A 115,343-nucleotide genomic window follows, 5' to 3' on the forward strand; every position below is an offset into this window, starting at 1 on the left:
ACACCCGTTCCCATACCGAACACGGAAGTTAAGCTTCTCAGCGCCGATGGTAGTTGGGGCACGCGCCCCTGTGAGAGTAGGACGTTGCCAGGCTGTTATTTGGAGGATTAGCTCAGCTGGGAGAGCATCTGCCTTACAAGCAGAGGGTCGGCGGTTCGATCCCGTCATCCTCCACCATAATTTGCCGGTTTAGCTCAATTGGTAGAGCAACTGACTTGTAATCAGTAGGTTGGGGGTTCAAGTCCTCTAGCCGGCACCACTTTTTTAGGATGAGCCATTAGCTCAGTTGGTAGAGCATCTGACTTTTAATCAGAGGGTCGAAGGTTCGAGTCCTTCATGGCTCACCATTTAAATGAATATGCGGGTGTGGCGGAATTGGCAGACGCACCAGACTTAGGATCTGGCGCCGCAAGGCGTGGGGGTTCGACTCCCTTCACCCGCACCATTTAGATTAATAATGCGGAAGTAGTTCAGTGGTAGAACACCACCTTGCCAAGGTGGGGGTCGCGGGTTCGAATCCCGTCTTCCGCTCCATGATTGCCGGGGTGGCGGAACTGGCAGACGCACAGGACTTAAAATCCTGCGGTAGGTGACTACCGTACCGGTTCGATTCCGGTCCTCGGCACCATTGCTTTTTATAATAACAAATTTAGTTTCAACATAATGCGCCCGTAGCTCAATTGGATAGAGCGTCTGACTACGGATCAGAAGGTTATGGGTTCGACTCCTTTCGGGCGCGCCATTTAAAATACGGGAAGTAGCTCAGCTTGGTAGAGCACTTGGTTTGGGACCAAGGGGTCGCAGGTTCGAATCCTGTCTTCCCGACCATTTACTTCTAACTTAATTTTTGGGGCCTTAGCTCAGCTGGGAGAGCGCCTGCTTTGCACGCAGGAGGTCAGCGGTTCGATCCCGCTAGGCTCCACCATAATTCAATAATATATTTGGCGGTGTAGCTCAGCTGGCTAGAGCGTACGGTTCATACCCGTAAGGTCGGGGGTTCGATCCCCTCCGCCGCTACCAAATAATATATTTTAGAACTTCAACTTGGACCTTTAGCTCAGCTGGTTAGAGCAGACGGCTCATAACCGTCCGGTCGTAGGTTCGAGTCCTACAAGGTCCACCAGTAATTTTGTATAATATGGAGGAATACCCAAGTCCGGCTGAAGGGATCGGTCTTGAAAACCGACAGGCGGGTTAAACCGCGCGGGGGTTCGAATCCCTCTTCCTCCGCCATATTATTCTTGAATTAAATATTTTTACCGTCGCGGGGTGGAGCAGTCTGGTAGCTCGTCGGGCTCATAACCCGAAGGTCGCAGGTTCAAATCCTGCCTCCGCAATTCGGTCTGGTAGTTCAGTTGGTTAGAATGCCTGCCTGTCACGCAGGAGGTCGCGGGTTCGAGTCCCGTCCAGACCGCCATTTAAATGGAAATGGCTCAGTAGCTCAGTCGGTAGAGCAAAGGACTGAAAATCCTTGTGTCGGCGGTTCGATTCCGTCCTGAGCCACCATTTATTTAAAATTAAATAACTTTTATTATGGCGATTGTGGCGAAGTGGTTAACGCACCTGATTGTGGTTCAGGCATTCGTGGGTTCGATTCCCATCAGTCGCCCCATGTTATATGCGGGTGTAGTTTAGTGGTAAAACCTCAGCCTTCCAAGCTGATGTTGTGAGTTCGATTCTCATCACCCGCTCCAAAATGGGCCTATAGCTCAGCTGGTTAGAGCGCACGCCTGATAAGCGTGAGGTCGATGGTTCGAGTCCATTTAGGCCCACCAGATTTTTATGTGATAGCAAAGTAACTTAACATTATTCCGCAGTAGCTCAGTGGTAGAGCTATCGGCTGTTAACCGATCGGTCGTAGGTTCGAGTCCTACCTGCGGAGCCATATAGAGAAGTACCCAAGTGGCTCAAGGGGCTCCCCTGCTAAGGGAGTAGGTCGGGTAACCGGCGCGAGGGTTCGAATCCCTTCTTCTCTGCCATATAAATTAAATAATTGGCCCCTTGGTCAAGCGGTTAAGACACCGCCCTTTCACGGCGGTAACACGGGTTCGAATCCCGTAGGGGTCATACAAAAAAACTGATGATATATTGTCATCAGTTTTTTTGTATTTAACATTAGAAATAGCCTGAAAAAATGTTGACAAATGCTGCCCGCATTCCTAGTTCTTCTAAGTTGAATAGTGATTGACTACCATGATGTTCTTGAAGGAAAAACCACACTAAATAACAAGAAGTTGGGCTCAAAGACAGAATGTTAGTGACCAAGCTGCTCAAGAAAAGAAGGAAACTGTCTTTCATAATGAACCTGAAGGATCATTATGCCAGTTCCATAGTGACCGTGCAACTCAAGAAATGAAGGAAACTGTCTTTCATAAAGAGCCTGAAGGACAAAACCACTTAAAAGAGCAGCAACCAGGTCATTATGCCAGTTCCATGGTAACCACTCAGCTCAAGAAAAGAAGGAAACTGTCTTTCATAAAGAGCCTGAAGGACAAAATCACTCAAAAGAGCAGCAACCAGGTCATTATGCCAGTTCCATAGTGACCACTCAGCTCAAGAAAAGAAGGAAACTGTCTTTCATAATGGACCTGAAGGACAAAACCACTTAAAAGAGCAGCAACCAGGTCATTATGCCAGTTCCATAGTGATGACTCAGCTCAAGAAAAGTAGGAAACAGTCTTTCATTAAGGTCTTAAAAGACAAGTCCATCTAATAAATAATAAAAATGTCCTACATAAGTTTTTATGGAGGCATCATCCATTGGAAGAGAAAAAGACATATATTAAGTCATTCGTAAAAGGCCCATTGATGAACCCCGACTATATTAAAGTTTTTACTAAGAATCCTACTTATTCTCTTTTTTGAGGCTATTTTTCCACACCAGTCATGGACAATATTTGTTGTTAATTTCACATTTGGAAAAAGGAGTTTAATTTCATCTACACATTGCAAAACTGCACTTTCTACATTCTCTTCACATCCACATCCATTACAAACTACACTTTTACCTTTGATTGAGTGCGAAAATGAATTGCACCGTCTGCAAGTTTTTCCCTTTTTTAGCCGGTTGTACTCATAATGTGGAATATTCGGAGTTTCAGTTTGATGGAGTGATAGAATTTTGACTGCGAGCTCCTGATGATTATTATTTAACCAGGAAGGCTGTTTATTTAATTTTTTCATGAACCTGTTTAACTGTGCCGGAAAAATAAATGGCGTGTTTGGGGGAACCTGATATAAGGTAAAATGCGAGTTAATAAACACAACATATGCTTCAATAGATAAGTTGCATCCAAGATTTTGAAGTAGTTTTTGTAGCAAGGATTTACTATGTTGCAACTCATCCAAAGGATACCTTATCTCCTTTCCGGAAAATGCCTCTATTCTGTCTGGGTAAAAACAGTAGTTACCTTCATAATTTCTTACTAAGAAAAGATAAATCTTTTGTTGATAAATGATAACAGTGTCAATTTTGAAATGTATACTATTAACCTTAAGCCTCAAATCATTTAAAATGTAGCATTCACTTTGAATCTTCTCTGTCAACAAATCAAACCTTACATGACCTTCATACCCCCTCTCTAGATTTAAATAGCGTGTGTATTCATCCTCTGATAATTCCATTCGTACGTTTAATATTCTAAGCATCTTTAATTCATCTGACTCCCCATGGCCTTTAAATGGCATATCATACGTCCACTCTTTGATAAGAACTCTAACTAAATCATAATAAAAAATCCGTTGCAGTAAAAAGAAAAGTATGAATTTTTTGTTAATATTTGAAATTTTATTTTAGGATAATTTCATGCTAACTAAAACAGTATTGTTATTTTAGAATAATAATAAACACCCCTTATATATAACAGAAAACATTGACAACGCTTACAAATTCAAGATTGTACTAGCACAAGGGATTATCCAATTTTTGAAAAATAAATAATAATTAATGCTTCTTTTCACAAAAAAACTTTATATTTTTTTGTCGAATATCGAAAGATAATTCGTTGTTTCCTGTCGAGTACTGTCGAAAAAAGAAGTATAATGACCGTAATTAGGGGTTATTGTCAGAAAAGATAAAAAAGTTTTACGAGGAATATTATTCATTTGCACTTATAATTGGTTTTTGAAATACATATTTTCAATGGGGATGAGGAGAGCCATGACAGTGAATACATTGTTTCCGACTGATTATCAGCTGCACTTATTTCACGAGGGAAATTTTTTTCAAAGTCATCAGCTTTTTGGCGCTCATATCTTGAAGAATTCCGATAAAGTTTATACACGATTTTGCGTATGGGCCCCGAACGCCGTTCAGGTAAGGCTCACGGGGGATTTTAATAACTGGAATGGTGAAGGGTATGATCTGCAAAAGGTAAATGACGAAGGGGTTTGGATTATCATCATTGATCAAGACCTCGAAGGAAGTGTTTATAAGTATGAAATCTTAACACAAAATGGTGAAACACTGCTTAAAGCTGATCCATTTGCCTTTTATTCTGAATTGCGACCGAACACTGCTTCCATCGTTTATTCCTTAAACAATTATCAATGGCAGGATAACCAATGGATGAATCGGAGAGCAACCCGAAAGCTTTTATCCGAGCCTGCCGTCATCTATGAAGTTCACTTAGGTTCTTGGAGGAAAAAACTCAATGGTGATTTCCTTACCTATAAGGAACTTGCTTCAGAGCTTATACCTTATGTAATCGAACATGGCTTTACACATATAGAAATTCTACCCCTCGTTGAACACCCTCTCGATGCCTCGTGGGGCTACCAAGGAACAGGGTACTTTTCGGTTACCTCCAGATATGGAACACCCGATGAATTCCGCTATTTTGTAGACCAGTGCCATCAGAATGGTATTGGTGTCATCCTGGATTGGGTTCCAGGTCATTATTGCAAGGATGCCCACGGGTTATACCGTTTTGACGGAGCACATATTTATTCCTACCATAATGATGGTGATAGGGAAAATCCGGTATGGGGAACAGCCAACTTTGACCTCGGAAAAGGTGAGGTGCAAAGCTTCCTCATTTCAAACGCCATGTTTTGGATGGATTATTTCCATATTGATGGCTTTCGTATGGATGCAGTAGCCAATATCATTTATTGGCCGAATGGTACGAGTGAAAATCCCTTTGGAATTAACTTTTTAAAAAAATTAAATCAAGAAGTTCACGAATATGATCCGCATTTTTTAATGATCGGTGAGGACTCTACAGATTTCCCTGATGTTACTGCCCCAGTCAGCCACGGCGGCTTGGGATTTGATTATAAATGGAATATGGGCTGGATGAATGACATGCTTGAATATATGGAAACTCCGCCCTATTCACGGTCAAAGGTGCATTCTAAAGTGACTTTTTCACTTTTATATGCTTTCCGAGAAAACTTTATGCTCCCGTTTTCACATGATGAAGTAGTTCATGGCAAAAAGTCGCTCTTGGATAAGATGCCGGGAGAATACTGGGAAAAATTTGCCCAGCTGAGGCTTTTACTAGGCTTTATGTTTGCCCACCCAGGAAAGAAATTATTATTTATGGGATTTGAACTAGGACAGTTTGCTGAGTGGAAGGATAAAGAACAACAAGACTGGAACTTATTGGAATATGATATGCACCGCAATTTAAACTCATATGTAAAAGTATTGACGAAGGTTTATAAGCGTTCGAAACCGCTATATGAGCTGGATCATTCGCATGATGGTTTTGAATGGATTGATGTAAATAACAGTGATCAATCGATTTTTTCCTTCATTCGAAAAGGAGAAAAAGAAGAAGATCATTTAGTCATTATTTGTAACTTTACTGGTGTCAGCTACCCGGTTTATAAGATTGGTGTAAATCATCTAGGAGAGTACCGGGAAATTTTAAATAGTGATCAACAAGAATATGGCGGAGCAGGATTGATTAATAAAAAGACAATCATGTCGTTAGAGGAACCGTTTCATGGTAAACCATATTCCATCAACTTAACAATTGCACCATTTGGTTTTCATATCATCAGACCGGTTAAAAAACGAAAGGAGAGAAAAGGAAATGGCAAAGAAAAAGTGCGTAGCCATGCTATTGGCAGGGGGAAAAGGAAGCAGACTTAATTCGCTGACAAAGGATTTAGCGAAACCTGCTGTACCATTTGGAGGGAAATACCGAATCATTGATTTTACTTTAAGTAATTGTGCAAATTCTGGCATTGATACAGTTGGCGTTTTAACTCAATATCAGCCGCTTTTGTTAAATTCATATATTGGGATTGGCAGTGCCTGGGACCTTGACCGAAAGGATGGAGGGGTAACTGTTTTACCACCTTACGCTGAGTCTTCCGAAGTCAAGTGGTATACAGGAACAGCAAGTGCAATTTATCAAAATCTGAATTACCTGAAGCAATACCAGCCGGATTATGTATTAATTCTCTCAGGCGATCATATTTACAAAATGAATTATGAAAACATGCTCGAATACCATATTGAAAAAAGGGCAGATGTCTCGATTTCCTTGATTGAGGTTCCATGGGCAGAAGCCAGCCGGTTCGGAATTATGAATACGAACGAGGATATGAGAATCGTAGAATTTGAGGAAAAACCAAGTGAGCCAAAAAATAATTTAGCATCGATGGGCATTTATATTTTTAGCTGGAATATACTGAAAGAATATTTAGAAATGGATGCTCGGAATCCAGAATCCAGCCATGATTTTGGTAAGGATGTCATTCCGCTTCTTTTAGAAGAAAACAAGAAGCTTTATGCTTATCCGTTTAAAGGCTATTGGAAGGACGTTGGAACAGTTCAAAGCCTTTGGGAAGCGAATATGGATCTATTAAACGAAGAATGCGATTTAGATCTATTTGATCATGATTGGAGAATCTATTCTGTTAATCCAAATCAACCGCCTCAATATATTTCACAGGATGCGATTGTAAAAGAGTCGCTCATAAACGAAGGATGTACGATTGAAGGGGAAATAGATAAATCGGTTCTTTTCCAAGGGGTAACAGTTGGAAAAGGCTCTTCCATTAAAGAATCAGTTATTATGCCAGATGCTGTCATTGGAAATAACTGCTTGATTGAAAAGGCGATTGTTCCTTGTGATGTGCAAGTGCCGGACGGGACTGTCATTCGTTCCTTCGATGATGAAATTATACTAGTGACCCAAGAAATGCTTAGCGGGTTATATCCTGCATATTAATTGTCTAGAACAATCACAGTGGTGCCAGGAGAGAAACAGTAATTCTTATTAGAAATCAGGAGGGACTATAGCCGTGAAAAGAAAGCTATTAGGCGTCATTGATGCCACCACATACCATGAGGATTTGGAAGATTTATTAACGCACCGTTCACTGGCAGCACTGCCGTTTGCAGGCCGGTATCGCATCATTGATTTTGTACTTTCGAATATGGTCAATTCTGGTATTCGAAGTGTGGCAATTTTTCCAAAAATGCAATATCGCTCCTTAATGGATCACTTGGGGTCCGGAAAAAATTGGGATTTAAACCGAAAACGTGATGGACTATTCTTCTTCCCATCACCGATTGTTGATAATGACGGAAATAAAATAGGGTCGTTTGAACATTTTGCGGCCAATATGGACTTTTTTAAGCGAAGCACGCAAGAATATGCCATCATCTCCAATTGCTATACGGTTTTTAATATGGACTTTAGACCAATTCTTGACTGGCATCGCCATTCTTCCTGTGATATTACCGAAATCCATCATGAAAATGGCAGTTCAATGGAAATGTATTTAATTAAAACCTCACTTTTAATAGAATTGCTTGAAACGAGAAACGAGACAGGTTACACCTGTATGAGAGACGTTGTTCAAGATTTCGATCATCAGTACACAGTATGCCACTATGATTACAACGGATATGCCGTCATGATAGATTCAATTGAAAACTATTTTTCAACGAGCATGAATTTACTTAAGACAGATGTCTGGAAGCAATTATTTTTGAAAGACAGCCCGATTTTTACGAAGGTTAAGGATGAGCCGCCAACGAAATACGTTAAAGGATCCTTGGTAAAAAATGCAATGATTGCAAACGGGTGTGTAATCAGTGGAACAGTGGAAAACAGTATTATCTCCCGTGGTGTTAAAATTGGGAAGGGTGCAGTCATTAAAAACTGCATTATCATGCAGAAATGCCAAATAGAAGATAACTGCTATTTAGATTCCGTTATTTTAGATAAAGATGTAAAAATAGAAGCCGGTACACATTTAACTGGAAGTGCCCGTTCCCCTTTTGTAGTACGTAAAGGGATGAAGCAAGGAGCGTTGATGAACTCGTGAAAGTATTATTTGCCGTGTCAGAATGCGGACCATTTGCTAAATCGGGAGGTCTTGCAGATGTTGCAGGATCCCTTCCAAAGGAATTAAAAAGTCTGGGAACCGATGTTAGGGTTATTCTCCCTAAATACGGAACCATTTCTGATGATTATAAGAATGAAATGAAAAAAGTAAAGGAATTCACTGTTCAGGTAGGCTGGAGAAATCAATATTGCGGTATAGAGGAGCTCACCCATCAAGGAGTAACCTTCTATTTTGTCGATAATGAATACTATTTTAAAAGAGAAGGTTTGTATGGGTATTATGACGATGGTGAACGATTTGCTTATTTCAATCGCGCTGTCCTGGAAGCAATTGAAGAGCTTAATTTTTTCCCTGATGTCCTTCACTGCCATGATTGGCATACAGGAATGATTCCTTATCTTTTGAGATCGGAATATTACAAAAGAAAAGGTTATGGTCTAATCCGAACTGTGTTTACAATTCATAACCTGCAGTTCCAAGGAATCTTTCCAAAAGAAGTTTTGGGAGATTTACTTGGAATGGATTATCAATCCTTCCATCCAGATCACTTAGAGTTTTTTGGGAATGTCAACTTTATGAAGGGGGCACTCGTTGCAGCCGATACCATTACAACAGTTAGCCCAACCTATAAAAGTGAAATCCAAACGCCAACCTATGGTGAAAAGCTGGAAGGCCTTTTAAAAGCGCGAAATGAAGACCTCTTGGGGATCTTAAATGGAATTGATGATGAATTCTATAATCCAGCAAATGACCCTTTGATTTTTCAAACCTATTCAGTTAATAATCCTGAAAAAAAAGTGATTAATAAAAGAGAGATTCAAAAGCTATTCGGCTTATCACAATCCGCCAATACGCCTTTAATGGTAATGATTTCACGGCTGACTAAACAAAAAGGGCTGGATCTTATCAAATGTGTCCTTAGAGAAATTCTGCAAGAGGATATTCAAGTTATAATTCTTGGCACAGGTGACTATGATAATGAGGAACATTTAAGGCAGGCTGCCCGTATCTACCCAGAGAAATTAAAGGTGCATACAGGCTTTGATGAAGGGCTTGCACATAAGATTTATGCTGCGGCAGACTTATTCCTAATGCCTTCTCTGTTTGAACCATGTGGACTAGGACAGTTGATTGCAATGAAATACGGTGCGATTCCGATTGTTCGTGAGACGGGCGGCTTAAACGATACCGTAAAATCCTGGAATGAAGTCACAGGGGAAGGAAATGGCTTTTCCTTCCGTAATTTCAATGCCCATGATATGCTTTACACGATTAGAAGAGCTTTAAGCTTTTACCATGATCGTGAAGCTTGGGAATCCCTTGTTAAACAGGCGATGGAAATGGATTTTAGCTGGGCCCAATCAGCATTTAGTTATAACCAGCTGTATGCAGAGCTTATCACTAGGAGTGAAACCCATGTTTTCTAATAAGTCCGAGTTTAAAGAATCCTTTTTAAATAGACTTGAAATGGTATGCGGAAAAAGCTTCTCGGAAAGTACAGCGAGAGATCACTACCAAACACTCGGAAATATGATCCGCGAATTTGTCAGCAATGATTGGATTGCCACCAATGAACGTTATCATGCGGCAAAGGGCAAGCAAGTTTATTACCTTTCGATTGAGTATTTATTAGGAAAATTGCTAAGGCAGAATTTAATTAACCTTGGGATTGAGGAAATCGTTCAGGATGGCCTTCAGCAATTGGGGATTGATTTGAGCGGGCTTGAAGATTTAGAAGCAGATGCAGGCTTAGGGAATGGCGGTTTAGGAAGATTAGCCGCCTGTTTTTTAGATTCACTTGCGTCGCTAAATTTGCCTGGACACGGCCACGGTATACGGTACAAACATGGCCTTTTTGAACAGAAAATTGTAGATGGCTATCAAGTCGAATTGCCTGAGCAATGGCTGCGGAGCGGAAATGTATGGGAAATCCGCAAGGCTGATTTGGCCGTTAAGATTCCTTTTTGGGGCAAGGTCGAAGTGAGGATGGAAAATGGGCGTCACGTGTTTCAACATTTGAATGCCGAGACGGTAACCGCTGTTCCTCATGATATGCCTGTAATCGGGTATAAATCAAATACCGTTAACACATTAAGGCTATGGAATGCTGAGCCGGCACAATTTCCGTTTCACGATGATATTTTAAAATACAAACGGGAAACAGAAATGATTTCAGAGTTTTTATATCCAGATGATACCCATGATGATGGGAAAATTTTAAGGCTCAAGCAGCAATATTTTTTAGTTTCGGCAAGTCTCCAGTCCATCCTGAAAGCGTATCGAAAACAACATGGTAGTTTACATAGGCTTCATGAAGATGTTTGTATCCATATTAATGATACACACCCAGTACTAGCAATTCCTGAGCTAATGAGGATTTTAATTGATGAAGAGGGCTTGGACTGGGATCAGGCATGGCATATTACGAAAAATACCATCTCTTACACAAATCATACAACCCTGTCAGAAGCATTAGAGAAGTGGCCTATTCATATTTTCCGCCCCTTGCTGCCAAGGATATATATGATTGTGGAGGAAATTAATGAACGCTTTTGCCAGGAGCTTTGGGAGCAGACTCCAGGTAATTGGGAACGGATCAGAAATCTTGCTATATTAGCTGATGATTACGTGAAAATGGCTCATTTAGCAATTGTAGGAAGCTTTAGTGTAAATGGTGTGGCAAAGCTGCATACAGAAATTTTAAAGAAGCGGGAAATGAATCAATTTTATCAACTGTTTCCTGAGAAGTTTAACAATAAAACGAATGGGATTGCCTACCGGCGATGGCTGTTAAAAGCAAATCCAAAATTATCGGCTTTGATTACAGAATCAATAGGTTCCTCTTGGACTTATACGGCAGAAGACCTTGATAAATTACTTAAATATCAAAATGACCAACCATTTTTAGACCAGCTGCAAAAAATTAAAAATGAAAATAAACAAAAGCTGGCGGATGTCATTTTTGATAAAAATGGGGTTACTGTTGATTCAACAGCAATTTTTGATGTTCAGGTAAAACGCCTGCACGCCTATAAGCGTCAGCTTCTGAATGTATTGCACATCATGCATCTTTACAACCGAATTAAAGAGGATTCAAGTTTTACGCTTACCCCAAGAGTGTTTATTTTTGGTGCAAAAGCTTCACCGGGTTATTACTATGCAAAAAAGATTATTAAATTAATTAATGCTGTCGCGGATAAGGTTAATCATGATCCAAAGATTGGAGATAAACTCAAAGTCATTTTCCTTGAGAATTATCGAGTTTCCCTTGCCGAAAAAATCTTTCCTGCAGCGGATGTAAGTGAACAGATTTCGACTGCAAGTAAAGAGGCATCAGGAACAGGAAATATGAAATTTATGATCAATGGAGCACTGACAGTAGGAACCTTAGATGGAGCAAATATTGAAATTCAAGAGCTGGTGGGCGGGGATAATATCTTTACTTTTGGTCTTACAGCAGACGAGGTTCTCCATTACTATCAACATGGCGGGTATCAATCCCTTGAATATTATCATCACGATTATCGTATTCGCCAGGCGGTCGATCAACTCGTGAATGGATTCTTCCCAGATGATCATAATGAATTCGAGCCCATTTTTGATTCTCTTCTTGAAGAAAATGACCAATATTTCGTCTTAAAGGATTTTGCCTCCTATGCAGACATTCAGCGAAAAATAGGGGAAGCCTATCAAGATCAGCTGCATTGGCAAAAAATGAGTTTAACCAATATTGCTCGTGCAGGTTATTTTTCCAGTGACCGGACCATCAAAGAATATGCAAAGGAAATTTGGAAAATTAAATCGTTATAAGAAAAGGCTTCTGCTCGTGAGCAGAAGCCTTTTTATTATGCGAAAAAATGTCCAACGAAAATGCCGATGGCAAGTAAAAATCCAAAAATCGTATTGGTTTGAGCGGTCGCTTTCATTGCGGGCGCCATTTGAATAGGCAGACTATTTTCAATAAAACCTTTTGTAGCTTTAATTGCCTTTGGTGCGCTTAAAATGACAATCGCCACCCATGCAGGAACTACGCCGCCGATAATAAGTCCTAAAACCCATAAATAAGAGAAAATAAACATACCGGCAAGTAAATTAATAGCCTTCTTTTTCCCTAATAGGATGGCTAATGTCTTCCGCCCGTTTTCCTTGTCGTTATCAAGGTCCCGAATGTTATTAGCTAATAAAATTTCACCTACCAGTACCATGCTTGGGATCGATACTAAAATACTGGTACTGTCGACTGTCCCTGTTTGGATAAAGAATGAGATGAGAATAATCAACATTCCCATAAAGAAGCCGGCAAATAATTCTCCAAAAGGTGTATAAGCAATTGGCACAGGGCCTCCGGTATAAAAAAAACCGACAGCCATACAAATAAGTCCAATTAATGCTAACCACCAGCTGCTATTAGCGCATATATAAATTCCTAACAATAGCGCGATTCCATAAAAACTGAATGCAAGAGTCATGACGGTCTTTGGTTTGATTCCATCACGGACAATGGTTCCGCCAATCCCTACAGAATTTTCGTTATCAAGTCCGCGTTTATAATCGAAGTATTCGTTAAACATATTGGTTGCGGCTTGAATGAGTAAACTCGCAATCAACATAGCGATAAATAACCCGTAATGGATTTTGCCAGACTTAAGTGCAAGCGCTGTCCCAAGTAAAACCGGGACGAACGCAGCTGTTAACGTATGAGGACGGGTCATTTGCCACCAAACTTGAAACCCGCGGTTAGATTCGACGACTGGTTTCGAATTTTGCTGTAAATTTGGCTGCATATTGGTCTCTCCCTTATATATTAATTTTATATATCGACAATTTTTTAGGTCTAAAGTTTCTTTCCCACACATAAGTGTATGGAATCAGAGTGGTAGTGTCAATGAATTTTTCCTTTCAAATCTAGAAGATAATACCTTTTGGTTATAATTGAATACTTAGTGGAAAAATAACGAAAAAGTCGTTTACAACCTAATATTGAAATTTTGATATATAATTAGGAATGAATCAGGATGGTAGTGACAAGTATTATTGACTTATTTACAATGAGAGTAGTATCTTTAATAAGGCTTAAAGATGAATGGATAACAGCAATTTTGGCTGTTTTGGAGGGATTTGTTTGGTAACCATTCAAGAAACGGAAATTAAGGAAAGGGGTCTCATCGCGGTTGAGCGGGCGAAAAAACTTAACCGGCCCATTTTAATGAGTGAAGTTTATAAAATGGACACGATTAACCCTTTATCATTTTTTAATTTAGGGAACGAGCGCTATCTGGGTGAACGGTTTTTCTGGAAGGATCCCAAAGACGAATTAGTGCTTGTTGGACTTGGGATAACAAAACAAATTCAGTCGGATCAGGCTACTGACCGCTTTTTTCATGTTGAAAATGAGTGGGAAACCTTTTTAAGGGATAGTATCATTTTTAACCCTTATAAAGAAATTGGTACTGGTCCATTGATGTTCGGTGGGTTTTCTTTTGATCCATACAAAGAAAAAACAGAACTCTGGTCGAAGTACTCTGATTCCTTGTTCCATTTACCCAAATATTTATTAAGTATTATTCAGGGTCAGGCCTATTTAACAACAAATATTGTTTGTACACCAAATGATGATGTTTCATTATTTAATAAAGTGGTTGAGGAAAGGAATCATCTTTTAAATTCTCTGGGGCAGCGCCATCGGACGAAAACAACAATCTTGCTAGAGACAGAAGAGATTTCGCCAGACCAGTGGAAAAAGACAGTTGACACAATCGTACAGGAAGTATCGTCGGGTCCGTTAAAAAAAGTGGTACTAGCTCGGGAGCTTCGACTAACTTTCAATCACGAAATCGAGGCTGAAAAGGTTCTTTATAACTTAAACGATCAGCAGCATGAAAGCTTTATCTTTGCTTTCGAATCAAATGGCGATTGTTTCATCGGCGCTTCACCAGAAAGACTTGTAAAGAAGCAGGGAAATGAAATTTTTTCCACTTGTCTTGCTGGCTCAATTTCACGAGGAGAAACAAATGAAGAGGATAGGCTATTGGGTGAAGAGCTTTTAAAGGATCAAAAGAACCTTATTGAACACCGCTATGTTGTTGAAATGATCAAGGAAGCATTAGAAGAATCATGTGAAAAAGTGATCTTGCCTGAAAAACCTCAACTAATGAAGATTCGAGATATCCAACATTTATACACTCCTGTGATTGGAAAATGTCATCAAGATACTTCTTTATTGCTTTTAGTTGAAAGACTGCACCCAACACCCGCTTTGGGCGGCCTTCCTAAAAGTGAAGCGGTTGAAAAAATAAGACAGGTTGAAGAACTTGATCGAGGTTTTTATGCTGCTCCATTAGGCTGGGTCGATTACCGCAAGAATGGAGAATTCGCCGTTTCCATTCGTTCAGGATTAATTCAAGGAAATGAAGCTTCTTTATTTGCTGGTTGCGGTGTCGTGGCAGATTCGGATTCTGAAAGTGAATATATGGAGACGAGCTTGAAGTTTAGGCCAATGCTTAGGGCCTTTGGAGGACAAATAATATGAGTCATCAAGAATCATTAACTGCATATATTGCGGCCTTTGTAGCAGAGTTAGTCTTCTCTGGTGTCACCGATGTCGTCGTAAGCCCAGGTTCTAGATCGACACCAATGGCGATGGTGATGGCTGAACACCCTGATTTAAAGGTACATATCCATGTGGATGAACGATCTGCTGCTTTTTTTGCGTTAGGAATTGCCAAGATAACAAACAGACCTGTTGCCCTCCTTTGCACGTCAGGCACGGCTGCTGCAAATTATTTTCCGGCTATCGTTGAAGCTCGTTACTCACGAGTCCCGTTGATTGTGCTAACTGCAGACCGGCCCCATGAACTAAGGGAAGTAGGGGCCCCTCAGGCAATTAATCAAATTCATTTGTATGGGCATCATGTCAAATGGTTTGCGGAAATGGCGCTGCCTGAAAAAAGCGATGAGATGATTCGCTACGCTCGGACTTTTTGTGCAAGGGCGGCAGCAGCTGCTACTGCAGCCCCTGCTGGTCCGGTTCATTTGAATTTCCCGTTTCGTGAGCCGCTGATTCCTAAATTGGATGAGGAGATTTTTCATACGAAAGAACGTTCAAATGGATATGTGAAGGTGCTTAACGGTGATTTAACTATTAATGAAGAGTATATTAAAGAAATCGCTGAAAAACTAATGGGAAGAGAAAAAGGAATCATTGTTTGCGGAAACATCGCTGAAGAAGCGTTTGCTAATGCTGTTACCCAACTGGCCGAGGTATTAAAATTTCCGATTTTGGCTGACCCTTTGTCACAACTGCGAAGTGGAAAACACAGCCTTGAACAAATAATTGATGCCTATGATACATTCTTAAGAAACGATGAGGCAAAGTCATTCTTAAAACCGGATGTTGTCATACGGTTTGGATCTATGCCGGTTTCAAAAGCTTTAACGGTTTTCTTAAAAGAAAACCATAGTGCTGATCAATTTGTCATTGATGGAGGCGGTGGCTGGCGCGACCCATCTTCGTTATCGACGGATATGATCTTCTGTAATGAAACCAGTTTTTGCGAAAAGCTTGTTACCTATTTAAAAAGACAGTCACCATCTATGTTCTTAGAAGATTGGAAGAAAGTTAATAAACTTACTAATGAAAATATGGCGCTGGTTCGTGATACTGCTGAATTAAGCGAAGGCAAATTATTTTATCAATTAGCCGAGCTGCTCCCAGATGAAGCTACTATCTTTGTTGGTAATAGTATGCCAATCCGCGATCTAGACAGTTTTTTCTTAAACAATGATAAATCGATTAGGGTTGTTGCGAACAGAGGGGCAAATGGCATTGATGGCACTGTTTCTACTGCTTTAGGTGCAGCTCTATACTCACAGCCATTATATTTAGTTTTAGGGGATTTAACATTTTTCCATGATTTAAATGGCCTGATTGCCGCGAAGCTTTACAATATTGATATTAATATTATTCTGGTAAACAATAATGGCGGCGGAATTTTTTCCTTCCTTCCACAAGCTGAACATCCGAAACATTTTGAACTCCTATTTGGCACAGCCTTAAATATTGAATTTGAACATGCGGTCAAAATGTTTCATGGTGATTATACGAAAATCAAAGATTGGGATCACTTTGAATCGGAAATGAAGATGGCAATGAATTCAAAAGGAATAAAAGTTTTTGAGGTAGCTACAAATAGGGACAGAAATCGAGATGAGCACCGCGAATTTTGGCGTGTGGTTTCCCGGGAAATATCAAATTTTGTCACAGGTGAACATGAATGAAGGTAATTGTCGACAATGTTAAGTATCATGTCGAGAAATCCGGTAGCGGATTTCCGCTGGTAGTGTTACATGGATTTACTGGAGATTCGACGACATGGACTCCTTTTTGTGATCTCTGGGGGACGCATTCCAATTTAATTATTCCCGATATTATCGGCCATGGGAAAACCGATTCGCCAGAAAATAGTAACCGCTACCAAATTGGAAAAGCCGCGAATGATCTGAAAAGCATCCTAGATCATCTGGGCGCCATGCAAGTGGATTTACTTGGCTACTCAATGGGGGGAAGACTTGCCTTAACCTTTGCAGTTCTTTTTCCAGAGAGAGTACGAAATTTAATCCTGGAAAGTGCCTCACCTGGCCTGCAAACGGAAGCAGAACGTGAAACGCGCCGCATGAAAGATGCTGAACTTGCAAATTTTATTAAAGATAAGGGCTTAACGGAATTCGTTGATTATTGGGAAGAGATTCCATTGTTTTCAACGATGAAACGTCTTCCATTAATAATCAAGAAGTCCATTCGGCTTCAACGGTTAAATAACTCACCTCTTGGACTAGCAAATAGTTTAATCGGAATGGGGACAGGCGCTCAGCCTTCTTGGTGGCAAAACCTTAGTCAGCTTTCTTGTGAAGTTCTGCTGGTAACGGGCAGTGAAGATAAAAAGTTTTGTACAATTGCGGAAAAGATGGTGAAGGAGCTTGAAAATGGGTCATGGGTGGTTGTGGAAAACAGCGGCCATGCAATTCATGTGGAGGAACCAGAAAAGTTTGGTACAATAGTAAGTGACTTTTTGTCTCTAAATAAAGAAGGAGGTTTTCATTTTGACAGTAGAATGGGTTCCAGGACGTAAATATGAAGAAATTTTATATGAAACTTATAATGGAATTGCAAAAATCACCATTAACCGTCCACATGTACATAATGCTTTTACACCCAAAACGGTTATGGAGTTGATTGACGCTTTTGCCTACGCACGTGATGATGCAAGTGTTGGAGTGATTGTTTTAACAGGTGCCGGAGAAAAAGCATTCTGTTCAGGTGGGGACCAGAGTGTCCGTGGACACGGTGGATATGTAGGGGAGGACCAGATCCCTCGATTAAACGTTCTAGATCTGCAGCGCTTAATCCGCGTTATTCCTAAACCTGTTGTAGCAATGGTAAAAGGGTATGCAATTGGCGGAGGCCATGTACTACATGTAGTCTGTGATTTAACAATAGCTGCCGATAACGCTGTTTTTGGACAAACAGGTCCGAAGGTTGGAAGCTTTGATGCCGGTTATGGCTCTGGATATTTAGCAAGAATTATTGGACATAAGAAAGCGCGTGAAATTTGGTATTTATGCCGTCAGTACAATGCACAAGAAGCGCTTGACATGGGCTTGGTAAACACTGTTGTTCCTTTAGAACAGGTTGAAGAGGAAACCATTAAATGGTGTGAAGAGATGCTTGAAAAGAGCCCAACTGCACTCCGTTTCATTAAAGCTGCTATGAATGCTGATACGGATGGCTTAGCAGGATTACAACAATTTGCCGGCGATGCGACATTACTTTACTATACAACAGATGAAGCGAAGGAAGGCCGTGACGCCTTTAAAGAAAAGCGTAAGCCTGATTTCGGTCAATTCCCGCGGTTTCCTTGATTTAATGTTTTTAGCTGCAGCTTGATGGATTTCCATCAGGCTGTTTTTTAATAGAAGGCTTTGTTAAAGAACATTGTTGATTTTTAACACTGTTGATTGGAGCGGAAGGCGCGAAGACTCCTGCGGGAGTACGGGACAGGGGAGACCCCGCAGGCGCTGAAAGCGCCGAGGAGGCTCTCCGGCACGCCCGCGGAAAGCGAAGCGCCTGGAGCGCAAATCAACAAACTAGTTTAACAAAGCCTAATAGAAAAGCTTCAGCGCCTAGGCGCTGAAGCTAGACAGTATATAAGGTGGTAAGAGAAATAATGAATGAGAGAATGCCTAATTTTTTAAAAAAGCGCATGTTTTTAACTCCAGATAGAACTGCTGTTTATTTTAAAGATCAGACGGTATCGTTCAAAGAACTTTATGACCGTTCACTTAAGGCTGCAGGACAACTCCAAGGACTTGGTGTACAACAAGATCAATTTATTGGTGTATTGTTAAAGAATCATCTTGATACAGTGGTTATATTATTTGCTCTGCAGCTATTAGGCGTGAAATCGGTCATATTGAATAATCGTTTGACTTCATCTGAACTAGTTTGGCAGTTAAAGGATTCGAAATCCTCTTTTCTTATCCTTGAAGAAGCCTTATCTGACAAAATGAATGAACAAAATCTTCTGATAGGAGCGATAACGAAAGAATCCTTATTTAACCGAAAACCAGAGGTGCCTGTCATCAGGGATGACATCAATCTTGGCGATATTTGTACGATCATGTATACATCAGGAACGACCGGACATCCAAAAGGGGTGATGCAGTCCTATGGAAACCACTGGTGGAGTGCTGTTGGATCTGCTTTAAATTTAGGGGTTAATGATAACGATTGTTGGCTTTGCAGCGTACCTCTTTTTCACATAAGCGGTTTTTCGATCCTGATGCGCAGTGTCATTTATGGAATGCCGATTGTCCTGCATGAAACCTTTGATGCGGAAAAAACGATCAAAGATATAAATGAGAAAAATGTTTCCGTTATGTCGATTGTTGGGACTATGCTGAAAAGAGTAATGGAGACGCTTGGAGCAGAAAGGCTTCCTGGCCATTTTCGCTGTATGCTGCTAGGTGGCGGCCCTGCACCGCTGCCATTGCTAGTAGCATGTACTGAAAAAGAGATTCCGGTTTTTCAAACCTACGGAATGACAGAATCCTCCTCCCAAATCGTCACGCTTGCACCAGAATATAGCTTAACTAAGCTTGGTTCGGCAGGAAAACCTTTATTCCCTTCGGAAATCCGAATCGAAGGTGAAGAGGGGGGAGCAGCTCAAGCTGGTGTGGCCGGTGAAATCATCATTAAGGGGCCAAATGTGACTGCAGGTTATCTAAATCGCCCGGATGCCACGGCAGAAAAAATACGGGACGGCTGGCTATATACAGGTGATATTGGCTACTTAGATGAAGACGGCTTTTTATATGTCTTAGATCGGCGCTCCGATTTAATTATTTCAGGCGGCGAGAATATTTATCCCGCAGAAATTGAAGCCGTTTTATTGTCTCATCCTAGCGTTCAAGATGCCGGTGTCATCGGTATTGACAATGAGCAATGGGGACAAGTGCCAGTTGCCTTTTTAGTAACCAAAGAGGGGGATTATCCTTCTGAAGAAGCACTAAGGCAATTTTGTGGAGAACGGCTGGCAAAGTATAAAGTTCCTAAGGCTTTTTATTTTATAGAGAAGATGCCAAGAAATGCGGCAAAAAAATTACTTAGAAGAAATCTTAAGGAATGGCTGATTGAGGGCAGGGCTGATAGATGAAAATTTCGACTGTAGAGCTATTTATTATTCAAATGCCTTTAAAATCTCCTTTTCAAACTCATTTAGGGTCTGTACATGAACGTGAAGGCATCATCGTAAAAGTTACGAATAAAGAAGGCATATCTGGTTTTGGCGAGGGAGTAGCCTTTTCATCGCCATGGTACACAGAGGAAACAGTGGCAACGTGTATGCATATGTTACAGGACTTTTTGATTCCATTGCTGCAAAAACACCCGATTCAGCATCCGGATGAGGCATCTGTTCTTTTCAACAAATCGCTGAGAAGAAATAATATGGCGAAGGCTGCCTTAGAGATGTCACTATGGGATTTATATGCCAAGACTGGGTCACAGCCTTTATCAAAAATGTTAGGCGGTACACTGACACGGATCCCATCAGGTGTAGTAGTTGCTACAGATTCGACTGCTAAAGCGCTAAGGCAAATTGAGCAATACCTTCAAGAGGGTTACCAAAGGATTAAAGTAAAAATTAATCCAAATCAGGATTATTCCTTTTTAGCAGACATCAGACGGCATTATCCGGATTTGCCGATTATGGCTGATGCTAATTCCGCTTATTCATTAAAGGATATGGACCGACTAAAAGCCTTAGATGAATGGAATTTATTGATGATTGAGCAGCCGCTTGCTCATGATGATCTAATCGAACACGCAATACTGCAAAAAGAAATCAAAACACCTATTTGTTTGGACGAAAGTATTGTGTCCTTCGAGGATGCCAGAAAGGCGATTGAGTTTGGCAGCTGCAAGGTTATTAATATTAAAGCGGGGCGTATTGGAGGTCTCTCGGAAGCAAAACGAATCCATGATTATTGCTTTGATCGAGGTATTCCCGTATGGTGTGGGGGAATGATTGAATTTGGCATTTCCCGCGCCCATAATATTGCGCTTGCGTCGCTGCCTGGCTTCACAATTCCAGGGGACATTTCTGCTTCAAGCAGGTTTTGGGATGAAGACATTATCAGCCCAGAAGTGATCGTACAAAATGGAGAAATAGCTGTACCCGAGGTTCCGGGAATCGGATATCAAATAAATGAAAAACGCCTTCAGGAGACGTCACTTTCGCAAAGAATATTTAGATTTTAATATAAAAAATAAACCAGGCATGATTGCCTGGTTCATTTTTTATATTAGAGATCGCCCGGTTCAAAGGTTTTACAATCAGTTTCTTGACTATTATCAGCCGTTTTCCCTTTGTGGCTGACAACATAGATACTCTCTGCGCTGCATTTATTTCCCTTTGCCCAAAACGTACAGTTATTAACTTCACATAAAACATCTTGTGCCATTCGTATCACTCCTTATTATTTCGGTAATACAGATATAGCATTTGATGATCTTAAGCAGTACATGCCTGTAAGTGTCAGGGAATATAGGTAATTAATTATGGCTATTTTCGCAAAGATTGTTGTTTTCTTATAAGTTCATCTACCCGTAAAACTATATTCTTCGTGGCATCTTTTCGTAAGAGCATTTGCGAAAATTGCCTAGGAACTTTGTAAATGACTCTTAATAAGTTTCAAAAGCAATAAAGCTTACGAAAAGAGCCTTAATTATTTAATGCAGTTTTTAATGTATCAAGGTTCTTTTTCATTAAGGAAAAATAAGTTTCTTTGTTCTTGATGTTTTCTTTGGTTAAGATGGCTAGGTTATGAATCGGTAAAGCTCTGGCCCCAATTTCCTCTTGGACAATTTTACCTAGCTTCGATTGAACGTTTTGTTCAAAAAGAATGTAATGTAATCCTTCATGGTCTGCTACGGAAATTATTTTTTCTAATTCTTTTTGGGTTGGTTCATTGGTAGTGGAAAGTCCGGAAATGCTAATTTGTTCGATTCCATAGCGTTGCTCCCAATAGCCAAATGCAGCATGAGTCACAATGATTTTTTTATGCTTGGCGGTTGAAATGGTTTTCTCATATTGGCCATTTAGTTCGTCTAACTGAGCTGCAAGTGTCTGATAATTTTTATCAAAAAGCTCTTTTTGCTTGGGCATTTTTTTCACCAGGTTATCACGAATAACGGCAGCCATTTTCTTTGAATAAATCGGATCTAGCCACACATGGGGATTAACATCGCCATGTTGGTGTCCGTCTTCATCTCCGTCTTCATGAGCTCCATTATCTTTTGGCAGCTGAAGTTTGTCTGCTGTTGCTACTAAAGATACATTTTCGTTTTTCAAGGTGCCTTTTGCTTTTTCTACAAAGCCCTCCAGCCCTAAACCAATGTAGAAAAATAAGTCTGAATCAGCGAGATTCATCATATCCTTTTGCGATGGTTCAAAGGTATGTTCATCTGCCCCAGGAGGATAGATGGTTTTTACGTCAACATATTTGCCGCCAATTTGTTCAGTAAAATATTGAAGTGGGAATACTGTTGTATAGATGGTTAACTGGTCCTTATTTTTTTGGACCGGTTTTTCATTAGAACAGGCAGATAAGAACAGGCTTAATGGAATTAGAAAAGAAAGGAAAAGAATAAATTTTTTCATAAAAGCTCCTTTGAAAATATGTTATAAATCGGATTAATTACGATTTGTTGTCGAAAAATTTTTAGCATTCAGAATAAAAATAAGTGCATAATACGGAACGATTACGATTTCCATATGTATCTTACAAAAAAATTAGCCTATTTGCAAGTAAAAAATTTGTTTCAAACACAATAGATAGGTATGCTTATAAGTAGAAAAAGAAAGGTGGGAATTATATGAATAACACATCATTATTAAATGACATTCTAGTCCATAATCAGAAATTCGTAGAAGACCACGAATATGAAAAGTATGAAACCACGAAATTTCCGAATAAAAAAATGGTCATTTTAACTTGTATGGATACAAGGCTGCTTGAATTATTACCGAAGGCTTTAAATCTTGGAAATGGCGATGCGAAAATCATCAAGAATGCTGGTGCCCTTGTGTCACATCCATTTGGCAGTATCATGCGCAGTATTCTTATTGCGGTTTATCAGCTGCAGGCTAAAGAAGTTATGGTTATAGCTCATCACGATTGCGGAATGAGCGGTTTAAAAGCGGATCCGGTTATAAACAGTATGATCGAACGAGGAATTCCTGAAAAAACACTTGATACTCTAACCTACTCAGGTATCGACATTAAACAGTGGCTTCATGGTTTTGATAATGTAACAGAAAGTGTCAGCCATAGTGTTGATATCATCAAAAACCATCCGCTTATGCCGGAAGGAGTTCCTGTTCATGGCCTTGTCATAGATCCGAAGACCGGAAAATTAGATCTAATTGTCAATGGGTATGAGAATTAATGTTTGTGCTTTTCAGGCACCGGGTCAATACCGCCAGGATGAAAAGGATGGCATTTCAATATCCTTTTTATGGTGAGATATCCGCCTTTTAAAGCCCCAAAGCGCTGTACAGCTTCAAGTCCATAATGCGAGCAGGTAGGATAAAAGCGGCAAGTCGGGGGCTTTAAAGGTGAGATTACGTTTTGATAAAAGCGAATCAGTGCAATAAATGCTTTTTTTAACATTTTGGTCGCTCCTCATTAATGGTTACTTACAAAATACCATATATTAAAACGAACGTCTAAATTTGTTAAATATAACTAAGTAGATGAAAAAACTCGGGATTTAGTGTATGATAGTTTGTAGATAATAAAAGGAGTGATACTGATGCCTTCAGTTGAAAGCTTTGATTTAGACCATAATGCCGTTAAAGCACCTTTTGTGAGACACTGTGGTGTTCATAAAGTAGGAAGTGACGGAGTTGTTAATAAATATGATATTCGTTTTTGCCAGCCAAATAAACAGGCGATGAAGCCTGATGCTATTCATACACTTGAACATTTGCTTGCCTTTAATATCCGTAAGCATTCCGAGAAGTACGATCATTTTGATATTATTGATATTTCTCCAATGGGGTGCCAAACAGGATACTATCTTGTCGTAAGCGGTGAACCGACAGTAGAGGAAATCATTGATCTTCTTGAGGATACAATGAAAGATGCCGTTACTATCACTGACATTCCTGCAGCAAATGAAAGACAATGTGGTCAGGCAAAGCTTCATGATTTAGAAGGAGCTAAGAGTTTAATGAATTTCTGGCTTGAGCAAAGTAAAGAAGACTTAAAGAAAGTATTTGGTTGAATGTAAAAAATTCCTATTCATTTTGAATAGGAATTTTTTTATGCTTTCTTATTGTCATTTGAATTTAAAATTTCTTTTTGCTCTTGATCCACATTAGGATTATTTTCTAGTGGATCAACTGTATGCTTATATGTATAGGCTTTCGAAGTTGTAATTACAGCTAATAATAGCACAACAATAACAATGATGATGCATACGACAAACACTGTATACAAGAGTATTCCCCCTTTTCCTTATTGTAACATGAAACAAAAAAGGAAGCCTTAAACTAGCGCTCCCTTTTCTCGCGGCGTATGTAATATATTAGTGTATATTTCGTGGATAATAAGTATTGGTGCGATGTTGTCCATACTCTTCCTGCGCAAATTTACCCTTCAGGCTTTCAATTAAATAAAGACCCATTAAATCGTATAATTCCTGTTTACTCATATCCTGAATTAAAGCAAGAAGGTCCTCATGTGACATTTCCTCCAAAAAAGCAAATGCGAGCATATCGATATCCTCTTCATCACCCGTAAGCTTGTTCCGGTACATTTCATATAGTTCATCGACTAATTTCATACTTGAACACCTCCTGCCTTAATTATTATTTTTTCTTTAACAAACGTAAACCATTCCATAAACAGCGAAAAATTACTTTTTCCAATTGACTGAAAAATCTGTTTTCTCTGATTGTATGATTATTATATCGTATTCATTTCTAAAAAATGAATCGAAATTTGTAAAAGAATAAATTTTATCTTTTTGTGGATTAATAAATAGTAAAAGGGGATGACAAAAATGGGTGAACAAAAGAAAACCTATTATATAGACGTTGGGACAGGCGAAATTTCTCAGAGTGCCACCAGTTCAACATGGAACTATAAAATCCAGGCGACAGATGAAGAAATTATTCAATTACGCGAGTTGTTTGATCAAAATTATTCGACAGAGTGGAAAAACTTTATCAGAGCGCATATTCCATTTGTTGAATATCATAACGACAGTGACAATCATGCCTATGATAGTACAATCCAACAAGTATATGGGATGATCCATAAGCTAGGGGATGAAGAGGCACGAAATCATATTGAAAGTATGAATATTTTACAAAAAAATGAATAAGAAGAAGCAGGAAAATCCTAGTCTCTAGGGTTTTCTTTTTTTGTTATAATAAAATATAAAAACAATTTGAGGCGGGTTGGGCATGATTGATTTTTTAGATAGTAATGGAAATAAGGTGACATTGTCTTTTTCTCATGATGCGTTTTTAGAAGATGCAAAGCATGTTCTCGTCATTTGTCAATTTGGTGAGGACTGGCTCCTAACCAAGCATAAAAAACGAGGGCTTGAGTTTCCTGGAGGGAAAAGAGAGTTCGGCGAAACACTCGAGGAAGCGGCTAGGAGAGAAACCTATGAGGAAACTGGAGCTATTTTAAGTGAATTGAAATATATTGCTGAGTACAAAGTGTCAGACAAGGAAGGTTCATTTGTAAAAGCTGTTTTTTGGGGAAAGGTAAAAAGGTTAGAGAAAACAATTACATACCACGAAACAAATGGTCCCATTTTGGTCAGAGGCAACCTGCTGCAGCTTCGTTTTGAAGAAAATTATAGCTTCATCATGAAAGATCAGGTCGTGGAGGAATGCATGAAATGGCTGCAAAATGAAAAAGAATAGCGGCAAGCTTAAAGCAACCCACTATTCCTTGATAAGTTTTTTTTCTAATAGATCGACAAGCTGATACATAATCGTGGCAAATAAAGCGATGACTAATAATGATAAGAAGACAAGTGTAAAATTAAATACCTGAAATCCATAAATAATCATATATCCGAGTCCTTTTGTGGATACAAGAAATTCTCCCACGATGACCCCAACCCATGAAAGCCCGACATTAACCTTTAATGTAGAGATAATGGTTGGAAAACTGGCAGGCATAATGGCTTCTTTAAAACATTCAAAGCGTGTGGCCCCGAAGGTTTGAAGTACCTTTAAATAATTGGGGTCTACTTCTTTGAAGGAGGTATACACAACAAGAGCTGTGATGATTACTGAAATAATAACGCCATTGGCGATTATAGAAGTGTATCCCGGACTTAAGGCGACAATAATTACAGGGCCTAAGGCTACTTTTGGCATCGCATTAAATATAACAAGATAAGGATCAAGTATTTTGGACACCAAGGGGGACCACCAGAGAAGCGCGGCAATCAGGACACCCAATATCGTGCTTATAATAAATCCTACGATGGTTTCCATTAATGTGGCCCCTAAATTGGTAAGTAAAGAGCCGTCTTGAATTTTATCCAAGCATAGGGACCAGATTTTTGATGGAGAACTGAAAATGAGCGGGTCAATCCATTGCATACGGCTTAAAAATTCCCAGCTGGAGAAGATGAGCAGGAAAATAATTATTTGATAAAATCGAACCCAGCGTTTTTCATTTTTTAAGGAATGAATATAGTTTTTATGGAGGAGTTCCACCTTATATTTTTCCTGTTTCAAGTGACTCCAACTCCTTCCATATTGTTTGAAAGATGTTTTGAAAGGCTTCGTGATTTCTTGATTCAAAAGGAGAAAGTTTCCGAAGCTCTTCGGGCATTTCAAACGTTTTATAAATTCTTCCTGGTTTTGCTGAAAATAAAAAGATACGATCGCTCATAGCGATGGCTTCACCAATATCGTGGGTTACGAGTATGGCCGTTTTGCCGAATTCACTTAACGTTTTGGAAACTAAATCCTCTAGCTTTAGCTTTGTTTGATAATCAAGTGCCGAAAATGGTTCATCCAGCATCAGCAATTTTGGTTCTGTTGCCAGTGTTCGGACAAGGGCGACACGCTGCCTCATCCCACCGGATAACTGCTTAGGCAGCTGTTTTTCCACTCCAACTAACCCAATTTGATTTAATAAGCTATATGCCGCAGTCTTTGTTTTCTCATTGAGCTGTTTTGATAATTTAAGGCCTAATAAGATATTTTCTTCAATCGTTTTCCAAGGAAACAAGTAATCCTGCTGCAGCATATAGCCGATTTCATTTTTAGAAGTAGATATAGGTTTATTTTCTAAAAGGACTGTTCCTAGTGTTGGTTTTAAGAGACTGGAGATAATCGAAAGCAAGGTTGTCTTTCCACAGCCACTAGGGCCGAGGAAGGAAACTAATTCTCCCTCCTCAACCGTAAGTGAAATTTCGGAGAGGGCCGTGGTGGCAGAGGCTTTGGTGAAATAGGTGTGATGAATATCCTGAACCTTTAAGAAGCTCATGTTGACGGCCTCCCTTTCCTATTTATTTATTCATTACTTTTTTCGCAACATCGGTATTGACAAGTGTTTTATGGTCTACTTCTTTAGGAAGTGAACCAGCTTCCTTCATGATATTTTGCAGGTTGTTCCACTCTTCCTCGTCTAAAATAGGATCCGTGGCATAAGAGCCTTGGCTCTTATAGCGATCAATAACGGTTTTCATAATCTCAAAATCGGTATCTGGAAAATAAGGCTCTACAGCTTTAGCAATTTCCTCAGCACTATGTGCTTGCACCCATTGCTGTGCTTTGTAGATGGCCTTTGTAAATTTTTCGATTGTAGCTTTATTTTCTTTCATATAGCTTTCTTTCGCCATAAAGGTTGTGTAAGGAACATGGCCAGATTCTTTACCAAAAGAAGCAACAATGTACCCTTTTCCTTCTTTTTCAAAGATGCTGGCGGTTGGTTCAAATAATTGAACATAGTCATAATTATCAGAAGAGACAAAGGCATTAGCAATGTTGGCAAAATCAATGTTTTGGGTTAAGTTTAGGTCTTTATGAGGATCGATGCCATGTTTCTTTAATACGAATTCACCGACCATCTGTGGCATTCCTCCAACACGCTGGCCAAGGAAGTTGGATCCTTTTAATTGCTCCCAAGAAAAATTATCGTTTTTCTTTTTTGCTACCAGGAAGGTTCCGTCAGTTTGTGTTAATTGCGCAAAATTGATGACCGGATCGTTAGAGCCTTGAGCGTATACATAAATGGATGTTTCTGAGCCGACAAGGGCAACATCTGCGGCCCCAGAGATAAGGGTTGTCATCGTTTTGTCGCCGCCGGGGGTTGTGGTGATGGTGACGTCAAGACCTTCATCCTTAAAGAAGCCTTTCGAAGCAGCAACATATTCTGGGGCATAGAAAATCGAGCGGGTAACCTCAGCAACTCGTACTTTTTCAAGTTTCTTTGGCTTAGCTGTGTCATTGTTATTGCAAGCTGCGAGTGAAAACATCAGTATAGCAATGAGGAGAAAGGAAAAACTGAATTTTAACCATTTTCTCATGAATGAACCTCCTTATTTACCATTCAATCTGGGCGTTTTGCCTATGATAATGTATGAAAAGGAAAAAAATGTGTGAATGCCCAGTGATAATTAATTTGGAAGGAAAGATGACAGAGTTGAACCTTGATGATGGAAAAATCTTAGACATACAGCGGTTTCCTTCACCTAATCCTAAGGTGGAATTAAAAGTAATTACGTATCTATCTGGTGGGTTACGGGTAAAGGGGATGCTGGCGGAACCAAAATGTAAAGGCCGGATGGATGGGTTTCTTTATTTACGCGGGGGGATTAAAAATGTTGGGAAGGTAAGGCCTTCCAGGATTGCCCAGTTTGCCTCTGAGGGCTTTATCGTGTTTGCCCCTTATTATCGTGGAAATCAAGGCGGGGAGGGCAATGAAGATTTTGCCGGTGATGACAGGCTGGATGCTTTCTCAGCTTATGTGCTGTTAAAATCTTTCCCTAGGGTTCAGGCTGTCCATATTTTTGGTTTCTCTCGCGGCGGTGTAATGGCGCTGCTTACGGGTATTCAGTTTCCTGAAGCAGCTTCTGTTGTCACTTGGGGCGGTGTCAGTGACATGAGCCTTACCTACTATGAACGGAATGATTTACGACGAATGATGAAAAGGGTAATTGGAGGGACACCTGAAAAATATCCTGAACGGTATCATGACAGAACTCCCCTTTATGGGCTTGAAAACCTTGAATCTCCAGTCCTGATTATACATGGTGTTAAGGATCACAATGTGTCTGTTGACCATGCTTACCGTCTGGAAAAAAGGCTCAGAGAATTGGACAAGCCCTTGGAGTGCTGGTACTTTGAGAACTTTACACATTATTTTCCTCCTGAAATCAATCGAAAAGTCGTAGAGGATTTAACGAAGTGGATGAAAACAAATGGTAAAAGATGATAAAATAGGAATATCAAGAGCAGAGGAGCGGATTTTTAATGGGTATGCCCCTTGAATTAAATACGATGATTGTGACAAAGGGTAGAGAGAAGCGAGTGGAAGAAAACCTATTTACTTTGGAAAAGGAAGGCTTCCGACTTTATCCAATTGAAATTCCAGTGGATGTTAGAAAAACAATCGAAAGCGAATCAAACGGAACTGCTATGATTAAAAAAGTAGAATGGCAAAAAAACAGCACAACTATCACGTATCAACTAATTTCATTGAATTCCACGAACTAAGCAGGCGGATTGATGCCTGCTTTTTTTCTTTTTGCCTGTGTTAAAGGCCATTGTTGATTTTTTCACACTGTTGATTGGAGCGCAAATCAACAACCAAGTTTAAAAGAGCCTTCTTTTTAATAAAAGTGTAAGAAAAAATTGCCAAACACGTCTAATAAATAGAAAAACAATTAGTTTATGTTTATTGAGTAAGGGGGAGTTAGGTTGGAGCGAGCCCATCCAATTGAAAAATGGTTCATTCAATATGAAAAAGATGTCACAAATTTTTTAGTTTATTATTCGGGATCGAGGGATGTAGAGGATTTGGTCCAAGAGACCTTTTTGCGGGCATTTCAAGCATATAGCCGATATAAAAATGAAGCGAGCCCGAAAACCTGGCTGATTTCAATCGCGAGAAATACTGCCATAGATTTTTACCGAAAAAGATCCGTTTGGCAGAAGCTTAAAAAACTTTTAGATACTGAATCACCTAAACCCCTTGAGCCTGCAGAGGATTTGCTGGTCAGGAAAATCGAGTATGCTTATTTATACGAAGCGATTAACCAATTAAAAGATAATTATCGCGATGTCATCATACTTAGGGGGATTGCCGAACTTTCTTCACAGGAAGCCGGCCATGTTCTCGGTTGGTCAGAAAATAAAGTAAATGTAACATTTCATCGGGCAGTGAAAAAATTAAATGAGTGTCTTAAGGAGGGGGAGTACTTTGAGAAATTTATCTGATAAAGATGTATTAGAGATGCTCTCAAATTTTCCAAAGCATGAATTAACAACAGAACAGAGAACGGATTTGTTAATGGTAATAGGTGAGGCAACTACTAGGAAACATAGAAAACCTTTTAACTTTCAAAGAATAGCAGCGCTGGCCTCCGTATTTGTCCTAGTATTATTAGCTCCACTCCTTTATTTCACTGACAAAAAAGACTCTTCTTCACAAATTACCGGCTCTGGAAGAACTAAAACAGTACAACAAGGTGAGTACTTTGCACTTAAAGATACGGACGGCTCTCCTCTTTATGCAGATAGTAATTTTGGTGTTCCAAACAAAGTGAGCCTGCTGGCACCACAGGAATGGTTAGCGAAGGACCGAAGGGGGTTATCGAAGATAGCCATCTATTTATGGGGCGACTACGAAAAAGATTTTGCAAATAAACCTCTTAAAATTGATGCCATACATGTAAAAACAGGGGTAAAAGAACATCTAGCAACAACCGTCATTTCAGGAGGAATGTATGGGGCAGACGGTCATGCAATGACGGGCTTTAAATCGCTTGATTTACCCGGCAAATGGAATCTTGAATTCACGGCAGGCAATAAAAAAATCGGCGAATTTTCCATCTATGTAAAAGAGCCCTACGTTATAGTTGGTAATTCTACTCTGATGATTTCGCAAGAAGATTTGTTCGCTGGTTTCTACGAAGATGTTTTCATTGAAGTAGAGGGAGATGACCTTCCTCCTGAAATAACATTAGAGGTATTTTCTTTAGAAAATGGGGAGGCATCCGAATTTACCTTTAAAGATAAAAAAGATTACACGACAACGGATGGTAAAAAGATGTCGATGTATCAAGGAGATTTCCACCTTAAAAAAAGCGGTAAGTACCGTTTTACCATTTTACAAAAATCAGAAGCAGTAGAAGTAAGAAAGCCCTTATCAAATTGATAAGGGCTTTTCGTATTTAAGCGACCGGTCCGCCTTTTTCTTCGATTTCAGCAGCGACACTCGTAAACTTTTTAAAGTTTTCACGGAATTTAGCGGCAAGTTCTTTTGCTTTCACTTCATAGGCTTGTGGGTCTGCCCATGTTTTAATTGGCTGAAGAACATCATCAGGAACACCGGCAATATGAAGCGGAATGTTCAGGCCGAAGATTTTATCCTTGACTGTTTCTACATGGTTCAATTCTCCCTCAAGGGCCGCTTGAACCATAGCGCGTGTATATGAAAGCTTCATGCGGTTTCCGACACCATATTCGCCGCCAGTCCAGCCTGTATTGACTAAAAAGACATTGGCATTATGCTCAAGAATTTTTTCACCAAGCATTTCAGCATAACGAGTTGCAGGAAGCGGCAAGAAAGGCGCTCCAAAGCATGTAGAGAAGGTTGCTTGTGGAGACGTGATTCCACGCTCGGTTCCGGCAAGCTTTGAGGTATAACCACTTAAGAAATGGTACATTGCTTGCTCTTTCGTTAATTTTGCAATTGGAGGCAATACCCCAAAGGCATCTGCTGTTAAAAATACAATTGTATTTGGATGTCCTGCAACGCTTGGCAGAACAATATTATCTATTGCTTGAATTGGATAGGCCGCTCTAGTATTTTCAGTTAATGTTCCATCATCATAATCCGGAATTCTGGATTCTTGGTTAACCGTAACATTCTCAAGCACAGTACCGAAACGAATGGCATCAAAAATTTGCGGTTCTTTTTCACGAGTTAGGTTAATACATTTCGCATAGCAGCCGCCTTCGATATTAAAGACGCCATTGGAAGACCAGCCATGCTCATCATCGCCGATAAGCTTGCGATTTGGATCTGCTGAAAGGGTAGTTTTTCCCGTACCGGATAAACCAAAGAATAACGCCACATCCCCTTCAAGACCAACATTCGCAGAACAGTGCATTGAAAAAATATTGTTTTCAGGAAGAAGGTAATTCATTACAGAGAAAATTGATTTTTTCATCTCACCGGCATATTCCGTTCCACCGATTAACACAATGCGTTGTTCAAATGAAATAATAATAAAGGTTTCTGAGTTTGTACCATCTACGGCTGGGTCTGCCTTGAAATTTGGAGCAGAGATAACTGTAAAGCCTGCTTCATGTTCAAGCAATTCGTCTTCTGTTGGACGAATGAACAACTGGTGGGCGAATAAATTATGCCATGCATATTCATTTACGACTTGAATTGGCAATTGCGATTTTTTATCGGCTCCGGCAAAACCTTTAAATACAAAGATCTCATTTTGTTCTTTTAAGTACTCTAATACCTTATGATAGAGGTTAGTAAACACTTCTTCGGAAATAGGCTGATTAGAGCCCCATGCGATCTTATCTTTTGTGGAATTTTCAACGACAATAAATTTATCTTGCGGTGAACGTCCTGTATACTTGCCTGTGGAAACACGAACTGCACCAGTTGCAGTTAATGATCCTTCATTACGGCTTAGAATTTTTTCAACTAGCTGAGGAACTGATAATTGAACTTGGATATTGTTTTCTTTAAGTAATTGTTTTAATTCATTAGGAATATGAACAGAATTCATTTATAAACCATCCTTTTTATTTAATTTAAATGGCGATTTTTATATTAATTAGTATAACACATTTGTAAGATTAGTCTATACTATTTAGTTAGTTCAAGTTGTATTTTATACATTATTCATTGATTAAGCAAAAAGAAAATATTTATATCATGAAATTAAAATTTTTTTTATAATTAATGCCATATACATGGTAAAAGTTTCATAAATATCAATTGACACTATTCGATATTGTAGGGTATGATTTTAATTTGAACGGATACTCTCTTATCCCGAGCTGGTGGAGGGACAGGCCCTATGAAACCCAGCAACCTGCAAACGAAAAATTTGTATTAATTTATTTTTCGGGCAAAGGTGCTAAACCTGAAGCAAGGCTTGACCTTGAACGATAAGAGTGAAAGGCACGCAAACATTTTGCACTCAACCTTTCCTCATACGATGGAAAGGTTTTTTTGTTTTTTCGTGCTGCATAATCGCTTTTTCTTTATTCCATTGTGAGTTCTTCAGCCGGGTTTTTTAATAATACTGTGGTTATTAATAAAATACCCGTGTTTATTTCATACTACTAAGGGAATGAGTTCCGTATCAACCCGAGGTTAAACTAACAAGGTAGCAATAACCCCACACATAACCTCACTTTATTTCAATAATATAGGAGGAATTCAGATGTCAACAAAACGTCGTTTGTTCACTTCTGAATCAGTAACTGAAGGTCATCCTGACAAGATCTGTGACCAAATTTCTGATTCCATTTTAGATGCTATTTTAGCAAAGGATGCTAATGCCCGTGTTGCGGCTGAAACTTCCGTAACAACCGGATTAGTCCTTGTAGCTGGGGAAATCACCACTTCTACATATGTGGATATTCCAAAAATTGTCCGCGAAACAGTTAGGGAAATTGGTTATACTCGTGCAAAGTACGGCTTTGATGCGGAAACTTGCGCCGTTTTAACTTCGATTGATGAACAGTCTCCAGACATTGCAATGGGGGTTGACCAAGCGCTTGAAGCTCGTGAAGGATTAATGTCGGATGAGCAAATTGAAGCAATTGGTGCAGGGGACCAAGGTTTGATGTTTGGCTTTGCCTGTAATGAAACAAAAGAGTTAATGCCTCTTCCAATATCACTTGCTCATAAGCTAGCACGTCGTTTAACAGAAGTTCGCAAAGAGGAGCTTCTTCCTTATCTGCGTCCTGACGGTAAAACACAAGTAACCGTTGAATATGATGAGAACGACAAACCAGTACGTATTGATACAATTGTTATTTCAACACAGCACCACCCAGAAGTTTCGCTTGAGCAAATCCAGCGGAACCTTAAAGAATATGTGATAAATCCAGTTGTTCCAAAGGAACTAATTGATGAAAATACAAAATACTTCATTAACCCAACTGGCCGTTTTGTTATCGGCGGACCACAAGGGGATGCTGGCTTAACAGGCCGCAAAATAATTGTTGATACTTACGGCGGTTATGCTCGTCATGGCGGCGGTGCCTTCTCTGGTAAAGATCCAACAAAAGTTGACCGTTCTGCCGCTTATGCAGCACGTTATGTAGCAAAAAATATCGTTGCAGCAGGTCTTGCTGATAAGGTAGAAGTACAGCTCGCTTATGCAATCGGTGTAGCAAGACCAGTTTCCATTTCAGTGGACACTTTTGGCACTGGTAAAGTAAGCGAAGATGTTTTAGTTGATCTTGTAGGGGCAAACTTTGACCTTCGCCCAGCTGGAATTATCAATATGCTTGGCCTTCGCCGTCCAATCTATAAGCAAACAGCCGCTTATGGACACTTTGGCCGTACAGATGTTGATCTTCCTTGGGAGCGTACCGATAAAGCTGAAACGTTACGTGAGCAAGCAAATTTATAATTAGCCTTATAAGGAGTTGCATATAAATATGTAACTCCTTTTATTTATTAGAGTCCATTATAATATATCGGGTTTAAGTAGGTCGAAAGAAGTGAAAAATGATTGTACTTGATTTTCGTCAAGTTCACAGTTCCATTTTAAAAAAAAAGTGGTAGTATAAGAGAGTATGTTTTTTAGCAAGGATATTTTGAACTGGAGTAGGTGAGGTACATAATGTGTGGTTTTATCGGTTGTGTACACGACAAAACACAAAACTATAGTGATGAACAAAAACAACAATTTAAAAATATGAACAATATTATAACCCATCGCGGTCCTGATGATGATGGTTTTTATTATGATGACCATATTCAATTTGGCTTCCGCCGCTTAAGCATCATTGACATAGAGTCCGGACACCAGCCGCTGACCTATGAAAATGAGCGCTATTGGATCATTTTCAATGGCGAAATTTATAACTATGTAGAGCTTCGTGAAGAGCTTCTCAAAGAGGGCTTGAAGTTTGCCACTAGTTCAGATACAGAAGTTATTATCGCTCTTTACAGCCATTTGAAGGAAAAAGCAGTTGAAAAGCTGCGCGGGATGTTTGCCTTTGTCATCTGGGATAAACAAGAACAGACACTTTACGGGGCACGCGATCCGTTTGGAATCAAACCGTTCTTCTATTTTGAAGATGGTGAAAGAACTTTTTTTGCTTCAGAGAAAAAGAGTATTCTTCTTGCCCTTGAGAACGATGTCCTTAATTATGATTCCTTGCAGCATTATTTAACCTATCAATTTGTCCCTGAGCCGAATACACTGTCTGAAGGTATTAATAAGCTTGAGCCTGGACATTATTTTACAAAGAAAATCGGCGCTAAAATGGAAATGAAGCGTTATTGGAAAGCCCATTTTAAGCCAGTTCAGAAATCTGAAAATGATTTCGTCAAAGAAATTCGTGACATCCTATTTGATTCAGTTGAGAAGCATATGCGAAGCGATGTTCCAGTCGGCTCCTTCCTTTCTGGCGGAATCGATTCTTCTATCATTGCGTCTATTGCTAAACAGTTTCATCCTGCAATCAAAACCTTCTCAGTAGGCTTTGAGCACAATGGGTTTAGTGAAATTGATGTAGCCAAAGAGACTGCCGAGAAGCTGGGTGTTGAAAATATCAGTTATGTGATTACTCCAGAGGAATATATGAATGAAGTTCCAAAAATCATGTGGCATATGGATGATCCGCTTGCAGATCCTGCCTGCGTACCGTTATACTTTGTCGCTCGCGAAGCGCGGAAGCATGTTACGGTTGTGCTTTCAGGTGAAGGTGCCGATGAGTTGTTCGGCGGATACAATATATACCGCGAACCTCAATCGTTGGAGGTATTTAATAAAATTCCGAGAGTAGGTAAGGTACTATTAAAAGGAATCGCTAATATGATGCCTGAAGGCACGAAAGGCAAAAGTTTTATCGAACGCGGCGTGACACCAATGGAAGAGCGCTATATTGGCAATGCTAAAATGTTCATGGAAGAGGAAAAACGAGAGCTTCTAAATGTGTACCGTCCAGGATTAAACTATACTGACATTACAAAGCCTCTTTACGAAGAATCCAGAGGCTATGATCCTGTTGACCGAATGCAATACATCGATATTCATACATGGATGCGCGGAGATATTTTACTGAAAGCAGATAAAATGACAATGGCACATTCTTTGGAGCTGCGTGTTCCTTTCCTTGATAAAGCTGTTTTTGAAGTGGCTTCAAAAATCCCTACAAGCTTAAAAACAGCTAATGGTACAACAAAATATATTTTACGCAAAGCAGCCGAGGGCGTTGTTCCGGAACATGTATTGAATCGTAAAAAGCTAGGTTTCCCAGTGCCAATCCGTCACTGGTTAAAGAACGAAATGAATGATTGGGCAAAGAACATCATTCGCGAAAGCAATACAGACCACTTAATCAATAAACAATTTGTGTTAAGACTGCTTGAAGACCATTGCCAAGGAAAAGCTGATAACAGCCGGAAAATTTGGACGGTGCTTATGTTTATGGTATGGCATCAAGTATATGTCGAAGACGTTTATTCCTTTCAGCGAGAATATACAGCAGCAAAATCATTAGAGACAATGAAAAATTAAGTTAAAAAAAGCACCCGGCGGGTGCTTTTTTTAACTTATGATTGTAAGGACTTATAATATTGGGCTTTCTCAGCATATTCCCTCGTGATTCTCTCCATATCCTTTATATCCTCTGGGGTTAATTCTCTAATAACTTTAGCGGGCCTGCCGAATGCTAATGTATTAGGGGGGATTTTTTTTCCTTGCGGGACAAGGCTTCCGGCTCCAATAAAGGCCCCTTCACCAATTTCAGCTTGGTCCAAAACAATGGATCCCATTCCGATTAAGGCTCGTTTCCTGATGATACAGCTGTGAAGAATCACCTGATGCCCAATCGTTACTTCATCTTCTAAAATTAGCGGGTTATTGGGACTTTGGTGTAAGATAGAATTATCTTGGATATTTACTTTATTGCCAATCTTTGTCGGGGCAACATCGCCTCTAATGACAGAATTAAACCAAACGCTGGATTCTTCGCCAATTTCAACATCGCCTGTAATCGTGACATAATCAGCAATAAAGGCTGTTTCTGCAATTAACGGATACTTATCTTTAAAGGGATAAATCATACTAGTAGCTCCTTTTTTAATAATGGCTCTTTTCGTAAACTTTGTTGCTTGTAGAACTTATTAAGGGTCATTTACAAAGTTTCTAGGCAATTTTCGCAAATATCTTTACGAAAAGATGCCATGGAGAATCATGTTAAACGGGTTGATGAACCTATACGAAAAACAACAATCTTTGCGAAAATAGCCTTAATGATGGTTCTATTGTAGCGAAAATTGGGAGCCTTTTTCAAAGCTTAAGTTTTTATTATTTTCAACTATTTTAGGGGGACATAAAAGTATGTGGAAGTGGGAAGCAGAAGGGGATGCAAAAGCGGTCATTGTGATGGTACACGGGGCAATGGAGCACCATCGCAGGTACGGATGGCTGATTGAGATGTGGCGTTCTTCAGGCTTTCATGTCATTATGGCTGACCTTCCTGGTCAAGGTATGACAACACGAGCCAACCGCGGTCATATTGATTCCTTTGATGATTACATAATTGAAGTGAAGGATTGGGTTCAGGCAGCCTACCGCTATAATTTACCAGTTTTTATATTAGGTCATAGTATGGGGGGACTGATTTCTATCCGCCTTCTGCAAGAAGAAAGATTAAATATTGCGGGGGTTATTCTTTCATCACCATGCTTAGGACTTGTAAATAAACCTTCAAAATTTTTAGAGTTTGTTTCACACGGGTTAAATGTCGTGTTTCCTTCCTTCAGGGTCAATTCAGGTTTAACCGTTCAGATGGCAACAAGAAATGAAGACGTAAGGGAAGCCGATTCAAATGATACTCTTTACGTGACAAAGGTTTCAGTTAGATGGTACCGTGAACTTGCTGCGGCCATGAAGGAGGCATTCCTTAAGCTTGAACTAACTCAAGATATTCCGATGCTTCTTATGCAGGGCGGGGATGATAAAATCGTCAAGAAAGGAACCGTTAAGGAATGGTTCAATCATGTCCCATTATCAGAAAAAAGGTTTAAAGAATGGCCAAAATACTACCATGAAATTTTTAATGAACCAGAGCGTGAAGAGGTATTTGAATACGCGAAGGATTTTGTTATTAGTCAATTAAAAGCAATAGGCTATATTGTATAGAAAGGGTTGTCGTATTCCATGAAGCCAATTACCCTAATGTCCAGGGTTTACCGAAAAATACTTCCAGCCGTACACAAAGAATTGGCTTATTGGAAAAGCCGTGCTGAAAAAATACCGAACCCTGAATTAAAAACCCAGGCTCTTGCTAGTATTGAGCACAAAACCTTCCATTGTGAGGGAGGAAGTATTCTCGCAATCACTTCAGGTGAACATTATAAAAAAGCAATCAAGTTTATTGTTGCCTATCAAACGATTAGTGACTATCTTGATAATCTCTGTGACCGCAGCACCTCTCTTGATCCTGATGATTTTGCGGCCCTTCACGAGTCAATGCGCGATGCACTTATAATAGATGCGGAAGAGAAAAATTATTACCGGCTTCGCGAGGATCAGGATGATAATAACTATTTGAATGATTTATCAGCAGCGTGCCGAGAGGTTTTAAAGGATGTCCCTCATTATGAGCTAATAAAGGATTATCTGCTTGAATTGTGCCAATATTATTGTGATTTGCAAATCCATAAACATGTTATAAAAGATGAACGAGTGCCGCGGCTGGAGAAGTGGTTCCATCACCATCAAAATCAATTGCCGCCAATGGAATGGTATGAATTTTCTGCCTGCTCCGGTTCAACTTTAGGGATATTTTGTCTGATTTCATATGCAATGAGGGAAGATTTTAAGGCAAGTGACGCCGAAAACATTCGAAAAGGTTATTTTCCTTATATTCAAGGCTTGCACATCCTCTTGGATTATTTTATCGATCAAGAGGAGGACGTTGCCGGAGGCGATTTGAACTTTTGTTCTTATTATGAAAGCGAAGAAACGCTTTTTAAGCGGTTAAAGCATTTCGTTACAGAGGCTGACCGGCATACGGAATTCCTCCCCCATAAAAAATTTCATCAGCTAATTAATCGCGGGTTATTGGGGATATATTTATCTGATTCAAAGGTTCGCAAACAGAAAAATGTGCGAAAGCTGGCAAAAGGAATTATCAAATCTGGAGGATGGATTAGTTATTTCTTTTATTTCAATGGACTTGCCTACCGCTCGCTGCAAAAATCGGTGCCATCCTTTGTAACTAGACTTATGATTAAATAAAAAAACCAGGCGCGGCCTGGTTTTTACCTCTTTTCAATTGCAACAATAAACGGCGGGTTATTTTGTTGATTGATGAATTGATACTGGAGGACGTGTGCTTTTTTTTGGTCTGTTTTTTGGCAATATTGAAGTAAATAATCCCGTTCTACAGCCCCTTCCTCGTGACCGTGATAGATGACAAGAACTATGATGCCCTCAGGTGCCATCAACTCCATTAATTGCTCAATGGCAGCAACAGTCGTCTCTGGTTGGGTCACAATTGTTTTATCACTGCCTGGAAGGTACCCAAGGTTAAAAATAGCCCCGGTAATTTTTCCATGGTAATCCGGTGGTATTTTTTCTGATAAATGCTCGTGCCCTTCATGAAAAAGGGTTACACGCTCTAACATTCCGTGTGCGCTAAGGCGTTCTTGACTTGTATGGATCGCTTCCTCTTGTATATCAAATCCAAACACCTTACCAGTTTCACCAACCAAATTGGCTAAAAATAACGTATCATGTCCATTTCCTAAAGTGGCATCCACGACAGCATCGCCGGTTTGAACAGCTTTTTTAAGTAAGCTTTTTGCAAACGGAAGAATTCGTTCCATTTTCATTGGTTTAAACCCCTTGATAAAATTTGCCTTGCCAGCTGTCCCGTCGTTTTAGTTCCGCATCTATCGAGTTTAGCACTTCCCATTTGTTGACGCTCCACATCGGTCCAACCATTAAGTCAATTGGTCCATCTCCTGTAATTCGATGGACAATCATTTCCGGCGGTAAAATTTCTAATTGGTCACATACTAAATTTACATAATCCTCTTTCGAAAGAAACGCAAGCATGCCCTTTTCATATTGTTTCACCATTGGAGTGCCTTTTAAAAGATGAAGCAGGTGAATTTTAATTCCCTGTACATCTAATTCGGCAACCGCTCGTGCCGTTTCCATCATCATGTCATACGTTTCGAGCGGAAGACCATTGATTAGATGTGAGCAGATGCGGATTCCATGCTTCCTCAGCTTATTGACTCCATCAACATAACATTGAAAGTCATGAGCACGATTGATTAATAATGCCGTCCGTTCATGAACTGTCTGCAGGCCTAACTCTACCCATAAATAAGTTCGTTTGTTTAATTCCGCTAAATATTCGACTACATCATCTGGGAGACAATCGGGTCGGGTAGCAATCGAGAGACCAATTACGTTTTCCTGCATTAGCACTGTCTCAAACTTTTCTCTCAGGACCTCAACTGGAGCATGGGTATTAGTATAGGCCTGGAAGTAGGCCATATATTTGCCGTCCTTCCATTTTGTATGCATTTTTTCTTTAATTTTGTTGAATTGTATTTCAAGAGGCTCGGCACGGTTCCCGGCAAAATCTCCGGAACCAGCAGCACTACAAAAGGTACAGCCTCCATGGGCGACCGTACCATCACGATTAGGACAATCAAATCCACCATCTAGCGCAACTTTAAATACCTTATGACCAAATTGATTTCGCAGGTGATAATTCCAAGTATGATACCGTTTATTATCAGATGCATAGGGAAAAGGTTTAGTCTGAAGCATCAGAAAAACCTCCTTTATTTTGTAATAATGTTGATTGGAGCAGAAGGCGCGAGACTCCTGTGGGACGGGGCAGGGGAGACCCCGCAGGCACCAAAGCGCCGAGGGAGCTCCCCCGGCACGCCCGCGAACCGCTCGCGCCTGGAGCGTAAATCAACATGTCGATTTAAAAAAGTTTGCATAACTTTGATTTTAACATGAAGCGAAAAGCATATCCATTGCGTTTATCACAGTTGAATTCCCAACATTTATCAAATCGTTCATTGTCATAGGAAAGCAAATGGAGAACAGAATAAGAAATGAAGCAGTGTGCTTCTAAAGAGAAGAAGGGGGTTCTAAAGATGGCAACTCGTGAATCCATGGAGACATTAATGCAGCAATGTGAGGATGCTATTCGATATGCCCAAGATCAATACAAGGATAGCAGCCTACAAGAGCATTATAATAACGACGATTACACTAAAGCCTTACAAACGCTTGAAGAAACCTACCAAGATATTGCAAAAATGGCCCACAGTGCAAATTCACAGCAGCGGGAGCAGCTTCACAGAATGAGGCTGCAAATTCAACAGCTGCAAAACAATATGATCCTGCAAGGGCATTAAGGGAGGGAACATTTTGAAAAAACGTTCAAAACAACAAAACCCCGAACAAACAACACGAAATGGCATCAATAATCAAGACCTTGAATTCGGACAAGATGTTGATGTCGTGAAGCAGGCTAAAAAACAATATGAAAAGTCAGGCGGTCAGCCCGTAAAATCGAAAATGCATCAAGAAAAAGACCAATCGTCATAATAATAATAAAAAAGATCCCTCCAAGCTTTTCTTTGAGGGATCTTTTTTTGTAAAAATTATCGTGGACTGTAATGAAGAAAAAGATTGCACATAAATATAAAAAGGTCTAAAATTACCAAGGATATCGAAATAATTTTATAATAAAGGAGCGTATTTTCATGCCACGTGCCTTATGGCTTTTAATTATCGGGATGGCAGTGAATGTAATCGGCTCTTCTTTTTTATGGCCTTTAAATACCATCTATATTCACGATCATTTAGGAAAATCATTATCGGTTGCTGGAATTGTTCTGATGTTGAATGCAGGGGCAAATGTCATCGGAAATTTATACGGCGGCCATTTATTTGATAAAATAGGCGGCTATAAATCTATTCTTTTAGGAATCTTTATTTCACTTGCAGCCCTTATCGGATTAACCTTTTGGCATGGATGGCCGGAATATGTTGTTTTTCTAACGATTGTAGGCTTTGGAACAGGAATTATTTTTCCCTCCATGTATGCGATGGCAGGCTCCGTTTGGAAAGAAGGCGGAAGAAAGTCGTTTAATGCCCTTTATGTCGCGCAAAATCTTGGGGTAGCTGTAGGTGCTGCACTAGGGGGACTAGTGGCAGATTACTCATTTCAGCTCATTTTTCTTGCCAATATGGTTATGTATGTGATCTTCCTGCTTATTGCCGTTTTCGGGTATAAAAACATTTTAGTAGATTCGGAGAAACCAGAAAACAATGCAAAAGCAGAAAAAGGAATAAAATCCAAGGCAAATCTTCAGGCATTAATGATTCTCTGCTTAGGCTATTTACTATGCTGGGTAGCATATGTTCAGTGGACTACCACGATCGCTTCCTATACGCAGGAAATCAATATCACCTTAACGCAATACAGTTTTTTATGGACAATTAATGGAGCGATTATTGTTCTAGGTCAACCCCTTTTAAATGGGGTGCTGAAATTTCTTTCTTCATCATTAAAGCTTCAAATACTGATTGGAATTGGCATTTTTATTATTTCATTTATTGTTGCAGGGAATGCCAGCGCCTTTTCAGGATTTCTAGTCGCCATGATAATCCTAACAATTGGGGAAATGTTCATCTGGCCCGCAGTCCCGACAGTTGCCTTCAGTTTGGCACCAAAGGGCAGAGAAGGCTTTTACCAGGGTATCGTCAATAGCACCGCAACCGGAGGCAGAATGATTGGCCCGCTGTTAGGAGGCATGCTTGTAGATTTATATAGCATGTCAGCCTTATTTACCGTTTTAATTGGACTATTCCTCATTGCAATCGTCACGACCCTTTTATACGATCGAAATTTAAGGGTGTCAGGCACCGTCCGTGGACAAATCCAATGATTTGTCCACGTGAGGTGGACAAAAGGTTTTGAGGTTTAAAAGGGAAATTTGTTGTCCATTATGAAATTAGGCAGCGGGGTTACTTGCAAATTGTTAGGAAATTTAATACAATAACCGTAATACTTTTATATTGAAAAAACAGTGATTAGGAGTAGTAATGGTCCCTATCCGCATTTAGAGAGTTGACGGCTGGTGAAAGTCAACCGGGTACATCATGAACTCGCCTATGAGTCGCAAGCATGAATCTAAAGTAATGTTTGCCGTATTCCGCGTTAAGGATAATGAAGCGAGTGTTTTAAACACTAATGTGGGTGGTACCGCGGGAAGATACATATACAATCCTCTCGTCCCTTTTTGGGATGAGGGGTTTTTTATTTTTTTTATCCAGCTACAGCGCCTAGCCCCTCTTTGGTCTAAGCCAATCCGTCGAGAAGGTTAAAAAGCAACCTTCCCGCCGGCTCGTCTTATGCTTGTCGGGGCTGACCAAGACGCTTCCGCTTTTACTTTAAGGAGGAACAGACAATGAGTTTCGATCATCAGCAAATCGAAAAGAAGTGGCAGAAGAAATGGGAAGAAGAAAAGACTTTTAAAACAAGTGAAGAATATGATAAGCGGAAATTTTACGCATTAGATATGTTTCCATATCCATCAGGAGCTGGCCTTCATGTGGGGCATCCAGAAGGCTATACAGCAACCGACATTCTGTCACGAATGAAACGGATGCAAGGTTACAACGTTCTACACCCAATGGGCTGGGATGCATTCGGACTTCCGGCAGAGCAATATGCCCTTGATACTGGAAACGACCCGGCGGAATTTACCGAGCAAAATATCAATACTTTCCGCAGACAAATTAAAGCATTAGGTTTCTCATACGATTGGGATCGTGAAGTAAATACAACTGATCCTGAATATTATAAGTGGACTCAATGGATTTTCTTAAAGCTTTGGGAAAAGGGACTTGCTTACATCGATGAAGTGGCGGTGAACTGGTGCCCGGCATTAGGTACCGTACTTGCCAATGAAGAAGTCATCGATGGTAAAAGTGAACGCGGCGGACACCCTGTTGAACGTCGTCCGATGAAGCAGTGGATGCTTAAAATTACAGCATACGGCGACCGCTTACTTGAGGACCTTGAAGAGCTTGATTGGCCTGAAAGCTTAAAAGAAATGCAACGGAACTGGATCGGTCGCTCTGAAGGTGCGGAAGTAACCTTTGCCATCGATGGCCATGAGGAAACCTTCACTGTGTTTACAACTCGTCCGGATACGCTTTTTGGCGCTACCTATGCGGTGCTTGCTCCTGAGCATACTTTTGTAGATAAAATTACAACCTCTGAGCAGCGCTCAGCAGTTGACGCCTACTTAGATAAGGTAAAGTTAAAAAGCGACCTTGAGCGTACAGACCTTGCGAAAGAGAAAACAGGTGTATTTACGGGTGCTTACGCTATTAATCCAGCAAATGGCGAAAAAATGCCAATCTGGATTGCTGATTATGTATTAGTCAGCTACGGAACAGGTGCCATTATGGCGGTACCAGCACACGATGAGCGCGACTATGAATTTGCTAAAGAATTTGGGCTGCCAATTAAAGCGGTTGTAGCAGGCGGAGATATTGAAAAAGAAGCCTATACCGGCGATGGTGAACACATCAACTCTGACTTCTTAAATGGTTTAAATAAAGAAGAAGCGATTTCTAAAATGATTGCCTGGTTAGAAGAAAAAGGTATCGGTACGAAAAAGGTAACGTACCGCCTGCGCGATTGGTTATTTAGCCGTCAGCGCTACTGGGGCGAGCCGATTCCAATTATTCATTGGGAAGATGGCACAATGACAGCCGTACCAGAAGACCAGCTTCCATTGATGTTACCAAAAACGAAGGATATCAAACCATCAGGAACAGGTGAATCACCACTTGCCAATATTGCTGAATGGGTAAATGTCGTCGATCCAGAAACTGGCAAAAAAGGCCGCCGCGAAACCAATACAATGCCACAATGGGCTGGCAGCTGCTGGTACTATTTACGTTATATTGATCCAAAAAATAGTGAGGCTCTAGCTTCACCAGAAAAACTAAATCATTGGCTGCCGGTTGATATTTACATTGGCGGAGCTGAACATGCCGTTCTTCACTTGTTATATGCCCGCTTCTGGCATAAATTCTTGTATGATATCGGTGTAGTTCCTACAAAAGAGCCATTCCAAAAGTTATTCAACCAAGGAATGATCTTAGGCGAAGGCAATGAAAAAATGAGTAAATCAAAAGGAAATGTTGTTAATCCGGATGATATCATCGATAGTCATGGTGCAGATACACTTCGCTTATATGAAATGTTTATGGGACCGCTTGATGCATCGATTGCTTGGTCGACAAACGGCTTGGACGGTTCCCGACGCTTCCTAGATCGAATCTGGCGATTATTCGTAGAGGAAAATGGGGAGTTAAGTCCAAAAATCCAGCAGGATATAGAAGCATCGAATTTAGAAAAGGTCTACCATCAAACAGTGAAAAAGGTTACCGAAGATTATGAAGGATTAAGATTTAATACCGCCATTTCACAAATGATGGTATTCATCAATGAAGCCTATAAATCAACAGTTCTACCTAAAAATTACGTTGAAGGATTCGTCAAAATGCTTGCACCGGTTAGTCCGCATATTGCTGAAGAGCTATGGGAAAAACTAGGCCGCAGCGACTCGATTTCCTACGAAGCTTGGCCAGCATATGATGAAGCTAAGCTAGTGGATGAGGAAGTTGAAATTGTCATCCAAGTCAACGGTAAGGTGAAAACAAAGCTTATGGTTCCAACTGATGCAAGTAAAGAGGCATTAGAAGGGATTGCCATGGATGATGACCGAGTTAAGGAACAAATCGAAGGAAAAACAGTTCGTAAAGTTATTACGGTTCCGGGCAAACTAGTTAATATCGTAGCAAACTAATACTGTTAAGCATCCTCCTTCTTTAGGGGGGATGTTTTTCTGAAAGGATGAGTGGGATGGAAGAAATTCAAACAATTACACCTGAGGAATTACAAAAGAAACTAGAAGCTGGGGAAAAACTAGAGCTTGTCGATGTAAGAGAAGATGAAGAGGTTGCTTCTGGAATGATTCCAGGTGCAAAGCATATTCGCATGGGAGACATACCTGCCAACCTCGATTATTTTGACAAGGATAAAGAATATATTTTTATCTGCCGCTCAAGCGGCCGCAGCGGGAATGTTTGCCATTATCTGCAAGACCAAGGCTACAAAGTCCGCAATATGGTTGGCGGAATGCTGAACTGGACAGGTGACACAAAATAACCGATTCCATTTGGAATCGGTTTTTATTTGCTTTATGGAGATACCTCAAGTTTTGGTTTACTCTTTTGCACCATGAAAACTATAAGTATAGTAGGAATAATATTAACAGCTGCAATCACGACTGCCTGAAAATCCGTTCCAATAAAAAGGCCATGAATCGTAACGAATAAATATAGAATCGGATTAAGGGCATGTAATTTCCGCCATTTCTGATAGCCAATTTTTTTCCTCATTTTTGAGGTGACAATCGTCATGATTAAGAAATATAAAGAGAAAGCCCCCAAGGCCATTGGCAGCGGCTTATAGTCAGTATTAAAAGGAATCAATACTTCAATCCAATTAAAAGATATATAAGTATCAATCAACAAGAAACCAACATGGCCCAGGGTAAGAAACAGCGCCCAATTCGCAAGTGATTCATGCAAAACCAACGGAAGAGATACTTTATGTTTGCGCTTTTTTAGAACTTGAGTGTAAAGTCCAATGAGTACCGATAAGTATAATAATAGGTAGGCTACTGTACCCGTCGCTCTAATTATATACCATTCAAACATTTCCATTCTGTACGCCTCCTTCCCAAATCTCTCCGTCTTTATTAATCAAAACGGCTAAGCACCCTTTTTTTATTAACCATTCTTTTCCTTTTTCTTCACCTAATAATAGGGCTGTTTTGGCCCAAACATCAGCTTCCAGGGCAGTTGGAGCCGTAACTGTTGCCGAAACAATTCTACTTTCAGATGGTTTTCCGGTACGGGAATCTATTAAATGATGTGCCTGTTTACCATTTAGGTTCCACTTTCTTTTCATGGAAGTAGATGTTGCCAGCGCCCCATCTTTTACCTGGATCGAAGAAATGATTTTTGTATTTTCAAATGGATTTTCAATTCCAATGTTCAATTGCCTTTGCAGGGAGCCAAAAATGCGAATATCCCCGCCAACATTGATAAACCCAAAGCCCATATTTTCTAAAAGCTTTGATGCCTTGTCAATAACCCATCCCTTGGCAATCCCTCCAAGGTCGATTTTGGTATGAAGAATAACCGACTGCAAATTTTCATTTAAAGTAAAAGGGTTTATAGCAGCAATCGTTGAGGGGGAAGCTATTTCTAGCTTTTGCCCTCTAATGGATTCAATAGATTTAGAATAGCCGATGCTTTCAAGTGCTGTTAAAACACCTGGATTAAAAATTCCATCCGTTTCTTTATAAAAGCTCTCTGCCATTGTCAATATTGAAAACATGTCGGCCGAAATAACAGCCTCTTTTTCAAGCTGCTGGTTAAGGAGCGAAAGTTCACTATCCTCTTTGAAACGGCTGCAGGTATCCTCTACATCTTCAAACAATTTATAAACCTGCATCAAATCATTCGCAAACAGCTCGCGGCTAACTGAAATCTTTACGATTGTACTCATAGAGTTAAATTGATATTTATACATTAGGTTCCACCCGTTGTTGTATCAAACCCGCCATGATGTCCAAAACCATGACCGCCTTCATTTGAAAATTGATCTTGCCCGCTGCTATTGCCAACTTGATTATTGCTGTCAAAATTATCAGCAGTCCCTTGATCGTTTTGATTAAATTGACTATCTCCTCCCCACGAACTGCCTTGTTCTGGTTGCTGCCTGAAATTAGAACTGTCCTGATTCTGCTGATTAGAATTATTGTTAGAGGGCTGCCCTTGATTGATTGCAACTTTATTATTAGTGTTAAATCCATTGGATAATCCAAGATAAGAAACCATGCCAGCGACTAATGCCAGGCTGCCAAAGCTGACTCCCCAAGAGATTTTTTGTTTTTTATCCATTGCTAAAGCTCCTTTCAAACTTGAAAATGTCTTTCTAGAAAATAATTTACAAGCTCAAACTTAAAATAAACTTAACTTTTTTAAGAGATTAATTTTTAAAATTCAGAAAAATGGTGATAATGGTAGAAAAAAAGAAAGGGAGAGTACCATGATACAGGTCAAATTGTTTGATCGCGAGCATGAAAAGGATTTAGAAAAGGAAATGAATCATTTTTTACGAGGGTTGGATGAAAAGAGTCTATTAGATATTAAATATAATGTGGCAGCGATGACAGAAGAAGAAGAGGAAGAACAAATTTATTGTTTTTCAGCGATGATTATATATAAGGCCTGATTATTAATATCAGGCCTTTTTGGCATCAATAGCAGCGTTGGTTCCAGCCAATCTTCCCGTTACAAGAGCAGAGGTGATATTATATCCGCCAGTGTAACCATGAATATCTAGTATTTCACCGCAAAAATAAAGGCCGCTCGTGAATTTTGAGCCCATTGTCTGCGGTTCGATTTCTTTTACGGAAACCCCGCCGCCAGTTACGAAAGCTTTTTCCAAAGGAAGGGTTCCATTAACTTTAATCATAAAATGCTTACAGCTTTTTGCAAAACTGCGGAATTTTTCATTGGAAATCGTGCCGCCTTGCTCTGTGGCCTCAATTCCATTGTGCTCTAATAGAAAAAGGAGATATCGTTCTGGAAGCAGTCCTTTCAAAGTGTTCTTGATACTTTTCTTAGGTTCCGTTTTTACAAGCTTCACAATTTCTTGAAATAGTTCCTCTTCTTTTTTATCTGGAAGAGCGTCAAGGCTCATCGTTACTTCTTTCAGATTCCACTTTTTCAATGCTTTTACAACGAACTGACTGCAGCGGAGTACCGCTGGACCACTGATTCCAAAATGGGTAAAAATCATATCCATCCGGTGAGAAATGAGCGGCTTCCCTTTTGGATTTAACACACTTAGGTCAATATCTCTTAAAGAAAGACCTTGGAGGGAATTATCTCGAATAAATGGTTCACTTGACGTGACCGGAACCTCCGTTGGAAACAGTTCTGTAACCGTATGTCCTGCTTTTTCCGCCCAGGCATAGCCATCTCCAGTTGATCCTGTATGGGGAACAGACTTGCCTCCAACGGCAATGACAATGGATTTTGCCCCGATTTTTTGCCCGTCCCTTAACATTACTCCTGAAACATGACCATTTTCATACAAAACATCTGCTACAGGGCTATTTTTAAATACCTTCACCCGCAGCTTTTCCAATTGAGTTAATAAAGCATCAACGACAGACTGTGCTTTATCAGATATGGGGAACATCCGCCCATGATCTTCTTCCTTTAATGCGATTCCTAATCCCTCAAAGAACTTAATAATATCTTCATTGTTGAAAATAGAGAAAGCACTATACAAAAACTTGCCGTTACCAGGCAAGTGCTTAATGATTTCTTCTACGGGCAGGCGATTGGTTACATTACAACGTCCGCCGCCGGAAATCGCCAGCTTTCTTCCAAGCTTGTCCCCTTTATCAATTAACAGCACCTTAGCCCCTTTTTCGCCCGCAGCAATGGCTGCCATTAAACCTGAAGGGCCGCCGCCAATGACTATGACATCAAATTCCATAATTGCACCAACTTTAAATAGATTCACCTCATTATAAACATTTCATGGTGAAAATAAACGATTTTTCGCAAATTTAACTTGGTTGTTAGTAGCATCAGAGGGAAAAGAGTTGTAAACTACTAATAGTGTGCAAAAAAAGTCGAATTTTTTATGGATGGCTATTTTCGCAAAGATTGTTGTTTTTCGTATAAGTTCATCAACACGATCTTAGATTCTTCGTGGCATCTTTTCGTAAGAACATTTGCGAAAATTGCCTAGAGACTTTGTAAAGCCCCTTAATAAGTACCAACAAAAACAAAGTTTACGAAAAAAGCCTTTGTGAAAGTGCGCACGTATTTCTTCGGGTAGGAAGGGATTCTATGCAATCTAAGCTTTTAAGAGGAACATTTATTTTAACATTTGGAACAATACTATCGAAAATTCTTGGATTAATTTACGTTATTCCATTCTTTCAAATAGTCGGTCGGTCAGGGACGACCCTTTATCAATTTTCCTATGTTCCATACACCATTTTTATAAGTGTCGCAACCGCAGGCGTCCCGCTTGCTGTCTCAAAGTTTATTTCAAAATACAATGCCCTTGAGGAATATGGAGTCGGCCGGAAATTATTCAAATCAGGGCTAATGGTTATGTTATTAACCGGTTTTTTTGCATTCCTAGTCATGTATTTTGCATCACCGACATTAGCTGAAATGAGCATTAGCGGCGATAAAAAGGCGAATTTATCAGAGGTTACAACCGTCATGCGTGCAGTGAGTTTTGCCTTAATCGTTGTCCCGTTTATGAGTTTAATCCGCGGCTATTTTCAAGGTCATCAATCGATGGGGCCATCTGCTCTTTCACAAGTAGTAGAGCAAATTGTCCGAATTGCATTTACTCTGCTGGGCGCATATGTTGTATTGCATATGTTTAATGGAAAAATGGTAACGGCTGTTAGTGTAGCTACGTTTGCTGCGTTTATTGGGGCAATCGGAGGACTGCTCGTTTTATTTTGGTATTGGTACAAAAGAAAGCCTTATTTAGACGAGTTACTTCAACATGATAAAGGAACCATGGATATTTCCCTTAAAGAAATATATAAAGAAATCTTTATCTCGGCTTTTCCATTTGTATTGGTGGGGATTGCCAATCCATTATTTCAAGCCATTGACCAATTCACCTTTAGTAAGGCAATGGCCGAATTAGGGAAGGCGCCAAAATTAGCGGAATCCTTTTTCTCTATTTTGAATTTTGAATCACATAAAATCGTCATCATACCTGTCTCACTTGCGACTGCCTTTTCGTTAACACTTGTACCTAGTATAACAAAGGCTTTCATTGAAGGAGATAGAAACAGTCTAAACCGGCAGCTTGACCAAACCTTTCAGGTTCTATTATTTTTAACTTTACCTGCGGCCATTGGGTTATCGTTATTAGCAGAACCGGTATACACGGCATTTTATCAGCATGATTTGCTTGGGGCAGGAGTATTAAGGGTTTATGCTCCAGTGGCTATTCTCTTTTCCCTTTATTCTGTTACAGCCGCAATTCTACAGGGAATTAATGAGCAGCGCTATACTATTTTAAGCCTGCTGGTTGGCTTATTAATAAAATTAACCTTAAATATTCCTTTGATTAAAATGATGGAAACAAAAGGGGCCGTCTTAGCGACAACCTTAGGTTATACCGCAGCGATTATCATTAATTTAATCGTTATTAAATTGTTCGCCCGCTATCCATTCCGACTTGTATGGAGGAGAAGCTTGTTAATTATTTTCTTTGCGGTAATGATGTGGGCAGGGACAGAAATCGTATATAAATTATTATTACTATTCCTTTCACCAGCCTCGAAAGTACAATCTGTTTTGATTATCCTAATCAGTGCTGGTGTTGGAGCCGGAATCTATTTTTACCTGGGGCTAAAATCAGGTCTTGCGAGACTCCTATTCGGTGATAGGATAGATCGATTAATGACAAAATTAAAAATACCAGGAAGGAGGGGAACTCTTGAGAATTGATAAAATGCTGGCCAATCTCGGCTACGGGAGCCGGAAAGAAGTCAAACAGCTGTTAAAAAGCGGTGCCGTTAAGGTGGACGATGCGATTGTGAAGGATGCTAAACAGCATGTTGACCCAAACACACAAACAGTCATGTTAAACGGTGAAGTCATTGAATATAAAGAGTTTATTTATTTAATGATGAACAAGCCTCCGGGAGTTTTATCGGCAACGGAGGATAATCAAGGTGAAACAGTTATCGATTTATTGGAGCTTGAAGATCAAGTCTATGAGCCATTTCCGGTAGGCAGGCTGGATAAGGATACAGAGGGATTACTGATAATCACAAATGACGGGCAATTGGCGCATCGATTGCTTTCTCCTAAAAAGCATGTTCCCAAAACCTATTTTGCTGTCATTGACAGGGAAGTAACGGAGGAAGACGTGGAGGCATTTGCCAAAGGAGTCACATTGGATGACGGTTATGAAACAAAACCAGGTGAATTGAAAATCTTAAAATCGGGGATTCGTTCGGATATTGAGTTGACCATCACCGAAGGAAAATTCCATCAGGTAAAAAGAATGTTCCAAGCGGTCGGAAAAAGAGTAGTCTACTTGCAAAGGATTTCAATGGGTCCGCTTGCGTTGGATGAAACACTTGAGCTTGGCGAATACAGGGAATTAACGGATGAAGAAGTGGAATTATTAAAAGACTATCAAGTAAAGTGAAAAAGCAGCCAATTGGCTGCTTTTTCGTTATTTCTTTTCTGCAAAAAAATCATACGTCTGAATATTTTTAATCCATAATTTTTCATTTTGTCCATTGGAATCGGAAATCCATAAATCCTGCTTATGAAAGTCGGCGATATCCCTTTTTCGCAGCCAGGTTAATTTGTTGGCGGCGGGAATGAATTGAGGCTGATAATCACCGAAATCTTTAGGCGGGTGTGTAATTTGGGATTGAGTTTGTTCTTTTATTTTGATCATAAATAGAGAAGGATCTGGTCGATTCTTTGCCTCATTGGACCAATCCGTTTCCTTAACCCTTGAAACATAAATTGAATTGTCATCCATCCATGTAAAGCCCATCTCTGCGAAATGGGCTGGTGTAAGGGTTGCCGATTTAAAGACAGGCATTTCGGTAATTTTCATATCCTTATTCTTAAAGCCTAAGACAATTCTTCCGCCGCCGGCAATATATCCCAATAGATTTTGGGAGTATGCCCATTTGGGAGAATTCCCCTCATTTATAGTTTCATCTAATACCGCAAAATTTTGCCCGTCAGCACCAATGACACAAACCATATTGCTGTCCATAGCCCATGAGGCAGTTGGGGGACTAACAATAAAGGAAACCCAGCTGCCATCAGAGGAAAAATGAAAATCCCAGGCATAAGACGCTACCATGTTGACATTTCCTTTTTTTAGTTCATTGGGAATGGTAAATAACTGCTTCACGTTTTTTGTAAAGCTTGTCATTTTGGCTAAATCCTTTTCAAGTCCAATTTTAAAAAGAATGGGATTTGTCCATCCATCCGGCCTTAAGGAAGCACTTGAGGCTGTAATGAAGGATTTTCCATCCGGATACCAATTATAATCCCCAACACCTAAAGCAATGTTATAAAAATGTTCAAGGTTCGAGACGTTTAAAACCCATCCGCTTTTGAAGGCAATAATATTTTCAACGGGAGACCACTTTGGATTAGTCCCGTCACTTGTGATTCTAATATGCTTTTTCGTGTCGACATTATAAATCCATATTTCAGAACGCGAGTCCGCGTTAGGGTTTGGCTTTTTCCTAGGCTCAATTTGATACAAAATCCATTTCCCATCATGGGACCATTGCGGCTGATAGGAATGCTCGGAGGGCTCTTTTGTGATTCTTGTTTCCTTCCCATTCATTTTAAGCCATACAAATCCTTCTCTATAGAAGGCAACTTTGACTTTGTTTTCAATTGGTGCAGCATGTGCCATATTGGGAACGAGTAAAAACAACACAATTAAAATCCAAAAATACTTTTTCATTCTTTCACCTCATCTTCAATTATTTTCCACATGAATTGAAGAATTATGAGGGGAATTAGTATCTTTTACCATGCAATATTAGTTTTCCATAAAAAAAGGAACTATGGGTAAATTAATAATATTTACTTGCGATAATTACCTTTTTATCTTAGGGGGACAGCGTTCATGAAACTGACACATGAGCAGGCAATTGAATTACACGGCTTTAATAACCTTACTAAATCTCTTAGTTTTAATATGTATGATATTTGCTTTACGAGAACCCGGGAAGAGCGTGAGGCTTATCTAAAGTACATTGATGAGCAATATAGTGCGGATAGATTGCAAAATATATTGAAACATGTTTCCGATATTATTGGGGCACATGTTTTAAATGTTGCCAGCCAGGATTTTGAGCCGGCAGGTGCAAGCGTCACCTTGCTTGTATCTGAAGGACCTGTTGCAGCAAACGCCCCAGAAGAAGCATTCGAGGAATCTCCTGGTCCTTTGCCGGAATCTGTCGTGATGCAATTAGATAAGAGTCATATTACGGTTCATACATACCCTGAATTTCATCCTGATGAAGGAATAAGTACATTTAGGGCCGATATTGATGTTTCAACCTGCGGCGAAATATCCCCGCTTAAGGCACTGCATTATCTGATTCGCTCGTTTGAAACTGACGTTATGACGATCGATTACCGAGTACGCGGCTTTACAAGGGACAAAACGGGACACAAGCTATTTATCGATCATGAAATCAGCTCAATCCAAAATTACATACCTGATGATGTAGGTGAATTGTTCGATATGATTGATGTTAATGTCTATCAGGAAAATATTTTTCATACGAAATGCAAACTGCGTGAATTTGATTTAAATAATTATTTATTTGGGTATACGAAGGATAAATTAACTCCGGATGAACACATTGAAATTACAGAAAGATTAAAGCTGGAAATGGACGAGATCTTTTACGGAAAAAATATTGTGCAATAGAGCTCAATTCCAGAGCTCTTTTTTAAATAATGCTTGACGTGAAACCAAATGGTGTTATATTATCTTAATGTGAAACCAAATGGTTTCGTATTTGGGTTGTTTAAGAAATTTGAGGAGGATATACAAGTGGGAAATGATACACAACAAACCTTAGAGGATATTAAGTATACGTTGATTTATAATGCTCCCATTAATAAGGTTTGGGATGCCGTGGCTACCTCAGAAGGACTTACAGCATGGTTCATGCCCAATGATATGAAACCTGTAGAAGGTCATGAATTTCATATAAATGCTGGTCAGTTCGGAATGTCACCTTGTAAAGTCACAGAAGTCGATCCACCTAACCGTCTTTCTTTCAATTGGGGAAAAGATTGGACTTTAACTTTCGAATTAAAAGAACTTGACGGAAAAACAGAGTTTACCTTAATCCATGGCGGCTGGGATATTAATAAAGCAACCGAATTTGGTGCACCGCATGCTCCAATTCGCGAAAACATGAACCAAGGCTGGGCAGGACTTGTTAAAAAATTGCAAGGATATGTTGAGGCGTAAATGGGTGCTTCTTCAGCAAAGCATGATGTCTTTCAAGCCATTGCTGATCCGACCCGCCGGAGCTTATTAAAACTTTTAAGCAATCAAGAATTGCCTGTTACCGTTATCAGTGAACATTATCCAATTAGCCGGACAGCTGTTTCTAAGCACCTTAGGGTTCTAGCCGATGCGGGACTGGTTAAAGAACGGAAAGTCGGCAGGGAAACAAGGTACAAGCTAGAACCTGAGCCACTATTTGAACTAAAAGATTGGCTTCAATATTTTGAACTATTTTGGGAAAATAAGCTTACAGCACTTAGATTATTTGTTGAAGCGGATTCCGATATCGAGAATCAAAAGAAAAAGTAAAATCATTTTATTTAGGAGGCAAAAAAATGGACAAGCAAGGACAAGAAATGTTTTTAAATTTTATTTTACAAAGAGTGCAAGAGGGCAAAGAGGATGAAGCAAAAGCAGTACTTACAGAAAACTTCAGGAAACAAAATGAAGGCACTTTTTCACAAGATGATATTCAACAGTTTATCCCGAAGATGATTAGCCTATTGAAACCAGAAAAATTAGAGGAAGTACAAGCAGTAGTAAAGCAATTTTCTGGGGATTTTGGCAATAAGTAAGGCTGCCAATTATAGTAAGCCGTGCGATTTCTGTTTGAAATCGCACGGCTTTTTATTTGTTTTGATATTTTTAATGTGCGGCATCGACCGAAGATTTTGAATGCTGCACATGGCTTGTTATCCAAGTAACTCCGCCAGCAATAACTAAATAAAAGATTAAGATCATAATTTGGTGCCCGAGCTGCAACCAATCCCCTAATGTAATAACATCCTGGAATCCCCGTAAAGAGTGTGCCATAGGCAGTACACTTCCTATTGTACTAAGAACTGGGTTGCCCAACTCACCAGGGAAGGTACCGCCGCAGGTGGCCAACTGAAGCACTAAAAATGTGACAGCAAGGAACTTTCCTGCTATTCCGAATAACGTCACCAGCATTAATATAAAGGTCATGAATGTAAAGGAAACAATAATACTTGATAATATAAACATCGGGATGCTGGCTACATGTACTTTGAATCCAAACAAAATAACCAAATCAACAATAATGGCTTGAACTAGCCCAATAGAGTACTTAAGGACAAGTTTATTGATAAAGTGCACAGTTCCATTAACCTTTAGGTCCTGCCTTCGTCCTAATGGCAGAATATTGGCGGCCATGATTCCGCCGACATAAAAGGCAAGCGAAAGAAAATAAGGAGTAATCCCTATACCATAGTTTGGAACATTGGATAATTTTGATTCTACTAATTTAACAGGCTCTGAGAACATCGATGTTAATTGGTCATTACTGTGCACATTGGATGTTTTTTGGGCTGCATCATTTAATTTGGTCGATAATTCATTCGAACCAGCTGTTAATTGGCCGAGGCCGTTAAGCAATTGATTGGAACCATCACCTAACCGAGAACCGCCATTTGCTAGATCAGCAATCCCGTGATTTAAGGTTGAGAAGCCTTTCTCCCATTGAGCAAATCCGCTTGAAAATTGAACAGTTCCATCGGAAATTTGTTTGGCACCATTAGAAGCTTCCTGCATTTTTGAAGCAAATTGCTTCATTCCAGCATTAAGCTTGGATGCTCCCAGGGCAATTTCTTCAGCACCTGCCGCAAGCTGAGTTTGTCCAGTGTTAAGTGAGTCTGATTCTTGGGCTAAACTGTTTGCCGTTCCGATGATTTTCTGTAAATCTGGGTCATCTTTTGCTTCAGGATGATTTTGCATGTATTCCTCAAGCATTGTTTTAAGGCTATAGGCTTTACTTTTCGCTTGTGTTAGTCCTTGAGCCTGCTTCCTACTTCCATCAGACCAGCTATTTGTACCATCAAGTAAATGTGCCGAACCTGCTTCTAAGGAGGCATGTCCATCTGTTAGCTTCGTTAATCCGATGGATAATTGTTGGGTACTGTCCTGAATTCTTTCTAATCCTTGCGCTAATTTCTGCTGGCCGCTGGATAGTTTACTGCTTCCTTCCTTTAGTTGCAGAGAGCCATCATATAAACGCTCAATTCCATCCGATAATTTAAACATTCCATTTTTGGCATCACTGGTACCTTGATATAATGCAGTAGCCCCTTCACCGGCAGAACGTAATCCTCGTGCTACCTCTTGGAATTTAGCAAACACGCCATCTGCATAGGATTTTGTGATACTGGCCGCAATTTTTGTTTTCATTTTTTCAGTTGCGGTCGTGCTAATTTGTGAGGCAACAAAGTTTTTACCAGGATTCGTTTTATACATTAGTTTGGCAGGCTTAGGATGTTCATCCATCAAGGTACTTACATTTTGTGAAAAATCCTTCGGAATCGTCAGGACCATGTAGTAATCTCCGTCTTTAAGTCCTTGATTTGCCTTCTTTTCTGATACAAACTGGAAGTTCAAATCCTTGTTTTCTTTTAGATTTTTCACAAATTCTTCTCCCGCGTCAATGGGGCGGCTATCCATCATACCCCCTTTATCTAAATTCACTACAGCTACTGGAAGCTGGTCTAATCGGCCATATGGATTCCAATATCCAGCGATAAAAAAGCCGGAATAAATTAATGGCACAATGAGAAGAAAAATTAACGCGATTCTGCCATGCTTATGATGCCACATCGCTTTTAAGTCTCTGAATACTAAATTTATCCCCTTCATATATCCTCCTATTATCGTAAATTTTTTAGCATAACCAATATGATATATACTTTTTGATATAATGTATAATATATAATTATCTATAAATTAATAGCTTTTAATCTATGGTAGAAGGTGGACTAAGCATGGAACTTTTGCAGTTGAAGTATTTCCAAACTGTTGCCAGGCTTGAGCATATGACTCGGGCAGCAGAAGAACTTAAGATTGCCCAGCCATCTTTAAGTAAAACGATATCCCGTTTAGAAGAAGACCTTGGTGTGCCGTTATTCGATCGGGCTAATAGGCAAATCAGTTTAAATGCTTTTGGCAGACTGTTTTTAGAACGAGTGGACCGGGCATTTCTGGAGTTGAATGAGGGAAAAAGAGAAATTGTGGAATTAGCAGAGAGAAGCCAAAATCAAATAACATTGGCCGTCAGCATTCCAAGAGTTTTGCCTGATTTATTGAGTTCGTTTTTAAAGCAATCTCCTGATGTTAAATTTCAGCAGGTATTAGAATCCACTTCTTCCATGAAACGCCAGCTTGAAAAGGCAGAAATTGACTTTTGTATTTCTTCCATGCCGATGGAAGGGGATGAACTTGTTTGGGAACCGCTTATCACCGAAGAAATTTATTTAATTGTTCCATCGCATCATAGGCTGGCCAATCGGGAAAGGATTTATCTTTATGAAGTAAAGGAAGAGCCGTTTATCAGTATGAATACAGGTTATGGGTTCCGGAATCTAACCGATGAATTTTGCCGGCAAGCTGGGTTTGTTCCAACTATCGCGTTCGAAGGGGACGAACCAGGGGTAATTGGTGATCTTGTTAGACAAGGCCTCGGAATTGCTTTTGTACCAGGATTGTCGTGGGTGAATAACTTAAATCCCTTTTCACACAAGCTCCAAATCATTGAACCAAATTGTCAAAGAACAATAGGATTAGGCTGGTCAAAAAGGCGATATCATTCTGATGCGGCCAAGCAATTTCGCCAATTTGTTATCGATTACTTTTCAAGAATATCTCTTTCTTAAAATAGGAAAAAGTCAGCAATATTTGCTGACTCAATCCGTTATAACATTATTAAATTATTACGCTTTCAACAGGCCCGACTGCAGGGACAATCAAAGAATTGGGTATTTAGACACTGACAAAATAAAAAATTGCCGAGAAAAATACTTTTTCTCGACAATCTGAGTCAGCAATATTGCTGACTTTTTATATTTTTCTAATTGAATTCAAGTTTCCTGAGTTCCATCGTTTCTTAACAGCGAAAGAAAGAATAATTAAAACTCCTACCGTTACGAGAGAAACGGTTGATCCAATTACATTGTTAGGGTTTAAAAGAAATCCAATAAAGATGATGCATAAAGAAATAATTGCAAATATGGTTGTATATGGATGCCATTTTACACGAAAAGCCGGTTGCTTTTTATAAAGGGGTCGGAGTTTTAATTGGGCCGCACAAATACTAATCCAAATTAACATTACCGTAAAACCTGGGATGGTCATAAGGTAGCTGATAACCTGACTAGGCGTTATATAAGCTAAATAAACTCCGCCTAAAATAAAGGCACTTGTAATCATGATTCCAGTTAAAGGAATTCCAGACTTCGAGGTTTTTAACAAGCTTTTTGGTGCGACACCACTTTGTGCCATCGAGAATAACGTTCTCGATGTCGCATATATACCTGAATTGGCCGCTGATAGAACGGCTGTTAATAAGACGAAATTCATAATATGTGCTGCACCAGGGAGACCAGTGCTGCTAAAAACCTGAACAAACGGGCTTTCTGCGCCGGAAACTTTATTCCATGGCATAATTCCACAAATAATCAGGATCGGTAAAATGTAAAAAATAATGACGCGCCAAACTGCGCCTTTAATAATTTTCGGCAAAACTCGTTCAGCATCTTTAGTCTCTGTAACCGCAACGCCGATTAATTCAGCACCGCCATAAGAAAACATAACCACTAAAAAAGCACTAAACATGCCGCCTGCACCGTGTGGGAAAAATCCTCCATGTGCTGTAAAGTTGGCGAAGGAATCGTGTGAGGAACCAGGAATGATCCCTAATAGAAGGAAGAATCCCAGCACAATAAAAGCGATTAACGCCAAAATCTTAATTCCTGCAAACCAAAACTCCAGTTCCCCATAATATTTCACTTGGGTTAAATTGATTCCTACAATAACAACTGCACAAAGAAAGCTTAATAACCATAATGGGGCAGAAGGGAACCAATATTGCAGAAAACTTCCAGCTGCTAATAATTCCACTACTGTAACAAGGATCCAGTTAATCCAGTACAGCCAGCCGACAATAAACGAAACCTGAAAGCCAAATGCTTTATTGACTAAATGCTGCACATTGAAGTTCGGAAAGGCCAGCGCCATTTCCCCTAATGCGGCCATGATGATAAAGAGGATGAGCCCGCCAATTAAATAAGTAACGACGACGCTTGGCCCGGCAATATTCAATGTATCCGAGCTTCCTTTAAATATCCCCGTACCAATCATGCCAGCTAGTGCAATAAACTGGACATGCCTCGGCAATAACCCCTTTTTTAAGTTCTGTTGATTATTTTCCATGTTGTTTCAACTCACTTTTCTCTTTTGCTTAGACGCTTTTAAGCGTTAAAGTATTTTATACTAATATAGCATACTATGAAATACTTTCATACCGATTTATTTTTCACTTAAAGAATATTTTTTGCCTTAAGGAAACTTTATTAGATTCGGCGAATATTATAAAACAAATAGGAGGCGAATGAGATGTATATTAACACTCGATTGCAGCGGAGGATTTATCTTTATTCATTTTTATTTAAAAAGCTAGGAATTTTAAGTGAGCAGGAGTTCAATAACATTATCAAATTTGATCAAATGCATGAAAATCGGTAATTTTCAGTAATAAAAAAGCACACGATTATCTCGTGTACTTTTTTTATGCTTATTTTCATGTTTTTTTGTTTTAAGATGACATCTTCACTTTCTTTTCTGTAGTAGTCCATTTTCCGCGGCTTGGGCTTATGACCAAGTCATTATAGGCTAAGACATTTAAATCTCGTTGTATGGTGCGAGGAGTGATACCAAATTCCTCTACAAGTTCCTGCGTTGTTACAGTGCCGTTATTGCGGATAAACATGTAGATACATTTGATGCGGTTTAACATCCGGTTAGTTGAAGGTTTCAAAGAACCACTCCCTATCCTAATTTCAAACCTATGGCTTAATCCCTCTACCGACAGCCTCTTTGACAATATGTAGTTTTCTTTTCCGCGCAGACAACTCCTTTTCATGGATGCTCGAAGTTGGTACTTAGATGTCATACATCTAACCATATTGTACCCATAATTTCTGAAAATTTCTACCACTATAGTAAAATTAACAAAATTATCTTTCTAAATTTACAAAAATTGTTCGGCTTTTTTCCCTCTCTTTCATGGCTGATACTATATCGTATGGGGAATAATGTGTGGTTTATGATAATTTTTTGAATTTTTAGTAAAAAACAATTTAATATTTGGATAGTTTTTTTTAAATTGATAAGATAATTGCCATAATGATATTGTTAAAAAGAAAAGGAATAAGTAAATAAAAGGGGAAATCGGAAATGAAGTTCGCAATTTTAAACGGTACATTAATCGATCGATCTGAAGCAAAAGTGGATGTAGAAGACCGGGGCTATCAATTTGGTGATGGGGTATATGAGGTCATCCGGGTCTATAACGGTAAAATGTTTACTCCAGAAGAACATATGGAGAGATTTGTGAAAAGCTCTAATAGTATCGGTATTTCACTGCCAATTACTACAGAACAAGTAACTCAATTGCTTGAAGAACTTATTGATAAAAATAATCTTCAGCTTGGTACGATTTATATGCAAATCACAAGGGGAGTCGCAGCGCGTAATCATGCTTTCCCAACGGAAGAGACAGTCCCATCGCTGGTGGCTTATACAAAAGAGGTTGGAAGGCCCGCAGAAAGTTTAAAAACGGGTGTAACAACGATTCTCACAGAAGATATCCGCTGGCTGCGCTGTGATATTAAGAGTCTTAATTTATTAGGCAACCTATTAGCAAAACAAAAAGCAGCTGAAGCAGGGGCATTTGAAGCAATCCAGCATCGTGGTCAGGATGTTACCGAAGGAAGCTCGTCGAACATCTATATTGTAAAAAATGGCGTTGTTATTACGCACCAATCAAATAACCTAATTTTAAAAGGAATCACAAAGGATGTTATTTTGGACCTTTGTTTAAAAAATAATATTCCTGTTGAGGAACGAACCTTTACCCTCGTTGAATTGGCCCAGGCTGATGAAGTGTTCATGTCCAGTACAACATCAGAGGTCATGCCGATAATTGAAATCGATGGTAAAAAAGTAAGCGCCGGCTTACCAGGTCCAGTTACAAAAAATCTACAAGAGCTATTTGTTAAAGAAATAGAAAAACAATGTGGAAATCTATAGAATTCGAAAAAGACGTGCTATTTTTAGCACGTCTTTATTTCTATTCGAACTGGAATAAATCGCCAGATAAGTATCTTTCCCCTGTATCACAAGCAATGCATACTACTACCTTATCCGGTGATAATTTCTTTGCGACTTGTAAAGCAGCAAAGCAGGCAGCACCTGAAGAGGGTCCAACAAGTATACCTTCTTCACTAGCTAATCTACGGGAGACTTCATAGGCATCTTCATCCGAGATCTTTTGAATTTCGTCATATACATCTTGGTTAAGAATATCGGGAATAAATCCAGGGCTGGTTCCAACGAGCTTATGTTTGCCGGGTTTCCCGCCAGATAACACAGGCGACCCTTTTGGTTCCACGACATGGATTAATAAGTTATCATAATGTTTTCTTAAAGCTTCTCCTGTACCTGTAATGGTACCACCCGTTCCGGCAGTGGCTACAAAAGCCGACAACGGCTTGCCAATTTCCTCCATCGCTTCGATAATCTCAACAGCAGTAGTGAAACGGTGGGCATCCGGGTTTGCCTCATTCTCAAACTGCATGGGAATAAAACTATTTGGAATAACTTTTGCTAATTCTTGTGCTTTTTTTATCGCACCCGGCATTTTTTCCTCCCCTGGAGTAAGAACAACCTCTGCACCGTAAGCTTTTAAAATATTAATTCGTTCCTGTGTCATCGTGTCAGGCATCACGATAACCGAGCGATAGCCGCGAGCCGCTGCATTCATTGCTAAACCGATACCTGTATTACCACTGGTCGGTTCTATGATGGTGGAGCCTTTGGTTAATTTTCCTGCTTTTTCAGCCTCGTATATCATATTAAAAGCGGCACGATCTTTTACACTTTTACTAGGGTTAAAAAACTCTAGCTTTAAATATACAGAAGCTCCGTCTTTAGGAGCAAGGCGATTTAATTTGACAAGTGGTGTGTCTCCGATTAGTTCGGCAATATTATTTACGACTTTCATTTGGGCCCTTCCTTTCTGTACCTGCTATCCTAATGATAAATAATTTTCTTGGCAATGTAAAAAATATCGAATAATGTTCTTCGTTAAGTAGATACAATTATGTCAAAATAGACTAAAATTTAATAAAAGAATGGATGAACTATCATGGAACATCGGAACCATTTTTTCTTTGCAGTTAAAATACCTGATGAAACGAAATTACTCCTAAAGGAGCGGCTTGAAAAATTAAAAGAAAGCCTCCCTTTTAACCGCTGGGTTCACCATCAGGATTTGCATATTACCTTGGCCTTTCTAGGAGGGGCTGCTTCTGAAAAGCTGGCAGAAGCAGAAAAAAAGGTGAGAGAAGCTATAAAGGATGAAAATGCATTTAGTTTGAAAATAAACAAACTGGGTATATTTGGTAATCAGGATTCACCCAGGATATTTTGGGCGGATACGATCGAGAGCCGTGAGCTGAATGAACTTAGAGATAAAGTTTTTTCTGCTTGTGAAAAAGCTGGCTTCCAACTAGAAACACGGCCATTTCGCCCCCATATTACATTAGCTAGAAAATGGAATGGGGAACAAGCTTTTCAAAGAGAGCAGCTTGAAGTGTGGCAAGGCCACCAGCCAGAACTACTAACCTTTCAAGCTCAACAAGTAGTGCTTTACCAAACACATCTTCAAAAAACACCTAAATATGAAGCCAAAACGATATATCCTTTAAAATAACATTCAGTAAGGGTTGGCGAAATGAAACAACTATATTTTATTATCAATCCAAAAGCAGGGTACGGCCACTGCTTTAAAATTTGGAGACATATTGAAGCCTTATTAAAGGCAGAACAAATGTCCTACCTGGCATTTTTTACAGAATATCCAGGTCACGCCAAAATTCTCGCCAGCCAAATTGCTGCCAGCAACAATGACCTAAAAATAGTTATAGCTGTCGGCGGAGACGGAACTATGCATGAAGTTATGAATGGCATTGTAAGTAACCATAAAATTACTTTAGGATTTATCCCCGGGGGGTCAGGAAACGATTTTTCACGAGGGTTTCAAATACCTTCAGACCCAATAGAAGCCCTTAAGGTAATAATGCGTTTGATGAAGAAGGAAGGGAACTCAATTGATACCGGAAAAATAGTGCTCGGTGATCGTTCAGAGCATTATTTTATAAACAACATGGGTGCAGGATTTGATGCCCTTATTTCCTATGAAGTGAATCAATCCCCAATAAAGGCCTTATTTAACAAGCTTTCAATGGGACGCTTGGTTTATGTGTATTTTCTCCTAAAAAAGGTTTTTACTTTTAAAACATCTACAATTGATTTATCAATTGACGGGAAAAAGCATATATTTGAAAAAACATGGTTTGTTACCGTTTCCAATCAACCTTATTATGGCGGCGGTATGAAAATTGCTCCTGAAGCCGAACCAGATGATGGATTCTTCGATATAACTGTAGTTCATGAGTTATCTAGAATTAAGCTGTTATTAGTTTTTATAAGTGTTTTTTGGGGGAAACATATCTATTTTAAAGAAGTGAAAACCTTTAAAGGGAGGGTTATTTCCATTCTTTCACATGATACATTCTATGTTCATGGGGATGGAGAGCATCTTGGATCAACACCCTTGACCATTAACCTGCAACAGAAAGCCCTGTCAGTGTTAACAAGAAGGGTTCGTAAAGAAATAGTTGATTTGAAAGAGAGGGACTCGAATGATTGCCACTGAACGAAATTTTCTTGCCTACTTAGATGAAATGAAGATCATTACGATTCTTCTTCCACTTTCATATCATCATGGTTTATCCTCTTCATTCATGGTTTCCGATGACATACAACAGATCCCCTTGACGATTATGGAAAAGCGGCAGATAGAAAACAAGATGAAGTATATTTGCCAGCTTTCAGAGGAAATTTTGTTTGGAAGACAGTATTGGATATTGGATGAGCATGGAGGAAAAACAGATCTTCAGATAGGTGCAGTCATCCGAACGAATTCATTTGATGATAAATTTTATTATGACGGTAACGATCTAGGCGTGACCTATGGTGAAAAGCAAAGTCAGCTGAAAATTTGGGCTCCGACAGCAACTGGAGTCAAATTAAAATTACGTCCTCCTGACAGTCAATTTTCAGAAATTCTAAAAATGAAGCGGGAAGATCGTGGGATCTGGTCCGTTACAGTAAATGGAGATTTAGAATACTATCATTATAGTTTTCTTGTTCACGTTAACCTGGAATGGCGTGAGGTCATTGATCCTTATGTGAAGGCCTTGACGGTAAATGGTGAACATGGTGTGATTGTAAACCTTGCAAAAACAAGGCGGCCCAAAGTCAATCTGCCTTATATCGCAAACCCAGTTGATGTGATTATTTATGAAGCTCATATCAGAGATTTTACCATTCATCCGAGCAGCGGAGTAAAACATAAAGGTCTTTATCTTGGCGCTGGTGAGTTAAACACAAAAGGAAGCGATAGCGGTCCCACGGGATTGTCCTATTTAAAAGAGTTGGGGATTACTCACATTGAATTTCTTCCTTTACATGATTTTGCAGGTGTTAATGAGCTGGAACCAAACAAGGATTATAACTGGGGATATAACCCGCTCCATTTTAATGCTCCAGAAGGCAGTTATTCTACTGATCCCTCTAATCCCTATTCTAGAATTATGGAATTAAAGTATTTAATTGATCAAATTCATCGTTCTGGTCTCAGGGTCATTATGGATGTTGTTTATAATCATATTTATATCCGCGAAAATTCCTCTTTTGAAAAAGTGGTTCCTGGTTATTATTTCCGTCATAATGAGATAGGACTTCCTTCAAACGGGACTGGTGTTGGCAATGATATTGCATCTGAGCGGAAGATGGTTAGAAAGTTTATATTAGACTCGATTCAATATTGGATGGAAGAATACCATATTGATGGCTTTCGATTTGACTTAATGGGTATTTTGGATGTAGAGACAATGAATTTAGTCAGAGCTCTCTGTGACAGCATAGCAAGTGACACGATTATTCTGGGTGAGGGCTGGAACCTAAACACGCCACTTCCACAAGAGCGAAAGGCGATTATAGCGAATCAGGCAAAAATGCCGGGAATAGCCCAGTTTAATGATAGGTTTCGCGACAGTATTAAAGGCAGTACTTTTAATTTATTTGATAAAGGCTATGCTTTAGGAAATGAGCATTACCTAGAGGCTGCAATTGAGTTATTGACAGGAAGCATCGGTTTCAATAAAAAAGGACATGGATTGTTTAATGAACCATTCCAATCAATAAATTATGTTGAATGTCATGATAATCATACGATGTGGGATAAGCTTCTAGCCTGTCACAAAAATACAGATGATTCTTCCCGAATGAAGTATCACCGACTTGCGACAGGGATGGTCTTATTGTCACAAGGGATTCCTTTTCTGCATAGCGGACAGGAGTTTTTTAGAACGAAACAAGGGGATGGAAACAGTTATCGTTCGCCAGATTCCATTAACCAACTCGATTGGGAGCGGAAAAGCACATATAAAGAAAATGTGGAGTATATGAAAGGCCTTATTCAAATCCGAAAAACATACCCCTGCTTTCGAATGAGAACCCAAGCTGAAATTCGCTCGAATATTCGGATTTTACCGTATAACTCCCCTGTTTTAGGAATTTATTATGAAAAGGCAAAAGTAATCTTCATCATTAACTCGTCAACCCGAGAGCACCGGATTACCCTTCCTGAAGGGGACTGGTCTATTTTAGCCAATCATGAATTTGCAGGGATTTCTACATCTAAAGCCTCTACGGTTGGGGAAATATTAATTGAACCAATCTCGCTAAATGTTTTAGTGAAAAAATAGTTTCCCAAGATTACTTGACGAAAAAAGGCAATTGGAGATAAAATTTATTAAGATGGCTATTGTGTGCTATGGTTTCAATAGCCTTTTTTTATTTTTCAAATAAAGGTAAAAAGGCGCATGCGTTTTTATCTAAGGCTATTTTCGCATAATTTTTGTTTTTCGTTAACGAAAAGAGCCCTTCTAAAAAAGCTCCCATTAGAACGGCATAATTGAAGGTGAACAATTTTGGAACATATATTAGGACAAGAGTGGGAAATTATCCCTGCTGGAGGTGCGACAGGAGAAGCATTTTATGCAAGATATGAAGATCAAAGGCTTTTTTTAAAGCGGAATTCTTCTCCCTTCTTAGCGGTACTATCGGCAGAAGGTATCGTCCCAAAGCTTGTTTGGACGAAACGGTTGGAAAACGGAGATGTCATAACAGCACAGCAATGGCTAGAAGGCCGGGAACTGAAACCATCTGAGATGAATCAGGAGCTTGTTGCCAGGCTGTTGAAAAAAATTCACCAATCAGAGCCGATGCTGGGTATGCTTAGCCGGTTAGAAAAATCACCATTGGACCCCGAGACCCTTTATCAAACAGTGATCAATGACTTGGATGAACAAATCCTTGCATTTCCTGAAGTACAAAAAACATTGAATTTCCTAAAGAAGGAAGCAAAAAATGTTTATAGTGAAGAAAAAGTGGTATGTCACGGAGATGTGAATCATAACAACTGGCTGCTTGCGGAAGACAACCAGTTGTATTTAATTGACTGGGACGGGGCGATGATAGCCGACCCTGCAATTGACCTTGGCCTGCTTCTTTATTGGTATATTCCAGAAGAAAATTGGCAGGATTGGCTTAGCATGTACGGGAAAACGCTGACCGATCATTTAAGGCTTAGAATGAAATGGTATACGGCTTTACAGACCTTATCTTCAATCCAATGGTATAAAAATAAACACCGCATCGAAGAAAGGGATAAGTGGATAAAGTTTTTAGCAGAAATCCTCTAATTAAGAAAACTGACCAATATCGTTTACCCATTGTGATAGGTTTTCTTGGTTAGATTGGATATGTTCATCCAAATTAGACGTCCCTGCACCATACTGGCTGTATTGATAAACCTCCTGCAAAATGGTTTTAACATTCTGATCGACCTGTGTGTTAACCATGAGGGATTTCACTAATCGTTCTAGTTGTTCACATTCTGCTACAGACCCGCAGCAATCCGTTTGATGATTGTTTAATATATCCTTTAGTAAGGCAACCTGGTCATTATGACTTAAAGGCATGACAAAACACCCTTTCAAGTGGGATTTTATAAAAAGAATTCACAGTTAGGTTGTGAATTCTTTTTTTGTTTATGCATTTTGCTTTTTTCCAATAAGATTGGCTTGCAAGTGAAAGTATCACGTGTTATGGTTTGAACGAAATTAATTTTTAGGAGTGCGAAAATGAGACTTAGAAATAAACCTTGGGCAAAGGATAAAATAGAGCAGCATCCTCAATATATCGTAGCGAATCCAGAATTGTATAAAGGTAAATGGCATGAGGTATTTGGAAATGAGCAACCTCTTCATATCGAGGTTGGAACTGGAAAAGGCAGATTCATTACCGAAATGGCTAGAGCGAATCCAGAAATTAATTATATGGGCATTGAATTGTATGACAGTGTCATCGTTGCGGCTTTAGAACGTTTAATTGAAGCGGACTTGCCAAACCTTAGACTTCTTAATGTGAATGCGGCTGATTTAGAGAAATATTTTGCGAAAAATGATGTGGACCGTGTTTATTTAAATTTCTCAGATCCATGGCCAAAAGTACGTCATGAAAAAAGAAGATTGACCTATAAAGATTTCTTAAAGCTTTATGAAGGTATTATGGTTGATGGCGGGGAAATTCATTTTAAAACAGACAATCAAGGCCTGTTTGAATATTCGCTTATGAGCTTTTCAGAATACGGCTTATTGTTAAAATATCTTAGCTTAGATTTCCATAAGAGTGGTTACGAAGGTAATATCATGACGGAATACGAAGAGAAATTCTCCGAAATGGGGAATCGTATCTACCGCAGTGAAGTAAAATATCAAAACCTATAGTAAGAACAGTTCCTTTTATGGACTGTTCTTTTTATTTTTCCTAAGGCTATTTTCGCATAAATTGTTGTTTTTCGTATAAGTTTCTCAACCCGTATAACTAGTAGCTTCGGGGCATCTTTTCGTTAGAACATTTGCGAAAATTGCCCAGAAACTTAGTAAATGAACCTTATTAAGTTTCAAAAGCAACAAAGGTTACGAAAAGAGCCTTTCCTAAATATGGGACAATGTTAAAATAGAATAAAGGGGGTTGAAAGAATGCAAACATTAAATATTGGAAACGTAACTCTGACATGGTTATCAGGCGGAGTTACAAATTTAGATGGCGGTGCCATGTTTGGCGTGGTTCCTAAAGGATTATGGTCGAAGAAATATCCACCTAATGATAAAAACCAAATCGAATTGCCAACTGACCCCATTCTAATTCAAATGAATGGTAAAAATTTATTAGTTGAATCTGGGATTGGCAATGGAAAGTTAACAGAGAAACAACTAAGAAATTATGGGGTGACAAGAGAATCTGAGGTTGATAAGTCATTAGTGGAACTGGGATTAAATGCCAGTGACATCGATTATGTGTTAATGACACATTTACATTTTGACCATGCCAGTGGATTAACGAAGCTTGTAGATGGCGGGTATAAATCTTCCTTCCCAAATGCGAAAATCATCACTTCAAATGTGGAATGGGAAGAGATGCAAAACCCGAATATCCGGTCCAAGAATACATATTGGAAAGAAAACTGGGAAGCCATTGAAACACAGGTCGAAACATTCGATGAATCGTGGAATTTCGGAGCGATTCGAATGATCCATACAGGCGGACATAGCAATGGGCATTCGATCCTTATTATTGAGGATGAAGGAGAAATGGCCATCCATATGGCGGATCTTATGGCGACACATGCCCATCACAATGTTTTATGGGTAATGGCCTATGATGATTATCCAATGGACTCCATTGCTGCTAAAGAAAAATGGGTATCCTATGCAATCGAGAGAAAGGCATGGTTTACGTTTTACCATGATGCCTTTTACCGTGCTGTCAAATGGGACTTAAATGGAAAAATAGCCGAAGGCATAAAACGGATTTAATAAAACAACAGCCGCATCAATGTAGGATGCGGCTGTTTGTTAATTGTTGGTTAAAGGTTGTATATCTAGAATGGTACCTGTTTGGGCATCGGCGGTAAACTCAAATTGTTCATTTAATCCGTTGTTGTTTTTGGAGATGCCGCCTTTATAAACCTGATATTTTATTTGCCGCTTTTCGTACGGCTCAGCAGCCATGTGGATCCACGAACCACTAATAGGTCCATTTTGCTTAAATTGTTTTTTGACGTGCGCCAAAACTTTTTCAGGTGAGACAGTTGTTTTTTGGCTTAGGATTTCCTTTGCCGCATACCCGCCAATCGCACCAAAGGCAGCACCGAGAAGAAATGATTTCCAATTCAAAAAAAGCACCCCCATCTATTCAGAAAATATCATGAGCAAACAATTCCAACTTCAGTATATCTTATTTGGATAGTAGAAGATAATATAAAGTCGGATTAGAAATAGTGGTAAGGGGTTCGGATTTTCTGTAAAATAAAAGGATACATAATAATTTCAAGAAAAACTAAAGGAGTCTGACTATGAACGAACAAACCTTAAAGCTTTTTCAAACGCTAACAGAGCTCCCTGGAGCCCCTGGGAATGAACATTTAGTTAGAAACTTCATGAGGGAACAATTATCAAAGTATGCGGATGAAATCGTTCAAGATAAATTAGGCAGCATTTTTGGTGTAAAAAAAGGTTCCGGACCTACCGTTATGGTAGCAGGACATATGGATGAAGTAGGGTTCATGGTTACTGCCATTACAGATAATGGAATGCTTCGTTTTCAGCCGCTAGGCGGATGGTGGAGTCAGGTTATATTAGCGCAGCGTGTTCAAATCATGACTAAGAATGGTCCTATTATCGGAGTAGTGGGTTCTATCCCTCCCCATCTTTTGGACGAAACGAAACGAAACAAGCCTATGGAAATTAAAAATATGCTGATCGACATCGGAGCAGATAATCGTGAAGATGCCGAAAGGATTGGAATTAAGCCAGGTCAGGTAATCCTGCCGATTTGTCCGTTTACGCCGATGGCAAATGAAAAGAAGATATTAGCAAAAGCTTGGGACAATCGCTATGGCTGTGGCCTCGCGATTGAATTGCTACAAGAACTAAAGGATGAGAAATTGCCAAACACCCTTTATTCAGGTGCAACTGTTCAGGAGGAAGTAGGCCTGCGTGGAGCACAAACGGCTGCCAATATGATTAATCCTGACATTTTTTTCGCGCTTGATGCGAGTCCTGCTAATGATATGACCGGAAACAAATTAGAGTTTGGTCATTTAGGAAAAGGGGCATTGCTCCGTATCCTGGATAAATCGATGGTTACACATCGTGGAATGAGGGAATTTGTTCTGGATATGGCTGAAACGCACAATATTCCTTATCAATATTTTGTTTCACAAGGCGGAACAGATGCCGGCCGGGTACATCAATCCAATCAAGGTGTTCCTAGTGCAGTTATTGGCATTTGTTCACGCTATATTCATACTCACGCCTCCATCGTTCACGTCGATGATTATGCTGCTGCAAAAGAATTGTTAATAAAATTAGTGAAGTCTTGTGATCAAACGACAGTTGATACGATTAAAGCAAACAGTTAATTTTAGGGGGGCATTCTACATGCCTCCTTTTCATATGCAAAAGGAGATGCTTACATGAAAATCATAATTGGATCAAAGAACCAGGCAAAAATTACAGCCGTAAAAAATTGCTTCCCTAATCAAGAGGCAGAGTTTATTGCTATGGATATTCCTTCAGGAGTAAATGCTCAGCCTTTTTCAGATGAAGAAACAATTCTTGGTGCGGTGAACCGGGCAGTAGAAGCGTTAAATCAAGGCAATGGCGATATTGGGATTGGTCTTGAAGGAGGCGTACAGGAAACCAGCCAGGGCTTAATGATTTGTAACTGGGGAGCGCTGGCATCAAAAGATATGGCACCGATTATTGCCGGTGGTGCCAGGGTTTTATTGCCTGAAGAAATAGCAGTAAGACTTCGCGCCGGAGACGAGCTCGGACCAGTCATGGATGATTACGCAAATATGAAAAATGTCAGAAAACACGAAGGGGCAATTGGAATTTTCACAAATGGACTCGTTAATCGAGTGGAAATGTTTACCCATGTCATGAAACTCCTTATTGGACAATATACCTATCAAAAAACACATTTAGAAGATTAATTCCTCTTTCAGTCGGAATAGGCGGTACAAAAATTATGGCTCAGACGGAAACCAGTGACGTGGCTGAAAATGGAAAAGCGATGATGCAAATTGTTAATTCAGTTTAGAGTGGTAAATAATAGGCAAGTCATGGGACATTTTCAAAAATGCAAATCCATGGACTAATCGGCAGAATGGCTGATATGATTTAAGAAGATCAAGATAATTCCAACGGAGGCGTTGAATTTGAAACATTTAGAATCAATCGAGGAATTTGAACAGCTAAGAGATAATGGGAAAACGATTTTTATGTTTTCGGCAGTGTGGTGTGGAGATTGCCGTTTTATTGAACCAGCACTGCCTGAAATTGAAGCGGAATTTACGGAATATACCTTTATCCATATAGACCGCGATCAATTTATCGATTTATGCCAGCAAGTAGATGTGTTCGGGATTCCAAGCTTTATTGCCTATGAAAACGGGAAAGAGCTTGGCCGTTTTGTAAGTAAGGATCGCAAAACACAAGAAGAAATTGAAGGATTTATCAAGGGGTTGAAATCATAATACCAACTAGCTCCCTCTCCTTTTGAGATGGGGGTTTTTTAATGTACAATAAGGGAAATACCCTTTTAAGGAGGGAAACATGTTGAAGATGGATAGTAAAAAGATGCGTAAAGAACTTGAAGCAAGGTTGGCTGCCAAGGATCGTCTTATCACTTATGACCGCGAGAAAGATCAGCTTCGAATCGAAAGTGAGGTAGTCAAGAAAGGGATTACCATTTCCTTGCCTGGAATTGTGGCTAAATGGAATACAGAAAAAGAGAAGGCTATCGATGAAGTTGTTTATTATATCGAAGAAGGCCTGCGTGCTATGGAGGACACCGTCCAATTAACGGATCACGAAAAAAGAATTTTCCCTGTCATTCGCTCCTCATCTTTTCCGAAGGAAGCAGAGGACGGTGTTCCGTTTTTAATCGATGAACATACAGCTGAAACAAAAATTTATTATGCCTATGATATGGGTAAAACCTACCGGTTAATTGATGCTCGTGTGATGGAAAAAGAGGGATGGGTCCATTCCCGAATAAAGGAGATTGCCCTATTTAATGTAAGATCACTGTCAACAGCGCTAAAAGAAGATCAGGTTGCCGGAAATACCTTTTATTTTCTTAACACGAATGATGGGTATGATGCCAGCAGGATATTAAATAAAGGTTTCTTAATGGATATTGAGAAACAAATTACCGGGACGATGGTGATTGCCGTGCCGCATCAAGATGTATTAATTATCGGCGATATCCGTAATGACCGGGGATACGATGTATTAGCGCAAATGGCTATGAGCTTTTTTGCTAATGGCCGGGTCCCGATTACAGCGTTATCCTTTTTATATGAAAATGGGGAATTAGAGCCTATTTTTATTTTAGGAAAAAATAAATAAAATAGAATTCAAAGAGATCACATTCTAGGTGGTCTTTTTTCATTCATTCGAAGATATTTCGGCTGATTCTGTGAAATTTTGTCGAAAAAATATCAATAACTGATAAAATAGAATGATAGATGAAAGAGAAAGAGTGATAGTTTTGAGTTGGATCCAAGACTTTTTTCAAAGGTTTAAAAAAGATGAGGAAGAGGAATTTAACCATTTAACGATACAAAATAAAAATACAAATGGCCATCCAATTCTGAACAATGATGATAACATTAAGGATTTAGAGATTAGAATATCTTACCAATATCCCAAAGGTGAGTTTAAGACATCTTACAGTTCAATCAGCAAAAGACGGACAATTGAAGAAACCCCTGTAATCAAAAGAAGAGCAGCAGTAATTCCCGAAAAAAGGGTTAGGAAAGAAAAAACGGAAAGACAAACAGTACAAAAGGAAATGCCAAAAGAAAACAATAAAGTACTAATACCAAAGAAAGAACAGCCGGAAAGAATACGCGGTCCCTTTCATCCAACAGAAATCCCTTCACCTGTTTTTGGATTTAATAGACCTAAAAAAATTGATTCAATCATCGAGCATGAATTAAGCCATTTTTTAGAAGAAGAATTTGAAAGCAATCTAGATTCAATTGCAGCAACTGCGGAAACAGTCTATGAAACAGAAGAGATTGTTTCGGTTAAGGACCATAATAATATGCAAATAGGTGTTAAGGAAGAAGAGATGGCCGCAGTTGTTTCTTTACCAGTTGAGCCTGAGCAAAGTGAAAATTTAAATAATACTAATGATGTTGCAGAAGAGATTGTTGTTGAGAAACCAATTGAGCAGCTGGAAACATCAAGACCTATGCGGTCAAAATTACCTTTTAATGTAATGATGCTCAAACAAGATAAAGAAAAATGGGAAGCAAGAAAAAGTACTAGAAGGGAAGAACGAGAGCAAAGGCCGATAATAGAATCAAGCAAGATTGAAAGTGTTCAAGCAAGTACTCCTGAACCTGAAAAGAAGGATGAAAGCTGCCAACCCCCAGCGTCTCAAGACGGATATAGGTTTCCAGATTCCGGCTTATTAAACCCGCCTATTTTGGAAGAAAAGGATAATGACTGGATTTTATATCTACAGGACCTATTAAATCAAACCTTACAAAACTTTAATGTAGGGGCAAGTGTCGTCAATGTTACTCAGGGGCCTTCTGTCACTCGTTTTGAAGTCCAGCCGGAGCCTGGAGTAAAGGTAAATAAAATAACCAATTTAAGCGATGATATAAAGCTTAGTCTTGCAGCCAGGGATATTCGAATCGAAGCGCCTATCCCTGGAAAACATACGATTGGTATTGAAGTGCCAAATCAAAAATCAAGACCCGTTATGATAAACGAAATTATCGGGAACCGTGTTTTTCAAGAATCAGCATCACCACTAACGGCAGTACTTGGACTTGATATTGGCGGCAACCCGATTGTAACCGACCTAAAAAAAATGCCCCATGGCCTAATTGCGGGAGCAACAGGCTCTGGAAAAAGTGTTTGTATTAACACAATTTTGGTAAGTCTGTTATTTAAAGCTAGTCCTGATGATTTAAAGCTTTTGCTCATTGACCCGAAAATGGTCGAGCTTGCACCATACAATCGGATTCCACACCTGGTGAGCCCTGTTATTACGGATGTAAAGGCAGCAACAGCCGCTTTAAAATGGGCTGTAGAAGAAATGGAGAGACGCTATGAATTGTTTGCTCACACGGGTGTTCGAGACATAAGCCGATTTAATGAACTTGCGATGCAACATAAAAGATATTCTGATAAGCTACCGTTTATCGTGATTATTATTGATGAGCTGGCTGATTTAATGATGATGTCTCCTGCGGATGTCGAAGAAGCCATCTGCCGGATTGCCCAAAAGGCAAGGGCTTGCGGTATTCACCTTATCGTTGCAACGCAAAGGCCTTCAGTGGATGTTATTACCGGATTAATTAAGGCAAATATTCCAACAAGAATTGCTTTTTCAGTTTCCTCACAGGTCGATTCCCGTACCATTATCGACATAAGCGGGGCGGAAAAACTGCTTGGCCGCGGTGATATGTTATTTTTGGAAAATGGCTCTTCAAAGCCAGTCCGCCTGCAGGGTACATTTGTATCTGATGAAGAAATTGATATTATTGTGGCTCATGTCAGGGAGCAGCGGGAGCCTGATTATTTATTCGAGCAGGAGGAGCTTCTTAAAAAAGCACAGGTCACAGAAGAGGAGGATGAGCTGTTTTTTGAAGCCTGTGAATTCATTGTCGATCAAGGCGGTGCATCCACTTCGAGCCTGCAGCGGCGCTTTAAGATCGGCTATAACCGCGCGGCAAGATTGATGGATATGCTGGAGCAGAATGGATATATAACAAGTGCCAATGGAAGCAAGGCGCGAGATGTACTGATTACTGAGGCCGACTTAGAGTCAATACAAGATTCTAGTAATATTGGTTAATCTATAGTATTCTTTATTAACGTGAACAAATAATATATATTGCAAATATAAACGGAATCAAAGCTTCAATTCACAAATAGTTTTTATGAATAAACAATGCTATAATAATGAAATGAATTTATTTAGAAAGTATTTTGGACGTGATATGTACATATGCACATCCACTTTAGTTGTTAGCAAATACAGACAGATGTCATATACTGTTTTACAGATAGACGTTGGTTGGAGGTTCTTCTATGACTATTTACCATTTTGTAGGTATAAAGGGGTCTGGAATGAGTGCACTGGCACAAGTTCTTCATGATATGAAATTTCAGGTGCAGGGCTCCGATGTCGAAAAGCACTTTTTTACTCAGGTGGCACTTGAAAAATCAGGGATTAAGATCCTTCCCTTTCAAAAGGAAAATATCAAGCCAGGAATGACGATTATTGCCGGGAATGCTTTTCCCGATACCCATGAAGAAATACAAAGGGCTATGGAGCTCGGACTTCCTATAGTACGTTACCATCGCTTTTTAGGCGATTTTATGCAAAATTTTACGAGTGTCGCCATTACTGGCGCACATGGGAAAACTTCAACAACAGGGCTGATGTCTCATGTTATCGCTGGTGCCAAGCCAACCTCCTTTTTAATTGGTGATGGGACAGGTAAAGGGGAGGAAGGGGCAGAATACTTTGTTTTTGAAGCTTGTGAATATAGAAGGCATTTCTTATCCTATTTCCCTGACTATGCCATCATGACCAATATTGACTTTGACCATCCTGATTATTTCGCCAATATTGATGATGTATTTTCTGCCTTTCAGGAAATGGCTGTCCAAGTAAAAAAAGGGATATTTGCTTTTGGTGATGACGAACAGCTGCAAAAAATCCAGGCAAAAGTTCCTGTTTTGTTCTACGGATTTGCGGATGAAAATGACTATCAGGCTAAAAATCTCGTGAAGACGACGAATGGGACTACCTTTGATGTCTTTATACGAAATACCTTTTATGATACCTTTTCCATTCCAACCTTTGGTGACCATAGTGTACTAAATGCATTAGCGGTCATTGGTTTATGCCATTATGAAGAAATCAATGCTGAAACAGTCAAGGAAAGATTAATGACTTTCCAAGGTGTAAAAAGAAGATTTTCTGAAAAAAATATGGGTTCCCAAATCTTAATTGATGATTATGCCCACCACCCGACTGAAATTAAAGCAACCATTGAGGCAGCTCAGCAAAAATATCCTGACCGCGAAATTGTAGCTGTATTCCAGCCCCATACGTTCACACGGACGCAAGCATTCTTAGAGGATTTTGCGGAAAGCCTGCGAAGGGCTGACAAAGCCTTTTTGTGTGAAATTTTTGGATCTGCCCGTGAAAAGCATGGCAAGCTGTCCATCAAGGATTTACAGGAAAAAATTCCTGGGGCTGAATTGCTGTCTGAAGAAAACACGTCAGTGTTAAAAGACTTTAACAACAGCGTCATTATTTTTATGGGTGCCGGAGACATTCAAAAATTCCAGGAATCCTATGAAAAACAAGTTGTACAATAAAGAAGAAAGGATGCCGTCACAAGCGGCATCCTTTCTTTTTACTTCAATTTATCAGGATTTAATAACTCTAACTCCGGAAGGACAAACAGTCCATCCTTGCGGATCAGAACATCATCAAAATACATTTCCCCGCCTCCATATTCAGGCCGCTGAATATTGACCATATCCCAATGAATATTGGAATGATTGTCATTGAAGGCATCATCATAGCATTGGCCAGGAGTAAAGTGGAAGCTGCCGGCTATTTTTTCATCAAACAAAATATCCTGCATTGGATTGAGGATAAATGGATTGACCCCAATAGCAAACTCCCCAATATAGCGAGCCCCTTCATCAGTGTCAAAGATTTTATTTATCCTTGTACTATCATTTGCTTCTGCTTCAACTATTTTTCCATCTTTAAAGGTTAGCTTCACATTTTCAAATGTAAAGCCTTGGTATGGTGAAGGCGTATTATAAGTAATGACCCCGTTAACTGAATTCCGGACTGGAGCCGTGTACACTTCCCCATCTGGAATATTTAATCTTCCAGCACATTTAATGGCTGGAATATCCTTAATAGAGAAAGTCAGGTCTGTTCCAGGACCGGTTATGCGGACTTTGTCAGTACGGTTCATCAAGTCTACCAGACTATCCATAGCTTTATCCATTTTTCCGTAATCCAGGTTACAAACATCAAAATAAAAGTCCTCAAATGCTTCGGTACTCATTTTTGCTAGTTGTGCCATGTTTGAAGTCGGATAGCGGAGGACAACCCATTTTGTTTTCGGCACACGGATATCGCGGTGTACCTTTTTGCCAATGGTATTACCATGAATTTTCATTTTGTCATCAGGCACATCTGCCTGTTCATTGATGTTGCTGCCTGAACGCAGCCCTATGTATGCATCCATTTTACTCATAACATTTGCTTCAAATTCAGCCATCATATTAAACTGTTCTTCCTTGGCACCTAATAATAAAGAACGATCAACTTGATGATCTTTGATTAAAACGAAAGGATAACCGCCAGCTTCATAGGCTTCTTTCACAAGGGCTGTGACAAGCTCCCGCTGCAGCCCAAAGTTTTCAATTAGCACTTTTTCTCCTTTTTGAAGCTGAACAGAATAATTAATTAAATTTTTAGCTAGTTTCTCAATACGAGGATCCCTCATCATAATGCCTCCTACACAAAAAATTACATACAAGTATTATTGTAACCGAGTGAGAGGAAAAGTTCATAGATAAAGTTCGTACTAATGATTTACGGATGAATTTTTTAAAACAATTGGCAGGAAATGAGGACAAAGATATTGAAGTAGTATAAGATTATTAGCGAGGTTTATATCCATCACTGATGGGTAATACATAATGATAGAGTTAAGGCGGAGGTATCACAATGCAAATTATTTTATACTTAAGCGTAGCCTTGATCGCGATTGCGTTTCTTGTGCTCGTCATCTACTTATCGAAAACGCTTAAATCCCTTCAAGAGACACTGGCAGGCGTTTCCGGCACGTTAAAGGGCTTAGAAAAACAGCTTGATGGCGTTATGGGTGAAACTCATCTGCTTCTACAAAAAACGAATGCATTGGCGGAGGATATTCATCAAAAATCCAAAGAACTAAATAGTGTGGTTACAGCGGTAAAGGATGTTGGTACTACTATTAACGGATTTAATGGAACGCTTAAAAGCATCACAACCTCAGTGGACCAAACAGTGGAGGATAGCAAGGAAAAGGTTGCGCAGATCATTCAATGGAGCAATATTCTCCTCGAATTAAAGGATAAATGGCAGGCTAGAAAGCAAGCAAATAATGAAGTAAATTCTGAAGATAAACCGAGAATCAGAGCCCATTAAATAAATTCAGGGAGGTAATATAAATGTCAAATAGAGATTATGAATCTCGAGAAACAAACCAAATCCGCAATGAAGGAACATCATCCGGCTTTTTATTAGGAGCGTTAATCGGAGGGGCAGTCGGAGCTGCAGCGGCACTGCTTTTGGCTCCAAAAACCGGGAAAGAACTGCGTATAACTTTAAGCAGTCAAGCAGGTTCCATTATGGAAAAAACTGCCGATTTACGGGAGAATGTAGTGAGTAAAAGCAATGATTTAGCATCAAAAACTTCTTCACTTTCTCAAGGTTTAATCCAGCAATCCTCTGGGCTGATAAACAAGGCGAAGAACAAACCGTCAACTAAAGCTGAAGCTGGTGAGGAATCAAGTCCTGCCTATATTTCAATAGGGAATCCAAAAGCAACTTTTCCGAAAAAAACAGTTGATGAGACAACATTAGACAGTGTTGAAATCAGGAAAAGAATAGCTGAAGCAGAAAAGGCATTGCAAGAAGAAGAAAGTAAGGTCAAGCTTTAAATCTGTTTATTTGTTATAGGTACGGTGAAGTGATAAAATTACTTCACCGTTTATTTATTTTAGGGAGGTTTTTTTATGTTAGAAAAAATTGACACAGTCGAACAATTTGAGGATTTACTCCAAAAAGAAAGTAAATTTTATCTGTTAAAGCATAGTTTAACATGTCCAATCAGTCATGCTGCGTATAAGGAATATGAAAAATATGCAGATGAAAATCAGGAAATCCCAACGTATTTCTTAGCTGTTCAGGATTCACGCCCACTGTCAAATGATATTGCCGAAAAATTTCAAATTAAACATGAATCCCCGCAAGCAATTCTGTTTTCAAATGGAGAAGCTAAGTGGAATGCTTCCCATTGGAAAATAACAAACCGCTCTTTAGCAAATGCTATGAATGAAAATAAATAAAAAATAATATGTAATTTAAGCACATTTTCATCACGGAAAACATAAATTGCTTAAATATATGAAACAAACACTTTAACGCTTAAAAGCGTCTAACCATTAAAGAAAAAAGAGATGACAAAAAAATCTTAATCCGCTATAATAAAGCCTAAATAAAAATGTTTTAAAATTTCAAATTTTTAAGCTTGTGAACCAGTAAACATTTGCCGAAAGAGTAATAATACTGATTTGCAAAAGAAAGGACGGGGATGCGTAATGGGTACAAATCAATTGGATCAATTGAGAGCGCGTGTAGATGAAGTAAACTTGGAGTTGTTGAGGCTGATTAATGAAAGAGCTCACCTCGTCCAAGAGATTGGACAGGTAAAAGGTAATCAAGGAGTATACCGTTACGATCCAGTCCGCGAAAGAAAAATGCTTGAGGTTATCAAAGAGCACAACGATGGTCCGTTTGAAGATGCAACTATTGATCATATCTTCAAAGAAATCTTTAAAGCAGGTTTAAATTTACAAAAAGATGATCATGAAAAAGCATTACTTGTCTCAAGAAAGAAAAAGCCTGAGGACACCATTGTAACCTTAAAGGGTGAAACTGTCGGCGATGGTAAACCGCATTTTGTCTTTGGACCTTGTGCTGTTGAATCCTATGAGCAAGTAGCTACTGTGGCAAAGGCTATGAAAGAGAAAGGTCTAAAGCTCCTTCGTGGTGGTGCGTATAAGCCTAGAACTTCTCCATATGATTTCCAAGGCTTAGGTGTAGAAGGATTAAAAATTTTAAAACGTGTTGCAGATGAATTTGATATGGCTGTTATTAGTGAAATCGTAAACCCTGCTGATATTGAAATGGCGATTGATTACATTGATGTCATTCAAATCGGCGCCCGAAATATGCAAAACTTTGAACTATTAAAAGCGGCTGGTGCTGTTAAGAAGCCAGTGCTACTAAAAAGAGGTATTGCAGCAACAATAGAAGAGTTTATTAATGCGGCTGAATACATTATGTCACAAGGCAATGGCCAAATTATTCTTTGTGAACGAGGAATTAGAACTTATGAAAGAGCAACAAGAAACACGCTTGATATTTCAGCAGTTCCAATTTTGAAACAAGAAACGCATTTGCCGGTAATGGTCGATGTAACACATTCCACAGGAAGAAGGGACTTGCTTCTTCCTGCTGCTAAGGCTGCACTTGCTATTGGGGCAGACGGCGTAATGGCTGAAGTACATCCAGACCCTGCTGTTGCTCTTTCAGACGCACAGCAGCAAATGAATCTTGAGCAGTTTGACCAATTCTATAACGAATTGCTTGCATCAAACTTTGTCCGGATTTAATATTGCCAATCATTCAAAAAAAACCTTCTGCATATGCCTGCAGAAGGTTTTTTATTTGTTAGGTAAAAAACTCATTTTTGATAATACCACTTGTTGATTGGAGCGGAAGGCGCGAAGACTCCTGCGGGAGGACGGGGCAGGGGAGACCCCACAGGCGCTTAAGCGCCGAGGAGGCTCGCCGGACCGCCCGCGGAAAGCGAAGCGCCTGGAGCGCAAATCAACGGCCAAGTTGAACACAGTCTAAAAAGAAAATATATAGAAAATATGACCAATGCGATTGCAGGTTTAATCTTCTTATCGTATAGTTAAAGACATATATCAAATTGTATATTTTCTCACAAAGCGGATAGGTTTTTACTAGCTGCAGTAAAATAAGAGAAATAAGGATCGTTTTAGGAGAGTGTTTAAACGTGAATATTACCATTTATGATGTTGCCCGCGAAGCTAACGTTTCCATGGCAACGGTCTCACGCGTAGTGAATGGAAATCCAAATGTAAAACCAGTAACACGGAAAAAAGTATTAGAAGTAATTGAACGACTTGGCTACCGTCCAAATGCGGTTGCAAGGGGATTGGCAAGTAAAAAAACAACAACAGTCGGAGTCATTATCCCAGATATCTCTAACATCTTTTTTGCTGAATTAGCACGCGGTATTGAAGATATCGCAACGATGTATAAGTACAACATCATTTTGAGTAATTCCGATCAAAATAAAGAAAAAGAATTACACTTGCTTGGTACGATGCTAGGGAAACAAGTAGATGGAATCGTATTCATGGGTGGAAACATTACCGCTGATCATGTTGAGGAATTTGAAAAATCACCAGTCCCAATTGTCCTTGCCGGCTCAATTGAAGAATCAGACAAGATTCCTTCTGTCAACATTGATTATGAAGAAGCAGTATATGATTCTGTTAAGGAATTCATTGAAAAAGGCCATAAAAACGTTGCCTTCGTGATTGGACCTCTTCATGAACCTAAAAATGAACAAAAAAAATTAAAAGGCTATGAGCGTGCTCTTCAAGATGCAGGAATTCCTTTTAATGAAGACCTTGTCGTTGAAGGTGACTATACGTACGATTCTGGTATTGAAGCGTTTGAAAAATTGCTTGAAGCCGAGATGCGCCCTACGGCTATCCTTGTTGGTTCTGATGAAATGGCCCTAGGGGTGGTACATGGCGCCGAGGACAAAGGCTACAAAATTCCGGAAGACTTTGAGGTTATTACATCCGATAATACAAGGCTTTCTTTAATGGTCCGTCCACAGCTGACCACAATTGTCCAGCCTTTATATGATATTGGTGCTGTTGCCATGCGGCTATTAACCAAATTGATGAATAAAGAAAAAACAACCGAAAATATTGTCATTCTACCACATCGAATTGAACATCGCCAATCCACTAAATAAGCAATTAAAAAACACAAGAGAAGATTCTCTTGTGTTTTTTTATATTTTAGTCCTCTAGTGTGGAGAGGTCGCCTGCTGGTAAATTCAATTCCCAAGCCTTTAAGACGCGGCGCATAATTTTTCCGCTCCGTGTTTTTGGCAGCTTCTCACGGAAATCAATTTCTCTTGGGGCAGCATGGGCGGCAAGACCTTTTTTCACAAATTGTCTGATTTCTTCTTTCAGCTCATCTGATGCTGTATAGCCATCCCTTAAAGCGATAAATGCTTTAATGATTTCCCCTCGGACAGGGTCTGGTTTACCAATTACGCCTGCTTCTGCAACCGCCGGATGCTCGACAAGCTTGCTTTCTACTTCAAATGGTCCTACCCGTTCACCAGATGTCATAATTACATCATCAATTCGCCCTTGGAACCAGAAATATCCATCCTCATCCATATATGCAGAGTCACCGGAGAAATACCAGCCGCTCGGCATAAAATAGGATTCATATTTCTCAGGATTATTCCAGATTGCATGCATCATGGAAGGCCAGCCTTTTTTAATAGCAAGATTCCCCATGCGATATGGCGGAAGTTCATTTCCTTGATCGTCCACAATAGCGGCCTTAACCCCTGGAATTGGTTTCCCCATTGAACCCGGCTTAATCGTCATACAAGGGTAATTGCTAATCAGCTGGGCTCCAGTTTCTGTCATCCACCAGTTATCATGAATTCGGTGATTAAATACTTTCACACCCCATTTAACAACTTCCGGATTTAACGGTTCACCGACACTTAAAACATGACGAAGACTGCTTAGGTTGAATTTTTTTACTAATTCATCACCAGCACCCATTAGCATGCGGAAGGCAGTTGGGGCGCTATACCAAACGGTAACACCGAAATCCTCAATCATTTGATACCAGGACTCAGGACTAAAGCGGCCGCCGATAATGACATTTGATGTTCCAGTTAACCATGGACCAAAAATGCCGTAGGAAGTTCCGGTAACCCAGCCAGGGTCAGCTGTACACCAGTATACGTCGTCCTCTTTTAAATCAAGCACCCATTTTGCTGTTTGGTAGTGCTGGATCATCGCATTATGTACATGCAGTACCCCTTTAGGTTTTCCTGTAGAGCCGGATGTATAATGCAGGATTAGGCCATCTGTTCTTTCTACCCATTCAATTTTAAGTTCTTTGCTTGCGGATTCAAACTTTTCTAAAAAATTAATATAGGAACCTTGTTCTACGACATTATTGCCGACAAGGAAAATATGCTTCAACGCAGGCAATTCGCTGACAGGGACTCTGTCTAATAACTCAGGTGTTGTAACCAATACCTTAGCCTCACTGTCCTGCAGGCGATCCTTAACAGCACCTTCCATAAAGGCTTCAAATAATGGGCCGACAATGGCACCAAGTTTAATAGCACCTAAAACTGTAAAGTAAAGCTCAGGTGAACGAGGCATAAAAATGAATACACGGTCACCTTTTTCAACATCACCGTAATTCTTTAGAACATTCCCAGCCTTATTGGAAAGATCCTTCATCTCTTTAAAGGTATACTTTTCATTCCTTGACCCGTCACGATAATAAAGGGCAACTTTATTTTTTCGGAAGGTTGCTGCGTGGCGGTCAATCGCTTCATAGGCCAAATTCACAAGACCTGTTTCACTCCAAGAGAATTGCTTTTCTGTTTCTTTCCAGTCAAAATTCTTATACATTTCCTCATAATTTTGTAAATTATGATCTCCTTGAACAACTGGTAACGCTTCCACTTTCATTTAATCTCCCCCTTGGTGTGTATTTTAAGATAATTATAGTACAAAAAGTTACTATTCACAATTTTTTAAATTTTACCTGCTATAATTTTATTTAAATTCTAATAATATTTGTTTATAAATCTGAAAATTTTGTTAAGTCAACTTTACCTACTAGATTTTATGTATAATAGAATTGAAATTGAAATACGAATGATTTTTAGGTAGGTGACTATATGGAACATAAAAAAACATATAATGCCAAACAACTCAAAACACCACATGGGACCCTGATTATTGAAGGGCCTATTTCTTCAGATAAACTAGCAGGGCTTGATTTTCATGAGGACCTGATTGCTTTTCGCCCTCCCGAGCAGCAGCACAAGGCTTTAATTGGGATTGCTGACCTTTCAGAAGGCAGAATCATTATTGCCAGGTACCGAAATACCATTGTTGGTTATGTCACCTTCCTTTATCCAGACCCGCTTGAAAGATGGTCAGAAGGAAAAATGGATAATTTAATTGAGCTTGGTGCCATTGAGGTTATTCCCCAATTTAGAGGCTGTCAGGTAGGTAAAAACCTTCTGATTGTTTCGATGATGGATGATGCAATGGAAGACTATTTAACCATAACAACCGAGTATTATTGGCATTGGGATTTAAAAGGAACAAAATTAAATGTATGGGAATATCGAAAAATAATGGAAAAGATGATGAATACTGGCGGCCTTGAATGGTATGCAACAGATGACCCAGAAATCTGTTCACATCCTGCCAACTGCCTTATGGCGAGAATTGGTAAACGTATCGATAGTGAAACGGTCCAAAAGTTTGACCGCCTGCGCTTTATGAATAGATTCATGTATTAAAGTTTATATTGCCTGCACTCGAGGGGGAATTTTTAATGATCGTTGAAGAAATCATGAAAACAGATGTCGCAACACTATATCCAAACAATACAATTGCCGATGCAATGGATTTAATGGAATCTAGAAAAATTCGCCATATTCCTATTATTACTTCAGAAAACCAATTGGTAGGTCTTGTTACTATTGCTGAAATTAGGGAGGCAACACCCTCCATTTTTCATGCGAATGAGCATCCGGAGGATTTAAAAAAGCCGCTTGAGACAATCATGGAAAAAAACGTTATTACTGGTCATCCTCTCGACTTTGTGGAAGAAGTGGCCAGCCTCTTCTACGAGCATAAAATAAGCTGTATTCCCATCATAAATGATCAAAAGCTGGTTGGTATTGTTACCGAAACTGATTTACTGCGAACCATGGTTGAGTTGACAGGTGCCCATCAGCCCGGATCACAAATTGAAATAAAGGTTCCTAATTTAGCAGGAAAACTTAGTGATATTACTACTGTTATTAAAAACCGGAAAGCAAATATTCTTAGTGTACTAGTATATCCTGACAAATCGGATGATCAATATAAGATTCTCGTCATCAGGGTGCAAACGATGAACCCGACGGCGCTTATTCAAGACCTTAAAGAAGCTGGCCACCAGGTTTTATGGCCTAATCTACCGGGGATTTCCCTATGAAAGATCAATGCTCCTTTGTTTTCTCAGAAGAACTGTTAAATTATAAATTTAGCAGTCATCATCCGTTTAACCAATTCCGGCTTAAATTAACAGTAGATCTATTAAATAAAATGAATGCCTTAAATCCTGAACACATCATTCCTCCAAGAATAGCAACAGACGAAGAATTAGCGCTTATTCATGATCAAAGTTACATAGAGGCAGTGAAAAAAGCTGGAAATGGGCAGCTTCCGAACGAAATTGCCGAAAATTATGGACTTGGTACTGAAGATACACCTATTTTTCCTCATATGCATGAAGCAAGTGCCTTATTGGTTGGCGGCACTTTAACGGCTGTAGACGAAGTTATGTCCGGCCGTGCCCGTCATGCAGTAAATCTAGGAGGAGGATTGCATCATGGCTTCCGAGGCAAAGCCTCTGGATTTTGCATTTACAATGATAGTTCAGTAGCCATTAAATATCTGCAAGAGAAGTATAATGCCCGGGTATTGTATGTTGATACAGATGCCCACCATGGGGACGGAGTCCAGTGGTCCTTTTATGATGATCCGAAGGTGTGCACCCTTTCGATTCATGAAACAGGAAGATATTTATTTCCTGGTACAGGGAATATCAATGAAAGAGGACAAGGTTCAGGCTATGGTTATTCCTTTAATATCCCAGTCGATGCCTTTACTGAAGATGAGTCATGGCTGCATGCCTATTCTCAGGCAATTAAAGAAGTGGCTGCATTTTTTAAACCAGATGTAATTCTGACGCAAAATGGAGCTGATTCCCATTATTATGACCCTTTGACACATCTATCAGCAACGATGAAAATCTACCGGGAAATTCCAAAGCTTGCCCATGAAATTGCTCATCAATATTGCAATGGAAGATGGATTGCGGTAGGTGGAGGCGGCTATGATATTTGGCGGGTGGTGCCGAGAGCCTGGGCGCACATATGGCTCGAAATGACTGAAAACCCAAATTGTTATGGCAGCTTGCCTGAGGAGTGGGTGGAGCGCTGGCAAAATGAGGCGCCTGTCCAATTGCCAAGGGAATGGGATGACCCAGAAAATTTATATACACCTATCCCAAGAAAAGCAGAAATTACCGAAAAAAATTTACTTACACTTGAAAAGGCACTGTATCCGATTCGGAATCATCAAAAAAGTGAATCTGTATAATTTAACGTAAAAAAACACAAGAGATGTTAGTCTCTTGTGTTTTTTATTACGGTGCAGGAGTTGTTGCAGCACCAACAGTAACTTGATTAGATGGGGGAGATTCTTTGCCAGCAATATCAACAGCCGTTACATAGTAATTCCCGTTGCCTGCCGTATAAGACTTAGAGCCGCCATTGACGCTGGCTACTTTAATGCCGTCTTGATAAACTCTGTACCCCACAACATCATTATCACCAGGTGATGACCAGGTTAGGGTACTGCCAGAAACCGATAACCCTACACTATTAGGAGCCTTTCCGTTATCAGCCATTTTTGCACTTGATACAAGAACTTTGCCCCAACGGTCCTTATTTGGAATGAGCTGGCTATAATTTTTAAAGTTCTTTCCTACCATCCGAGTAATGAAGTCTGGATTTAGTATTAAACCAAACTGGGCAAACTCTTTTGGGGTAGAATCAAGGGCTAAATATCGGTTGCCGCCTATGGTGACAAAGTTACCTTCAATTAAGCTATCATCAACTTTAGAAGGAACGTTATTAACATTAAAGTAATCACTCTCAATTAATCCTGCTTTGGAACAAGCACTAGATGGCAGCATTCCGGAAACAGCACAATAAGAGCGTTTTACAATTCCTTCTGGCATTTGAAACGATTCTTTAGGATCAATTAAATCCGGTTTAAGGTTATAGGCAGAATTGATTAATTCAGCCCACAGATTATTCGTCCGCTGGCTGTAAGACAACCCTCTAGACTGCAATGATTTAGGTGTATCATAACCGGTCCAAATACCAAAAGTGACATTTGGGTTGGTTGCAACGAACCATGAATCAACATATTCATTACCAGTCCCTGTTTTTCCTGCCCAATCGGCACGGAATTTTAATTTACTATTAATCCCTGCTGCAGTCCCCATTTTGATAACATCCCGCATCATATCGAGCGTTAAATAGGCAGTCTGCGGTTTGAAGACGTCTACAGGCTTCACCTCGTGTTGATAAATAACTTTTCCGCTTTTATCAACAATTTTATCAATCATATAGGCATCGATAAATTTCCCGCCGTTCGCAAAAGTACTGAACGCATTTGTGTTTTCTTCTACAGTTACCCCCGTTATGGAACCGATGGCAGCTGAAAGGTTTGTATGATCCTCTTTACTTAACGAGGTAAATCCCATCTTCTCCAAATACTTCGCGGGATGCTGATTGACGATTTCAGAGTAAAGTTTCACTGCCGGAACGTTATAAGACTTTGCGAGTGCATATCTTGCTGAAACTAAGCCGCTATAGCGATAATCGTAGTTTTGCGGCCATGGCTTGCTTCTCCCAGGAATAAAATTTAAGGCAACGTTAGGAAGCGGTGTGCCAGGAGATGCTTTTCCCAACTCTATTGCAGGGCCGTAAACAAGAAGCGGTTTCATTGTGGAAGCGTTTGGACGAAGCGAACTAGTTGCGTGATTCATCTGTTGTTTATCATAATCTCTTCCGCCAACAAAGCTAATAATTTTCCCAGTCTTGTTTTCAATAAGCTCTGCTCCGACTTCCACGGGTTCCATCACAGTTTTCTTTTCACCTGTTTCAGGATCCTTTTTTTCCTGGGGTTTATCGGGGCCGTAATATTTGTAATTATCCTTTACCTTTTGCATCGCTTCGTAAATATCTTGGTCGATGGTGGTATGGATTTGGTAACCATTTTGATGTAAAGCATGGTTGGCCATTGTTTGATATTTGTAGTAAAGATTATCATCATTTTTTAAATCTTTGTCTGTATAGCCATCTTTTTTGGCGAAAACTGTTGTTAGAATCCCAACAGCTCGCTTTTCAATTTCTGTAGGCAGTCCTGGGTATTTTTCACTTGGAGTACTGATCGGCTTAATAAAATCTTTCGTAATATCGTAGGAAGATGCTTCTGCATATTGCGTTTGATTGATATAACCGCCATCGAACATCCGTTTTAAAACTGTTTTCATCCGTGTAAGTCCTGGTTCAAGATTGTTCTTGACTGTACCTTCTCTTGTAAAAGGAGTATATCCAAATGGACTCTGAGGCAAGCCTGCGATAAATGCTGCCTGCGGAAGGGTTAATTCACTTGCTTTTTTTCCAAAAATACCTTTTGCGGCTGCTTCAACTCCGGCAATATTTCGGCCTGATGAATTTCTGCCAAAGGTAGATACGTTTAAGTAAGCTTCGAGGATTTCTTTTTTATCGAAGAATTTCTCTAAACGAAGGGCAAGTAAAATTTCATTGGCTTTTCTTTGAAAGGAAACCTCATTGGTTAAGAGTTGGTTTTTAATTAATTGCTGTGTTAATGTGCTCCCGCCAGATTGGACAGAAGAGTTGGTCACTTCTTGAAAGAGGGCGCGGAAAACTGCCTTTGGCACGACGCCATGATGCTTATAAAAATATTCGTCCTCAGTAGCAACCACTGCATTAACTAGGTAGTCTGATACTTGATCCAGCTTTACTTCTTCACGTTCAAGATCGGAGCGCATTTTTCCTAAATAAACATTGTTAGCAAAATATAATTCCGATGGTTCTGTATAATTATAAATATCTTTTTTCATACTTTCATATGAGCGGACAGGTTCGTCCTTTACTAGTGAGGCAAAGTAACCAGCTCCAACCCCTGTAGCAAATGAACCTCCAAGGATGATAACTGTTAAAACCAACAGGAGTAGGTTCCAAAATACAGAATAGGTAATTCGGGCCCCTTTTACAGCCTTTTTATGGGTTATTAAGTTAAGCACGGATTTTGTTTTTTCCAGCCATGCTTGAATTTTTTCATTCATTAATAGCATCACCTCATCTAAAATCACATACATTATAGCATATTGAAGGAATAAAAACTGACAACGTTCTACATTTTTCTGAAATTTCCATTTCGAGTTTGACATAAGCAGAAAGATATGGTAAAAATGCTATAAGTTAAATTTCATAACCAAGCATTGAAGGGAATCAATTGTAGTTCTTCTATCCCTGTAAATTAGAGAGTCAGCGGTTGGTGAAAGCTGTCACAAATAGAAGAATGAATTACATCCTCGAGCTTTCTCTGTGAAAAGAGCAGTAACAGAGAACGGATAAACCGTTATATTTTTCGAGTTGGAGGAATATTCCTCAAGCTGGGTGGTACCGCGATTATATCGTCCCTGCAATTTTGCAGGGACGTTTTTATTTTTTTACCGGTTCATTGCCCGAATAAAGGAAAAGGGAATTGTTCGGGTAAATGAAAGCTCAGTTCATTGCCCGAAAAGAGAAAAAGTGAACTGTTCGGGTAAATGAAAGCTCAGTTCATTGCCCGAAAAGAGAAAAAGTAAGCTGGTCGGGTAAATGAAACCCTGTTTCATTGCCCGAAAAGAGAAAAAGTAAGTTGTTTGGGTAAATGAAACCCCGTTTCATTGCCCGAAAAGAGAAAAAGTAAGTTGTTTGGGTAACTGAAACCGCAGTTCATTGCCCGAAAAGAGAAAAAGTAAGCTGTTTGGGTAAATGAAACCCCGTTTCATTGCCCGAAACGAAAAAAGTTAGCTGTTCGGGTAAATGTAAGCCAAGGCAGCAAAAAAAGGGAACTACAATTTTTTAGTTGGAGGGATAAGGAATGGATTTATTACAGGATTTAGCGTGGAGAGGGATTATTTATCAGCAAACGGATGAAGAAGGTTTAAAGGATACAATTAGCAAGGAAAAAATTTCATTATACTGTGGGGTCGATCCTACTGCAGACAGTATGCATATTGGACATCTGCTTCCGTTTTTAACGCTAAGAAGATTCCAGCAGCATGGCCACCGTCCAATCGTGTTAGTCGGCGGTGCAACAGGGCTTATCGGAGACCCAAGCGGGAAAAGTGAAGAGAGAAAGCTTCTAACTCTCGAAACAGTACAAAACAATGTCAACGGAATCAAAAAACAATTACAGTCCATTTTTGAATTTGAAGGAGAAAATGGCGCCATAATGGTAAATAACTATGACTGGGCCGGCTCAATGGACGTGGTAACTTTTTTACGTGACATTGGTAAACATATCGGCGTAAACTACATGCTGGCAAAAGACACAATTGCCTCTCGCCTTGAAACTGGCATTTCGTTCACTGAATTTACGTACACCATTTTACAAGCAATGGATTTCCTTCATTTATACCAGAATCATAATTGTAAATTACAAATTGGCGGCAGCGACCAATGGGGGAACATAACATCTGGTCTTGAACTAATCCGCAAAATCGAGTCGGAAGGATCTAAGGCATATGGTTTAACTATTCCGCTCGTTACAAAAGCAGATGGAACAAAATTCGGAAAAACAGAAAGTGGTGCAGTATGGCTTGATCCGGAAAAAACTACTCCATACGAGTTCTACCAATTCTGGATTAACACTGCTGATGCTGATGTAGTCAAATACCTAAAGATTTTCACTTTCCTTTCCCATGAGGAAATTGAAGAATTAGAAAAAGCTGTCCAAGAAGAGCCGCATCTTCGTAAAGCTCAAAAGGTTTTGGCCGAAGAATTGACACGCCTCATTCATGGTGATACTGCCCTAGAGCAGGCGATAAAGATTTCTCAGGCTTTGTTTAGCGGCGATGTGAGAAGCTTAACGGCTGCCGAGATTGCACAAGGCTTTAAGGATGTTCCTGCCTACGAGTCAGCTAATGAGGAAAATTTAGTTGATCTATTGGTAGCAGCGAAGATTTCACCTTCTAAGCGACAGGCTCGCGAAGATATTTCCAATGGAGCAGTTACTGTTAATGGTGAAAAAATAACCGATACTGCTTATGTCCTCCAGGAAATAGATCGGATTGAAGGACAGTTTACGATAATTAGAAGAGGCAAAAAGAAATACACGCTAATCAATTATTAAGAAAAGTAAGGAAGGGCCTTGGTGAATCCAAGGTCCTTTTTTTTCGTCTATATAAATATGAAGAGAAAATGGGGGTGAATTAAATGAAATATATATTGCATGTATTTTTTATCATTCTCATTGCACTGGTCACATTTTTCGGGCTTGGGCCCGTATTATTCGCTGATGGAACAGCTCGTGAAAGGGTATTAACCTCAATTGTACTTGTATTAATCTATGCACTACTTGGATTTGGATATTGGATGTCCATTAAATTAATCAAAAGAAAATAAAAAACCCCGAGCCGTAATTGGCTTGGGGTTTTTTGTTATTAACGAGAGTAGAACTCAACGATAAGAGCTTCGTTAATTTCAGCTGGAAGTTCAGAACGCTCAGGTAAGCGAGTGAAAGTACCTTCAAGCTTGTCTGCATCAAAAGTTAAGAAATCAGGTACGAAGTTGTTAACTTCAACTGCTTCTTTAACTACATCAAGATTACGTGATTTTTCACGAAGGCTGATAGTTTGACCAGCTGTAACGCGGTAAGATGGGATATCAACGCGTGAACCGTTAACTAGGATGTGACCGTGGTTAACTAATTGGCGAGCTGCACGACGAGTACGAGCTAGACCTAAACGGTATACAACGTTGTCAAGACGTGATTCTAAAAGAACCATGAAGTTTTCACCGTGTTTACCAGAAAGCTTGCCAGCTTTGTCAAATAGGTTGCGGAATTGACGCTCATTGATTCCGTACATGTGACGAAGCTTTTGCTTCTCTTGTAATTGCAATCCGTATTCAGAAAGCTTTTTACGTTGGTTTGGACCATGTTGTCCAGGAGCGTAAGGACGCTTTTCTAATTCTTTACCTGTGCCGCTTAGAGAGATTCCAAGACGACGGGATAATTTCCAGCTTGGGCCGGTATAACGAGCCATGAATGACTCCTCCTCTGTGTTTTTATTTTGGTAAAATAAAAACCGTTATGAAACATCATTAAAGCCATTTTGTTTTCATGCACCTTCGCCCTAGCAGCTAAGGGTTACAAGATGCACCTTCGTAAGGCAGTTGCCTTATGAGGAACAAAATGAATCAAATAAAGTTGTTCACATAGGCTGCAATATTTTACACAAAGAGTATTATATAGTTTTTATTCATCCAAAGTCAAGTATATTTTTTATCTGTTAGCAAAAGGAACAATAATGAGTTGAAAAAAATTTATAAATTATTCAAATTAATATTCCAAAAATACACGATTATTATCTATAATTAGGTTACGATGTATATTTTTGGAATTGAAAACGGATGGAAAATTAGGTGGAGATGGAATGGATATTCTCGAAAGAGAGTTAATCTTGCAATCAGAAAGATATAAGAAGTTATTTCGTATTTCCGAAAAACTGCATTCCACGTTTGATATCGATACACTTTTGGGAGAATTATTCGTAATCCTTCAAGAAGTATATCCTGATTTCTCGTATAACCTGCTGATGTCCCAAGATACATATATCCATAATGAACTTCCGATCTTGGAATTGGAATATGATAATGAAAATATTGCGGTGATAGAAGCTTATGTAACTCGCGAAAAACAATATGAGCAATCGGACAGCCATACAATTATATACGAGCCAATTAAAGGGATTCAAGGGATTTATGGAGTCTTACAGGTATTTGTACCAAATGAATGTGAATTTCTAAAAGCAGAGGTGGAATTCATAACATTATTAGCGGGAAGTGTTGGGCAGTCATTAGAAAATGCACTTCTTTATCAGCAGTCAAGACGCAGAATTTCCAATTTAAAATTAATAAACGAAACCTCACATCGCTTAAATTCTAATCTACATTTGGCAGAAACGATTGGTTATATAACAGAGCAAATTAAGTCTTCCTTTAATGCGCAAGAAGTTGGTTTTTTTATTCTCTCCGAAGAACACGAAAAAATGAAAGTACTCCCTGGTTCAACTCCCTACTTTTTTACAAAACAAGCAAGGTTCTATGTGAAATATATTAAAGAAAGAATTCAAATGGAAAAAGAGTCACTCTTTATGGGTGATATGAGTCTCCCCAACATTCAAACCATCACGAATTTTCATTCGGTAATGGCAGTACCGATGATTCAGGCTGAGAATTTAAAGGGGTTCACTATTGTTATGCACCAAAAACCCTACTACTTTTCTTTTGAGACCTTCAAGCTGCTGCAATCATTAATCCATCATTCTTCGCTAGCACTTACGAATTCTTTGCTTCGAGAAGAATTAGAAAAATTGGTCATTACTGACCACCTTACAAAGCTCCATTCCAGAAAATATTTGGATGAACAAATTCAATGGTCGATGAAAGAAGATGAGGAAGGAACTTTTATTCTCATAGACATTGATAACTTTAAAGAAATCAATGATTCACATGGTCATCAGGTCGGAGATGAAGTTCTCATCCAAGTAGCAAATGTAATAATGAGTAATATTCGCGGAAATGATATTGGAGCCCGTTGGGGAGGTGAGGAACTCGCCATTTATCTGCCGAAGGTAGCACTTGATGCAGGTGTACGTATTGCTGAAAGATTGGTTGAGAAGGTGGCAGAATGCACCAATCCACACATTACCGTGTCGTGCGGTGTTTCCTATTGGCATAAGGAGCGGCTTGATACCTACAATCATTTATTTAAACGAGCCGATGAAGCACTTTATCATGCGAAAGGAACGGGTAAGAATAAGGTTGTATCGCAAAATGATAATATGAAGGTTAGTTAGGCACGGATTTCAATCCCGTGCCATTTTTTTTAAATATACTCTAACAAAATTGCAGCAAATTCTTCTAGTTTTTGTTGATCAAGTTCGTCAAAGCGATTTTTTTCAGGTGAATCGATATCTAATACACCAATAAGCTGTTCCCCTTTTAGAAGTGGAATGACAATCTCTGATTGGGATGCAGCATCGCAGGCAATATGGCCGGGAAACTGGTGCACATCCTCAATCCGCAAGGTTTCTCTTTTCAAAGCGGAAGTCCCGCAAACTCCTTTGCCAAGCGGAATGCGGACACAGGCCGGTAAACCTTGAAAGGGGCCTAATACAAGTTCACCGTTTGTATCTAAGAGATAAAAACCGACCCAGTTGATCCGGTCGAGAAATTGGTTTAATAAAGCAGTAGCGTTGCTGAGATTCGCAATTTGATTTTTCTCATCGTGCAGAAGTGCCTGCAATTGTTTTTTCACGAGATCATAATTTTCTTCGCGACTTCCTCTATACATTTCGACGTTAAACATGAAATTTCCCCTTTTTCTTATAAAATCTATAACTTATTTTATCAAAATAAGAAGAAAATGAGCAGACTTTGTCGATATTTTCATAAAGGAATCTATTGTGACATAAAGAATCTTTATGTAAGGGGATATTCGGTGTTTTAATTGGGGGGGAAAGCTGATGAAGAAAAATTCAAAAGAAGCGATCGTTAAAGCCGCCGTATTATTGTTTAATTCAAAAGGGTACACAGGGACGTCAATCAGGGATATTGCTCATTCAGCAAAAGTAAATTCGGCAACGATTGCTTATCATTTTGAAAATAAAGCTGGATTGTTAGAATATTGCTTTACGCATTTTTTTGAACAATATATCAGCAAAATGGAAGAAGCTTACCTCTCAATTGAACGAGGAGCTGAAGTCTGTTTAAAGCGAATTGTCGCCGATTTAATTCACTTTCAATGCGAAAATCTGCAGCTGGCGTGCTTTGTATATCGTGAAATGTCAATCGATTCACAGGTTGTCAGAGAAATTATGTCGACTTATTCATTAAAAGAAAAATATTACTTTCAAAAAATCTTTGAAAGAGGGTTTGAATGGGGAGAGTTCCGCCCTCATTCCATTCCATATTTAATCATACAACTTAAGGGGTTGATCATGATGCCCTTTATGAACAATCATTATATGAGAGAAGTATTATATGTTTTTCCAAATGAGCAATTTTTTGAGCAGAAATATTTAAAAGATATCAATCAATGGATTGAAAAAACATTATGCTCAGATGTACCAATTAAAAAAGGAGCAATGCTAAAATAGCGGCAATCGCTATTTTTTTTTATTTTGCAAAAAAATTGAATTTAATAGTCAAAAAATGTCGTTTACATGGTATCATAATAGCATTGAATAAAACATTAAGTGATCTTTTTATATAAACGAAAAAATTCTTTTAATAGAATCATTGTGTTGAGCTAGGAGGCTTTCATGTGAAGTATTTCATTGGTTTATTCTTCCTATTACTAGCCCTATTTGTAGTAGGATATTTAATAAAGAAAAAATATTTTAAAGAAATGGATCGATTGGAAGCATGGAAAATTGATCTAATGAATCGTCCGATACTGGATGAAATGTCGAAAGTGAAACAGCTTAATATGACCGGACAAACCGAGGAGCTTTTTGACCATTGGCGGAGTCAATGGGATGATGTCGTAACTGTGAAGCTTCCGGACTTAGAAGAAATGCTGTTTGATGCAGAAGAGTACATAGACAAGTACCGCTTCAAGAAGTCAAAGGAAGTTCAACAAAAGATTGCCGAAAAACTGCAGGAAACAGAAGACCAAATTAAAAGTATTTTGGAAGAGCTCCATGAACTTGTTGGCAGCGAGGAGAAAAACAGAGTAGAGATCGAGGAATTAAAAGAGCTTTATCGGGAATCGAAAAAAATGCTTTTAGCCCATCGTCATAGCTTTGGTAATGCTGAAAAATGCTTAGAGGTGCAGCTTAGTGAAGTGACGCAAAAATTTCATGAATATGATGAAAAAACGGAAAACGGCAATTACCTTGAAGCAAGAGAAGTGGTCTTACTGATTCATAGCACACTTGGCTCAATCAAAAGCAATATGAATGTAATCCCTCAGTACTTAATTGAATGTCAGTCATTGATTCCCAATCAGCTTGCTGATGTTTTCGATGGATACCGGGAAATGACTGGTCAAGGCTATTATTTAGAGCACATAAATGTGGAAGCGGAAAAGATTCGCTTAGAAGAAAAGCTCACTGAGATTGTAATGCAAATTGAAAAAACAGAAATAGAGCAAGCTGAAGAAGGGATAAAAGAAGTAAAGGAAAGAGTCGATATTCTTTTTGACCTTTTGGAAAAAGAAGTTCATGCCAAGCATTTCGTGCTGAAGAATGAAAAGGTAACTAGCGGTCTCCTTATTTCAGCTGAGGAAGAAAATAGAAACCTTTCAAATGAAGTATTTCATATTCAAGAAAGATATCAGTTATCAGATGATGATTTTGAGACACAGCGGAATTTGGATAAAGAACTTACTGCAGTATTTAAACATTATGATATTTTATTGGAAAAATTAAAACTAAACGAAACAGCTCAATCTGTTCTAAGTGAGGAACTAAATGAACTAAAAGAACAATTAGAAATCATCCTCGACGGACAGCATGCGTTTGCTTATAAACTGCAAGCACTGAGAAAAGATGAAATTGAGGCAAGAGATAAACTAAAGGAACTAACGAAAAAGGTTGGGGAGACCGTCCGCCTTGTTGCAAAGAGCAATGTTCCAGGCTTACCTGATGACTACAAGTACCTATATGAAGATACTAACGAAAGTATTCAAAATGTCAGATACCAGCTGGAGGAAAAGCCGCTTAACATTTCCGCCCTTAATCAATATTTAGAAATTGCCGTATTAACCGTTGATAAACTTGTTTCTTCGACAATTGAATTGATTGAGAATGCAACGCTTGCGGAAAAAGCCATTCAATATGGAAACCGATACCGACGCCAGTATCCTTCTGTTGCAAAAGGCTTATCGGATGCCGAACACGCTTTTAGACTCTATGATTATCAAGAGGCTTTAGAGCAAGTAGCGGCTTCCTTGGAAGGTATTGACCCGGAAGCATTAAAGAAAATAAAAGCTTCGGCTGTCATGGAATAAAAAACCGATTCTGGTTGAATCGGTTTTTTTCTTTTCTTTTTCAAAAGATAGGTTTATGATAAGATTTATTTTTGACGGAGGATAAATTGATGATTTATTTTGATAATAGTGCAACGACAAAACCATATAAAGAGGTTTTAGATTCTTTTGTAACAGTATCCAGTGAATATTTTGGCAATCCCTCTTCTCTGCATAGTATGGGCGGGCAGGCGGAAAAGCTTTTATCTCAGGCTAGAGAGCAGGTTGCCGGTCTTTTAAAGGTAATGGCAAATGAGATTTATTTTACCTCTGGCGGGACCGAAAGCAACAACATCGCCATTAAAGGTGCTGCTTTATTAAATCGTCATAAAGGGCGGCATTTGATTACTTCGAGTGTAGAGCATGCGTCAGTCAGAGCGGCAATGGAGCAGCTGGAGCAGGAGGGATTTGAGATCACCCGCTTGCCAGTTGATAAGTACGGGCGGATCTCAGTAGAAGATTTAGAAAAGGCCATTCGAAAAGATACAATCTTAATCTCGATTATGCAGGTAAATAATGAAGTTGGAACCATCCAGCCTATTGAGGAAATAGGTAGTATTCTAAAAAAATATCCATCCATCCTTTTTCATGTGGATGCAGTACAAAGTGTTGGAAAAGTACCACTTTCTTTATATAAAAATAATGTAGATCTTTGTTCACTATCAGGCCATAAATTTCATGGCTTAAAAGGCACTGGTGTCCTATTTATACGGGAGGGAGCAAGACTGACCCCGTTATTTTCAGGCGGAAATCAAGAGCGGAGGATGCGCAGCGGCACCGAAAATGTGGCAGGTTTTGTCGCAATGGCAAAGGCGCTTAGGATGACAATGATGAAAAGCGATGCAGGAATTGCAGAACTGGGGAAAATTCAACATTTGCTGAGAAAAAACTTAACCAAAATCGAAGATATTCAGATTCACACACCCGTTCAACATGCTGCACCACATATTTTAAATTTTTCTTTGAGAGGGATAAAATCAGAAGTTTTTATCCATGCACTTGAGCAAAATGGAATTTTTGTGTCTACGACAAGTGCTTGTTCTTCAAAGAAGAAATCACCCAGCAATACATTGCTTGCGATGGGAGTCCCAGAAAGCCTTGCAGAGAGTGCTATAAGAATAAGCTTATCTTTTGATAATACAGAAGCTGAAGCCTTAAAAGTCCTCTCAATAATTGAAAAAACAGTAAACCAACTACGAAAGGTTATGAAATAAATGAATTATGATCGTATTCTAATACGTTATGGAGAGATATCCACCAAAGGAAGAAATCGCAATAAATTTATTGATAAATTGAAAAAGAGCGTAAGAATAGCCCTTGCTCCCTTTCCTAAAGTAAAGATAGAAGCAAGCCGAGACCGAATGTATGTATTACTAAACGGTGAAAATGGGATAGAAATTATTGGGAAATTAAAGAATATATTTGGGATTCAGTCCTATAGTCCGGCTATAAAAGTAGAAAAAGATGTAGAGGCATTGAAACAGGCCTCATATGAATTAGTTAGCTCTCAATTTAAAGAGGGTCAAACCTTTAAAATTACCGCAAAAAGATCTGACAAAACCTTTGAGTTGAATACAGACGGAATCAATCAAACGATTGGTGCCCATCTGTTAAAAAATATTCCTGGAATGAAAGTGGACGTAAGAAATCCGGACATTAATTTACGCGTTGAGGTTAGACCCGATGCCATCTACCTTTCTTCTGAAACTATTCAGGGTGCTGGCGGGCTTCCAATTGGTTCGAGTGGGAAAGCGATGCTCATGCTTTCAGGTGGAATTGATAGCCCGGTGGCCGGATATTTATCGATGAAGCGGGGAGTAGAAATTGAAGCCGTACATTTCTTTAGTCCGCCTTTTACTAGTGAACGATCGAAGGAAAAGGTGATTGATCTTTCCAAAAAGCTTGCAGGAATTTTTGGCTCGTTAACACTCCATATCGTACACTTTACAGATATTCAGCAATCCATCCGTGAGCAGGTACCGGAAAATTATTCGATGACATCAACGCGGAGAATGATGTTAAGGATTACAGATGAAATTAGAAAAAAACAAGAAGGCCTTGCGATTATTACCGGTGAGAGTCTTGGACAGGTAGCAAGCCAAACGCTTGAGAGTATGTATGCGATTAACGAAGTGACGAACACCCCAATTTTACGTCCCTTGATTTCGATGGACAAAACGGATATTATAAAAATCGCTGAGGAAATTGATACCCTCGATATTTCGATTCGTCCTTTTGAAGATTGCTGTACTATTTTTGTGCCGTCATCTCCAAAGACAAAACCGAAACGAGAAAAAGTTAACCAGTATGAAAGCTATTTTGATTTTGAACCATTAATTCAAGAGGCTGTTCAAGAGGTTGAAACGCTAGTAATAAAACCAGATAGCGAACACCGCTCGGAATTTAATGAGTTATTTTAAGTAGTTGTAAAGTATTTGTGAACTTTTTGTGAATAATTACCAATTGATATTTAGAATGAACCTTGTGAGTTCTACACATTCTATAATCACAAGGAGGTGATTATCACATGGCTAGAAGTAACAACTCTAATCAACTACTAGTACCTGGTGTTGAACAAGCTCTTGATCAAATGAAATATGAAATTGCTTCTGAATTTGGAGTACAACTTGGTGCAGACACTACTTCACGTGCCAACGGTTCTGTTGGTGGTGAAATCACAAAGCGTCTAGTTCAAATGGCTGAACAGCAATTAGGCGGCGGATTTGCTCGTTAATCAAATTAAATACGATGGCTACAGAGAGTGAGGCATTTGCCTCGCTCTCTTTTTATTTTAATTAATATTAACAAATGAATAATAATTTAAAATTTTAGAATAATTTTGTATAATAAAATTGAGGGATATTTTAATATCTAATATTGAGGGGGAGAAGAATGAAACGCGAGGATTTAATTGCACCAGAAAAGTATAATCTTGTATCTGAAGTTGAGCGATTTGCTAAAGACCCAAACAAAATGGCATTAAAATGGGAAAATGAATCTGGCGAAACAAAGCAGGTTACATATGAGCAATTATTAAAACAAGTTAACCAAGCAGCAAATGTTTTTGCTCAAAATGGTTTGAAAAAAGGCGATGTCGTTCTCGTAATTATTCCACGCCTAATTGAAGCATATGTTGTTTACCTAGCCGCCTTAAAGTCAGGGATGGTAGTTATTCCAAGCTCGGAAATGTTAAGGGAAAAGGACCTGCAGTACAGAATTTCACATGGTGATGTGAAATCAGTTATCAGCTATTATCCTTACGTGGACCAATTTGAAAATATAAAATCAACACAGCCTCTCGTTAAGTTTACAATTGGGGCAAAAGAGAATGGCTGGATTCATTTAGATGAGGATATGAAAGCGGCTTCAGAAGAGTTCCCGCTAGCTGACACACTTCGGGATGATATGGCCTTTTTATCCTATACATCAGGAACAACAGGAAATCCAAAAGGGGTAGTCCATACACACGGATGGGCATTTGCTCATTTAAAGACTGCTGCAGCAAAATGGCTTTGCATCGAAGAAGGTGATACGGTATGGGCAACAGCGGGTCCAGGCTGGCAAAAGTGGATTTGGAGTCCTTTCCTTTCCGTTCTTGGCTCAGGGGGAACGGGATTAGTCTATAATGGCAAATTTGAGCCGAAAAAGTATTTAACTCTTCTGCAAAAATATGATGTGAATGTTCTATGCTGTACACCTACAGAATACCGCTTAATGGCAAAGGTAGATAATTTAGCTGAATACCAGCTGTCCAATCTTCATAGTGCTGTTTCTGCTGGAGAGCCGTTAAATCGTGAGGTCATTGATACATTTAGAAAATATTTCAATGTCGACGTTCGCGATGGCTATGGTCAAACAGAGAATACATTACTAGTTGGTGTGACCAAAGGGATGGAATTAAAACCGGGTTCAATGGGCAAGCCTACTCCAGGGAACAGAGTTGAAATTATCAATGAAGAAGGCCAGGTTTGCGCTGTTGGGGAAGTTGGCGATATCGCTGTACACGTGGAAACACCTGCGTTATTTAAAAATTATTATAAGGATCCGGAAAGAACAGCCATGCAGTTCCGCGGCGATTATTATGTAACAGGTGATAAAGCGAAAATGGACGAAGAAGGTTATTTCTGGTTTGAAGGCCGCGGGGATGATATCATTATCAGCTCCGGATACACAATTGGGCCTTTTGAAGTTGAGGATGCCCTTGTTAAACATCCAGCTGTAAAAGAATGTGCGGTTGTTGCAAGTCCTGATGAAATACGTGGATTTATTGTTAAGGCATTTGTAGTCTTACAAGAAAATGTTGATCTGAATGAGCCTGAATTAACCAAAAATCTTCAAGAGCATGTAAAAACATTGACAGCTCCATATAAGTATCCAAGAAAAATTGAGTATTTGACAGAGCTTCCAAAAACAACCTCTGGTAAAATTCGCCGGATTGAACTGCGCCAAAAAGAAATGGAAGCTGTAGAGAAAAATTAATTTTCGCAATCTAAAAGCAGGCTGGGGCATTCCAGCATGCTTTTTTTATGGAATGATTTAGTAAGCAAAAAAATCCCCAATTAAGGTTGTTTCACGTTATAATATAAAATATTTCGAAACTAGAAGGAATAGGGGTTCGAGCGATATATGAAAAAGAATGAAACACAGCTAGGGGTCATCCATGCCGGATTTTCCTATCTTCTTTGGGGATTATTGCCGATTTACTGGAAGCTTTTAGATAATGTAAATGCAAAGGAAATCCTTGCAAACCGCATTTTTTGGTCATTTATTTTTATGGCAGTTGTTCTTATCTTCTCAAAAAAATGGGGATTATTCATTAGTACTTTTAAAGGCTTTGCCCAAAATAAAAAACAGATGTACGCCTTAATCATCGCTTCACTTCTTATCAGTATAAATTGGTTTATTTATATTTGGGCAGTAAATAGTGGTCATATGATTGAAGCAAGTCTCGGTTATTATATTAATCCTTTAGTGAGCATTTTACTGGGAATGGTTGTCTTAAAGGAAAAATTATCGGTGCCACAATATGTATCCTTCGTGTTGGCTGGGATTGGGGTTGCGATTATCACAGCATCGCATGGGAATTTCCCCTGGATCGCCATCGGTCTTGCAGTTTCCTTCGGACTTTACGGATTGGCTAAAAAATTAATAAATGTCGATTCTGCCGTAGGGTTAACATTAGAAACTCTAGTAGTGGCGCCAATCGCTGCGATATATATGGCTTTTCTTTTTGTAAATGATTCAAATGCATTTTTAACAGCAGGTATTGGCACTGATTTTCTCTTAATTGGTGCTGGGGTCGCGACTGCAGTTCCTTTACTTTATTTTGCAAAAGGGGCACAAAAAATTCCCCTTTCCCTACTCGGCATCCTGCAATATATCGCACCAACAATCACACTGCTGCTTGGTGTATTTGTTTATCAAGAACACTTTTCAAAAATACAGCTGCTTTCGTTCGTATTCATTTGGTCCGCATTGACCATTTATTCTCTTTCAAAAACCAAACTGTTTTCCCAGAGTGGATTAAAGGTGCGGGGAGAAAAAAGAACATAAAAGTAAAACCTTATCCTGTTTTTTAAGGATAAGGTTTTTTTATTAAGGCCCTTTTCGTAAACTTTGTTTTTTTGGAACTTATTAAGGGTCATTTACAAAGTTTCTAGGCAATTTTCGCAAATGCGGTTACGAAAAGATGCCACGAAGAATCTAGATATTCGGGTTAATGAACTTATACGAAAAACAACAAGCTTTGCGAAAATAGCCTTTATTAAAGGAATGTCCGCTTTACTTTTTGCCAGAAGGAGTTGTCTTTTAATTTAAGGGTTTTTATTTTTTTGTCACTTAAGGTAATTTGGATCTTGTCCACATGGCGAATGCTTAATGCCTCGTTGTCCATGCCCATTGTCGGGTGGTCGTTGCCTTCCTGAATAACTTTTAATGTTAATGTGCGGTCACTACTTAAAATAAACGAAGAACCGAGGGTACGGTACCGATTATTATTAACGGAAGCAACCTCACTTACTTGCATGCAGGAAAGTAAGGGATCAACAATGGAACCATCAACGGATTTGTTATAAGCGGTGCTTCCGGTTGGCGTGGCAACAATCAGTCCGTCACCGCGGAATGTTTCCAAATGAAGGTCATCGACAAACACATCCACTACAAGCGTTTTAATAATGGAAGAGCGGATGGAGAATTCGTTTAAGCATGGAAATGTTCCTTGTCCATCAACAGAAACTTCAATCAGTGGATAGCGGCGAACCTCTAACTTTTCATTAAGCATTGCTAAAATCATGGATGGGACGTCTTCAATTTTAAAATCACAATACATATTTAAACTGTTTTTTATCGAAATCCCCATATAAAGGCAATCATCTCGAAAACCTGTTTTTCTAACTGCTTGGAGAAAGGCTCCGTCATCGCCGATACTGGCAATTATATTTGCTTTTCGATAATCATTCACGATGGTAAATCCATAACGTTCACTTGCTTCAAAAAGAGGAGCGGCTTTTGCAAGCACTTCAGGATCTCGCTTGTAATCATAATAAATATTGCGTCTTTCTGTCATGGCAGGGCCCCCTTAGTTAAGAACTGAAATATAGAGTTTTCCCTATATTCAATTTAATCATTGGTAAATAAATGTAATGCATTTAGTTTAGCATGTTTAAGAAACAATATGAATGAATGAACGTAAAAGTTCAGAGTTTTGACAAAAGGGGGAAACACATTGACTGGAAAACGCTGGGCCGCACTTGGAATTGCAGCCGTTTTATTTATTGGGTCAGTCATCATTAATCTATTATCATCCTTTGCTTTTAAAGGAATTGAAACAGATATAAATGAGTTGATGAATTCTGATAAGCCATATTCTGAGGAAGTGGTTCAAAACGGAAGCGAATTAAAGAAAATCGTCATCCTTGATATAAATGGAGTAATCCAGGACACAGGGGACTCTGAATCGATTTTACAAAGCCCAGGTTATAACCACCAGGAGTTTATGAAGAAGTTAAATTATATTAAAAAGGATAATACAGTTAAAGGAATTATTATCAAAGTTAATTCTCCTGGAGGCGGGGTGGTAGAAAGCGCAGAAATTCATGATAGATTAATGGAAGTCCAAAGGGATACGAAAAAACCAGTATATATATCTATGGGCTCCATGGCAGCATCAGGAGGATATTATATTTCAACGGCAGCGAAAAAAATCTATGCCAGCCCAGAAACTCTAACGGGGAGCCTAGGAGTAATCATGGAAGGTATTAATTATCAGGGATTGGCAGATAAATACGGGGTGGATTTTGTCACGATAAAAAGCGGCAAATATAAGGATATCATGAGCCCAACTAGAAAAATGACGGACGAAGAAAGGCAAATTTTACAAAGGATGATTGATAATTCATATGAGGGATTTGTCAAAGTGATTTCTGAAGGGCGTCATATGACTGTGGAGCAAGTTAAAAAAATAGCAGATGGCCGAGTCTATGATGGCCGGCAGGCGAAGGATTTAAATCTTATCGATGGATTTGGCTATTTAGATGATGTCATCTCGGAGATGAAAAGAAATGAAAAGCTTAAGGGTGTCAAGGTGGTGCGTTATACAGATGATCTCGGAATAGGTTCCTTATTTAATTTAACAGCAAAAAAATGGATGGGTGATCACGTTGAAATGACAGGCATTTTAAAATTACTTTCCAAGCCGAATTCGCCGCGTCTCATGTATCTTTATGCTAAATAGGGGGGCTATAAATGGAATCGAATGAATACTCTGCCGGAGAAGATGTAGTTTTAGAGAGAATGAATAGGCAGGTTCGCTATGCAGGCTTTTGGATGCGGTTTTGGGCCTATCTTCTTGATTTAATCGTTATTGGCAGCATCGGGCGCATTTTAATCAAGCCGGTCTTTCGCGTGCTTGATCTATCGTTATCCGAGTGGAATATGTTTGCCCCGATTTCTATTGCATCTGCTGTCATCTTTTATTTGTATTTCATGCTGATGACAAAATACTTCGATCAAACGCTCGGAAAAATGGTGTTTGGATTAAAAGTAATTGAATTAAATAAAGAAAAACTAACATGGGGAACCATACTTTTTCGTGAATGGATTGGCCGGTTTATTTCAGCAACAACAATCGTTGGATACCTCATTGTCGCTTTTTTACCTAAAAAACAAGGAATACATGATCTTTTCACTGACACTTCAGTCATTCATGTCGAAAGATAAAAATGGAACTATCAACTTCATTGTTGATAGTTTTTTTGTGAATAGGAAATACTAACAGGCGGAAAGGTTGTGAATATTTTGTTTTGGCTATTACTTTCCTTGTCTATTCTGTTGCTCTTATTTATCCTTATCGTATTTTCTAAATTAACGATTCTTGTAAATTATTATCACCATAATGACAATGATGATTTAAAGGTAGAGTTTAGGATTTTGTTTGGATTAATTAAATTTAAAAAACATATTCCATTAATTAAAGTGGATGATAACTCCCCAAGCATTGTAGTAGAAGACGATTCTTCCGATAAAAATGTTAAACAAATTACTTCAAATGATATGCTAACGAATCTAACCAATATGAGAGAAATGCTGAAGCACGTTTTTGGAATGCATGTAATCGTTAGGAAGTTCTTTCGGAAAGTCACGATAAAAAAATTCGAGTGGCACTCGATGATTGGGGTTGGCGATGCTGCACATACGGGAATGGTGACAGGTGCGTTATGGGCTGTAAAAGGGGGCATTGTAGGACTGCTGAGCCATTTTTTAAAGCTAAAAGAAATGCCGCAATTGACGGTTACCCCACATTTTCAAGCAGCTGTTATTCACACACAATTAACATGTATTTTTCAGTTTCGAATCGGGCAAGCTATTCTAGCAGGATTAAAACTGATTAAATTCTGGAAGGGCGGGAAACCGCACTTTAAAAGCAAAGCAAATATTTCAAATGAAAAAATGAAATCCATTTGAACAAGGAGGATACCTTCATGTCCGATCACCCAATTCAAGGCTTAATGACAACGGCAATGGAAAGCTTGAAAGAAATGATTGATGTAAATACTATTATTGGGGATCCAGTTGAAACCCCAGACGGAAGTGTCATTTTAACAGTTTCAAAGGTTGGATTTGGATTTGCTGCCGGGGGCAGTGAGTTTAAGATGGATAGTTCCCAGTCCGGCGGCCAAAAAACAGAACAAGGGCAAAGTCAGGGGCAAGCCAAGCTGCCATTTGGAGGCGGTAGCGGCGGCGGAGTATCCATTACACCAATCGCCTTTTTAATTGTTAACTCGCATGGAGTCAAAATGCTTCACTTAGACGAAAGTACCCATTTATATGAGAAGATTTTAGAAGTCGCACCGCAGGCGGTCGATAAAATTCAGCAAATGTTCTCAAAAAGAGATGATGGAAGGCAGCAAACAAACCATCAGACTAAACATGATTTAGATTTATAAAAAGAAAGGTTAATCTTCCAAAGAACGAGGAAGATTAACTTTTTTCATGAAATGAGCTATCAGAAAGCTTTATAATTGCAAAAATAATTCTGAAAAGATATATTTACACTGTACATAATCAAAGGAGGATGTTAGTATGGCAAATGTTACTTTCAAGGGGAACCCAGTTACATTACTTGGTAATGAAGTAAAAGTAGGAGACAAAGCTCCAAATTTCTCCGTGCTTGCAAATGACTTATCTGCTGTTACTTTAGACAATACAAAGGGGCAAGTTCGTTTAATCAGCTCAGTACCTTCACTGGATACTGGTGTATGTGATGCTGAAACTCGCCGTTTTAATGAGGAAGCTAATTCTTTAGGAGACGTTAAAATCTTAACCATTAGTAATGATCTTCCGTTTGCACAAAAGCGCTGGTGTGCAGCAGCTGGAATTGAAAATGTACAAACATTATCTGATCACCGTGACCTTTCTTTTGGTGAAGCATATGGCGTAGCAATCCAAGAATTAAGACTATTAACTCGTGCCGTTTTTGTTGTGGACTCAAGCGACACTGTTACTTATGTAGAATATGTAAGTGAAGCTACCAACCACCCTAACTATGAAGCAGCACTTGAAGCAGCAAAAGCTGCAAAATAAATTTAAATAAAGGGCTGTGTTAAAGCATATTTTTGATTTTTAAACTCGTTGATTGGAGCGAAGCGCCCGGAGCACAAATCAAAAGCTATGTTTAACAAAGCCAAGTAAATTAAGGTCTCGTCAATTGGCGGGGCCTTTTTAGTTGTTTAAATTTTTATTTTTCGTTTAAAATGAGTAAGGAAATTTATAAATGGGGAGTATCAAAAATGAAAATAACTCCAACAGAACAGTTATTCACTTTATTCAATGAAACAGCTCTTATTCTGCAGGAAGAATTAGATTGTACCTACCTAGAAGCCCTGGCTGAAACAGGAGAGAACCTATTTCAAGGCTCAATTCTTCAGGAGGAACTAAGTGAATTAACCGTTAAAAGGTTAAAGAAGCAATATGAAGAAATTCATTTACAAAAGTTTTCGAATGAGGAAATCCGCAAAGCGTATCAACTGGTTATTCTAAAAGGGATGAAGGAAAATGTTCAGCCCAATCATCAAATGACCCCTGATACTGTTGGAATGCTTGTAGGCTATCTTGTTGATAAGTTTTTGAAACAATCAAGCTTCCGATTGCTGGACCCGGCTGTTGGTACCGGAAATTTATTAACGACCGTTCTAAACCAGCTAAATAAAAATGTAGCCTCCATTGGTGTTGAGATTGATGATCTTTTAATTAAACTTGCCTATGTCAATGCTAATTTACAAGAACATCCAGTCCAGCTTTTTAATCAGGACAGCCTGGAACCGTTATTCATTGATCCTGTTGAAGCCGTTATCGCGGACTTGCCAGTTGGATTTTATCCAAATGATGTAAGAGCAGCGGATTATCAACTAAAAGCAAAGGAAGGCCATTCTTTTGCCCATCATTTATTTATTGAGCAAAGTGTCCGGCATACAAAGTCAGGTGGCTATTTATTCTTCATCATTCCGAATGGACTGTTTGAAAGTGAACAAGCGCCCCAGCTGCGGGAATATTTTAAAGATCAGGTTATCATCCAGGGATTGCTTCAATTGCCGACAAGTATGTTTAAAAATAAAAATGCGGCAAAGAGCATCCTAATTTTGCAGAAAAAAGGAGAAGACGTGGAGCCGCCTAAGCAAGCGCTGCTTGTTGATCTGCCAAGTTTGTCATCTGCAGCGGAAATGGATAAAATTTTAATAAAAATGGAAAAATGGTTTCAAGAAAATAAAGGATAAAATCGGTAAAACCAGCCGGTTTTATCCTTTTTGATTATTCGATTAATTTGAATATAATTATATTTTTGCTGAAAACGTTCCCAGCTAAATTATTTCTTGAAATGTGAATTATACCGTGATTTAATGAGGAATTGAAAGAAAGAAACAAGGTCGGTTTGCACAAAATATAGTTGTATTAATTTCGTATACTCCAACCGATGTTGTTATATAAAAGCTCTTTTCGTAAACTTTGTTGCTTTTAAGAACTTATTAAGGGTTATTTACAGAGTTTCTAGGCAATTTTCGCAAATGTTCTTACGAAAGATGCCACGAAGAATCAAGTTATACGGTTTGATAAACCAATACGAAAAACAACAATCTTTGCGAAAATAGCCTAAATAAAAGGAGCGTCAGCAAAATGGCAAAAGTTATTGCAATTAATGCAGGAAGTTCGTCCTTAAAGTTTCAATTGTTTGAAATGCCAAGTGAAAATGTAATAACAAAGGGTCTTATTGAACGGATTGGTTTAAAAGATTCTATTTTTAATATCACAGTAAACGGTGAAAAAATACAAGAAACTATTGATATACCAGACCATGAAGTGGCTGTAAAAATGCTTTTGGATAAACTGACTACCCTTGGTATTATTGCTTCGCTAAGTGAAATTGAAGGAATTGGCCACCGTGTCGTACATGGTGGAGAAGAATTTAGTGATTCGGTTCTAATCACGGATGAAGTCATGGAGAAAATTGAAGAATTATCCGAGCTAGCGCCTTTGCATAATCCAGCAAATATCACAGGAATCCAAGCTTTCAAGCGTGTGCTTCCAGACGTTCCAGCTGTTGCGGTCTTTGACACAGCCTTCCATCAAACAATGCCCGAGAGTTCATTCCTTTATAGTCTTCCATATGAATACTACGAAAAATATGGAATTCGAAAATACGGTTTTCATGGAACATCTCATAAATATGTATCCCAACGTGCTGCTAAACTATTAGGTCGTCCTGTAGAACAGCTTCGATTAATTTCTTGTCACCTTGGGAACGGGGCAAGTATTGCAGCGATTGAGGGCGGAAAGTCGATTGATACATCCATGGGCTTTACACCTCTTGCAGGGGTAACAATGGGAACTCGTTCCGGAAATATTGACCCTGCTCTTATTCCATATATTATGGAAAAAACCGGGCAATCAGTTGAAGAAGTACTTGATGTATTAAATAAAAAGAGTGGTATGTTAGGGGTAACAGGCTTCTCGAGCGATTTAAGGGATATTGAAATCCAGGCAAAGCAAGGAAATAACCGGGCACAGCTTGCACTTGATGTGTTCGCAAATCGCATTCATAAATATATCGGTTCATACGCTTCACGGATGTATGGAGTTGATGCGATTATTTTTACAGCAGGTATCGGTGAAAACAGTGATGTCATTAGAGAAAATGTCTTAAAAGGTCTTGAATTTATGGGTGTTTATTGGGACCCTGCTCTAAATAAAGTCAGAGGTGAGGAAGCTTTTATTAACTACCCTCACTCTCCTGTTAAGGTCATCATCATTCCAACAAATGAAGAAGTTATGATCGCAAGAGACGTTGTTCGTTTAGCGGCATTTTAATCATCAAAAAGGCAAAGGCAGGTAACTGCTTTTGCCTTTCTTTGTGCTATACTGATGGTAAAAGATATAAAAAGGAGGAACCTAAACATGCCGCTGACTGACCGCGAGAGCAGAGTCTTGAATGATATTCGCGATTGGGAAAAGAAAATACTTAACTATGAAGCAAGCGATTTTCGTTTAACATATGAAAAATATTTAGAACGCTCCTTTTCCTTACTACCTGAGGATGTTCAAAGACAGTTTTTTTCGGTCATAGATAGCTGGTTGTTTTATTTACATGGAATTATCCAGGGTTCCCAGCTTCAAATGGATGCGAAGAACAGAATTCTTTCATCGGGAAGAACGTTTCGGAAGGATATCGAAAAGATAGAAGATTTAAAACAACTAGAGATTGATCAATTGCAATACATAGCTGACCAGCAAATAGCGAGGCACCGTTTGTATTCGTTTGTCCAAGGGGGATTTGCAGGTACTGGTGGTCCGCTCCTATTGGGAACCGATATACCCGCAATGGCGGTGATTAATTTAAGAGCGGTTCAATTAATTGCGTGTGTCTATGGGTTTGAAGTAAATTCCCCATACGAGATGATGTCATCACTAAAGGTTTTTCATACTGCAACATTGCCTCCGGGAATTCAAAAAGACGGGTGGTCTGCCTTGATGGAGGACCTAGAGGCTAATACTGATCCTTATTTTTATGAAGGCAAGGAAGAAATCACCGATATCACCTGGCTTGAACAGCCTGTCCAACAATTATTAAAAGCGATGGTGATTGCCTTGTTTCGGAAAAAACTGATTCAAGGGGTTCCAATAATCAGCATGGCCATTGGTGCTGGTGCAAATTATCAATTAACAAAAAATGTAACAGATTTGGCCCATAAATATTATCAACTTCGCTATCTAATGGAAAAAGAGGAGTCTTTTGAATGAGCACTAAGGAGCATAAACAAGAAGCGCCTAAAACGGTAAATTGCAAGGTCATCACGGTCAGTGATACGAGAGAGAAGGATACAGATAAAAGCGGAAAGCTGATGATAGAATTACTTGAACAAGCAGGGCATAAGATTGTAGACTATGTGATTGTGAAAGACGAAACAGCTCCAATTGAAACGGAAATTCTCAAAGGCTGCAATCGTAATGACATCGATGTCATTTTAACGAATGGCGGAACTGGGATCGCGAAGCGCGATGTTACAATTGAAACGGTTCAAAATCTTTTGGAGAAGGAAATTGTCGGCTTCGGTGAACTGTTCCGGATGCTAAGTTATCAAGAGGATATTGGATCCTCGGCCATCCTTTCAAGAGCGATTGCCGGAGTGGTCCAAAATAAAGCTGTATTCTCGACGCCGGGCTCAACAGGTGCTGTTAAGTTGGCAATGAGTAAATTAATCCTGCCTGAACTTGGCCATGTGGTGAGAGAAATAAAGAAAGATTTATAAAATAGGCTATATTTAAGGGCAGTGTTGATTTTTAACACTGTTGATTGGAGCGCAAATCAACAACTAAGTTTAACAGAGCCATAAAATTAGAAAACTCCCTGTTTTGGGAGTTTTTTTAGTGGTGGGATTTAGCAGATAAACTTTGGTTTGCACGGAACCATAACCATAAATCATTAATAATTGAGGCCAAATCTGCGATTTCCGAATTTAATTGACAGGAATGCTTAAAGTCACTTTCATCGGAAAGCTGTGCTTGTTTATGATTGATATCGTTTTCGAGATCGGCAATCCGGTCAGGAATGGAGCCGCGGATTTGTTCCCAATTAAATAAAATATCTTGCTGTGTTTCTTTACTATATTCGTCCCATTCATTTGTTAAATCAGGCAGGTAAATACCAAGACGTTCATCGAAAGAAAAATGCTCTTTCATTTTTTGCCTCCAAGCTTGAGTAGTTATATTAATTGTACTACACATCTAATATTCATTCACGATAAAACTATTAAAAAAGCACGAAACCGGATCTGCTTCGTGCCTTATCGTTATTAATTTTCTTTTTCCGTACGGACAACAAGAACGTCACATGGTGCATACCGGGTAATATGTTCAGAGACACTTCCGATAAAGAACCTTTCGACAACATTCATTCCAGTCGCACCACAAAGGATTAAATCAACCTTGTGCTTTCTAGCTAATTCTCTAGGGATTCTAACCTTAGGAGAGCCAAAATCAATTTCATATTGAACTTCTGGTAGACCAGCATCCATTGCCTGTAGTTGATAGTTTTCAAGCATATCCTTGGCCAGCTTTTCTGCGCGATCACCAATGACAGTATCGTACGCTTCTACTAATGCAAATGATCTTGTGTCGATTACATGGACTAAAAGCAGTTTGGCATTATTTCTTTTGGCAATTTCAATTCCTTTTTTAAATGCCCAATCAGCTTCCTTTGAACCATCAACTGCGACTAAAATATTTTGATATTTAAGTCCCATGATCACCATCTCCTCACCTTTATTATACAAAATTTAACAACGAATAACTGTTGCAATTTTTCGAACAATAATTAGGAATCTTACATTGAAAAGGAGAATTATATGATGGTTAATCTTGACCCTAATAAGCAGTTTTCTTTTGAGTTTGATGAACAAGGGGCAAATGAAGTTAGTGAGCAAATTTTTGATTCATACAATACGGGTTTTATTGATCAAGGAACTGCGCTTGCTGATAGTGATGATTTTACGTCAGTTGAAGAATAAGCACTTAAAAGAAAGAGACTGTCCTGAATGGGATAGTCTTTTTTGCTGGACAAATGTCTTGGAAATTCCGTATTAGAAGGGCATTTACCCAAGAATTTGGTTAAGCAGTTGCATATTCTTTAGTGTGCTATTATTAATAAAATGAGGAGGAAAAAAATGTATACAGGAATGCCCGTTGATGAGAATTACGATATGGTGAATCCTGGAGATGAGAGGATTCGTCCATTTGGCTTCGGATTTGGCCGTCCATTTGGCTTTGGCTTCGGCAGACCATTTGGCTTCGGATTCGGCCGTCCATTTGGTTTTGGCTTTGGACCATGGGGATTTGGTTTACCATTCTTAGGTGGTTTAGCTGCTGGAGCTCTTCTAGCAGGCCCTTGGGGATACGGATATCCATACGGTTACGGATACGGATATCCATACGATTACGGATACGGATATCCATACGATTACGGATACGGATATCCATACTGGTATTAAGCAAATATAAAAGCTTTGCCTTTTTGGCGAGGCTTTTGTTTCCTGTATCTTCCTTGATTACTGCTTGTTGTTACATCTTACTAATGAAAAGGGTTATAATAAAGTAGTCTTGGTTTATTTTAGAATTGATAACATTATTTGGAGGTAAGCACATGCGGATTGGAGTACCTAAAGAAATAAAAAACAATGAAAACCGTGTAGCCATGACACCTGCAGGAGTTGTGAATCTTGTTAAATTTGGTCATGAAGTAATGATCGAAAAAGGCGCTGGATTCGGCTCGGGCTTTACAGATGAGGATTACAGTTCCGCTGGTGCAAAATTGGTA

113 protein-coding genes, 21 tRNA genes, 1 rRNA gene, 1 riboswitch and 2 other annotated features (1 of these 138 running past the window's edge) are annotated in these 115,343 nt (G+C 39.3%); of the genes, 102 read left to right on the forward strand and 33 right to left on the reverse strand.

Annotation, left to right across the window (positions count from 1 at the left end):
- From rrf to PH210_RS18255, 22 genes are all read left to right on the forward strand, one after another.
- Positions 1-93, forward strand: a 5S ribosomal RNA gene (gene rrf, locus PH210_RS18150); the annotation flags it as partial.
- 8 nt (positions 94-101) lie between these two features.
- Positions 102-177: transfer RNA gene (locus tag PH210_RS18155), tRNA-Val, on the forward strand.
- 6 nt (positions 178-183) lie between these two features.
- Positions 184-259 (forward strand) — tRNA-Thr (locus PH210_RS18160).
- Between the two features lie 12 nt (positions 260-271).
- A tRNA-Lys gene (locus PH210_RS18165) sits at positions 272-347 on the forward strand.
- A gap of 13 nt (positions 348-360) precedes the next feature.
- A tRNA-Leu gene (locus PH210_RS18170) sits at positions 361-445 on the forward strand.
- Between the two features lie 14 nt (positions 446-459).
- Positions 460-534 (forward strand) — tRNA-Gly (locus PH210_RS18175).
- 5 nt (positions 535-539) lie between these two features.
- Positions 540-628, forward strand: a tRNA-Leu gene (locus tag PH210_RS18180).
- Between the two features lie 37 nt (positions 629-665).
- Positions 666-742, forward strand: a tRNA-Arg gene (locus PH210_RS18185).
- A gap of 9 nt (positions 743-751) precedes the next feature.
- A tRNA-Pro gene (locus tag PH210_RS18190) sits at positions 752-828 on the forward strand.
- Between the two features lie 21 nt (positions 829-849).
- Positions 850-925, forward strand: a tRNA-Ala gene (locus PH210_RS18195).
- Between the two features lie 18 nt (positions 926-943).
- Positions 944-1,020 (forward strand) — tRNA-Met (locus PH210_RS18200).
- Between the two features lie 26 nt (positions 1,021-1,046).
- A tRNA-Ile gene (locus PH210_RS18205) sits at positions 1,047-1,123 on the forward strand.
- Between the two features lie 17 nt (positions 1,124-1,140).
- Positions 1,141-1,233 (forward strand) — tRNA-Ser (locus tag PH210_RS18210).
- A 30-nt stretch (positions 1,234-1,263) separates the two neighbouring features.
- A tRNA-Met gene (locus PH210_RS18215) sits at positions 1,264-1,337 on the forward strand.
- Between the two features lie 3 nt (positions 1,338-1,340).
- Positions 1,341-1,417: transfer RNA gene (locus PH210_RS18220), tRNA-Asp, on the forward strand.
- Positions 1,418-1,430: 13 nt separating this feature from the next.
- Positions 1,431-1,506 (forward strand) — tRNA-Phe (locus PH210_RS18225).
- A 30-nt stretch (positions 1,507-1,536) separates the two neighbouring features.
- Positions 1,537-1,612: transfer RNA gene (locus PH210_RS18230), tRNA-His, on the forward strand.
- Positions 1,613-1,620: 8 nt separating this feature from the next.
- Positions 1,621-1,694: transfer RNA gene (locus PH210_RS18235), tRNA-Gly, on the forward strand.
- Between the two features lie 4 nt (positions 1,695-1,698).
- A tRNA-Ile gene (locus tag PH210_RS18240) sits at positions 1,699-1,775 on the forward strand.
- 35 nt (positions 1,776-1,810) lie between these two features.
- A tRNA-Asn gene (locus tag PH210_RS18245) sits at positions 1,811-1,885 on the forward strand.
- A 3-nt stretch (positions 1,886-1,888) separates the two neighbouring features.
- Positions 1,889-1,979, forward strand: a tRNA-Ser gene (locus tag PH210_RS18250).
- A 16-nt stretch (positions 1,980-1,995) separates the two neighbouring features.
- Positions 1,996-2,067: transfer RNA gene (locus PH210_RS18255), tRNA-Glu, on the forward strand.
- Positions 2,068-2,787: 720 nt separating this feature from the next.
- Here the strand turns inward: PH210_RS18255 and PH210_RS18260 are convergent.
- A complete protein-coding gene (locus tag PH210_RS18260; protein ID WP_289987552.1) occupies positions 2,788-3,687 on the reverse strand; it encodes a nuclease-related domain-containing protein in 900 nt (299 codons plus the stop codon).
- A gap of 472 nt (positions 3,688-4,159) precedes the next feature.
- Between PH210_RS18260 and glgB the strand changes: the two genes are divergently transcribed.
- The 5 genes from glgB (at position 4,160) to PH210_RS18285 (ending at position 12,123) form a co-directional block, all read left to right on the forward strand.
- A complete protein-coding gene (gene glgB / locus PH210_RS18265) occupies positions 4,160-6,100 on the forward strand; it encodes a 1,4-alpha-glucan branching protein GlgB (RefSeq protein WP_289987553.1) in 1,941 nt (646 codons plus the stop codon).
- Positions 6,042-7,187, forward strand: coding sequence for a glucose-1-phosphate adenylyltransferase (locus PH210_RS18270; RefSeq protein ID WP_289987554.1), 1,146 nt, complete (start codon positions 6,042-6,044; stop codon positions 7,185-7,187). Before glgB ends, PH210_RS18270 begins: the two co-directional genes overlap by 59 nt.
- 73 nt (positions 7,188-7,260) lie before the next feature.
- Complete coding sequence (locus PH210_RS18275) at positions 7,261-8,292, forward strand: GlgC family sugar phosphate nucleotidyltransferase (protein WP_289987555.1); 1,032 nt, start codon at positions 7,261-7,263, stop codon at positions 8,290-8,292.
- Positions 8,289-9,740: a glycogen synthase GlgA gene (glgA, locus tag PH210_RS18280; RefSeq protein ID WP_289987557.1), complete on the forward strand. Its 1,452-nt coding sequence runs from the start codon at positions 8,289-8,291 to the stop codon at positions 9,738-9,740. The genes PH210_RS18275 and glgA overlap by 4 nt, the downstream gene beginning before the upstream one ends.
- Positions 9,730-12,123: a glycogen/starch/alpha-glucan phosphorylase gene (locus tag PH210_RS18285; protein ID WP_289987559.1), complete on the forward strand. Its 2,394-nt coding sequence runs from the start codon at positions 9,730-9,732 to the stop codon at positions 12,121-12,123. The genes glgA and PH210_RS18285 overlap by 11 nt, the downstream gene beginning before the upstream one ends.
- Before the next feature lie 35 nt (positions 12,124-12,158).
- Here the strand turns inward: PH210_RS18285 and PH210_RS18290 are convergent, their stop codons facing one another.
- A complete protein-coding gene (locus PH210_RS18290; protein ID WP_289987561.1) occupies positions 12,159-13,097 on the reverse strand; it encodes a 1,4-dihydroxy-2-naphthoate polyprenyltransferase in 939 nt (312 codons plus the stop codon).
- A gap of 338 nt (positions 13,098-13,435) precedes the next feature.
- Here PH210_RS18290 and PH210_RS18295 point away from each other — a divergent pair, with 338 nt between their 5' ends.
- The 6 genes from PH210_RS18295 (at position 13,436) to menC (ending at position 21,130) form a co-directional block, all read left to right on the forward strand.
- Complete coding sequence (locus PH210_RS18295; protein WP_289987562.1) at positions 13,436-14,842, forward strand: isochorismate synthase; 1,407 nt, start codon at positions 13,436-13,438, stop codon at positions 14,840-14,842.
- A complete protein-coding gene (gene menD, locus PH210_RS18300; RefSeq protein WP_289987563.1) occupies positions 14,839-16,590 on the forward strand; it encodes a 2-succinyl-5-enolpyruvyl-6-hydroxy-3-cyclohexene-1-carboxylic-acid synthase in 1,752 nt (583 codons plus the stop codon). Before PH210_RS18295 ends, menD begins: the two co-directional genes overlap by 4 nt.
- Positions 16,587-17,441 carry a 2-succinyl-6-hydroxy-2,4-cyclohexadiene-1-carboxylate synthase gene (gene menH, locus PH210_RS18305; protein ID WP_289987565.1) on the forward strand — a complete coding sequence of 285 codons (855 nt, stop codon included), beginning with the start codon at positions 16,587-16,589 and terminating at the stop codon, positions 17,439-17,441. Before menD ends, menH begins: the two co-directional genes overlap by 4 nt.
- Positions 17,413-18,231 carry a 1,4-dihydroxy-2-naphthoyl-CoA synthase gene (gene menB / locus PH210_RS18310; protein ID WP_289987567.1) on the forward strand — a complete coding sequence of 273 codons (819 nt, stop codon included), beginning with the start codon at positions 17,413-17,415 and terminating at the stop codon, positions 18,229-18,231. The genes menH and menB overlap by 29 nt, the downstream gene beginning before the upstream one ends.
- Positions 18,232-18,536: 305 nt before the next feature.
- On the forward strand, positions 18,537-20,024 hold the full coding sequence (locus tag PH210_RS18315) for an o-succinylbenzoate--CoA ligase (protein ID WP_289987568.1): 1,488 nt from the start codon (positions 18,537-18,539) through the stop codon (positions 20,022-20,024).
- A complete protein-coding gene (gene menC / locus PH210_RS18320; RefSeq protein WP_289987570.1) occupies positions 20,021-21,130 on the forward strand; it encodes an o-succinylbenzoate synthase in 1,110 nt (369 codons plus the stop codon). The genes PH210_RS18315 and menC overlap by 4 nt, the downstream gene beginning before the upstream one ends.
- 44 nt (positions 21,131-21,174) lie before the next feature.
- Here the strand turns inward: menC and PH210_RS18325 are convergent, their stop codons facing one another.
- The gene (locus PH210_RS18325; protein ID WP_223595781.1) at positions 21,175-21,333 is read right to left on the reverse strand and encodes a DUF1540 domain-containing protein; all 159 of its coding nucleotides are present in this window, start codon (positions 21,331-21,333) and stop codon (positions 21,175-21,177) included.
- A gap of 260 nt (positions 21,334-21,593) precedes the next feature.
- Positions 21,594-22,532 carry a metal ABC transporter solute-binding protein, Zn/Mn family gene (locus PH210_RS18330; protein WP_289987573.1) on the reverse strand — a complete coding sequence of 313 codons (939 nt, stop codon included), beginning with the start codon at positions 22,530-22,532 and terminating at the stop codon, positions 21,594-21,596.
- Positions 22,533-22,747: 215 nt separating this feature from the next.
- Here PH210_RS18330 and PH210_RS18335 point away from each other — a divergent pair, with 215 nt between their 5' ends.
- A complete protein-coding gene (locus PH210_RS18335) occupies positions 22,748-23,320 on the forward strand; it encodes a beta-class carbonic anhydrase (RefSeq protein ID WP_289987575.1) in 573 nt (190 codons plus the stop codon).
- Here PH210_RS18335 and yidD read toward each other — a convergent pair.
- Positions 23,317-23,544 (reverse strand): membrane protein insertion efficiency factor YidD, encoded by a 228-nt coding sequence (gene yidD / locus PH210_RS18340; RefSeq protein ID WP_289987577.1) that lies wholly within the window; start codon positions 23,542-23,544, stop codon positions 23,317-23,319. The two genes, PH210_RS18335 and yidD, sit on opposite strands and share 4 nt — an antisense overlap.
- Before the next feature lie 142 nt (positions 23,545-23,686).
- Between yidD and PH210_RS18345 the strand changes: the two genes are divergently transcribed.
- The gene (locus PH210_RS18345) at positions 23,687-24,160 is read left to right on the forward strand and encodes an S-ribosylhomocysteine lyase (RefSeq protein WP_289987578.1); all 474 of its coding nucleotides are present in this window, start codon (positions 23,687-23,689) and stop codon (positions 24,158-24,160) included.
- A gap of 38 nt (positions 24,161-24,198) precedes the next feature.
- Here the strand turns inward: PH210_RS18345 and ytzI are convergent, their stop codons facing one another.
- Both ytzI and PH210_RS18355 read right to left on the reverse strand, forming a co-directional pair.
- Complete coding sequence (gene ytzI / locus PH210_RS18350) at positions 24,199-24,366, reverse strand: YtzI protein (protein ID WP_483312124.1); 168 nt, start codon at positions 24,364-24,366, stop codon at positions 24,199-24,201.
- A gap of 97 nt (positions 24,367-24,463) precedes the next feature.
- A complete protein-coding gene (locus tag PH210_RS18355) occupies positions 24,464-24,721 on the reverse strand; it encodes a DUF6154 family protein (RefSeq protein WP_223595769.1) in 258 nt (85 codons plus the stop codon).
- A 219-nt stretch (positions 24,722-24,940) separates the two neighbouring features.
- Between PH210_RS18355 and PH210_RS18360 the strand changes: the two genes are divergently transcribed.
- Complete coding sequence (locus PH210_RS18360) at positions 24,941-25,264, forward strand: hydrolase (RefSeq protein WP_289987583.1); 324 nt, start codon at positions 24,941-24,943, stop codon at positions 25,262-25,264.
- Between the two features lie 82 nt (positions 25,265-25,346).
- Entirely contained in the window at positions 25,347-25,817 is a 471-nt protein-coding gene (gene ytkD / locus PH210_RS18365) for an RNA deprotection pyrophosphohydrolase (RefSeq protein WP_289987584.1), read from the forward strand.
- 21 nt (positions 25,818-25,838) lie between these two features.
- Here ytkD and PH210_RS18370 read toward each other — a convergent pair whose 3' ends face one another.
- Genes PH210_RS18370 through PH210_RS18380 form a run of 3 tightly spaced genes read right to left on the reverse strand, consistent with a single transcriptional unit; the run spans position 25,839 to position 28,444 of the window.
- Positions 25,839-26,645: an ABC transporter permease gene (locus tag PH210_RS18370; protein WP_289987586.1), complete on the reverse strand. Its 807-nt coding sequence runs from the start codon at positions 26,643-26,645 to the stop codon at positions 25,839-25,841.
- Positions 26,626-27,402 (reverse strand): ABC transporter ATP-binding protein, encoded by a 777-nt coding sequence (locus PH210_RS18375; protein WP_289987588.1) that lies wholly within the window; start codon positions 27,400-27,402, stop codon positions 26,626-26,628. The genes PH210_RS18370 and PH210_RS18375 overlap by 20 nt, the downstream gene beginning before the upstream one ends.
- Before the next feature lie 22 nt (positions 27,403-27,424).
- The gene (locus PH210_RS18380; protein ID WP_289987589.1) at positions 27,425-28,444 is read right to left on the reverse strand and encodes an ABC transporter substrate-binding protein; all 1,020 of its coding nucleotides are present in this window, start codon (positions 28,442-28,444) and stop codon (positions 27,425-27,427) included.
- A gap of 107 nt (positions 28,445-28,551) precedes the next feature.
- Between PH210_RS18380 and PH210_RS18385 the strand changes: the two genes are divergently transcribed.
- The 4 genes from PH210_RS18385 to PH210_RS18400 all read left to right on the forward strand — a co-directional run bounded on the left by PH210_RS18385 (position 28,552) and on the right by PH210_RS18400 (position 31,296).
- Positions 28,552-29,352, forward strand: a complete 801-nt coding sequence (locus PH210_RS18385) for an alpha/beta hydrolase family protein (protein ID WP_289987590.1) — start codon at positions 28,552-28,554, stop codon at positions 29,350-29,352.
- A gap of 38 nt (positions 29,353-29,390) precedes the next feature.
- The gene (locus tag PH210_RS18390; protein ID WP_289987593.1) at positions 29,391-29,633 is read left to right on the forward strand and encodes a DUF2584 domain-containing protein; all 243 of its coding nucleotides are present in this window, start codon (positions 29,391-29,393) and stop codon (positions 29,631-29,633) included.
- 204 nt (positions 29,634-29,837) lie between these two features.
- A complete protein-coding gene (locus PH210_RS18395; protein WP_289987594.1) occupies positions 29,838-30,356 on the forward strand; it encodes an RNA polymerase sigma factor in 519 nt (172 codons plus the stop codon).
- Positions 30,340-31,296: a hypothetical protein gene (locus PH210_RS18400; protein ID WP_289987596.1), complete on the forward strand. Its 957-nt coding sequence runs from the start codon at positions 30,340-30,342 to the stop codon at positions 31,294-31,296. Before PH210_RS18395 ends, PH210_RS18400 begins: the two co-directional genes overlap by 17 nt.
- A gap of 16 nt (positions 31,297-31,312) precedes the next feature.
- Here the strand turns inward: PH210_RS18400 and pckA are convergent, their stop codons facing one another.
- A complete protein-coding gene (gene pckA, locus PH210_RS18405; protein WP_289987598.1) occupies positions 31,313-32,896 on the reverse strand; it encodes a phosphoenolpyruvate carboxykinase (ATP) in 1,584 nt (527 codons plus the stop codon).
- Between the two features lie 261 nt (positions 32,897-33,157).
- A riboswitch (SAM riboswitch) is annotated at positions 33,158-33,288 on the forward strand.
- A gap of 271 nt (positions 33,289-33,559) precedes the next feature.
- Here pckA and metK point away from each other — a divergent pair.
- Both metK and asnB read left to right on the forward strand, forming a co-directional pair.
- A complete protein-coding gene (gene metK, locus PH210_RS18410) occupies positions 33,560-34,759 on the forward strand; it encodes a methionine adenosyltransferase (protein ID WP_223595749.1) in 1,200 nt (399 codons plus the stop codon).
- Positions 34,760-34,972: 213 nt separating this feature from the next.
- The gene (gene asnB, locus PH210_RS18415; RefSeq protein WP_289987600.1) at positions 34,973-36,877 is read left to right on the forward strand and encodes an asparagine synthase (glutamine-hydrolyzing); all 1,905 of its coding nucleotides are present in this window, start codon (positions 34,973-34,975) and stop codon (positions 36,875-36,877) included.
- 35 nt (positions 36,878-36,912) lie between these two features.
- Here the strand turns inward: asnB and PH210_RS18420 are convergent, their stop codons facing one another.
- On the reverse strand, positions 36,913-37,425 hold the full coding sequence (locus PH210_RS18420) for a gamma carbonic anhydrase (RefSeq protein ID WP_223595745.1): 513 nt from the start codon (positions 37,423-37,425) through the stop codon (positions 36,913-36,915).
- Between the two features lie 277 nt (positions 37,426-37,702).
- Between PH210_RS18420 and PH210_RS18425 the strand changes: the two genes are divergently transcribed.
- Both PH210_RS18425 and tbcS read left to right on the forward strand, forming a co-directional pair.
- Positions 37,703-38,506, forward strand: a complete 804-nt coding sequence (locus PH210_RS18425; RefSeq protein ID WP_289987603.1) for an alpha/beta hydrolase — start codon at positions 37,703-37,705, stop codon at positions 38,504-38,506.
- Between the two features lie 18 nt (positions 38,507-38,524).
- A complete protein-coding gene (gene tbcS, locus PH210_RS18430) occupies positions 38,525-39,607 on the forward strand; it encodes a tetraprenyl-beta-curcumene synthase (RefSeq protein WP_289987604.1) in 1,083 nt (360 codons plus the stop codon).
- A gap of 23 nt (positions 39,608-39,630) precedes the next feature.
- On the opposite strand, the gene mnmM is transcribed toward tbcS, so the two are convergent.
- On the reverse strand, positions 39,631-40,203 hold the full coding sequence (gene mnmM, locus PH210_RS18435; protein ID WP_289987606.1) for a tRNA 5-(aminomethyl)-2-thiouridylate-methyltransferase MnmM: 573 nt from the start codon (positions 40,201-40,203) through the stop codon (positions 39,631-39,633).
- A gap of 4 nt (positions 40,204-40,207) precedes the next feature.
- On the reverse strand, positions 40,208-41,158 hold the full coding sequence (gene mnmL, locus PH210_RS18440; RefSeq protein WP_289987607.1) for a tRNA modification radical SAM protein MnmL/YtqA: 951 nt from the start codon (positions 41,156-41,158) through the stop codon (positions 40,208-40,210).
- 338 nt (positions 41,159-41,496) lie between these two features.
- Here mnmL and PH210_RS18445 point away from each other — a divergent pair, with 338 nt between their 5' ends.
- The 5 genes from PH210_RS18445 to PH210_RS18465 all read left to right on the forward strand — a co-directional run bounded on the left by PH210_RS18445 (position 41,497) and on the right by PH210_RS18465 (position 46,601).
- Entirely contained in the window at positions 41,497-41,760 is a 264-nt protein-coding gene (locus PH210_RS18445) for a YtzC family protein (RefSeq protein ID WP_223595736.1), read from the forward strand.
- A 13-nt stretch (positions 41,761-41,773) separates the two neighbouring features.
- Positions 41,774-41,953 (forward strand): glycogen biosynthesis protein GlgD, encoded by a 180-nt coding sequence (locus PH210_RS18450; protein ID WP_223595734.1) that lies wholly within the window; start codon positions 41,774-41,776, stop codon positions 41,951-41,953.
- 158 nt (positions 41,954-42,111) lie between these two features.
- Positions 42,112-43,299, forward strand: a complete 1,188-nt coding sequence (locus PH210_RS18455) for an MDR family MFS transporter (RefSeq protein ID WP_289987611.1) — start codon at positions 42,112-42,114, stop codon at positions 43,297-43,299.
- 132 nt (positions 43,300-43,431) lie between these two features.
- Positions 43,432-43,654 (forward strand) — a binding site (T-box leader).
- Between the two features lie 167 nt (positions 43,655-43,821).
- Positions 43,822-46,239: a leucine--tRNA ligase gene (gene leuS / locus PH210_RS18460; protein ID WP_289987612.1), complete on the forward strand. Its 2,418-nt coding sequence runs from the start codon at positions 43,822-43,824 to the stop codon at positions 46,237-46,239.
- 56 nt (positions 46,240-46,295) lie between these two features.
- Positions 46,296-46,601 (forward strand): rhodanese-like domain-containing protein, encoded by a 306-nt coding sequence (locus PH210_RS18465; RefSeq protein ID WP_289987613.1) that lies wholly within the window; start codon positions 46,296-46,298, stop codon positions 46,599-46,601.
- Between the two features lie 32 nt (positions 46,602-46,633).
- On the opposite strand, the gene PH210_RS18470 is transcribed toward PH210_RS18465, so the two are convergent.
- From PH210_RS18470 to PH210_RS18480, 3 genes are read right to left on the reverse strand one after another with little or no spacing between them, the layout of a single operon-like run.
- On the reverse strand, positions 46,634-47,161 hold the full coding sequence (locus PH210_RS18470) for a ferric reductase-like transmembrane domain-containing protein (protein WP_289987614.1): 528 nt from the start codon (positions 47,159-47,161) through the stop codon (positions 46,634-46,636).
- Positions 47,148-48,035: an FAD:protein FMN transferase gene (locus PH210_RS18475; protein ID WP_289987615.1), complete on the reverse strand. Its 888-nt coding sequence runs from the start codon at positions 48,033-48,035 to the stop codon at positions 47,148-47,150. Before PH210_RS18475 ends, PH210_RS18470 begins: the two co-directional genes overlap by 14 nt.
- Positions 48,035-48,406, reverse strand: coding sequence for a hypothetical protein (locus PH210_RS18480; protein WP_289987616.1), 372 nt, complete (start codon positions 48,404-48,406; stop codon positions 48,035-48,037). The genes PH210_RS18475 and PH210_RS18480 overlap by 1 nt, the downstream gene beginning before the upstream one ends.
- 148 nt (positions 48,407-48,554) lie before the next feature.
- Between PH210_RS18480 and PH210_RS18485 the strand changes: the two genes are divergently transcribed.
- Complete coding sequence (locus PH210_RS18485; RefSeq protein ID WP_223595723.1) at positions 48,555-48,740, forward strand: sporulation protein Cse60; 186 nt, start codon at positions 48,555-48,557, stop codon at positions 48,738-48,740.
- Positions 48,741-48,749: 9 nt separating this feature from the next.
- Here PH210_RS18485 and PH210_RS18490 read toward each other — a convergent pair whose 3' ends face one another.
- Positions 48,750-50,018 (reverse strand): BaiN/RdsA family NAD(P)/FAD-dependent oxidoreductase, encoded by a 1,269-nt coding sequence (locus tag PH210_RS18490; protein WP_289987622.1) that lies wholly within the window; start codon positions 50,016-50,018, stop codon positions 48,750-48,752.
- 359 nt (positions 50,019-50,377) lie between these two features.
- On the opposite strand from PH210_RS18490, the gene PH210_RS18495 reads away from it, so the two are divergent.
- The gene (locus PH210_RS18495; protein WP_289987623.1) at positions 50,378-52,015 is read left to right on the forward strand and encodes a putative polysaccharide biosynthesis protein; all 1,638 of its coding nucleotides are present in this window, start codon (positions 50,378-50,380) and stop codon (positions 52,013-52,015) included.
- A complete protein-coding gene (locus PH210_RS18500; protein WP_289987624.1) occupies positions 52,005-52,724 on the forward strand; it encodes a pseudouridine synthase in 720 nt (239 codons plus the stop codon). The genes PH210_RS18495 and PH210_RS18500 overlap by 11 nt, the downstream gene beginning before the upstream one ends.
- Before the next feature lie 27 nt (positions 52,725-52,751).
- Here the strand turns inward: PH210_RS18500 and PH210_RS18505 are convergent, their stop codons facing one another.
- Complete coding sequence (locus tag PH210_RS18505) at positions 52,752-54,020, reverse strand: TolB family protein (RefSeq protein ID WP_289987626.1); 1,269 nt, start codon at positions 54,018-54,020, stop codon at positions 52,752-52,754.
- A 165-nt stretch (positions 54,021-54,185) separates the two neighbouring features.
- Here PH210_RS18505 and speD point away from each other — a divergent pair, with 165 nt between their 5' ends.
- The 4 genes from speD (at position 54,186) to PH210_RS18525 (ending at position 56,164) form a co-directional block, all read left to right on the forward strand.
- Positions 54,186-54,998 (forward strand): adenosylmethionine decarboxylase, encoded by an 813-nt coding sequence (gene speD / locus PH210_RS18510; RefSeq protein ID WP_289987627.1) that lies wholly within the window; start codon positions 54,186-54,188, stop codon positions 54,996-54,998.
- Between the two features lie 126 nt (positions 54,999-55,124).
- A complete protein-coding gene (locus tag PH210_RS18515; RefSeq protein WP_289987628.1) occupies positions 55,125-55,550 on the forward strand; it encodes an SRPBCC family protein in 426 nt (141 codons plus the stop codon).
- A complete protein-coding gene (locus PH210_RS18520) occupies positions 55,551-55,898 on the forward strand; it encodes an ArsR/SmtB family transcription factor (RefSeq protein WP_289987629.1) in 348 nt (115 codons plus the stop codon).
- 26 nt (positions 55,899-55,924) lie between these two features.
- Complete coding sequence (locus PH210_RS18525; protein ID WP_223595710.1) at positions 55,925-56,164, forward strand: hypothetical protein; 240 nt, start codon at positions 55,925-55,927, stop codon at positions 56,162-56,164.
- Positions 56,165-56,234: 70 nt separating this feature from the next.
- On the opposite strand, the gene PH210_RS18530 is transcribed toward PH210_RS18525, so the two are convergent.
- Entirely contained in the window at positions 56,235-58,235 is a 2,001-nt protein-coding gene (locus PH210_RS18530) for a YhgE/Pip domain-containing protein (RefSeq protein WP_289987630.1), read from the reverse strand.
- Between the two features lie 125 nt (positions 58,236-58,360).
- Here PH210_RS18530 and PH210_RS18535 point away from each other — a divergent pair, with 125 nt between their 5' ends.
- Positions 58,361-59,248, forward strand: a complete 888-nt coding sequence (locus tag PH210_RS18535) for a LysR family transcriptional regulator (protein ID WP_289987631.1) — start codon at positions 58,361-58,363, stop codon at positions 59,246-59,248.
- A 184-nt stretch (positions 59,249-59,432) separates the two neighbouring features.
- Here PH210_RS18535 and PH210_RS18540 read toward each other — a convergent pair whose 3' ends face one another.
- Positions 59,433-60,803, reverse strand: a complete 1,371-nt coding sequence (locus PH210_RS18540) for an amino acid permease (protein WP_289987633.1) — start codon at positions 60,801-60,803, stop codon at positions 59,433-59,435.
- A gap of 183 nt (positions 60,804-60,986) precedes the next feature.
- On the opposite strand from PH210_RS18540, the gene PH210_RS18545 reads away from it, so the two are divergent.
- Positions 60,987-61,115 (forward strand): hypothetical protein, encoded by a 129-nt coding sequence (locus PH210_RS18545; protein WP_289987635.1) that lies wholly within the window; start codon positions 60,987-60,989, stop codon positions 61,113-61,115.
- Positions 61,116-61,185: 70 nt separating this feature from the next.
- On the opposite strand, the gene PH210_RS18550 is transcribed toward PH210_RS18545, so the two are convergent.
- Positions 61,186-61,407 (reverse strand): DeoR family transcriptional regulator, encoded by a 222-nt coding sequence (locus tag PH210_RS18550; RefSeq protein WP_173058944.1) that lies wholly within the window; start codon positions 61,405-61,407, stop codon positions 61,186-61,188.
- 419 nt (positions 61,408-61,826) lie between these two features.
- Between PH210_RS18550 and dat the strand changes: the two genes are divergently transcribed.
- Complete coding sequence (dat, locus tag PH210_RS18555; protein ID WP_289987640.1) at positions 61,827-62,681, forward strand: D-amino-acid transaminase; 855 nt, start codon at positions 61,827-61,829, stop codon at positions 62,679-62,681.
- Positions 62,682-62,721: 40 nt separating this feature from the next.
- On the opposite strand, the gene cysK is transcribed toward dat, so the two are convergent.
- The gene (gene cysK, locus PH210_RS18560; protein ID WP_289987642.1) at positions 62,722-63,654 is read right to left on the reverse strand and encodes a cysteine synthase A; all 933 of its coding nucleotides are present in this window, start codon (positions 63,652-63,654) and stop codon (positions 62,722-62,724) included.
- Positions 63,655-63,798: 144 nt separating this feature from the next.
- Here cysK and thpR point away from each other — a divergent pair, with 144 nt between their 5' ends.
- The 4 genes from thpR to PH210_RS18580 all read left to right on the forward strand — a co-directional run bounded on the left by thpR (position 63,799) and on the right by PH210_RS18580 (position 68,485).
- Positions 63,799-64,365 carry an RNA 2',3'-cyclic phosphodiesterase gene (gene thpR, locus PH210_RS18565; protein ID WP_289987644.1) on the forward strand — a complete coding sequence of 189 codons (567 nt, stop codon included), beginning with the start codon at positions 63,799-63,801 and terminating at the stop codon, positions 64,363-64,365.
- A gap of 21 nt (positions 64,366-64,386) precedes the next feature.
- Positions 64,387-65,370 carry a diacylglycerol/lipid kinase family protein gene (locus tag PH210_RS18570; protein ID WP_289987646.1) on the forward strand — a complete coding sequence of 328 codons (984 nt, stop codon included), beginning with the start codon at positions 64,387-64,389 and terminating at the stop codon, positions 65,368-65,370.
- Positions 65,357-67,486 carry a type I pullulanase gene (pulA, locus tag PH210_RS18575; RefSeq protein ID WP_289987647.1) on the forward strand — a complete coding sequence of 710 codons (2,130 nt, stop codon included), beginning with the start codon at positions 65,357-65,359 and terminating at the stop codon, positions 67,484-67,486. The genes PH210_RS18570 and pulA overlap by 14 nt, the downstream gene beginning before the upstream one ends.
- Positions 67,487-67,711: 225 nt before the next feature.
- Complete coding sequence (locus PH210_RS18580; protein ID WP_289987649.1) at positions 67,712-68,485, forward strand: phosphotransferase family protein; 774 nt, start codon at positions 67,712-67,714, stop codon at positions 68,483-68,485.
- On the opposite strand, the gene PH210_RS18585 is transcribed toward PH210_RS18580, so the two are convergent.
- Positions 68,486-68,764, reverse strand: coding sequence for a YtzH-like family protein (locus PH210_RS18585; RefSeq protein ID WP_289987652.1), 279 nt, complete (start codon positions 68,762-68,764; stop codon positions 68,486-68,488). It abuts the gene before it with no gap.
- A 162-nt stretch (positions 68,765-68,926) separates the two neighbouring features.
- On the opposite strand from PH210_RS18585, the gene trmB reads away from it, so the two are divergent.
- Both trmB and PH210_RS18595 read left to right on the forward strand, forming a co-directional pair.
- Positions 68,927-69,571, forward strand: coding sequence for a tRNA (guanosine(46)-N7)-methyltransferase TrmB (trmB, locus tag PH210_RS18590; RefSeq protein WP_289987654.1), 645 nt, complete (start codon positions 68,927-68,929; stop codon positions 69,569-69,571).
- Positions 69,572-69,826: 255 nt separating this feature from the next.
- Positions 69,827-70,663, forward strand: coding sequence for a YtnP family quorum-quenching lactonase (locus tag PH210_RS18595; RefSeq protein ID WP_289987655.1), 837 nt, complete (start codon positions 69,827-69,829; stop codon positions 70,661-70,663).
- 39 nt (positions 70,664-70,702) lie between these two features.
- On the opposite strand, the gene PH210_RS18600 is transcribed toward PH210_RS18595, so the two are convergent.
- Positions 70,703-71,023, reverse strand: a complete 321-nt coding sequence (locus PH210_RS18600) for a PepSY domain-containing protein (protein ID WP_289987656.1) — start codon at positions 71,021-71,023, stop codon at positions 70,703-70,705.
- 179 nt (positions 71,024-71,202) lie between these two features.
- Between PH210_RS18600 and PH210_RS18605 the strand changes: the two genes are divergently transcribed.
- The 6 genes from PH210_RS18605 (at position 71,203) to murC (ending at position 78,274) form a co-directional block, all read left to right on the forward strand.
- Entirely contained in the window at positions 71,203-72,270 is a 1,068-nt protein-coding gene (locus PH210_RS18605) for a M42 family metallopeptidase (RefSeq protein WP_289987657.1), read from the forward strand.
- 54 nt (positions 72,271-72,324) lie between these two features.
- The gene (locus tag PH210_RS18610) at positions 72,325-72,846 is read left to right on the forward strand and encodes a DUF84 family protein (RefSeq protein WP_289987659.1); all 522 of its coding nucleotides are present in this window, start codon (positions 72,325-72,327) and stop codon (positions 72,844-72,846) included.
- Between the two features lie 225 nt (positions 72,847-73,071).
- On the forward strand, positions 73,072-73,389 hold the full coding sequence (locus PH210_RS18615; protein ID WP_289987660.1) for a thioredoxin family protein: 318 nt from the start codon (positions 73,072-73,074) through the stop codon (positions 73,387-73,389).
- A gap of 88 nt (positions 73,390-73,477) precedes the next feature.
- Positions 73,478-74,266: a DUF1444 domain-containing protein gene (locus PH210_RS18620; protein WP_289987739.1), complete on the forward strand. Its 789-nt coding sequence runs from the start codon at positions 73,478-73,480 to the stop codon at positions 74,264-74,266.
- Positions 74,267-74,711: 445 nt separating this feature from the next.
- The gene (locus PH210_RS18625) at positions 74,712-76,736 is read left to right on the forward strand and encodes a DNA translocase FtsK (protein ID WP_483312125.1); all 2,025 of its coding nucleotides are present in this window, start codon (positions 74,712-74,714) and stop codon (positions 76,734-76,736) included.
- 236 nt (positions 76,737-76,972) lie between these two features.
- Positions 76,973-78,274, forward strand: a complete 1,302-nt coding sequence (murC, locus tag PH210_RS18630; RefSeq protein WP_289987665.1) for a UDP-N-acetylmuramate--L-alanine ligase — start codon at positions 76,973-76,975, stop codon at positions 78,272-78,274.
- Between the two features lie 38 nt (positions 78,275-78,312).
- Here murC and PH210_RS18635 read toward each other — a convergent pair whose 3' ends face one another.
- Positions 78,313-79,428 carry an aminopeptidase gene (locus PH210_RS18635; RefSeq protein WP_289987667.1) on the reverse strand — a complete coding sequence of 372 codons (1,116 nt, stop codon included), beginning with the start codon at positions 79,426-79,428 and terminating at the stop codon, positions 78,313-78,315.
- Positions 79,429-79,652: 224 nt separating this feature from the next.
- Here PH210_RS18635 and PH210_RS18640 point away from each other — a divergent pair, with 224 nt between their 5' ends.
- The 5 genes from PH210_RS18640 to ccpA all read left to right on the forward strand — a co-directional run bounded on the left by PH210_RS18640 (position 79,653) and on the right by ccpA (position 83,775).
- Positions 79,653-80,114 carry a DUF948 domain-containing protein gene (locus PH210_RS18640; protein ID WP_289987669.1) on the forward strand — a complete coding sequence of 154 codons (462 nt, stop codon included), beginning with the start codon at positions 79,653-79,655 and terminating at the stop codon, positions 80,112-80,114.
- A gap of 23 nt (positions 80,115-80,137) precedes the next feature.
- Positions 80,138-80,629, forward strand: a complete 492-nt coding sequence (locus PH210_RS18645) for a YtxH domain-containing protein (protein WP_289987671.1) — start codon at positions 80,138-80,140, stop codon at positions 80,627-80,629.
- Between the two features lie 75 nt (positions 80,630-80,704).
- Complete coding sequence (gene ytxJ / locus PH210_RS18650; RefSeq protein WP_289987673.1) at positions 80,705-81,037, forward strand: bacillithiol system redox-active protein YtxJ; 333 nt, start codon at positions 80,705-80,707, stop codon at positions 81,035-81,037.
- A gap of 252 nt (positions 81,038-81,289) precedes the next feature.
- Entirely contained in the window at positions 81,290-82,366 is a 1,077-nt protein-coding gene (locus tag PH210_RS18655; RefSeq protein ID WP_289987675.1) for a bifunctional 3-deoxy-7-phosphoheptulonate synthase/chorismate mutase, read from the forward strand.
- 410 nt (positions 82,367-82,776) lie between these two features.
- Positions 82,777-83,775 (forward strand): catabolite control protein A, encoded by a 999-nt coding sequence (gene ccpA, locus PH210_RS18660; protein WP_289987678.1) that lies wholly within the window; start codon positions 82,777-82,779, stop codon positions 83,773-83,775.
- Between the two features lie 46 nt (positions 83,776-83,821).
- Here ccpA and acsA read toward each other — a convergent pair whose 3' ends face one another.
- Entirely contained in the window at positions 83,822-85,540 is a 1,719-nt protein-coding gene (gene acsA, locus PH210_RS18665; protein WP_289987680.1) for an acetate--CoA ligase, read from the reverse strand.
- A gap of 212 nt (positions 85,541-85,752) precedes the next feature.
- Here acsA and PH210_RS18670 point away from each other — a divergent pair, with 212 nt between their 5' ends.
- Genes PH210_RS18670 through PH210_RS18680 form a run of 3 tightly spaced genes read left to right on the forward strand, consistent with a single transcriptional unit; the run spans position 85,753 to position 88,237 of the window.
- Positions 85,753-86,385, forward strand: coding sequence for a GNAT family N-acetyltransferase (locus PH210_RS18670; protein ID WP_289987682.1), 633 nt, complete (start codon positions 85,753-85,755; stop codon positions 86,383-86,385).
- 35 nt (positions 86,386-86,420) lie between these two features.
- Entirely contained in the window at positions 86,421-87,068 is a 648-nt protein-coding gene (locus tag PH210_RS18675; protein WP_289987685.1) for an acetoin utilization AcuB family protein, read from the forward strand.
- Complete coding sequence (locus tag PH210_RS18680; protein ID WP_289987687.1) at positions 87,065-88,237, forward strand: acetoin utilization protein AcuC; 1,173 nt, start codon at positions 87,065-87,067, stop codon at positions 88,235-88,237. Before PH210_RS18675 ends, PH210_RS18680 begins: the two co-directional genes overlap by 4 nt.
- 46 nt (positions 88,238-88,283) lie before the next feature.
- Here the strand turns inward: PH210_RS18680 and PH210_RS18685 are convergent, their stop codons facing one another.
- Entirely contained in the window at positions 88,284-91,022 is a 2,739-nt protein-coding gene (locus PH210_RS18685; RefSeq protein WP_289987689.1) for a transglycosylase domain-containing protein, read from the reverse strand.
- A gap of 147 nt (positions 91,023-91,169) precedes the next feature.
- Positions 91,170-91,384, forward strand: a binding site (T-box leader).
- A gap of 441 nt (positions 91,385-91,825) precedes the next feature.
- On the opposite strand from PH210_RS18685, the gene tyrS reads away from it, so the two are divergent.
- Positions 91,826-93,079 carry a tyrosine--tRNA ligase gene (gene tyrS / locus PH210_RS18690; RefSeq protein WP_289987691.1) on the forward strand — a complete coding sequence of 418 codons (1,254 nt, stop codon included), beginning with the start codon at positions 91,826-91,828 and terminating at the stop codon, positions 93,077-93,079.
- An 83-nt stretch (positions 93,080-93,162) separates the two neighbouring features.
- Complete coding sequence (locus PH210_RS18695; protein WP_289987692.1) at positions 93,163-93,351, forward strand: DUF6954 family protein; 189 nt, start codon at positions 93,163-93,165, stop codon at positions 93,349-93,351.
- Positions 93,352-93,389: 38 nt separating this feature from the next.
- Here PH210_RS18695 and rpsD read toward each other — a convergent pair whose 3' ends face one another.
- Positions 93,390-93,992, reverse strand: a complete 603-nt coding sequence (gene rpsD, locus PH210_RS18700) for a 30S ribosomal protein S4 (protein ID WP_289987693.1) — start codon at positions 93,990-93,992, stop codon at positions 93,390-93,392.
- A gap of 390 nt (positions 93,993-94,382) precedes the next feature.
- On the opposite strand from rpsD, the gene PH210_RS18705 reads away from it, so the two are divergent.
- Positions 94,383-95,807, forward strand: coding sequence for a sensor domain-containing diguanylate cyclase (locus tag PH210_RS18705; RefSeq protein ID WP_289987695.1), 1,425 nt, complete (start codon positions 94,383-94,385; stop codon positions 95,805-95,807).
- Positions 95,808-95,836: 29 nt separating this feature from the next.
- Here the strand turns inward: PH210_RS18705 and msrC are convergent, their stop codons facing one another.
- On the reverse strand, positions 95,837-96,319 hold the full coding sequence (gene msrC, locus PH210_RS18710) for a free L-methionine (R)-S-oxide reductase MsrC (protein WP_289987697.1): 483 nt from the start codon (positions 96,317-96,319) through the stop codon (positions 95,837-95,839).
- A gap of 157 nt (positions 96,320-96,476) precedes the next feature.
- Between msrC and refZ the strand changes: the two genes are divergently transcribed.
- The 7 genes from refZ to rarD all read left to right on the forward strand — a co-directional run bounded on the left by refZ (position 96,477) and on the right by rarD (position 104,536).
- Positions 96,477-97,109, forward strand: coding sequence for a forespore capture DNA-binding protein RefZ (gene refZ, locus PH210_RS18715; RefSeq protein WP_289987698.1), 633 nt, complete (start codon positions 96,477-96,479; stop codon positions 97,107-97,109).
- Between the two features lie 167 nt (positions 97,110-97,276).
- Positions 97,277-98,965 carry a septation ring formation regulator EzrA gene (ezrA, locus tag PH210_RS18720; RefSeq protein WP_289987700.1) on the forward strand — a complete coding sequence of 563 codons (1,689 nt, stop codon included), beginning with the start codon at positions 97,277-97,279 and terminating at the stop codon, positions 98,963-98,965.
- Between the two features lie 89 nt (positions 98,966-99,054).
- Positions 99,055-100,197, forward strand: a complete 1,143-nt coding sequence (locus PH210_RS18725; RefSeq protein WP_289987701.1) for a cysteine desulfurase family protein — start codon at positions 99,055-99,057, stop codon at positions 100,195-100,197.
- Positions 100,198-101,403, forward strand: a complete 1,206-nt coding sequence (gene thiI / locus PH210_RS18730; RefSeq protein ID WP_289987702.1) for a tRNA uracil 4-sulfurtransferase ThiI — start codon at positions 100,198-100,200, stop codon at positions 101,401-101,403.
- 107 nt (positions 101,404-101,510) lie between these two features.
- Positions 101,511-101,717 carry an alpha/beta-type small acid-soluble spore protein gene (locus PH210_RS18735; protein ID WP_289987703.1) on the forward strand — a complete coding sequence of 69 codons (207 nt, stop codon included), beginning with the start codon at positions 101,511-101,513 and terminating at the stop codon, positions 101,715-101,717.
- A gap of 158 nt (positions 101,718-101,875) precedes the next feature.
- Positions 101,876-103,462: an acyl-CoA synthetase MbcS gene (gene mbcS, locus PH210_RS18740; RefSeq protein WP_289987704.1), complete on the forward strand. Its 1,587-nt coding sequence runs from the start codon at positions 101,876-101,878 to the stop codon at positions 103,460-103,462.
- A gap of 147 nt (positions 103,463-103,609) precedes the next feature.
- Entirely contained in the window at positions 103,610-104,536 is a 927-nt protein-coding gene (gene rarD, locus PH210_RS18745; protein WP_289987705.1) for an EamA family transporter RarD, read from the forward strand.
- 211 nt (positions 104,537-104,747) lie between these two features.
- On the opposite strand, the gene PH210_RS18750 is transcribed toward rarD, so the two are convergent.
- Positions 104,748-105,548 (reverse strand): NAD kinase, encoded by an 801-nt coding sequence (locus tag PH210_RS18750; RefSeq protein WP_289987706.1) that lies wholly within the window; start codon positions 105,546-105,548, stop codon positions 104,748-104,750.
- A 159-nt stretch (positions 105,549-105,707) separates the two neighbouring features.
- Here PH210_RS18750 and sppA point away from each other — a divergent pair, with 159 nt between their 5' ends.
- The 9 genes from sppA (at position 105,708) to PH210_RS18795 (ending at position 113,280) form a co-directional block, all read left to right on the forward strand.
- The gene (sppA, locus tag PH210_RS18755) at positions 105,708-106,715 is read left to right on the forward strand and encodes a signal peptide peptidase SppA (protein ID WP_289987707.1); all 1,008 of its coding nucleotides are present in this window, start codon (positions 105,708-105,710) and stop codon (positions 106,713-106,715) included.
- A 59-nt stretch (positions 106,716-106,774) separates the two neighbouring features.
- A complete protein-coding gene (locus tag PH210_RS18760) occupies positions 106,775-107,200 on the forward strand; it encodes an RDD family protein (protein ID WP_289987740.1) in 426 nt (141 codons plus the stop codon).
- Between the two features lie 69 nt (positions 107,201-107,269).
- Entirely contained in the window at positions 107,270-107,944 is a 675-nt protein-coding gene (locus tag PH210_RS18765; RefSeq protein WP_354670001.1) for a DUF2953 domain-containing protein, read from the forward strand.
- Positions 107,945-107,961: 17 nt separating this feature from the next.
- Positions 107,962-108,426: a GerW family sporulation protein gene (gene ytfJ, locus PH210_RS18770; protein ID WP_289987708.1), complete on the forward strand. Its 465-nt coding sequence runs from the start codon at positions 107,962-107,964 to the stop codon at positions 108,424-108,426.
- 136 nt (positions 108,427-108,562) lie between these two features.
- Positions 108,563-109,063 (forward strand): thiol peroxidase, encoded by a 501-nt coding sequence (gene tpx / locus PH210_RS18775; RefSeq protein WP_289987709.1) that lies wholly within the window; start codon positions 108,563-108,565, stop codon positions 109,061-109,063.
- A 206-nt stretch (positions 109,064-109,269) separates the two neighbouring features.
- A complete protein-coding gene (locus PH210_RS18780) occupies positions 109,270-110,253 on the forward strand; it encodes a class I SAM-dependent methyltransferase (protein WP_289987710.1) in 984 nt (327 codons plus the stop codon).
- Between the two features lie 397 nt (positions 110,254-110,650).
- On the forward strand, positions 110,651-111,841 hold the full coding sequence (locus PH210_RS18785) for an acetate kinase (protein ID WP_289987711.1): 1,191 nt from the start codon (positions 110,651-110,653) through the stop codon (positions 111,839-111,841).
- 87 nt (positions 111,842-111,928) lie between these two features.
- Positions 111,929-112,771 (forward strand): EcsC family protein, encoded by an 843-nt coding sequence (locus PH210_RS18790; protein WP_289987712.1) that lies wholly within the window; start codon positions 111,929-111,931, stop codon positions 112,769-112,771.
- Complete coding sequence (locus tag PH210_RS18795) at positions 112,768-113,280, forward strand: MogA/MoaB family molybdenum cofactor biosynthesis protein (protein WP_289987713.1); 513 nt, start codon at positions 112,768-112,770, stop codon at positions 113,278-113,280. The genes PH210_RS18790 and PH210_RS18795 overlap by 4 nt, the downstream gene beginning before the upstream one ends.
- Positions 113,281-113,395: 115 nt before the next feature.
- On the opposite strand, the gene PH210_RS18800 is transcribed toward PH210_RS18795, so the two are convergent.
- Positions 113,396-113,710: a hypothetical protein gene (locus PH210_RS18800; RefSeq protein ID WP_289987714.1), complete on the reverse strand. Its 315-nt coding sequence runs from the start codon at positions 113,708-113,710 to the stop codon at positions 113,396-113,398.
- A gap of 113 nt (positions 113,711-113,823) precedes the next feature.
- Entirely contained in the window at positions 113,824-114,273 is a 450-nt protein-coding gene (locus PH210_RS18805; protein ID WP_289987715.1) for a universal stress protein, read from the reverse strand.
- A 105-nt stretch (positions 114,274-114,378) separates the two neighbouring features.
- Here PH210_RS18805 and PH210_RS18810 point away from each other — a divergent pair, with 105 nt between their 5' ends.
- The 3 genes from PH210_RS18810 to ald all read left to right on the forward strand — a co-directional run.
- On the forward strand, positions 114,379-114,537 hold the full coding sequence (locus PH210_RS18810) for a hypothetical protein (RefSeq protein WP_289987716.1): 159 nt from the start codon (positions 114,379-114,381) through the stop codon (positions 114,535-114,537).
- A 156-nt stretch (positions 114,538-114,693) separates the two neighbouring features.
- Positions 114,694-115,017: an inner spore coat protein YmaG gene (gene ymaG, locus PH210_RS18815; protein WP_289987717.1), complete on the forward strand. Its 324-nt coding sequence runs from the start codon at positions 114,694-114,696 to the stop codon at positions 115,015-115,017.
- A gap of 152 nt (positions 115,018-115,169) precedes the next feature.
- Positions 115,170-115,343: the 5' portion of an alanine dehydrogenase gene (gene ald, locus PH210_RS18820; protein ID WP_289987718.1), read on the forward strand. The gene runs 945 nt beyond the window's last position; only the first 174 of its 1,119 coding nucleotides appear in the window; the start codon lies at positions 115,170-115,172; its stop codon lies off the right edge, out of view.

Origin of the sequence: Paenibacillus sp. BSR1-1, from assembly GCF_030403775.1 — a bacterium.
Lineage (GTDB): Bacteria > Bacillota > Bacilli > Bacillales > Cytobacillaceae > Neobacillus.

Bases quoted from the DNA above. Each gene is read 5' to 3' on its own strand.
- PH210_RS18260 (WP_289987552.1), bottom strand. From the start codon at position 3,687: ATGCCATTTAAAGGCCATGGGGAGTCAGATGAATTAAAGATGCTTAGA.
- tbcS (WP_289987604.1), top strand. From the start codon at position 38,525: ATGAAGCCAATTACCCTAATGTCCAGGGTTTACCGAAAAATACTTCCA.
- PH210_RS18750 (WP_289987706.1), bottom strand. From the start codon at position 105,548: ATGACAGAAAGACGCAATATTTATTATGATTACAAGCGAGATCCTGAA.
- PH210_RS18465 (WP_289987613.1), top strand. From the start codon at position 46,296: ATGGAAGAAATTCAAACAATTACACCTGAGGAATTACAAAAGAAACTA.
- thiI (WP_289987702.1), top strand. From the start codon at position 100,198: ATGAATTATGATCGTATTCTAATACGTTATGGAGAGATATCCACCAAA.
- PH210_RS18425 (WP_289987603.1), top strand. From the start codon at position 37,703: ATGTGGAAGTGGGAAGCAGAAGGGGATGCAAAAGCGGTCATTGTGATG.
- PH210_RS18670 (WP_289987682.1), top strand. From the start codon at position 85,753: ATGGAACATAAAAAAACATATAATGCCAAACAACTCAAAACACCACAT.
- PH210_RS18505 (WP_289987626.1), bottom strand. From the start codon at position 54,020: ATGAAAAAGTATTTTTGGATTTTAATTGTGTTGTTTTTACTCGTTCCC.
- pulA (WP_289987647.1), top strand. From the start codon at position 65,357: ATGATTGCCACTGAACGAAATTTTCTTGCCTACTTAGATGAAATGAAG.
- mnmL (WP_289987607.1), bottom strand. From the start codon at position 41,158: ATGCTTCAGACTAAACCTTTTCCCTATGCATCTGATAATAAACGGTAT.
- PH210_RS18470 (WP_289987614.1), bottom strand. From the start codon at position 47,161: ATGGAAATGTTTGAATGGTATATAATTAGAGCGACGGGTACAGTAGCC.
- PH210_RS18355 (WP_223595769.1), bottom strand. From the start codon at position 24,721: ATGAAATTAGTCGATGAACTATATGAAATGTACCGGAACAAGCTTACG.
- PH210_RS18285 (WP_289987559.1), top strand. From the start codon at position 9,730: ATGTTTTCTAATAAGTCCGAGTTTAAAGAATCCTTTTTAAATAGACTT.
- PH210_RS18610 (WP_289987659.1), top strand. From the start codon at position 72,325: ATGAAAATCATAATTGGATCAAAGAACCAGGCAAAAATTACAGCCGTA.
- PH210_RS18675 (WP_289987685.1), top strand. From the start codon at position 86,421: ATGATCGTTGAAGAAATCATGAAAACAGATGTCGCAACACTATATCCA.
- PH210_RS18315 (WP_289987568.1), top strand. From the start codon at position 18,537: ATGAATGAGAGAATGCCTAATTTTTTAAAAAAGCGCATGTTTTTAACT.
- PH210_RS18760 (WP_289987740.1), top strand. From the start codon at position 106,775: ATGAATAGGCAGGTTCGCTATGCAGGCTTTTGGATGCGGTTTTGGGCC.
- PH210_RS18645 (WP_289987671.1), top strand. From the start codon at position 80,138: ATGTCAAATAGAGATTATGAATCTCGAGAAACAAACCAAATCCGCAAT.
- PH210_RS18455 (WP_289987611.1), top strand. From the start codon at position 42,112: ATGCCACGTGCCTTATGGCTTTTAATTATCGGGATGGCAGTGAATGTA.
- PH210_RS18605 (WP_289987657.1), top strand. From the start codon at position 71,203: ATGAACGAACAAACCTTAAAGCTTTTTCAAACGCTAACAGAGCTCCCT.
- PH210_RS18345 (WP_289987578.1), top strand. From the start codon at position 23,687: ATGCCTTCAGTTGAAAGCTTTGATTTAGACCATAATGCCGTTAAAGCA.
- PH210_RS18445 (WP_223595736.1), top strand. From the start codon at position 41,497: ATGGCAACTCGTGAATCCATGGAGACATTAATGCAGCAATGTGAGGAT.
- pckA (WP_289987598.1), bottom strand. From the start codon at position 32,896: ATGAATTCTGTTCATATTCCTAATGAATTAAAACAATTACTTAAAGAA.
- PH210_RS18480 (WP_289987616.1), bottom strand. From the start codon at position 48,406: ATGGATAAAAAACAAAAAATCTCTTGGGGAGTCAGCTTTGGCAGCCTG.
- PH210_RS18490 (WP_289987622.1), bottom strand. From the start codon at position 50,018: ATGGAATTTGATGTCATAGTCATTGGCGGCGGCCCTTCAGGTTTAATG.
- PH210_RS18680 (WP_289987687.1), top strand. From the start codon at position 87,065: ATGAAAGATCAATGCTCCTTTGTTTTCTCAGAAGAACTGTTAAATTAT.
- PH210_RS18325 (WP_223595781.1), bottom strand. From the start codon at position 21,333: ATGGCACAAGATGTTTTATGTGAAGTTAATAACTGTACGTTTTGGGCA.
- tyrS (WP_289987691.1), top strand. From the start codon at position 91,826: ATGGATTTATTACAGGATTTAGCGTGGAGAGGGATTATTTATCAGCAA.
- PH210_RS18540 (WP_289987633.1), bottom strand. From the start codon at position 60,803: ATGGAAAATAATCAACAGAACTTAAAAAAGGGGTTATTGCCGAGGCAT.
- thpR (WP_289987644.1), top strand. From the start codon at position 63,799: ATGGAACATCGGAACCATTTTTTCTTTGCAGTTAAAATACCTGATGAA.
- PH210_RS18485 (WP_223595723.1), top strand. From the start codon at position 48,555: ATGATACAGGTCAAATTGTTTGATCGCGAGCATGAAAAGGATTTAGAA.
- PH210_RS18290 (WP_289987561.1), bottom strand. From the start codon at position 13,097: ATGCAGCCAAATTTACAGCAAAATTCGAAACCAGTCGTCGAATCTAAC.
- murC (WP_289987665.1), top strand. From the start codon at position 76,973: ATGACTATTTACCATTTTGTAGGTATAAAGGGGTCTGGAATGAGTGCA.
- PH210_RS18525 (WP_223595710.1), top strand. From the start codon at position 55,925: ATGGACAAGCAAGGACAAGAAATGTTTTTAAATTTTATTTTACAAAGA.
- PH210_RS18585 (WP_289987652.1), bottom strand. From the start codon at position 68,764: ATGCCTTTAAGTCATAATGACCAGGTTGCCTTACTAAAGGATATATTA.
- PH210_RS18535 (WP_289987631.1), top strand. From the start codon at position 58,361: ATGGAACTTTTGCAGTTGAAGTATTTCCAAACTGTTGCCAGGCTTGAG.
- PH210_RS18790 (WP_289987712.1), top strand. From the start codon at position 111,929: ATGCCGCTGACTGACCGCGAGAGCAGAGTCTTGAATGATATTCGCGAT.
- metK (WP_223595749.1), top strand. From the start codon at position 33,560: ATGTCAACAAAACGTCGTTTGTTCACTTCTGAATCAGTAACTGAAGGT.
- PH210_RS18625 (WP_483312125.1), top strand. From the start codon at position 74,712: ATGCCAAAAGAAAACAATAAAGTACTAATACCAAAGAAAGAACAGCCG.
- rarD (WP_289987705.1), top strand. From the start codon at position 103,610: ATGAAAAAGAATGAAACACAGCTAGGGGTCATCCATGCCGGATTTTCC.
- PH210_RS18780 (WP_289987710.1), top strand. From the start codon at position 109,270: ATGAAAATAACTCCAACAGAACAGTTATTCACTTTATTCAATGAAACA.
- PH210_RS18545 (WP_289987635.1), top strand. From the start codon at position 60,987: ATGTATATTAACACTCGATTGCAGCGGAGGATTTATCTTTATTCATTT.
- PH210_RS18495 (WP_289987623.1), top strand. From the start codon at position 50,378: ATGCAATCTAAGCTTTTAAGAGGAACATTTATTTTAACATTTGGAACA.
- acsA (WP_289987680.1), bottom strand. From the start codon at position 85,540: ATGAAAGTGGAAGCGTTACCAGTTGTTCAAGGAGATCATAATTTACAA.
- PH210_RS18655 (WP_289987675.1), top strand. From the start codon at position 81,290: ATGGGTACAAATCAATTGGATCAATTGAGAGCGCGTGTAGATGAAGTA.
- PH210_RS18570 (WP_289987646.1), top strand. From the start codon at position 64,387: ATGAAACAACTATATTTTATTATCAATCCAAAAGCAGGGTACGGCCAC.
- msrC (WP_289987697.1), bottom strand. From the start codon at position 96,319: ATGTTTAACGTCGAAATGTATAGAGGAAGTCGCGAAGAAAATTATGAT.
- PH210_RS18390 (WP_289987593.1), top strand. From the start codon at position 29,391: ATGGGTATGCCCCTTGAATTAAATACGATGATTGTGACAAAGGGTAGA.
- PH210_RS18685 (WP_289987689.1), bottom strand. From the start codon at position 91,022: ATGAATGAAAAAATTCAAGCATGGCTGGAAAAAACAAAATCCGTGCTT.
- menC (WP_289987570.1), top strand. From the start codon at position 20,021: ATGAAAATTTCGACTGTAGAGCTATTTATTATTCAAATGCCTTTAAAA.
- menD (WP_289987563.1), top strand. From the start codon at position 14,839: ATGAGTCATCAAGAATCATTAACTGCATATATTGCGGCCTTTGTAGCA.
- PH210_RS18270 (WP_289987554.1), top strand. From the start codon at position 6,042: ATGGCAAAGAAAAAGTGCGTAGCCATGCTATTGGCAGGGGGAAAAGGA.
- PH210_RS18595 (WP_289987655.1), top strand. From the start codon at position 69,827: ATGCAAACATTAAATATTGGAAACGTAACTCTGACATGGTTATCAGGC.
- PH210_RS18795 (WP_289987713.1), top strand. From the start codon at position 112,768: ATGAGCACTAAGGAGCATAAACAAGAAGCGCCTAAAACGGTAAATTGC.
- PH210_RS18785 (WP_289987711.1), top strand. From the start codon at position 110,651: ATGGCAAAAGTTATTGCAATTAATGCAGGAAGTTCGTCCTTAAAGTTT.
- PH210_RS18520 (WP_289987629.1), top strand. From the start codon at position 55,551: ATGGGTGCTTCTTCAGCAAAGCATGATGTCTTTCAAGCCATTGCTGAT.
- ytxJ (WP_289987673.1), top strand. From the start codon at position 80,705: ATGTTAGAAAAAATTGACACAGTCGAACAATTTGAGGATTTACTCCAA.
- refZ (WP_289987698.1), top strand. From the start codon at position 96,477: ATGAAGAAAAATTCAAAAGAAGCGATCGTTAAAGCCGCCGTATTATTG.
- cysK (WP_289987642.1), bottom strand. From the start codon at position 63,654: ATGAAAGTCGTAAATAATATTGCCGAACTAATCGGAGACACACCACTT.
- trmB (WP_289987654.1), top strand. From the start codon at position 68,927: ATGAGACTTAGAAATAAACCTTGGGCAAAGGATAAAATAGAGCAGCAT.
- PH210_RS18805 (WP_289987715.1), bottom strand. From the start codon at position 114,273: ATGGGACTTAAATATCAAAATATTTTAGTCGCAGTTGATGGTTCAAAG.
- PH210_RS18725 (WP_289987701.1), top strand. From the start codon at position 99,055: ATGATTTATTTTGATAATAGTGCAACGACAAAACCATATAAAGAGGTT.
- PH210_RS18380 (WP_289987589.1), bottom strand. From the start codon at position 28,444: ATGAGAAAATGGTTAAAATTCAGTTTTTCCTTTCTCCTCATTGCTATA.
- PH210_RS18695 (WP_289987692.1), top strand. From the start codon at position 93,163: ATGAAATATATATTGCATGTATTTTTTATCATTCTCATTGCACTGGTC.
- leuS (WP_289987612.1), top strand. From the start codon at position 43,822: ATGAGTTTCGATCATCAGCAAATCGAAAAGAAGTGGCAGAAGAAATGG.
- PH210_RS18420 (WP_223595745.1), bottom strand. From the start codon at position 37,425: ATGATTTATCCCTTTAAAGATAAGTATCCGTTAATTGCAGAAACAGCC.
- ytkD (WP_289987584.1), top strand. From the start codon at position 25,347: ATGATTGATTTTTTAGATAGTAATGGAAATAAGGTGACATTGTCTTTT.
- PH210_RS18330 (WP_289987573.1), bottom strand. From the start codon at position 22,532: ATGAAAAAATTTATTCTTTTCCTTTCTTTTCTAATTCCATTAAGCCTG.
- ytfJ (WP_289987708.1), top strand. From the start codon at position 107,962: ATGTCCGATCACCCAATTCAAGGCTTAATGACAACGGCAATGGAAAGC.
- PH210_RS18635 (WP_289987667.1), bottom strand. From the start codon at position 79,428: ATGAGGGATCCTCGTATTGAGAAACTAGCTAAAAATTTAATTAATTAT.
- PH210_RS18385 (WP_289987590.1), top strand. From the start codon at position 28,552: ATGACAGAGTTGAACCTTGATGATGGAAAAATCTTAGACATACAGCGG.
- dat (WP_289987640.1), top strand. From the start codon at position 61,827: ATGAAGTTCGCAATTTTAAACGGTACATTAATCGATCGATCTGAAGCA.
- speD (WP_289987627.1), top strand. From the start codon at position 54,186: ATGAAACTGACACATGAGCAGGCAATTGAATTACACGGCTTTAATAAC.
- PH210_RS18620 (WP_289987739.1), top strand. From the start codon at position 73,478: ATGGATAGTAAAAAGATGCGTAAAGAACTTGAAGCAAGGTTGGCTGCC.
- yidD (WP_289987577.1), bottom strand. From the start codon at position 23,544: ATGTTAAAAAAAGCATTTATTGCACTGATTCGCTTTTATCAAAACGTA.
- PH210_RS18335 (WP_289987575.1), top strand. From the start codon at position 22,748: ATGAATAACACATCATTATTAAATGACATTCTAGTCCATAATCAGAAA.
- tpx (WP_289987709.1), top strand. From the start codon at position 108,563: ATGGCAAATGTTACTTTCAAGGGGAACCCAGTTACATTACTTGGTAAT.
- PH210_RS18530 (WP_289987630.1), bottom strand. From the start codon at position 58,235: ATGAAGGGGATAAATTTAGTATTCAGAGACTTAAAAGCGATGTGGCAT.
- PH210_RS18375 (WP_289987588.1), bottom strand. From the start codon at position 27,402: ATGAGCTTCTTAAAGGTTCAGGATATTCATCACACCTATTTCACCAAA.
- mnmM (WP_289987606.1), bottom strand. From the start codon at position 40,203: ATGAAAATGGAACGAATTCTTCCGTTTGCAAAAAGCTTACTTAAAAAA.
- PH210_RS18810 (WP_289987716.1), top strand. From the start codon at position 114,379: ATGGTTAATCTTGACCCTAATAAGCAGTTTTCTTTTGAGTTTGATGAA.
- PH210_RS18800 (WP_289987714.1), bottom strand. From the start codon at position 113,710: ATGAAAGAGCATTTTTCTTTCGATGAACGTCTTGGTATTTACCTGCCT.
- mbcS (WP_289987704.1), top strand. From the start codon at position 101,876: ATGAAACGCGAGGATTTAATTGCACCAGAAAAGTATAATCTTGTATCT.
- PH210_RS18475 (WP_289987615.1), bottom strand. From the start codon at position 48,035: ATGTATAAATATCAATTTAACTCTATGAGTACAATCGTAAAGATTTCA.
- ymaG (WP_289987717.1), top strand. From the start codon at position 114,694: ATGTATACAGGAATGCCCGTTGATGAGAATTACGATATGGTGAATCCT.
- menH (WP_289987565.1), top strand. From the start codon at position 16,587: ATGAAGGTAATTGTCGACAATGTTAAGTATCATGTCGAGAAATCCGGT.
- PH210_RS18705 (WP_289987695.1), top strand. From the start codon at position 94,383: ATGGATATTCTCGAAAGAGAGTTAATCTTGCAATCAGAAAGATATAAG.
- glgB (WP_289987553.1), top strand. From the start codon at position 4,160: ATGACAGTGAATACATTGTTTCCGACTGATTATCAGCTGCACTTATTT.
- asnB (WP_289987600.1), top strand. From the start codon at position 34,973: ATGTGTGGTTTTATCGGTTGTGTACACGACAAAACACAAAACTATAGT.
- PH210_RS18360 (WP_289987583.1), top strand. From the start codon at position 24,941: ATGGGTGAACAAAAGAAAACCTATTATATAGACGTTGGGACAGGCGAA.
- PH210_RS18640 (WP_289987669.1), top strand. From the start codon at position 79,653: ATGCAAATTATTTTATACTTAAGCGTAGCCTTGATCGCGATTGCGTTT.
- rpsD (WP_289987693.1), bottom strand. From the start codon at position 93,992: ATGGCTCGTTATACCGGCCCAAGCTGGAAATTATCCCGTCGTCTTGGA.
- PH210_RS18735 (WP_289987703.1), top strand. From the start codon at position 101,511: ATGGCTAGAAGTAACAACTCTAATCAACTACTAGTACCTGGTGTTGAA.